We start from the raw sequence: 113,268 nt of genomic DNA, 5'->3' as shown, positions 1-113,268 counted from the left end.
TCGAGCGGCCCGACGAGCTCGAGGGGAGGCTCGGCGTGCCGGTGTTCGCGATGGTGCCGCGCAGCCAGACGCAATTGCGCCTGCAGGAAAAGGTGTCGCTGCGTCAGCGCGGGCAGCACGTGCTCGCGCAGCAGGCACCCGAGGATATCGCGGTGGAAGGCGTGCGCAATCTGCGCACCTCGCTGCAGTTGTCGCTCGACTACGCGGCCAACAACGTCGTGATGATCACCGGCTCGCGGCCCGACGCCGGCAAGTCGTTCCTGTCGGTGAATCTGGCGACGCTGGTGGCGTCGGCGCACAAGCGCGTGCTGATCATCGACGGCGACATGCGGCGCGGCGACGTGCATTCGCATTTCGGCGTCAGCCATCGGCCGGGACTGTCCGACGTGCTGTGCGGCGGCGATCTCAACGCGATGATCCAGCGCGACGTGCTGCCCAACCTCGACGTGCTCGCGAAGGGCACGCTGCCCTCGCACCCGGCTGAGCTGCTGATGAGCAAACGCTTCGAAGCGATGCTCGAGGTGCTGAAGCCGCAATACGACGTCGTGATCATCGACACGCCGCCGGTGCTTGCCGTGACCGATTCGACGCTGATCGGCAGATTCGCCGCGACGACGCTGCTCGTCGTGCGGCACGGCCGTCAGCCGCTGCACGAGATCATCGAAACCACCAAGCGCCTGCGCAACGGCGGTGTCGCGGTGCGCGGCGTGCTGCTCACCGACGTGCCGCAGGAAGCCGCGTTCCTCGGCTCGGGGTACCAGGGCGGCTATTACGGCTACGACAGCATCGCCGGTTGAAGACGCGGCCCGTGCGCGGACCGTTCAATCGTGCCTCGATGCCGGCATCGGTTCTGGAAATTCACAAACTGCAAAAGGAGAAGCTTCCATGACACGCAAGGTCGCGTTGATTACCGGTATCACTGGGCAGGACGGTTCGTACCTGGCTGAGTTGCTGCTCGCCAAGGGTTACGACGTGCACGGCATCAAACGCAGGTCGTCGCTGTTCAACACGGACCGGATCGATCATCTCTACCGCGATCCGCATGAGCCGGAGCAGCGTCTGTTTCTGCACCACGCCGACCTGACCGACTCCACGAGCATTTTGCGCGTGATCCAGCGCGTCGAGCCCGACGAAATCTACAACCTCGCGGCGCAGAGCCACGTCGCGGTGTCGTTCGAGGAACCGGAATACACGGCCAACGCCGATGGTCTCGGCGCGTTGCGGATTCTCGAGGCAATCCGGATTCTCGGCTTGCAGAGCAAGACGCGTTTCTATCAGGCCTCCACCTCGGAGCTTTACGGGCTCGTGCAGCAGGTGCCGCAGTCCGAGACGACCCCGTTCTATCCGCGCAGCCCGTATGCGGTCGCCAAGCTGTTCGCGTACTGGACCACGGTCAATTACCGCGAAGCCTATGGGCTGTATGCGTGCAACGGGATTCTGTTCAATCACGAATCGCCGGTACGCGGCGAGACATTCGTCACGCGCAAGATCACGCGTGCGGTTGCGCGCATCGCGGTGGGCGTGCAGAAGACGCTCTATCTCGGCAATCTCTCGTCGCTGCGGGATTGGGGGCATGCGCGCGATTACGTGGAGATGCAGTGGCGCATGCTGCAACAGGACAAGCCGGAGGATTACGTGATCGCCACCGGGGTGCAGTACAGCGTGCGCGAGTTCGTTCAGCATGCGGCCGCTGAACTGGGCATCACCGTGCGCTTCGAAGGCACCGGTATCGCGGAGGTGGGCATCGTCGAGAAGGTCGAAGGGCGCGAGACGAGGCTGTCGCCGGGCGATGTAATCGTGCGGGTCGATCCGCGCTACTTCCGGCCCGCCGAAGTCGAAACGCTGCTGGGCGATCCGTCCAAGGCGCATGCGCAGCTCGGCTGGCAGCCGACGACGTCGTTTGCATCGCTCGTCAAGGAGATGGTGCGCGCGGACTATCAGATTGCCCGGCGTGACGCGCTCGTCACGCTGGCCGGATTCACGGCGTTGGAACATCACGAGTAACGGCGATGAACATACACTCACGCATCTTCGTTGCGGGCCATCGCGGCATGGTTGGCTCGGCGCTGGTCCGGCGCCTCGTAGCCAGCGGCTATCAGAATGTCATCACGCGCCCGCGCGCGGAGCTCGATCTGACGAATCAGGCTGCCGTGAACCGCTTCTTCGAAACCGAACAGATCGACGTGGTGCTGCTCGCGGCCGCGCGCGTCGGCGGCATTCTCGCGAACGCGTCCCAGCCGGGCGAGTTCATCTACGAGAACCTGGTGATCGAAACCAACGTGATCCACGCCGCGTATCGGGCGCGGGTCGAACGGCTGGTGTTCTTCGGCTCGTCGTGCATCTATCCGAAGCAATGTCCGCAGCCGATTCGCGAGGAGTATCTGCTGGGCTCGCCGCTCGAGCCGACCAACGACGCCTATGCGATCGCGAAGATCGCCGGGCTCAAGCTGTGCGAAGCATACAACCGCGAGTACGGCACGCACTACGTCGCGTTGATGCCGACCAACCTGTACGGCCCGAACGACAACTACGATCTGAACAGCAGTCACGTGCTGCCGGCGCTGCTGCGCAAAGCGCATGAAGCGCGCCTGAGCGACGCGCCGACGTTGACGGTGTGGGGCTCAGGCACTCCGCGCCGCGAGTTCCTGCACGTCGACGACCTCGCCGCGGCTACGCTCTTCGTGCTCGAACATAACGTGATGGAAGGGCTGTTCAATGTGGGCGTGGGTGAGGACCTGACGATCCGCGAGCTGGCCGAAAGCATCTGCAAGGTGGTCGGCTTCGAGGGCGAGCTCGTGTTCGATTCGTCGAAGCCCGACGGCACGCCACGCAAGCTGCTCGACGTCTCGCGGCTCACGCAGATGGGCTGGCGCGCGACCATAGGTTTGGAGGACGGTATTGCGGCCACCTATCGCGAGTTCCTCGAATCCGATGCCGGTTCGCCAGCCGCCGCGCTGCAAGCCTAGGCGCCCCAGCGGCTGCCGCTGAACGCTGCGGCAGCGCCGCCCTTACCCAACCCTAACCGTTCTGGCAGCCACGATGAAGATCCTGATCTACGGCCTCAACTACGCACCGGAATTGACGGGGACCGGCAAATACACGGCCGAAATGGCGGTGCTGCTGGCGAGCCGGGGACATGAGGTGCGGGTGATATGCGCGCCGCCCTACTATCCCGAGTGGCGTGTGTCGGCGGGCTACTCGTCATGGCGCTATCGGCGCGAGACGCGTGACGGCGTGACGCTGTGGCGCGCGCCGCTGTGGGTGCCGTCACGGCCGGGCGGCGCCAAGCGGATGCTGCATCTGGCGAGCTTCGCGATAAGTTCGCTGCCACTGCTCGCGCGCCATGTGCTGTGGCGCCCCGATGCCGTGATGCTGATCGCGCCCACCTTGATGTGCGCACCGGCCGCGCTGGCGCTCGCCCGCGTCACGGGCGCCGTGACATGGCTGCATATCCAGGACTACGAGGTGGACGCTGCCTTCGATCTGGGGCTGCTGAAAAGCTCGCGCACGGCGCGCGTCGCAAAGTGGTTCGAAAGCGCGCTCCTGCGGCGCTTCGATGGGGTCTCGTCGATCACGCGGCAGATGAGCGCGCGCGCGACCAGCAAGGGCGTGCCGTCGGAGCGCGTGCTATGCCTGCCTAACTGGGTGGACGTGTCGAGCATCTATCCGCTTGCGCGCGTCAGCGAATACCGGCAGCAGCTCGGCATTCCTGACCACCAGGTCGTGGTGCTGTACTCGGGAAACATGGGTGCGAAGCAGGGTATCGAAACGCTCGCCGAAGCGGCCGCGCTGCTCGCCGCTCGCAGCGACATCACGTTCGTGTTCTGCGGCAATGGCGCTGCGAAAGAGAGTTTGCTGTTGCGTTGCGCGGGACTGGTGAACTGCGTCTTCATTCCGCTGCAACCGGCCGAGCGTCTGAACGAACTGCTCAACCTCGCCGACATTCATGTCCTGCCGCAGCGCGCCGACGCGGCGGATCTGGTGATGCCGTCCAAGCTCACCGGCATGTTCGCGAGCGGCCGCGTGACGGTGGCGATGGCGCACCATGGCACGGCATTGCATGAAGCGGTGGAGTCGCGCGGTGTGGTGGTGCCGCCCGAGCGCGCCAGCGCGCTGGCGGAGGCGATCAGCGCTCTGGCGAGCGATGCGGGGCGCCGTGCCGCGCTCGGCAAAGCCGCGCGCGACTACGCGGAGCGCGCGCTATCGCCCGAGTCGATCGTTCGCAGTTTCGAGGAACGTCTCGCGGCCGTGTTCCTTCAGACCGGTGCGACGCGCGAGACGACGCGGGCGGCCTATCTCGATCCGCTCTCTTCAGCGGGCGGAGGCCATGGAGTCAATGCAGCTACTGCGGAGGAAGCCGCGCCGGACTGATCCGGCATGCGGCCATTCTATGAAGGAAAGCTTACCAGGGCGAGCGATAGATCGGATGCTTGCCCGCGTCATAGGGATCGGCGTACACGTTTTTCGGTGCGCCCTGAAGGGGCCGGGCCTCCGCCGCGGTCGGGCCTGCTGGCCCCGGCTGACCCGCCACGCGCATTTGCCCATTGTCGGTTGCCGGCGTCTTGCGCTTTGCGTCGTCGCGCGCACGTCGGGCACCGGCGCCGCCATTCGTGACCGTCACGCGTTGCTGGCCGAGCGGGGCGGCGCGTTGCGCCTCGCCGGTATCGCCTTGGGGCGTATCGCCGCCGCCGTACTCGGCCGGTGCGCCGGGCGGCTGTTGTTCGCCGGGACGATTCGTTGCGCGCCGGCCGGCGGGAGCCGGCAGCCCGGCGCCATCATCGTTGAGCGCCGCCGCGTCCGGTGTTGCGGGTTCCACGTTGTCCACGTTGTATTGCGCGAACGCCGGCAGCGCGTATGTCGTGACGGCGACAAACAGGCATCCAGCAGCGTGTCGGATCGAATTGTTCATCCTGGTCCCCGGAGAAATGCATTCGGAATTTATCGTGCGCGAACCTTGACGTGCGCAGCCGCCAAAACGCTTGCCCGCGCGGCCACCGTTCAAAGCGTCGTAGCGCAATGCAGCAAAATAACAGCAGGTCGTTTCGCATGCCTGTATATGGATACCACGGATCGTGCCTGGGGGCTAGGTGATGAATAGCGTTGTCGACGATCAGCAGTGCGAACGCGTGCCTCGCGCCGAACCGGCGCGCGAGGACGGACGCGTGATCGATCTGAGTCTGGCGGGAAAGGGAAACTATCAGAGCCGCCGCAGCGTTCTGATCGAGCTCCTCTGGTACGTCCTTGAAGCGTGCGTGATCAACAACAAGCTGCTGCCGCTGTCGTTCGTCCGGGTCCGCCTGTTGCGTCTGTTCGGCGCGAAGATCGGCACCGGCTGCAGGTTCCTGCATCAGTTGCGCGTCAAGTCGCCGTGGAACCTCGAGGTTGGTGACAACTGCTGGTTCGGCGCCGATGTCTGGATCTATAACCAGGCGCCGGTTCGCATTGGGTCGAACGTATGCATTTCGCAGGGTACGTTCCTCACAGCGGGGTCGCATGACATGAGCACGACGATGGATCTGCGCGTCGCGCCGATCGTCATCGAGGACGGAGTGTGGATCACGTCGAAGTGCGTCGTGCAAATGGGCGTGACAATCGGCCGTTCGGCAGTGGTGACGCCGTTGTCGGTCGTGCATCGATCACTGGAAGCGGAGGGCGTGTATGGAGGAAATCCGTGCCGCTTCATACGGAAGCGTTTCGTTTCCGCTGGGTAAATGCAATGCTCAGCGGGCCACCGCCCGCCGTTGCGCCCCGTATTCTGCGTATTTGATCGAAAGCCATCGCCAGTGTCAGTTGCTGCATCGAGTTTTTACTTTCGCCGTTGTAAGTCCACGCTATAACGCATCACAGCCGGGAACCGTGGACTTGATCAGCATTGAATAAAGAAACTATAGATCGGACTCCATAGCGCACGGATGCTGTGGGCGCCAGAACTAGGGGTCTCTCGCATGCCGGAGCGGCCGCAGGGTGCGGACAGGGTCAGTGATGTACTCGGAGTCAATGGCAAACAGGGGAGCAGCGGATGTTTATCGATACTCGAAGTGTTGAACAAAATTCGGTGATTTCAACGACGGTCTGCATCATTGGGGCCGGCGTCGCCGGCATCACGCTGTCGCTGGAATTGTCACGCGCAGGCGTGGAAACGTGCCTGCTCGAGAGCGGCGGTTTCGGCCCCGACGACGAAACCCGCGATCTCTATCGCGGCGAGAACGTGGGCTTGCCCTACACCTTCGCGGACGGTTCGCGCAGCCGCTTCCTGGGCGGCAGCAGCAACTGTTGGGGCGGCTGGTGCCGGCCGCTCGATCCCTGGGACTTCGAGAAGCGCGACTGGATCGCACACAGCGGCTGGCCGTTCGGCCTCGACGAACTGGCGCCGTACTACGAGCGCACCCACGAGTGGTTGAAGCTCGGTCCGAACAATTTCGACCCTGCCTATTGGGAGCGCGAGATCGGCCGTCCTGACGTGCGACGCATGCCGCTCGGCACCGGCGACATGCGCGACACGGTTGCGCACTTCAGCCCGCCGATGCGCTTTGGCAAGGCGTATCGTCGCGAGCTGGCGAGGTCGAAGCGAGTGCGCGTATTCCTGTACGCGAACGTGCTCAGCATCGACGCCGATGCGCAGGGTACGAAGATCAACCGCGTGCAAGTGGGCACGATCAGCGGCCGGCGAATCTCGGTGCAAGCGCGGATCTTCGTGCTGGCCACTGGCGGCATCGAGAATGCGCGCCTGCTTCTTGCATCGAACGGCGTCCACGCCACGGGGCTCGGAAATGCGAACGATCTGGTTGGCCGCTACTTCATGGATCACCCGCGGTTGATGGCGGGCAAGGTGCGCTTTCGTCCGGGTGTGGCGCGCAACAAGCTGTACGACATCAAGTATCACTACCAGAACGCCGCGGTGTCGGCGCACGGCACGAAGATCTCCTCGCAGTTCGCACCGAAGCAGGAGTGGATGGCGCGCGAGAAGCTGCTGAATTCACGCGTGTGGCTCTACTCGAAGTGGTACGGCGAAAGCAGCGCGGCTTCCGAGGCGCTGATCCACTGCAAGGAAGCCCTGATGCAGAAGGACCAGCCGGGCCGCAGCCTGAAGGCGGACATCGCGACGATGATCGCGCACCCGCTGCACACCGTCGGATATGCCCTCGCGCGGCTGTTGCAATCGCCGGCGCTGATCACCCACGTGACGTTGCAGGCCATCGTCGAGGCTGTACCTGATCCCGATAGCCGCGTGACGTTATCGGCCGACAAGCGCGACCGCTTCGGCATGCCGCGCGTCAGAGTGGATTGGCGCCTCGGCGAGCAGGTCAAGCGAACCTTCGACAAAACCTTCATGCTGCTCGCGAAGGAATTGCAGATGGCCAATATCGCGGACGTCGAGTTCGACGCGCCGTTCGAAGGCAGGCCATGGCCGGCGCAGGTGGAGGGCACGTGGCATCACATGGGCACCACGCGCATGCACGTTTCGCCGCGCGAGGGCGTGGTTGACGCTGATTGCAAAGTGCACGGGATCAGCAATCTGTATGTGGGCGGCAGCTCGGTGTTTCCGACCGTTGGTGCCAATTTCCCGACGATCACGATTACCGCGCTGGCCTTGCGTCTGGCCGGTCATCTGGTGCGGCGGCTCGCTGTGCCGGACGCGGTCGGCAAGACGGAGCTCGACGCCGCCAACTTCCCGGCCGCATCGATCGACGTGCCGGCCCCGGTCGAGACGCTCTCGATCGCGGCGCGAAGGATCGGCCCGCAGGCTCAGTGAGACATCAGGAATGGAAACTGAAAAAAGCTAGCGGCTCTGCTGCGCGGCTTCGCGCAGCGCCGCGACCTGCTGTTCGCTTGCATTGCTGTGGCTGCCATGCGTGTCCAGCAACGCTGTCAGCGCACTCACCATGGTGTCGATCCGAAAGCGCGAATGGTAGGTGAGTGCGGCTTGCGCACGCATCGCCTCACGTGCCGCGGGCGGGAGTTCGATCCAGCGCAGCAGGTTCCGCTCGGTGCCGTCCACGGTGTCGGCGGCTACCAGTCCGGCGCCGTCCGCTTCGATCTCGCGCCATACGTTGACCTTGTCCGAAATCAGCACCGGCAGTCCGCAACCGAGTGCCTCGGCAACCGCCACGCCGAAGTTTTCCTGATGCGAGGGCAGAACGAACACGTCGCTCGCATGAAAAGCGCCCCACTTGAGGTCGCCCTGCAACATGCCCGGCAAGCTGAGACGCTGCGCGACGCCGGCCGCCTCGGCGCGCGCGCGCAGCGTCGGGACCCAGCCGGTGTCGTCCGGACCGGCAATCACAAGATGCAGCGCCGGATCGTGACTAGCGACGCGGGCAAACGCGTCGATCAGCAGATCGCAGCCTTTCTTCGCATGGATGCGGCCTAGAAACAGCACGATGCGTTTGCCGCGCGACTCGGGAACCGTTTGCAGGAACGCCTCGCGCACCGCCGCCGGATCGACGGGCGGCACTGTCGTGCCGAACGGCACGATCCGTTCTTTTGCGCGGTAGAGCCAGAACGACTGACGCGCGCGCGTGCGTTCTTCCTCGGTCGTGAAGATGACGGCGCGGGCGTCGCGCAGCACGCGGTATTCGGCCCAAGGCCAGTACAGCCACTTCTTCAGATGCTTGAGCGGATAGGCTTCCTTGAACCATGGGTCGAGCATGCCGTGCACGTAGACGTAGTAGGGCACGCCGCTGCCGTGCAAGGCTCGCCACGCCGCAAAGCTGTGGTATTGCCACAAGCCATGCACGATGACCGCGTCGTAGCGTTTCGCGTTGGCGGTGAGCCAGGGTGCGAGTCCCTTGCAGTAGCCATAATGGCCGCGGCCGGGGCCCACTGCGTGGACCCGGAACGGAAAGCTCGCAAGGTAGCCGGCGCGGGGGTCGTCACACGTCGCCACCTCGATGTCGTGTCCGGCCTTCTGCATGGCTATGCCACTGCGGTGTACCCCTTCGACCGGGCCGCCGCCGCGAGGATCAGCACTGGGAAGCAGATGCAAGATTTTCATTGGGTGAAATCCAGGTGGTGGGGACGTGGCACGAGCGCGCCGAACTGGTTGGGTGTGAATCGATCTCCGGTGCGTCGCATACCGATGGAGCATTGCCGGTTCCTGCTCCGCTTTCGTTTCGCCGTAGGTCGATAGCGGACGGTCTTGCAGCGGATCATTGTGCGGAAATCTGACTGACCGTCAGTTACCCCGACCGCATTCGTCGCTGAATGCCTGGGTTCCGGCGACAGCCGCGAGGGCGCCCACCGCAAAGACGCTATGAGCCGGTGCGCGAGATCATCGAAGCACCAGGCGCTTGGGCAATGGCGTCTTCGGCGCTCGGGTTGCTCTCCAGCGGGACGCCTCGCGGCACCTAGTGATGCGCCAGCAGGGCGCGGATATCTCCCGGCGTTTCCTTTGACGGTTCCACGGTCCGCCGTGCATCTCCCGGCATCTCCCTCGGCGGCGCCATGGTCTGCCATGCGGACTGGTGCGACGCGAGCGCGACGAGCCGTCGCGCGGCCTTGCTGCTCGAATCGATCTGCAATGCCTGGTTGGCGTTGCGCAACGCGCAGTCCCAATGCCCGACATTGCCGCAGCCGCGCGCGAGACTGAGCAATGCGTCGCGTTGCTGTTCTAGCGTGCTCACTTCAGCGCGCAGGCGGCGCGCGTCGCGGTTGTCGGGTTGCGCCGTGATTACAGCGGCGAGGCGCGTTCTGGTTGCCGCCAGATTGCCCCGTTGCAGATAGCCGCGCGCGGCTTTCAGATTCCGCTCCGCGTCGGCGCGCAGCTTGTCCGCTTGCGTGAGGGGGGCGGTCGTTGTGTCGGTGTTGGTGTTGGTCGACGTGACCGCCGTGCCGCGTGGGGTGGGCGCGGAGATGGGTGCACCCGGTGGCGTCGTTGGCGCGATCGTGTGCGCGGTCGCGGTGGCTGGCGGGGGCGCGACGGTGCGCGAGGGTGCGATGGCTGGCGGTTGCGCGACGGTCTGCGCGGACGCAATGACAGGCTGTGGCGCGGCAGTGTGCGAGGTGGTAACGACAGGCGGTGGCGCGACGGTAGAAGCGGTCGCAACGATGGCCGGTCGCGCTACCGTGGGCGCGGTCGCACCGACAGGCGGTGGTGGCGCGACAGGAGCCGCGTGCACGGGCTCGGGTTGCTGCCGCGCGACGACAACAGGACGCGGCGGTTGCGCGGGGAGCGCCGCGGATCTCGCCGCCGGGGCTTTGGGCGCCGCGGCAACGGACGGCGCCCCCTTCTGCGTGACGTTCTTCCCAAGGTTCGCCGCAAGGCTTTGCTCGGGGTCGTCGGAGTGCACGGTGCCGAAGACCGTAACCGGCGTATCGACGCTCGCATCGTCGTCGCTGAGAAGAATGAAACCGGCATACGCGACGCCGAGCGTAGCGAGCGCCGCTGCGGCGAGCGCGTGCCGATGTCGCCGTCGACGGCCGGCCGGATCGAAGGTCGCCTCGTCGATCAGTTCGTAGGGGCTCAGCTTCGTTTGCGCGGAGCGCCGTGAGGCGCGGTCCTCCGGCGAACCCCCGCCCGGCGGCAGCGATTCGAACTGTGCGCGCGGTGCGGCGAGCACTCGGGTTCGTGCGGTGCGCTCTGCGCGACTGTCGGCCGTATCGAACGAATCGATCGGCAGCGCATGGCACACCGGGCACGGCGACAAGCGGTGGGGCAGCAGCGCGCCGCAGCATGAACAGTGGTGGAAGAATGGCTGGTCGGAGGTCGTGTGGCGCGGCATGACCGTATCGCTCCACTGGCGCCGAAGTCAGGCGCCATCAAAAAGAATGAATGCGACGCCGCTCGCAGGCGGCGTCGAGCGGACTTACTGGACGACGTAGCCGCGCGCCTGCATGCACGCCGCGTAGGCGGCCCAATAGCGCGTCATCGGCGGCTCGGGCGCGGGCAGCGGCGGCAGCTTGACGTCGGATGCCGCGTTGGCCTGCAACGATTCGTCAGTTGCACCCGACGCGCCTGCCGGTGCGGTGGCCGCGCCACGCGCACGGTCAACGCCCGCCGCGGCCTCGTTCGCCGGTTTGGCCGGCGAAGTGCCGGTCGGCGCGGCTGCGATCGGCTCGTTCGTGGCCTCCGACATGTTCGCGCCATAGGGCAGCGGCGCGGCGGAGAACGAACTTTGCGGCAGAGGTGGCTTTGCCGGCGCGCCCGTCGACGAGCCTTTTGCGGCTGGCGCCGGGCGCGGCGGGATTTGGGACTCGCGACGGATGTCGACCTTGCTCACGCGGCTCGCTTCCGCGTAGCACAACGCGTTGTCGACGCCGCGCTCATAGGGGCTCTGACTTCGGATCGGATAGGTGAGCGGTTTCCACGCGAGCGCGGCACTGCTCGCCACCAACAGTGTCAGTACGGTATATGTTTTGAATGCCATCGCAGTCACTCCCGCAGCGATGTCTCGCCTTTTTGTGTTTGATTTAGTGTAGTGCTTTCGTTTGTTGCTTGTCGCGCGTCGTGTTCGAGCTTGCTGGTCGTGCGCCGCAGTTCGCCGGACGGGCACGCCGCCGATGCTGCTTCGACGAGCGTAGCACCGTGCGCTGATCACGCGATGCATCGGATAGCACGCAAAAACGCCATCGTGCAGTGCAATCAGGACACAATCTGCGAAGTCGCGTTGGAGATCGGGACAATCCCCAAGGTGAGTTGTACCGGCGCGAACAGATCTTTGCTTTCATCGCTTTTGCGCGGAAGCAAGTGTTGCCCTCGAACGTTCGCGACGATCACGGCGATGGCCGGCATGACGCAGATCGCGGCCGACAGTGCGCCGCTAATCTCCATCGGCGTTTCGAACGCCGGCGACAGCTAACGGATGCCAGGCCGTCAACTCAGCGAGGCCCGAAACGCCGCGGTACATCGTGATGTCGAACTGGTATTGCGGATAACGAGCGTCCAGGCGCTGCTTCATGCGATAGTTATCGTCACGACCGAACTGCTTGCGCGTCTGCCCGCCGTGGCGCAACCCGTCGGCCTGCCGATACATCTGTTCGATCGAGGAGGCATTGAAGTTCCCCGCATAGCTGCGTACCACAGCCACGCAGCGATGGGGGCCAAGAATATAGCGCGACAATGTCTGACTCGAGAACGGCCCCAGTTGCGGATATCCGGCCTGATCGACATGCCAGCTCAGTGCAGGGTCATGCGTTACGACCACGAGGTCGCCTCCGCATGCCGATCTTTCCCGCGCCAACTCGCCCATCACCGGCGCCAGTTGCAGATCCCAGCTGTTCTTGGTGGTGTTCTGGTGCGTGACCACATTGAACGTGCCGTACAGATTGCCGGCGGCCAGTGCCGCGAAGCAGAGCACGAAGGCCTTCGTGTGGCGCCCCGACACGCGGAGCGTGGCCAGCCACATGGCCTGCCACGGCGACATGATCACGAGATTGCGGAACTTGCCGGCGATGCCCAACACGATGCTAATGATTGATCCGACTCCATACGGAACCAGGTAGCGGTTGTCCAGATTGCGCCGTGAATCGGCACAAAAAGCCAACCACACCATCCCGGTGACGCCCAGTGCGGATAGCGCGGCCGGCACCGAGACCGGAAACATTCCCTGGTTCGACATCTGCGCGATCAGGAATCCCATCACGTTTTTGGCCATCGACGACACCTGCCCGTCTTTGGCCCGCAGATGCACGGTCACGAAGATGTGGAACTGGTAGGCGTATAACAGCGCCGCGATCAACGCGCCGCAGAATATTGATGTCAGCTTGGTGCGCAAGCCCTGCCGCGCACCGGTCCAGTACAGCAGCAGTACCGGCAGGGCCACCACGAACACCGCGTAACCGATATAGCCGAGCAAGACCAGTCCGCCGAAACACTTGGCCCAATACCGCCAGTCGTTGCGAACGGGCGTGATGCTGAGCCAGACCAGCACCGGCACAAAATACGCGTACCAGCGCAAACCCGTACACCACATAAGGATGGCCGGGTTCAGGCAGAGCAGCACGAACAGCATGCCCCCGGCGCGATCGCCGCAACGCTGACGGATCGATTCCGTCGCGTAAACAAGGGCGAGCGCGGTCAGCAACGCCGTGGCCAGACGTACCATTGACCAATCACCGGTCAGCGAATGCAGCACCCAGTTGATGAAGTACTGGCCGGGCGGATGCACATCCTGCTTCTGCATCAGCGATACCGCGCCCAAGCCGTGTTGCTCCAGCAACCTGATGTTGAAGAATTCGTCGTCGTAGCCCATCGACGTGTAGCCCACGGCGCCGTAGAGCACGAAGACCAGTACATAGCCGATCAGAATCGCGCGCGCCAGCCACTCGGCTCGCGCGATGGCGCGGACCGGTTTCGATTGCGTGGCGTCGTCCGCATCAAGGATGGGAGTCAGGGCGTTTCTCCTTTTGGGGGCCGGTCGGCACAGGGGCAGAAAACGGTCCATCGCAGCAGCCACCGGCAAGGCTTCTTGACCGGTGAGACCTCGATCCCGGGGGGCGCCGAACTACGTCGAATCGTGCAGCTTTCCCAGCTGCACCGTTGAGCCTGAACGTCTCTTTCAGGGGCATCGTAACCTTTACCCCTACTTGACATTTGCGATTGGCGGAAACCATCAAGCTTTTGGCGGCGATGCCAATTAACTGCGATCTCCGCGAATAGCGTGAGGCGCATCCCGGTGGGACGCCCCAGGGCTTGGTCCCGATGGCAGATTTTCGGACCTGATCGGGGCGGAGAGGATCGTGTTCGTCGCGCCGCTGTGAACGCGATTCAAATCATAAGTAATTGTTTTTATGCGGATTTTTAGGCGACGCGGCGTTCCGGTGCGGATGACAGGGTTCAAACTTAAGCGAGCTAAGTGAACCTCGACACCACCACCGCGTTCCCCACTTCTTGAATTTGTCATTACCCGTCCATATAATTAGCACTCGCTGCACGAGAGTGCTAACAACTTCGCCGGTTGGCTTCGCCAGCCGGGTTTTCTCAGCGTCCTTCAGTCTCAATCAGAGAGGAGTATGTATGAACCTTCGTCCTTTGCATGATCGCGTGATCGTCAAACGTCTGGATCAGGAAACCAAGACTGCATCGGGCATCGTGATCCCCGAAGCCGCAGCGGAAAAGCCGGATCAAGGCGAAATCCTCGCAGTCGGCCCGGGCAAGCGCGACGACAAGGGCGCAGCTATTGCGCTCGACGTGAAGGTCGGCGACCGCGTCCTGTTCGGCAAGTACGCAGGTCAGACCGTCAAGATCGACGGCAACGAACTGCTCGTCATGCGTGAAGAAGACATCATGGCCGTGGTGCAGAAGTAAGCGCAACGTCGCTACTTCCCCGGTTATATCCAAAGAATTCAAGGAGTTAGAAGATGGCAGCTAAAGACGTCGTATTCGGTGATTCCGCCCGCGCCAAGATGGTCGAAGGCGTGAACATTCTCGCCAACGCCGTGAAGGTCACGCTGGGTCCGAAGGGCCGCAACGTGGTCCTCGAGCGCAGCTTCGGCGGCCCGACGGTCACCAAGGATGGTGTGTCGGTCGCTAAAGAGATCGAACTGAAAGACAAGCTCCAGAACATGGGCGCACAAATGGTCAAGGAAGTCGCTTCCAAGACCAGCGACAACGCAGGCGACGGCACGACGACCGCTACGGTTCTCGCGCAATCGATCGTCCGCGAAGGCATGAAGTACGTCGCATCGGGCATGAACCCGATGGACCTGAAGCGCGGTATCGACAAGGCTGTTGCAGCTGCAATCGAAGAACTGCGCAAGATCAGCAAGCCGTGCACGACCAACAAGGAAATCGCCCAGGTCGGCGCGATCTCGGCGAACAGCGATTCGTCGATCGGCGAGCGCATCGCTGAAGCCATGGACAAGGTCGGCAAGGAAGGCGTGATCACCGTCGAAGACGGCAAGTCGCTGCAAGACGAGCTGGACGTGGTCGAAGGTATGCAATTCGACCGCGGCTACCTGTCGCCGTACTTCATCAACAACCCGGACAAGCAAGTTGCCGTGCTCGAGAACCCGTTCGTGCTGCTGCACGACAAGAAGGTGTCGAACATCCGTGATCTGCTGCCGGTGCTCGAGCAGGTGGCGAAGGCTGGCCGTCCGCTGCTGATCATCGCTGAGGACGTCGAAGGCGAAGCGCTCGCAACGCTGGTCGTCAACAACATCCGCGGCATCCTGAAGACCGTTGCCGTCAAGGCTCCGGGCTTCGGCGATCGTCGTAAGGCGATGCTGGAAGACATCGCGATCCTGACCGGCGGTCAGGTCATCGCTGAAGAAACCGGCCTCACGCTCGAAAAGGCAACGCTAGCTGAACTGGGCCAGGCGAAGCGCATCGAAGTAGGCAAGGAAAACACCACGATCATCGACGGCGCTGGCGAAGCAGCGAACATCGAAGCTCGCGTCAAGCAAGTGCGCAAGCAGATCGAAGAAGCGACCTCGGACTACGATCGTGAGAAGCTGCAAGAACGCGTCGCCAAGCTGGCAGGCGGCGTTGCAGTGATCAAGGTCGGTGCTGCGACCGAAGTCGAAATGAAGGAAAAGAAGGCACGTGTCGAAGACGCACTGCACGCAACGCGCGCGGCTGTGGAAGAAGGCATCGTGGCAGGCGGCGGCGTCGCGCTGATCCGTGCACGTACGGCGATCGCCGGCCTGAAGGGCGCTAACGCCGATCAGGACGCAGGTATCAAGATCGTGCTGCGCGCCATGGAAGAGCCGCTGCGCCAGATCGTCACCAACGGTGGCGAAGAAGCGAGCGTCGTCGTGGCAGCGGTTGCTGCTGGCAAGGGCAACTACGGCTACAACGCGGCGACCGGCGAGTACGTCGACCTGGTCGACGCAGGCGTCGTGGACCCGACGAAGGTGACGCGCACGGCGCTGCAAAACGCAGCTTCGGTTGCTGGCCTGCTGCTGACGACCGACGCAGCTGTCTGCGAACTGCCGAAGGAAGATGCACCGATGCCTGGCGGCATGCCCGGCGGCATGGGCGGCATGGGCATGGACATGTAATTCCGCTCGGGCCTCGTGGTCCGGCCGCGTGGTCATACCATGGTGGCGGGATCGTCGACGAGGCCCGGTTGGAAGTCCATGTAGGGAGTGCGCCGCGAGGCGTGCTTCCAAAACGAAAAAACCCGCGTCAGCGGGTTTTTTCGTTTTGGGCTGGTGTTGACGTCTGCGCCGGCGGGCGCTTCTGGATGACCGTTCAACGAATCAGGCGCCTGCCGCGTGAGCGCTACGACGAACCGGCGTTTCCAGACACTTTTCGCGCAGGTAGTGGAAGATCTGCGCGACGCTTTCGGCGGGGCTCAGCGTTTCCGTGTCGACGTGCAGGTCGGGATCGGTCGGCGCTTCATAGGGCGCGGACACGCCGGTGAACGATCCGATCTCGCCAGACCTCGCTTTCGCGTAAAGACCTTTCGGATCGCGGCTCACGCAGGTGGCGAGCGGGGCGGATAGATAGGTCTCGACGAACTTGTCGGGTCCGATGATCTCGCGCGCCATCGCGCGGTCTTCGCGGATCGGCGAAATCAGCGCGGTAATCACGATCAGGCCGGCGTCGTTCATCAACTGGGCGACGTGCGCGACGCGGCGGATATTTTCGCGGCGGTCGCGGCGCTCGAAACCGAGGTCGCTCGCCAGGCCGTGGCGGATGTTGTCGCCGTCAAGCACATAGCAGGCGTGTCCGAGCGAGATCAGTTGCTCCTCGAGCGCGAACGCGAGCGTCGATTTGCCGGCGCCGGACAGGCCCGTGAGCCAGATCGTGGCCGGCTTCTGGCCGAACATGCGGATGCGATCCTGCACCGCGATGTTGCCCTGGAAGCGCTGCACGAAGTGGGGCGGCTCTTTCATGGATGGTTCTCCTGGCTCTTCTGGCTCATTCGCAGTGCCAGCCTTGCCGCCACGTGCCGGCGTTGTGCAGGCTTTCGGTGGAATTGGCGATGGTAACGCGAAAGCCGTCCGGCATGCCGCCCGGCAGTGCGATGGAAAATCCGCTGCGTGAGCTTGGATAGCCGGCGCTCGCTACGTCGGGCCGCGGGTCGCCGCTGAGTCCGGTCGCGACGATCTGCGTGCCGACCCGGACCTCGAGCGGAACCTGCCGCTCCGGCTCGCTCAGGTTGACGGCCCAGCCGTACACGGCGCCGTCGCGCACCGTGTCGACGAAGCCGTCGAACAGGTCAGCCGGCGGACGCTGCCGGTTTTGCGCGAACTCCAGATAGGCGTTGATCGGCGCGAGATCGAAGCGGCGGATCACGTCATGCACGCGTGCGAGGAATGAGCCGTCGAAGCCAAAAACCGACGAGCTATAGACGTGCGGATTGTCGAGCTGATTTATTTCGGCCTGAATCAAACGGACCAATTCGAGCGCATTCGAAAAGACGCTGCCCGTTTCATTCGCATGATCCTCAACGATTCGATTCGCGTCGCGGAACAGCGCGTAATCAAGGCTATTGTCCTCAATGAACTTTTGTCTCGCTGCTTCGCTTACCTGAGCATGGCCTTTCGGCGCGCCATTGGTGCGATTCGTTTCGAAATAAAACGGCAATTTCATTCCGGTCGAACCGCAGAGCCGCAGTAAGAATTCGCTCATCTCCTCGCAGACGCCGACGGTACTGATCTGTTCGCGCAAATTGATTTGCGCGACGGCGAGGCTCGCTTCGTTGACCGCCGGCTCGCCGCTCAGCATCTGCACGAACAGGTTCCTGCCGCCGAGCGATTCGCTGACCCACTCGTCGAGCGACAGCACGCCCTGCTGCGCCAGAGCCTCCGGCATCGACACGCTGACGCCCCGCGTGACCTCGCCGTTTTTACCGTTCGCCGCATACAGGTAATGCGAAATCTGGCGTGCAAGCGGATCCCGCAGAATCGTGCAGTAGTTGACCGGATGTTTGATTACCCGATGAATGCCATACGGTAGATGGCCACCGCCAACCTGCGTCTCGAGCAGCTTTGCGCGACAGCTTTCCCACCCATCCTGGTCCCAAACAAAGTTAACGAACCGGTCATTACCTTTATTCAGGTCAAAAAACGAAATAACGGTCGAGCCGCCGCACTTCGGTGGATGGATGAAAAAGATCGGGAACGACATGTGGGGACAAATGATTGTTTGTAATGTGCAAAGTCTAGCCGGGCGATGCCATCGGCGTTGTAACGTTTAATTACGCGATAAAACGTCTGGTTACGCGCATGGCGGAAAATTGAATTAAAAAACCCGCTTCGCGCGGGTTTTTCAGTCGATACCGGCGAAAGGCGAGGTCAGTGCCGTGCCTCACCCGGCGCCGCGCCCTTGCCCGGGGCCGGCGGGGTTTCGTCGTCGTCGCTGCTGCGCGCCCAGAAGAAGCGGTCGGGCACGTACGAACCCATGCCGGGCCGGAACGCATTGCGCACAGCCTGATGCAGATATTCCTGGCTTTCGCGCACCGCTTCCGCGGGCTCCTGGCCGTTGGCGAGCAGCGCGGCGATCGCCGCGCCGAGCGTATCGGTGAGGCCCATCAGCCGATGGGGTGCGCGGTCCCACATGTCCTGACGCAACTGGCCGTCCTCGCTGAAGAGGGTGTTGACGAGCCGATGGGTGCCGGTTTCAGTCGACAGAATGTACTCGCAGCCCTGCGACAGCAGATGCGAGATCGCCGCGTCGAGGCTCGGCGCCTCCGCGTCGCCGTCGGGCTGGGCGAGGGCGAGCAGCGTGGTTGCATCGGCGACCAGCAGCGTGGTTTGCGGCGCGAGCAGATCGGCGATCGCTTCGCGCAGTTCGTCGGCGGCGAGCACGTGTTCGTCGTCGAGCGTGAAGTCGGGAGCGAGGATCAGCGGAATGTCGTCGTAATCGGCGACCACTTCGGCGATCGCACTCACCACTTCGGCACGCGTGCACCCCCCGACCTTGAACGCGGCGACCGGCATGTCCTCGAGCAGCATGCGCGCCTGCGTCGCGACGACGTCCGGGTCGAGTCCGGTGACTTCGTCGCAGCTCGCCGAGTCGCGCACTGTATAACCCGTGAGCACGGAAATGCCGTGGCAGCCCATGCTGGCAAGTGTCATCAGGTCCGCCTGCAGGCCGGAGCCGCCGGTGGGATCGGAGAGGCCGAAGGTGAGGACGATCGGAGGCGTGTCGCTGGGCATGAAAATGAATAGAGAAAGCAGGATTCCGGCGCACATGGCGCGATTGGCTCAATTATGCGGCCTAAAGCGCGGCGAGGGCGTTTTTTCGCGCGCCGGGGGCGGCCCGCGGGCGCGCTGGGCCGGCGCGGGATGGCTCTGAGGTGGCGGCGCTATCTCCGCGAGCTTTCCCGAAGGCACCTTGCACGGTCCCGCCGATTTTGCGCCACCGCACGCAGCATCACGCCGCAAGCGGCGCCGGCCGGCGCGCGGGCGCCCCGCGGAAGGCCGATGCACGCTACGATTGCGCGTTTTCGATTGCTAGGCATGGGGGCGGCAACACGGTACCATCATGGCTCCCGTTTCCACGGACTCAACGACGCGACACAAGAATGGAATATCAAAGCTGGATGTGCCTGATTTGCGGCTGGATTTACGACGAAGAAGCCGGCTTGCCGGAGGAAGGCATTGCGCCGGGCACGCGCTGGGAAGACGTTCCCATCAACTGGACGTGCCCGGAGTGCGGAGCGCGCAAGGAAGACTTCGAAATGGTCCAGATCTGAAGCTTGGCAAGCCGCCGGTGCTGGACGGCCGGGTTGTTTGCCTGGCTTGATCGATCGTTCCGGCGTCGCGGTTTCGAGGGTTCGTGCGAGCGGCCGGAAGCTTCGGCCCGACAACCGGAGCCCGGGGTTCGGTCCCGAAAGTCAGCGGCGTCATCCGCCGCGCAACTGCTGCAATCGCTTGAAGCGTCCGGCTCGCCCGGCGCCTGTCTGAGCGCGCCGGCGCGGAGCATCGCCGGGTGCGTCGTGTCGCAACGTAGTCTGTCATTATCCTGTCACCGGTTCGCGTTGGCCGATCGCTGAGCACGCGGCGCGAAGCGGCGGCCCCGTCAGCTTCGTGTCGCCTGCCCATGACTCTTCGATCCGCTGCACCCGTTTCCTTCGATGCACTGCCGAATCCGCGCGGCGGCGCGGTCCGCCCCGCGGAACTGGCGCTCGCCGAGGCGTCGCTCGCGTTCGAGCAGCGCGACGAGAGCGGCGCCGCGCTGCTGCGCGCATCGCACGCGCTGCGCACGGCGGGCTGGCTGAGCGCGCAGCGTTTCGCCGACGCCCTGGTGCGGCTCTCGCCGCTCGCGAGCGGCGAGCCGGCGGAAGCCGAAAACGCGCGGCCGGTGTTCGGCGCGGCGCTGAGCGATTTCCGGGCGGCGCTCGAACGCCACAATCTTCGCGAGCTGAGTTGTTCGCCGACACTGTTCAACCATTACGTCGAACTGTGCTCGCAACTCGCCGAACACACGCCGGGCTCCGCCGTCGCCTTCGAAGACCTCGCGCTGTGCGCGCGGCCGGTGCCACCGGCGTCGCTGCACGCGCAATCGGCCGATCGGCTCGCGCATCTGCGAGCCCGCTACGAGCGTGCCTTGCTGCCGGTGCTGCGCTCGCAGGCCGACACGGGCAGCGCGGCGGCGCTCGCGGTCACGAACGCCGCGCTCGACGAGCTCGACGCCGTATTCACTGAACTCGCCGGCCCCGATCCCTATGATTTCTGGCGGCTCGCGCGAGCCTGCGCGAAGGCGCTGCGCGCGCGCGGTCACGCGATCCACGATACCGACGCGCGGCGTTTCTACGCGCGTTGCAACCTGGCGCTCGCCGATCATGCGCGTGGCATGGAGCGCGCGCCGCGTTCGTTGGTGCGCGCGACGCTCGCGCTGCTGTGGCGCGACTACGCGCTGTTCGGCGCGGCAGCGCAAGACGCCGACCAGGTCGAGGCGCTGCACGATTACGGCTTGACCGTCGACTGGCACGTCGCGGGCACGCAGTCGTCGCAAGCACTGTGGGAGGCGGGCGCGCTCGAGGCGCAGTCGCTGCCGCACACGCGCGATCTCGGCGTGCTGAGCGTCAACGCCAACGCCTACGAAGATTTCCTGCAGACCGCCGACACGTCGATCCAGGCGCTCGCCGCGCATGCCCGCGCGGCCGATCAGCCGGAAAAAACCGATCCGAGCGAAGCGCTGCAGGCGGGCGACGCGGCCTACCGGCTCGGCTCGGCTGCCTGCGCGCTCGGCTTGGGTCACGTGGCGCTGCTCGCGGATGCGCTCGGTCTCGCATGGCGGCGTCGCGCGCATGCGGGCGTCGCGACGCCGGCGGTGCGCGCGCACGTGATCGTCGGCGCGCCTGCGGCCGATACGCTCGAGCAGGCCGCCGAGGCCCTGCGCGCGACGCTGCACAAGGTTGCCGCGGGGGTCGCGCCGGCCGGCGGCAACCTCACCCAGGCGGCGCTCGCCGCGCTCACGCGCGCGATCGAGCACGGCGGCGCTTGAAGCGCTGCCCGGGTCGGTCCGCGCGCGCGACGTGGCGCACGGCTTGCGTGCGCAACGCCTCGACCGACGCGTTCCGAGCACGCTGAAATCCGATGTGACAAGACACCATCCCGCTACCGCGCAACGCGTACCGAGCGCGCCGTTCTACGCGGTGTTTCGGCGTCTGATCACGGCATGGCGCGAGTCGCGCGCGTGATAGAGTGCAACTTGATCCGGCGTCGTTGGCGCGGCACGTCACATGCGTCCCGACCTGCTGCCGTGCTCAAAGCAGCCCGCCATCGCGCATCGTCTTTGCTAAAATCCGAACTATGTCCAAGAGTACCGATCGCATCAATCTGACTAACCAGTTCCTGATCGCCATGCCGAACATGGTCGACCCGACGTTTTCAGGAACGGTGGTCTACCTTTGCGATCACAGCGAGCGCGGCGCGCTCGGCCTCGTGATCAACCGGCCGACCGATATCGACCTGCAAGCGCTCTTCAATCGCATCGATCTAAAGCTCGAGATCGAACCGCTTCTTCACGTTCCCGTGTATTTCGGCGGCCCGGTGCAAACCGAGCGCGGCTTCGTGCTGCACGATCCGCAAGACGGCAGCGCGTACACGTCCTCGATGTCCGTGCCGGGCGGGCTCGAAATGACCACGTCGAAAGACGTGCTCGAAGCCGTTGCGAGCGGCACCGGTCCGGAACGCTTTCTGCTGACGCTGGGCCACGCCGGTTGGGGTGCCGGTCAGCTCGAGGACGAAATCTCGAAAAACGGGTGGCTCACGGTCGAGGCCGATCCGAAGATCGTCTTCGACGTGCCCGCTGAAGATCGCCTGGAAGCGGCGCTCGCGCTGCTCGGTGTCTCGCTGTCGATGCTGTCGGGCGAGGCCGGGCACGCATGAGAGGTCGCGCATGAATCTGCCGGCCGGACGTGAGGCGACGCTGCTTGCGTTCGACTACGGCGTGAAACGCATCGGCGTGGCGGTCGGCAATTCGCTCACGCGCCGCGCGCGGCCGCTCGTTGTCGTCCAGAACCGTAGCAAGGACTACCGCTTCGAAGCGCTCGGCAAGCTGATCGCCGAATGGAAACCCGATGCGCTGGTGGTCGGGCTGCCCATGCATCCCGACGGCACGCCGCACGAACGCACGCAGCTCGCAAAGCGCTTCGGCAACCAGCTCAATGGCCGCTTCAATCTGCCGGTCACGTGGGTCGACGAGCGCTACTCGTCGGTCGAGGCCGAGGCTGAAATCCGCGCCGGCAACGCCCGCGCCGACATGCTCGATGCCGAGGCCGCGAGCATCATCCTCCAGCAATTCCTTGACGGACTATCCGACGATCATGAGTTCCATTGACGCCGAAGCGCTGTATCGCGCGCTGCTCGACCAGCTTCGCGCGGCGTACGGCGAAGCGCTTGCCGCCGCGCCGGACGGTGCGCAAGCGGCGGTGCTGGTCGGTATCCATAGCGGTGGCGCATGGCTCGCCGAGCGGCTCGCGCGCGACTTGAAGCTGGCGAGCTTCGGCGTAGTGAACGTCGCGCTGCATCGCGACGACTACGCGAAGAAAGGGCTGCACGCGCAGGCGAGCCCGACCTCGCTGCCGTTCACGGTCGACGGCCGCCGCATCGTGCTGGTCGACGACGTGCTGTACACCGGCCGCACGATTCGCGCCGCGGTAAACGAGCTGTACGACTATGGCCGGCCGGCATCGGTCGAACTCGCGGTGCTCGCCGATCGCGGCGGGCGCGAGTTGCCGGTGGCGGCGCGCTGCGTCGGCGGCGCGGTCGACGTGCCGGCCGACGCGACGCTCGTGCTGGCCCATGAAGACGACGGCGCGGGCGGCCAGCGGTTTTCTTTTCACATTGAAGCACGCGTTGATTGAGACGCTCGCGAGCGGCGCTCCGATCTCGATCACGTTGCAGTCCGTATTTGAAGCAGGTACATCATGAACACCGCCACCCAAGCTCCGCAGGACTCCTCCGCTAGCGCATCCGAGCGCTTCCGCTACGGCTTCCTGAAAGGCAACCCCCAGCTCACGAAGAACGGCGAGCTCAAACATCTGTTGTCGATCGAGGGGCTGCCGAAGGCCATCGTCAATCACATTCTCGAGACCGCCGACCAGTTCGTCAGCGTGACCGATCGCGAAGTGAAGAAGGTGCCGCTGCTGCGCGGCAAGTCGGTGTTCAACCTGTTCTTCGAAAACTCCACGCGCACGCGCACCACGTTCGAGATCGCGGCCACGCGGCTGTCGGCCGACGTACTGAATCTGAACATCAACGCGTCATCCACGAGCAAGGGCGAATCGCTGCTCGACACGATCAACAACCTGTCGGCGATGCACGCGGATCTGTTCGTCGTGCGGCATGCGTCGAGCGGCGCGCCGTTCCTGATCGCGCAGCACTGCGCGCCGCACGTGCACGTGATCAACGCCGGCGACGGCCGTCACGCGCACCCGACGCAGGGTCTGCTCGACATGTACACGATCCGCCACTACAAGAAGGACTTCACGAAGCTGCGCGTGGCGATCGTCGGCGACATCCTGCATTCGCGCGTCGCGCGCTCGGACATTCATGCGCTGACCACGCTCGGCGTGCCCGAAGTGCGCGCGATCGGCCCGCGCACGCTGCTGCCGGGCGGCCTCGAACAGATGGGCGTGCGTGTGTTCCACAACCTCGACGAAGGTCTCAAGGACGTCGACGTGATCATCATGCTGCGCCTGCAGAACGAACGCATGAGCGGCGCGCTGCTGCCTTCGTCGCAGGAGTACTTCAAGAGCTGGGGGCTCACGCCCGAGCGTCTCGCGCTCGCCGCCCCCGATGCGATCGTGATGCACCCCGGCCCGATGAATCGCGGCGTCGAGATCGATTCGCAGGTCGCGGACGGCCCGCAATCGGTGATCCTGAACCAGGTGACGTTCGGCATCGCGGTGCGCATGGCGGTAATGGGCATCGTCGCGGGCAACAACGACTGATCAGGAAGCCGAAGCATAGGCTGAATCACAGGTTTAACAAAGGCAGCGCATGAAGATTCATATTCAAGGCGGCACGCTGATCGATCCGGCGGCGGGCACCGAAAAGCAGCAGGACATTTTTATCGAGGCGGGCAAGATCGCCGCCCTCGGCAACGCGCCGGCCGGCTTCCAGGCCGAGCGCACGATCGACGCGCGCGGCCTGTCGATCGCGCCGGGTCTCGTCGACCTGTGCGCGCGTCTGCGCGAGCCGGGCTACGAGCACAAGGCGACGCTCAAATCGGAAATGGCCGCGGCGGTCGCGGGCGGTGTGACGAGCCTCGTGTGCCCGCCGGACACCGATCCGACGCTCGACGAACCGGGCCTCGTCGAGATGCTGAGGTTCCGCGCGCGCAATCTGAACCAGGCGCACGTCTATCCGCTCGGCGCGCTGACGGTCGGTCTCAAAGGACAGGTCATCACCGAGATGGTCGAGCTGACCGAGGCGGGCTGCGTCGGCTTTTCGCAGGCCGACACGCCGATCGTCGACACCCAGGTGATGATGCGCGCGCTGCAATACGCGAAGACCTACGGCTTTACCACGTGGCTGCGTCCCGTCGATGCGTACCTCGGCAAGGGCGGCGTCGCCGCGAGTGGCGCGGTGGCGTCGCGGCTCGGTCTGTCGGGCGTGCCGGTGGCGGCCGAAACCATCGCGCTGCATACGATCTTCGAACTCGTGCGCGTGACTGGCGCGCGCGTGCACGTTTCGCATGTGTCGTCGGCGGCGGGCGTGGCGCTCGTGCGCGCGGCGAAGGCCGAAGGCCTGCCGGTGTCGTGCGACGTCACCGTGAACCACTTGCATCTGATCGACCTCGACATCGGCTATTTCGACGCGCAATTCCGGCTCGACCCGCCGCTGCGCCAGCAGCGCGATCGCGAAGCGATCCGCGCGGGCCTCGTCGACGGCACGATCGACGCGATCTGTTCGGCGCATACGCCGGTAGACGACGACGAAAAGCTGCTGCCGTTCGCCGAAGCGACGCCAGGCGCAACCGGCCTCGAGCTGTTCCTTTCGCTGACGGTGAAGTGGGCCGACGAAGCCGGCGTGCCGCTCGCGACCGCGCTCAATCGCATCACGGCGGCGCCGGCTCAGGTGCTGGGTCTCGAAACGGCTGGCCGTGTCGCGCTCGGCGCGGTGGCCGACCTGTGCGTGTTCGATCGCTATGCGCACTGGCACGTCGAGCCGCGCGCGCTGAAGAGCCAGGGGCACAACACCCCGTTCCTCAGCTACGAACTGCCGGCCCAGGTGCGCGCGACCATCGTGTCGGGGCAGATCGCGTACGAGCGGCCCTGAGCGGTATCGTTCCGGTTTAGTCGAGGAGAGCTCCGGTCATGAAGCTCGCGTTACGCAAGGTCCGTCTCATCGCGCATCTTCTGCACGGCATGTGGACCGTCGCGACGCGCTTTCCGAACGCGAGCGCCGAGCGGCGACACGCGCTCAATCGGGCGTGGTCGCTGAAGATGCTGCGTTTGTGCGGCATGCGCCTCGTCGTGCATAACGACGCGGCGCGGCTCGATCACGGCGCGCTCGTCGTCGCCAATCACATCTCATGGATCGACATCTACGTGATCAACGCGTGGCGGCCGACGCCGTTCGTGTCGAAGGCGGAGATCCGTCAATGGCCGGTGGTCGGCTGGCTCGCGCAGCAGCTCGACACAGTGTTCATCCAGCGCGAGAAGCGTAGCGATGCGAAGCGGATCATGCACGAGCTAGCGGATCGGCTGAGCGCGGGCGAGCTGATGTGCGTGTTCCCCGAAGGCACGACCTCGAACGGGCTCGAGTTGCTGCCGTTTCACGCGAACATGTTCCAGGCGGCGGTGTCGGCTGGCGCGCCGGTGCAGCCGGTGTGCATCATGTACGAGGACGCGCAGGGCCGGCAGTCGACGGCGCCCGCGTATATCGATGACGTGTCGTTGTCCGATTCGCTCGACATGCTGCTGCGCGGGGGGCCGCTCACTGCTCACGTGTACGTCGGCGCGCCGCTCGCGGCGGGCACGGACCGGCGTGCGCTCGCGGCGCGGGCGCAGGACGTAGTGGCGGGCGCGCTGCGGGACATGCAGGCTGGCCGGGCCGTTGCAGGGACGGTCGCGCAAGAGGGTGACGTTGCGAATGCGGCGTCGCCGGGTGACGCTGCTGCGGCGGCTGAGCCGCTAATCGAGCCGGTGGATCAGCCGCCAAGCTCGGCCTGAGAGGCGGCGCTGCCGGGCAGCGTCGCCGTCATCCGTTCAATTTCCCCCGCGCGGCACGGCGCACGAATCGCAATCGACCTGCGTCAACGTCCGCTGCGCCGGATCGCGCGCGAGCCGTACCGCCGACAGCTTCTCCCCCCACACGCAGCCCGAGTCGAGGCCGATCAGGTTGTCGCGCATCATCAGGCCGAGCGCGGCCCAATGACCAAACACGACGGTCACGTCCGCGCTCCTGCGCGACGGCACGTCGAACCACGGCATACAGCCGCTCGGCGCCGAGGCGAGCGTGCCGCTGCTCGTGAAATCCATCACGCCATCGGCGGTACAAAAACGCATGCGCGTCAATGCGCTGCACGTGACGCGCAGGCGCTCGATACCCTTGAGGCCCGGGCTCCAGCGGTTCGGCGCGTTGCCGTACAAGCCTGCAAGCGTTTCTTTCCAGCTCGGCGCACGCAGCGCGCGTTGCAGCTCGTCGGCGAGTTCGAGCGTCAGCGTCACATCCCATTGCGGCAGCACACCCGCATGCACCATCAGCATGCCATTGTCGAAATGCGCGAGCGGCCGGTGACGTATCCATTCGATCAGATCGGCGGCGTCGGGCGCGGCGAGGATATCGCCGATCGTGTCGCCTCGTTTCGATTTGCGGATTCCCGCCGACACCGAAAGCAGATGCAGATCGTGATTGCCGAGCACCGGCACCGCGCGTTCGCCGAACGCGATCACGTCGCGCAAAGTATCGAGCGAGTCGGGGCCGCGGTTGATCAGGTCACCGGCGAACCACAGTGGTGTGCCGTCCGGCGGCGCGGCTTTGGCGAGCAATTGCTGAAACGGCCCGCGGCAGCCTTGCAGATCGCCGAAAGCAAGCGGGACGAGGGGAGCGGACGTGCTGGAAGCGTTGGACGAAGTCATTGAGCAAATCAAAGCGGTTCGATGCGCGCGGTATTGCCAGGTGCGTGCCGCGTTGGGCAACGCAGCAAATTAGCGTGACATAATAGCCGCTTTGGGGTTCGGATATCGCGCGATCACGTTGCGGGAGGCGGCCGGAACACTGCCGCAACGGCAACGCAGCAGCACAGCAATGCAGCAAGCATGCATGGACCGCGCGCGATATTGCCATACAACAACAGGATGACTCTCTCGTGAACGAAGCAAGCATGCCGTCTTCCGCGGCGAAGCAGCCATTTCGCACGCTCGTCACTGGTGCGAACGGTTTTACCGGCCGCTATCTGGTCGAGAAGCTCATCGGGCGCGGCCATACCGTGATCGAAGCGGTGTCCGGCCGCGACGAGCCCGACACGCCGACCCGCGTCAAGCTCGACATCACGTCGCCGGATGGATGGCGGCGCGTGCTCGAAACCGTGCGGCCCGATTACATCGTGCATCTGGCCGCAATCAGCTTCGTGGGTCACGATGATCCGCTCGACTTCTATCGCGTCAACGTGATCGGCACGCTGAACCTGCTCGAAGCCTGCGTCGCGGTCGGTCATGTGCCGCGCAAGCTGCTGATCGCAAGCAGCGCGAACGTGTACGGCAACGTCAGCAGCGCCGCGATCGACGAGAGCTTCCCGCTCACGCCGGTCAATCATTACGCGGCCAGCAAAGCGGCGATGGAAACGCTGGTGCGCACATGGTTCGATCGCCTGCCGATCCTGATCGTGCGGCCCTTCAACTACACCGGCCGCGGCCAGGCGGTGAACTTCCTCGTGCCGAAGATCGTGAGCCATTTCGCGCGGCGCGCGGCGTCGATCGAGCTTGGCAATATCGACATCGCGCGCGACTTCTCGGACGTGCGTTATGTGGCGAGCGTGTACGAGGCGCTGCTCGAGTCCGACGTCGCGGCCGAAATCGTCAACGTCTGCACCGGCACACCTTATTCGTTGCGCGAAATCCTCACGAGCGCGAGCGAGCAGACCGGACACGAGATCGAAGTCCAGGTCAATCCAGCCTTCGTCCGGCAAACGGACGTCAAGATGCTCGCCGGTTCGCCCGCGAAATTGCACTCGCTGGTGCCGGCGGTCGAACCGATTCCCTTCATCGACACGCTGCGCTGGATGCTCGCGGCCTGAGCGCGCTCGCGCAAGTGCCTTACGGTCAGCTCTAAAGCGTCGTGAAGGGTCGCGTTTGCGGCCTTTCGTGACGCTTTCGACGTTCGTCTTTTCCGTTTCCCACTCTTTGCGCGCCGCGCTGCGCACTGTGCGGCGGACCGTCTTGGGAGCGTCAAAATCCGCGTAACCGCACCGAAAGGCTCCCTTCTTCGCATATCAGCGGCAACGAATTTTATCAAGCTGTTTCAAGTTGTTAGGGTTCTAGTTTTTGCACCGCTCGGCTTTATAATTAGGGCTTCATAAAATTGGCGTTTGAGTGTTCGCTCTCGGCGCGAACGCGATGGGCGGCTAGAGAAACGGGCACCACCATGCGGGTAAACAGGCTGCACGCTTCGCTGCCTGTCACTAACATCGACAAGGGAATTACATGATCCTGGTAACAGGCGGTGCCGGCTTCATTGGCGCCAATTTCGTGCTCGACTGGTTCGACGCGTCGGACGAACCCGTTCTCAACGTAGACAAGCTGACCTACGCCGGCAACCTGGGCACGCTGAAGTCGCTACAGGGCAATTCCAGACACATTTTCGCGCGCGTCGACATCTGCGATCGCGCCGCGCTCGACGCGCTGCTGGTCGAACACAAGCCGCGCGCCGTGTTGCATTTCGCGGCTGAGAGCCATGTGGATCGCTCGATTCACGGCCCGGCCGATTTCGTGCAGACCAACGTGGTCGGCACCTTCACGCTGCTCGAAGCCACCCGCAGTTACTGGAACACGCTGGGCCAGGCGGAGCGCGCCGCATTCCGCTTCCTGCACGTGTCGACCGATGAAGTGTTCGGCTCGCTGTCCGCCACCGATCCGCAGTTCTCCGAAACGACGCCCTACGCGCCGAATAGCCCGTATTCGGCGACCAAGGCGGGTTCGGATCACCTCGTGCGCGCCTACCATCACACGTATGGCCTGCCGGTGCTGACCACCAACTGCTCGAACAACTACGGCCCCTACCAGTTCCCCGAAAAGCTGATCCCGCTGATGATTGCCAATGCGCTCGGCGGCAAGCCGCTGCCGGTATATGGCGACGGCCAGAACGTGCGCGACTGGCTATACGTGGGCGATCATTGCAGCGCGATCCGCGAAGTGCTCGCGCGCGGCACGCCGGGCGAGACGTACAACGTCGGCGGCTGGAACGAGAAGAAGAATCTCGAGGTCGTGCACACGCTGTGCGATCTGCTCGACACGCTGCGTCCGGAGGCGGCCGGCTCGTATCGCGACCAGATCACCTATGTGACCGATCGTCCGGGTCACGACCGCCGTTATGCGATCGACGCCCGCAAGCTCGAGCGTGAACTGGGCTGGAAGCCGGCGGAAACATTCGAGACGGGTCTCGCCAAAACGGTCCAGTGGTATCTCGACAACCAGCAATGGGTCGACGAAGTCGCTTCGGGCGAATACCGGAAGTGGGTTGAGACCAACTACGCGCAGCGCGCGTAAAGGCACGGCAATGGCGCGCAAAGGCATTATTCTCGCGGGCGGCTCGGGCACCCGCCTGTATCCGATCACGCACGTCGTCTCCAAGCAACTGCTGCCGGTGTACGACAAGCCGATGATCTACTACCCGCTGTCCACGCTGATGGTGGCGGGCATTCGCGACGTGCTGATCATCTCCACGCCGCAGGACACGCCGCGCTTCGAAGCCATGCTCGGCGACGGCAGCCAGTGGGGCATGAATATCCAGTACGCGGTGCAGCCGTCGCCGGATGGGCTCGCGCAGGCGTTCATCATCGGCCGCGAGTTCGTGAAGAACGACCCGTCGGCGCTGATTCTGGGCGACAACATCTTCTACGGTCACGATCTCGCCAAGCAGCTCGAACGCGCGAACGATCAGATCGAAGGCGCCACTGTCTTCGCCTATCACGTGCAGGACCCGGAGCGCTACGGCGTGGTCGAATTCGACCAGCAGTTCCGCGCCTTGTCGATCGAAGAGAAGCCGGACAAGCCGCGTTCGAATTATGCGGTCACGGGTCTGTACTTCTACGACAAGCAGGTCTGCGATATCGCCGCCGATATCAAGCCGTCGCCGCGCGGCGAACTCGAAATCACCGACGTGAACTCGCACTATCTCGCGAACGCCGCGCTCACCGTCGAGATCATGGGCCGCGGCTATGCGTGGCTGGACACCGGCACGCACGATTCGCTGATCGAAGCCGCGACCTTCATCGCGACGCTGCAGAAGCGCCAGGGTCTGGTGGTCGCGTGTCCGGAAGAGATCGCGTACCGGCGTCAGTGGATCGACGGCGAGCAGTTGCTCGCGCTCGCCAAGCCGCTCGCCAAGAATGCCTACGGGCAGTACCTGCAAAACATTCTCACGGATCAAGTCGCATGGCCATCCAGGTAACCGCAACCGCGCTGCCCGAAGTCAAGATCATCGAGCCGAAGGTGTTCGGTGACGCGCGCGGCTTCTTCTTCGAGAGCTTCAATGCGCTCGAATTCGCCGAGAAGGTCGAGGCGGGCGTCGAGTTCGTGCAGGACAATCATTCGCGTTCGGCGAAGGGCGTGCTGCGCGGTCTGCACTATCAGATCCAGCATGCGCAGGGCAAGCTCGTGCGCGTGGTCGAGGGCGAGGTGTTCGACGTGGCTGTCGACATCCGCAGGAGTTCGCCGAACTTCGGCAAGTGGGTCGGCGTGACGCTGTCGGTCGAGAACCATCGGCAGCTGTGGGTGCCGCCCGGTTTCGCACACGGCTTCGTCGTGCTGTCGGAGTCGGCGCAGTTCCTCTACAAGACCACGGATTACTGGTTTCCCGAGCACGAGCGCAGCATCATCTGGAACGATCCGGCGATCGGCATTGAATGGCCGATTGACTTCGAGCCGCTGCTCGCGGCCAAAGATGCGGCGGGCAAGCGCTTGGCCGACGCCGAAGTCTTCGCATAAGAGAATCGCATGAGCGCACACGACGCGAAACGGACCATCCTCGTCACCGGCGTCAATGGCCAGGTCGGCTATGAGCTTGCGCGCACGCTGCAAGGGCTCGGCAATGTGGTCGCGGTCGACCGCTCGCGGCTCGATCTGTCGAATCTCGATCAGATTCGCGCGGTGGTGCGCGAGTTGCGTCCCGCGTTGATCGTCAATCCGGCCGCTTACACAGCGGTCGATAAGGCCGAAGAAGAGCGCGAGCTCGCGATGCGCGTGAACGGCGAAGCGCCGGGCGTGCTCGCCGAGGAAGCGAAAAAGCTCGGCGCCGCGCTGATCCACTATTCGACCGACTACGTGTTCAACGGCACGAAAGAAGGCGCGTACGTCGAGGACGATCCGACCGATCCGCAGAACGTGTACGGCCGCAGCAAGCTCGCGGGCGAGCTGGCGATCGCGGCAACCGGCGTCGATCACCTCGTGTTGCGCACGAGCTGGGTGTACGGCACGCGCGGCAAGAACTTTCTGCTGACCATGCTGCGTCTCGGCGCCGACCGCCCCGAGCTGAAGGTGGTGGCCGACCAGTTCGGCGCGCCCACCTGGTGCAACACCATCGCGACGCTGACCGCGCATGTCTGCGCGCAGTCCTTCGCCGCCGAAGACGGCGCGAAGTGGTGGAGCGAGCGCTCGGGCGTCTATCACCTGTGCGCGGGCGACTCGACGTCGTGGCACGGCTTCGCGTCGGCGATCTTCGAGCTTGCGGATTTACCGAATCGGCCGAACACGCTGCCGATTCCCGCCGCGGAGTATCCGACGCCGGCCAGGCGCCCAGCCAATTCCAGAATGTCGAACGAGAAGCTGGCGCGCGTGTTCGGACTCGCCGCGCCGCATTGGCGCGACGCGCTGAAGCTGTGTTTGACGGACGGTTTTCCAAAGTCCCCGGCGGCGCGCGCCTGAGGTTTGCAAACCCGTGGGCGTTCAAGCGCCGACGGTCCCTGACAATGATGAAAGGGGGCGGCGGTAGAATGTGGCACGACGTGAAGGCGTGCCAGGCGCCGATTCACCGGTCCATGCGCCGTGAATTGCAAACGTGTGCGTCAACCATGCACCAGCCAGTACGGCCGGGTAATAACTACGGTACTGAGAGGGAGCTGTGAGTTTGTTACCGATCATTCTGTGCGGCGGAGCGGGATCGCGGCTCTGGCCGGTCTCGCGCGAATCGCACCCGAAGCCTTTCATCCGTCTCGCGGACGGCGAAAGCCTGCTGCAGAAAGCCTTCCTGCGCGCGGTCGCGTTGCCCGGCGTGAAGGAAGTGCTGACGGTAACCAACCGTGAGCTGTTCTTCAAGACCGAAGACGATTTCCGCGAGGTGAACCGCAAGAACATCGCGACTTCGTTCATTCTCGAACCGTTCGGCCGCAACACGGCCGCGGCGGTCGCCACGGCGGCCTTGCACACGGCGAAGGCGCACGGCCAAGACACGGTGATGCTGGTGCTCGCCGCCGACCACCTGATCGCCGATCAAACCGCGTTCGCGGCAGCGGTGGCGCGTGCGCAGACGCTTGCGCAGGCCGGCAATGTGGTCACCTTCGGCATGCATCCGGACACGCCCGAAACCGGCTACGGCTATATCGAAGCCGATGGAGAGCGGGTCGTGAGCTTCATCGAGAAACCGTCGTTGGAGAAGGCCCGCGAGTATCTGGCGTCGGGCAAGTTCGTGTGGAATTCGGGCATGTTCTGCTTCACCGCCGGCACGATCCTCAAGGAGATGCGCGAGCACTGTCCGGACATTCTCGATGCCGCGGCCGAATGCATGGACAAGTCTCCGTCCGCCGCGGGCAAGACCGGCGCGCAGGTGCGTCTCGAGCCGGGCTGCTTCGGCGCGGTGCCGGAGTTGTCGTTCGACTACGCGGTGATGGAGAAGTGCGAGCACGCGGCGGTCGTGTGCTGCGACCTCGGCTGGACCGACGTCGGGTCGTGGACCGCGCTGTCCGATCTGTCGCCCGCCGATGCGAGCGGCAACCGCGTCGAAGGCGAGGCGCTGCTCGTCGACGTGAAGAACTCGTATCTGCGCAGCGGCGGGCGCCTGATCGGCGCGGTCGGCGTCGACAACCTGATCGTGATCGACACGCCCGACGCGCTGCTCGTCGCGCACAAGGATCGCGCGCAGGACGTGAAGCAGATTTTTACGGAGCTGAAGTCGCGCGGCCACGAGACGTACAAGGTGCATCGCACCGTGCATCGGCCGTGGGGCACGTACTCGGTGCTCGAAGAGGGGCCGCGCTTCAAGATCAAGCGCATCGAGGTGAAGCCGGGCGCGAGCCTGAGCCTGCAGATGCACCATCACCGCAACGAGCATTGGGTCGTGGTGAGCGGCATGGCCAAGGTCGTCAACGGCGAGAGGGAGTTCTTCGTGTCGACCAACGAGTCGACCTACATCCCGGCGGGTCACAGACATCGCCTTGAAAATCCGGGCGTCATCGAGCTCGTGATGATCGAGGTGCAAAGCGGCGAATATCTGGGCGAAGACGACATCGTTCGCTACGAAGACATTTACGGACGTACTTGAGATGGATATCAGCTATATCAACCACTCGGAAGACCTGACACGTCACAACGAGCGCGACGACCTGCTGGTCGGCATGAAGGCGGTGCGGGTTTGGGGCACGCTCGGCTGGCACGACATCCGCCAGCGGTATCGCCGCTCGGTGCTCGGGCCGTTCTGGTTCACGCTCAGCACGATCATCATGGTGGTCGTGCTCGGCGCGTTGTATTCCACGCTGCTGCACCAGGAAATCTCCGACTATCTTCCGTTTCTGGCGGTCGGTCTCGTCGTGTGGGCGTATCTGGCGTCGGTTGCCAACGAGGGCTGCATGGCCTTTATCGGCTCGGCCTATCTGATCAAGCAGATCAGGTTGCCGCTTACCGTGCATGTGTGCCGCATCGCCTGGCGCAACTTCGTGATTTTGCTGCATAGCCTGCCGGTCGTCGTCGTGCTGCTGCTCATCTTCGGTCACTGGCCGGGCTGGGAAATCGTGCTGGTGCCGTTCGCGCTCGTGATCCTGCTGCTCCACGGCGTATGGCTCGGCACCACGCTCGGTGTGCTGTGCGCGCGCTTTCGCGACATTCCGCCGATCGTCACGAACCTGATCCAGGTCGTGTTCTTCTTCACGCCGGTCATGTGGGCGCCGGAAATCCTGAAGGACCGCGCGTGGGTCGCCGAATACAACCCGCTCTATCACCTGATCGAAACGGTGCGCGCGCCGCTCACCGGCCGCCCGACTCACTGGGAGTCGTGGGCGTGGTCGATTGGTCTGCTTATCGTCGGCTTCGCGTTCGCGCAGATCCTGATGAAGCGTTTCCGTAATCGCGTTCCTTACTGGCTTTGATATTGTGAGTTCTTCATCGATTGTCGCTCGTAACATCTCCGTCGAATTTCCGATTTACGAGAACTCGCATCGCTCGCTCAAGAAGGCGGTGCTCAATCTCACGACGGGCGGCCGCATCGGCCATGACGCGGGACGCCATGCGATCGTCCGCGCGATCGACGACCTCAGCTTCACGTTCGGCGAAGGCGAGCGCATCGGCCTGATCGGCCACAACGGCTCGGGCAAGACGACGCTTTTGCGCACGCTGTCGGGCGTCTATGCGCCGGTGCGCGGCGAGTTGAAGGTGCAGGGCAAGATCGCGTCGCTGCTCGACGTGTCGATGGGCCTCGATCCCGACGCGACCGGCTTCGAAAACATCTACCTGCGCGGCATTCTCGACGGGCTGAAGCCCGCGCGCATTCGCAGCAAGATCGACGAGATCGCCGAATTCAGCGAGCTCGGCGACTACCTGAACCTGCCGGTGCGCACCTATTCGAGCGGGATGATGCTGCGCCTCGCGTTCGCGATCTCGACGAGCGTCGAAGCCGACATCCTGATCATGGACGAGTGGCTGAGCGTTGGCGACGCCGAGTTCAGCGTGAAGGCGGCCGAGCGTCTGGAAGGCCTCGTCGGCAAGGCGGCGCTGCTGGTGGTGGCGTCGCACGATCCGAAGCTGGTCGCGCGCGTGTGCACCCGCAAGATCTCGATGGAGCACGGCAAGATGGTGGCCGACGAAGCCGTGCTGCCGCCGGAAAAATCCGACGAGCCGCTCATCAGCCACGCCGCGCAGGTGCCGCACTGAGCACGCGAGCGCGCGGCCGGCTCGCCGCATGGTGCGCTGGCGCCGGGACGCGCGTCGAGCCGCGGCGTGCGGCGGGCGGCGAGCGACGAGCGTCACGCGGGCGCGACGGCGGCAGGCGGACCCACCGGCTATCCGGCTATCCGGCGCCAGGCCGGTCCCGCACTTCAGCAACACCTCGTGGCAGACCCCGAGGCGTAACAAGGTTCGAATTCGATGCGAGCTAATCATCCATTTCTGCGCTACTCCGAATCCCTGCTCGTGCGTCAGCCGTTTCGCACGCTGAAGGGTTTCGCGGGCGGCTATATCGCGTATCCGATTGCGGAGAACGCCGAAAAGCGCGATGTGCGCTCAAAGATCCGCGAGTTGCGCGAGCACTATTCGCTGCCGATGCCGCATCGCCGCCGCATCGCGCTCGAACGGCTCGTCGCGACGCTCGAATTCGCCGGCGCGCAGGTGCCTTACTATCGCGACCTGTTCCAGGCGAGACAGTTCGATCCCGCCAAGGTCAAGGACGACCCTCGCTATCTGGAAGAGCTGCCGTATCTGACCAAGGACATCATCCGCGAGCAGGGGCCGCGTCTGCTGTCGGGACCGCTCGTGGCGGGCCAGCATCACGCGTGCAAGACCGGCGGCTCGACCGGGCTTTCCACGACGATCTACTACGACCAGGAAGGCGCCGATTATTCGTCGGCGGTCACCAACTATTGCCGCGAGCGGATCGGCAAGCTGCGCCATCGCTCGGAGCTGCACTTCGCGTGCCGCTTCCCCGACCAGGTCGTGCCCGAATGGCCGTCGCGCGAAGACTTCAAATGCTTCGCGATGAATCGCAGCAACATCTTCTTCGACCGCATCGACGATCAGGGCCTCGAGGAAATGTGGCGCGTGCTGAAGCGTCGCCGGCCGTATCTCGCCCACTCGCATCCGTCGACGATGTATGCGCTCGCCTGTTACGTGCAGCGCAAGTACGGCGGCGGCAGGGCGTTCCAGGTATTCGAGTCGAGCGGCGAGCTGCTCGAGCCGCACGCGCGCGAGATGATCGCGAAGGCGTTGCGCTGCCGCGTGATCGACCGGTACGGCCTCGCCGAGCTTGGTGTCATGGCCTACGAGCTCGACGGTCACGAAGGCGGCTTCCAGATCCTCGAATCGGAAGGCTGGCCGGAAAGCCGCGTCGCGCCCGACAGCCTCGACGGCGCGCATGAACTCGTGTTCACCGGTTTCCGCAACAGGCTGATGCCGTTGATCCGCTACACGACCGGCGATCTCGCGCGCGTGCAGGAAACGGAGCGGGGCTTCTTCCTGACCGACGTGGTCGGGCGGATACATGACGTCGTGCCGATCAACGGCGTCGCGCATCCGACGCACCATATCCAGGACATGCTCGATCACCGCGTCGGCGGAATCCAGGAATTCCAGATCGATCTGCGCACGACGCCGCCCACGCTGCGCATCGTGCTCGAACCGCACGCCAACGCGGAACAGACGACTGCGAAGCTGCGCCACTTCTGGCAGGACGCGTTCACGATCGCCTACGTCGGCCACAACGATTTCGTGCGGGTGGGCAGCCGGGCCAAATTCCGCCACGTGGTGAGCGCATGATCGGCGTCGCGTTTGCCGACGCGCGCGCCGATGCCGGCCAGTACGTGCTGGCAGCGCTGCGTCGCTCGGTCAGCACAACGCAGGCGCAGGCGATCACGCGCAACATGCTGCACGAGACGCCACCCGACGTCGTGGTCGCCGTCGACGCGCCCGATGCATGGAGCGCGGACCTGATCGCATTCGTCGAGGCGCGGCCGCGCAAGCTGATCGTGTTCGGCCATATGCCGATCGCGCTCGCGAACTATCTGCGCTATCGGCCCGCGGCCCTGCCGCCTGAACTGGCGCAGGCGAGCCGAAGTGCATCGGCGCCTTCGGGCGAGTCGCGCGAAAGCGCGGCGGCGGTGCGTTACGGCGTGCGCGCGCAGACGCTCGGCGGCGCGGCATGGCATCGCCCGTTCGAGCGCTTCGATTTCACGGACGAATGGAACAACCTCGGCTACGGCGCGATTCGCGCCGACGGCTCGATCTGGGCACTCGCGCAGGCGCCCGAAGTACCGGCCGAAGCGGAGCTGGCTTCGGTCGTCGTGAACGGCGAGCGGCAGTTCGCCTACGCGGCGCTGTGGGACGCCGGTGCATCGGGCGTGTTGTGGTTCAACCGGCCGGTCGGCCCGTGCGATTCGTTCGAATGGCGCCTCGTCGAACAGTTTCTGTCGGGCTACCGCTCCGATGCGCTGCCGTGTCAGCCGGTGCTGAGCGAATTGCCGTGGGGCTACGACGCGGCGATCACCTCGCGCCTCGATTGCGACGAGGACGTCGAATCGGCGCGTCCGTTGTGGCAGGCGTACCAGCGTCTCGGCGTGCCGTTCACGCTCGCCGTGCACACTCGGAACCTGCAACGCGGCGGCCAGCACGACATCCTGCGCGAGTTGCTCGCCGACCGGCAGCAGGGCGCGGTGCTGTCGCACACGGCCACGCATTCGCCGAACTGGGGCGGCAGCTACGACACGGCGATCGCGGAAGGCGTGCAATCGGCCGAACTGCTCGAACGCGCGACCGGCGTGCCGGTGCGCTATGCGGTCTCGCCGTTTCACCAGTCGCCGCCGTACGCGCTGCGCGGCCTCGTCGATGCGGGCTACGCTGGCTGCATCGGCGGCATCATCCGCAACGATCCCGAGTTTCTGATCGCGCGCGGCGGCGCGTTGGCCGGTTTGCCGGCGGGTTTCGTCGGCCATAGCCAGCAGTGCATGCTGCACGGCGACTGCATGCTGAAAGAGGGCGATCCGCTCGCGATCTTCAAGCAGGCCTTCGACTACGCGTATGCGACCAACACGCTGTTCGGCTATCTCGACCATCCATTCTCCGAGCGCTACGCGTATGGCTGGTCCGGCGAGGCGGCGCGCATCGACGCGCACGAGCAGTTCATCGCCTACATGCGCGGCAAGGCGCAACGGCCGCTGTTCCTGCACGAGGAAGCCGCGCTCGATTTCCTGCGCTTCAGATCGCTCGCGCAAATCGTCGAACACGACGGCGCATGGCGCGTCGTCACGCCATTTGCCGATACGACGCCGCTCGCGCTCGGCGTCGAGTTCCGCGGCGCTCATACCAAGGTCGAGGCGGGGAAAGCACTGCAATGAAAGTCATGGTGGTGATGGGCACTCGGCCCGAGGTCATCAAGCTTGCGCCGCTCGTGCGAGCGCTGCGCAGCGAGTTCGACACGATCGTCTGCGCGAGCGGACAGCACAAGGACATGGCCGGCCAGGCGCTCGAATATTTCGGCATCGAACCGGACATCACGCTCGAAACGATGCACCCCGGGCAATCGCTGAACGCGCTCGCGTCGCGCCTGATCGCCGCGCTCGATCGAGCGCTCGACGAAACGCGTCCCGACTGGGTGATCGTGCAGGGCGATACGACGACCGCGTTCTGCGCGGGCTTCGCGGCGTTCCAGCGCGGTATCCGCGTCGGACACGTCGAAGCGGGGCTGCGCACCGGCGATCTGGCGAGTCCGTTTCCCGAGGAAGCCAACCGCAGCCTGCTCGGCCGCATCGCGACGCTGCATTTCGCGCCGACCGCGCGGGCGCGTGACAGCCTGCTTGCCGAAGGCGTCGCGGCGCACAAGATCGTCGTGACCGGCAACACGGTCGTCGATGCGATCGGCGAAGTGCGCGCGAGCTGGAGCGTCACGCCGCCCGCGAGTCCGCTGCCCGCATGGCACGGCGCGCAGCAGCACGTGCTGGTCACGTGCCATCGCCGCGAGAATTTCGGCGACGTGCTGCAGGACATTTGCCGCGTGCTGCGCGATCTTTGCCAACGCTATAGCGATTACCGCTGGGTGTTCCCGGTGCATCTGAACCCGGCCGTGCGCGAGCCCGTGCACCGCGAGCTCGACGGCATCCCGAACCTCGCACTGATCGAACCGGTGGACTATCCGACCAGCCTCTACCTGATCAGCGGCAGCGCCGTCGTGGTCAGCGATTCGGGCGGCATCCAGGAAGAAGCGCCGACCTTCGGCGTGCCGGTCGTCGTGATGCGCAATCACACCGAGCGCCGCGAAGGCGTCGATGCCGGTTTCGCGACGCTCGCGGGCCAAAGCGCTGCGAGCATCGAGCGCGCGGTGATCGGCTGGCTCGACGATCCGGCGCGGCGCGCCGCGCTGCGCGATCGTGCGAATCCGTACGGCGACGGGCTGGCGTCGCGGCGCATCGTCGACAGCCTGCGCGGCCGACCGGTCGAGGTGTTCGTTGGCTGACGGCAAGAACCCCGTGCTTCCCGCGCAAGACTGCGTGCTGTTTTCGACCGCCGACTGGGACGAGCCGTACTGGACCAACAAGCAGCACACGGCGAGCATCCTCGCCGCGCGCGGCTGGCGAATCCTGTATGTGGAAAGCGTCGGCTTCCGCTCGCCGAAAGTGGGCAGCGGGCGCGACTGGTCGCGGCTGTGGCGACGCCTGTGGCGCGGCGTGCAGTCGCTCGTGCTCGGGCCGCCGCGCCGCGCCGACAACATCTGGGTGCTGTCGCCGCTGATGGTGCCGGCGGGGCATCATCTGCCGTTCGTGCGCGCGCTGAATCAGGCGATGCTGCGCTTTTCGGTGAACCGCTTCGCGAGGTCGCATCGCTACGGCAAGCCGGTCGTGTGGACCTACCACCCGTACATGCTCGATGCGATCGCGACGCTGCCGCGCGGGCCGCTCGTCTATCACTGCGTCGACGACATCGCGGCGATTCCCGGCGTCGACGTCGATGCGTTCCGCAACGCGCAGCAGGATCTGCTCGGGCGCTGCGAGGCGGTGTTTACGACTGCGCAGTCGTTGAAGGACGTGTGCCTGCCGTTCAACCGCAATACCCATTTCTTCGGCAACGTCGTCGATGAAGCGCACTTCGGCGCGGCGCGCGCCGACGGGCCGCTGCCCGCCGAACTCGCCGCCATCGACGAGCCGCGGCTCGTGTATCACGGCGTGCTGTCGGACTTCAAGGTCGACCTGCCGCTGCTGCTGCATACCGCGCAGGCGCGGCCGCAGTGGCAATGGGTGATCATCGGCGAGGAGCGCGAGGGGCAGCGCAGCGATCTGCTCGCACAGCTCGCGCGTCTGCCGAACGTGCATCTGCTCGGCTACCGGCCATATCGCGTGCTGCCGCAGTATCTGCGCGGCATGCGGGTCGGCGTGCTGCCGACGTTGATCAACGAGTACACGCACTCGATGTTTCCGATGAAGTTCTACGAATATCTCGCGGCCGGTTTGCCGGTCGTATCGACGCCGCTCGATTTCGCGAAGGAGCCGCGCGCGGGCCTCGAAGTGGGCGGCGATGCCGACGCGTTCATCATGGCGATCGAAAAGCAGTTGGCGCGCGGCAAGCTGAACGCGGATGAAGCACGCGCGGCGGTTGGCGACAATACGTGGGAGGCGCGGCTCGACAAGATGCTGGCGATCACTTTCCTCTACCCGCAAGCCGGCGGCAGCAACGCGCAGCAGCACGGCGCGGAGGTGCGCACGTGAGAGTCGTTCATGTGTACCGCACGTACTTCCCGGACCCGCCCGGCGGCCTGCAGGAAGCGATCCGCCAGATTGCGCTAGCGACGCGCGAACGCGGCGTCGAACCGCGCATTCTCACCTTGTCGCCGAGCCCGACCCCGACGGTCGTCGACTATCCCGAAGGGCAGGTGATCCGCGAGAAATCGTGGGCGGCGCCGGCATCGTGCGATCTCGGGGGGCCGTGCTCGGTGATCAGGTACCGCGAGATGGCCGACTGGGCCGACGTCGTGCATTTCCACTTTCCGTGGCCGTTCGCCGACGTCTTGCATCTGCTCGGACGCACGAAAAAGCCGACGGTGATGACGTATCACTCCGACATCGTGCGGCAAAAGCTGCTTGGCGCGGTCTATGGACCGCTGATGCGGCGCACGCTGCGTAGCATGTCCGCGGTGGTGGCGACGTCTCCCGCCTATGCGCGGACCAGCGAGGCGCTCGCCGCCTGCGTGTCGCCGGAGCGCCTGAAGACGATTCCGCTGGGGATCATCGATTATCGCGACGCGCCGCAGCCGGCCGATGCGCAGCGCAATCTCGCGAGCCGGCTCGGTCTCGAACCGGATGAGCCGTATTTTCTGGCGCTCGGCGTGTTGCGCTATTACAAGGGGCTACATACGCTCGTCGAGGCTGCGCGGCACGTGCAGGCGAAAATCGTCATCGCGGGCTCGGGACCGGAGCGCGAGCGGCTCGCTGCATTGGCGCGCGAGCATGGCGCGAGCAACGTGGTGTTCGCCGGGCAGGTTACCCATGACGAAAAGGTCGCGCTGCTCAAGGGCTGTCGCGCGATGGTGCTGCCCTCGCATTTGCGCTCGGAAGCGTTCGGGATGGTGCTGGTCGAGGCGGCGATGTTCGGCAAGCCGATGGTGTGCTGTGAAGTCGGCTCCGGAACGTCGTTCGTCAACGAGGATGGCGTGACGGGATTCGTCGTGCCGCCCGAGGCGCCGCAGCCGCTGGCCGCCGCCATCAACCGGCTGGCGCTCGACGAAGCGCTGGCGTGCCGCATGGGCGCGGCGGCGCGGGAGCGGTATGAGCGATTGTTTTCGGGTGCAGCGTTGGGCAGCGCATATAAATCGCTGTATGAACAGGTATTGTCTTCCTGAATCGTTAATTACTTTCTCTTTTCTTCTGTTAAAAGAGGGTGCGGCACCGCTCCGATGGGCCGCAACCGCCTTGCGCATCGGATGTTGTAGTATTTGCGCAGCCTGGACCAAGGCGTCGATCGTCTCGTCCAGTTCCTACTTTGCGCAGTCAAATTTCCTAATGTGCCATCGTTTTCTCACCCAATTTTCCGGCAGCGGTGAATGCAATGAGCTGTAAGCCTCTCGTGGTAGACCTCGACGGAACACTGATTCGTTCGGATGTGCTGATCGAATGCGGCTTTGCTTTTACCCGTTCTGCCCCGCATCGTTTTTATGAGCCGCTTCTGTGGCTCATGCGCGAGGGCAAAGCCGGGCTCAAAGCGCGCCTCGCCGCGGCGACCAATATCGATGTCACCGTTCTGCCCTACGACCCCGCGGTAATCGAGTGGCTTAAAGAGGAGCGAGCCGCGGGGCGCACACTCGTCCTCGCGACCGCGAGTCACGAGCGCTACGCGAAGGCGATTGCCGAGCACCTGGGACTCTTCGATAGGACTTTCGCGACCGATGGCGTCACCAACCTGTCCGCGCATCGCAAGCGCGACGTATTGGTTGCGGAGTTCGGCGAGAAAGGCTTCGACTACGCGGGAAATTCGCATGACGATGTGGCCGTATGGGCCGCCGCGGAGCGCGCGTACGTGGTCAATCCGTCGAATGGTGTGGAGCGCACGGCGCGCAAGCAAGGCAACGTCGCGCGGGTGATCGATGGGCGCGCCGGGTGGTTGAAGCCGTGGGCGAAGTCCTTGCGGCTACATCAGTGGCTGAAAAATCTGCTGATTTTCGTTCCATTGCTGGCGGCGCATCAAGCGTCGGATCCGGCCTTGCTGCTGTCGGCGGCGCTGGCCTTTCTTGCATTCGGTATGTGCGCGTCGAGCGTCTATCTGCTCAATGACCTGCTCGATCTCGAAGACGATCGGCATCACCCGACAAAGCGCAAACGTCCGCTCGCTTCCGGCTCGTTACCTCTCGCCTGGGGGGCGGCGCTCTTTCCTGTGCTCCTTGTGATGGGCGGGTCGATTGCGTGGTTCCTCCTGCCTCACAAGTTCGCGCTGACACTGCTGGGGTATTACGTACTGACGCTCGCCTATTCTTTTCATCTCAAGCGGCGGGTGATGGTGGACGTGGTCGTATTGGCCTCGCTCTATACCACCCGGATAATCGCCGGCGCCGCGGCGATCGATGCCAAACTCACATTCTGGCTGCTCGCTTTTTCGATGTTCGTTTTTCTTAGCCTCGCGCTCGTCAAGCGCTATGCGGAACTGCATGCGCTGCAGGAGCGCGGCCTCGCGAAGTCGCGCGGAAGAGGCTATGTGGCAAGCGATCTGTCGCTGATCTCGTCGCTTGGGGCCGCCTCGGGCTATCTTTCCGTGCTGGTTCTCGCGCTTTACATCCAGGACAGCAATACCACGAGCCTGTACCGGCATCCGCAATTCATCTGGCTTGCCTGTCCCCTGCTGCTCTACTGGGTGAGCCGGACGTGGGTCCTCGCGCATCGCGGACAGATGCATGACGATCCGATCGTGTACGCGGCGAAGGACCGCGTCAGCTGGGTAGTCTTCGGGCTGTGCGGCATCGTCTTCTGGATGGCGATCTAGCTGATGCCGAAAGTCTATTCCTGGGGGCGCTATCCGTACGCGCCACAAGATGCGCATCCGATCGCATGGCGCGATTCAGCCGCCGCGGTCTGGCGCGAGGCAGGCAACGAGGGGCGCACGACGCTCGCATTCGGCAATGGACGCAGCTATGGCGACAGTTGCCTCGCTGCCTCGGGCAACGTGATCCAGACGCTGCCGATGGATCGCCTGATTTCGGCCGATTGGGACAACGGCATCTTGCGCGCCGAGCCTGGTATGACGCTCGGGCAAATTCTCGATGTGGTGATCCCACGCGGCTGGATGCTGCCGGTCACGCCTGGCACCAAGTACGCGACCCTCGGCGGCGCGATCGCCAACGACGTGCACGGCAAGAATCATCACGTACGCGGCACGTTCGGCCGGCATGTGCGGCGCTTTGGTCTATTGCGCAGCGATGGCACGCAGTTCGAATGCGCACCGGACACGAACGCCGAGTTCTTCGCGGCGACGATCGGTGGCCTCGGCATGACCGGACTCATCACCTGGGCGGAGATCCAGTTGATGCCGATCAGATCGAGCATGCTCGACGTGACCAGCATCCGGTTTGCCAATCTCGACGAATTCTTCGCGCTTTCCGAACGGCTCGATCCACTGCATGAATACAGCGTGGCGTGGGTCGACTGTCAGAGCCGCGATGCCGCGCTTGGCCGGGGTATTTTCATGGTCGGCGACCACGCGCGCACTGGAGGGCTCGAGGTTGCACGCCGGAAGACGCGCACAGTACCGTTCACCTCGCCGATACCGGTGTTCAACCGGCTGACATTGCGCGCGTTCAACGAGTTGTATTACAGGCGGCAACGCGCCGACACGGTGCGCTCTTGCGTCAGCTACGACGCCTACTTTTACCCGCTCGACAGCCTGCTTGAATGGAATCGCATTTACGGTCGAGCGGGTTTTCAGCAGTATCAGTGTGTGCTGCCGGCACCGGTCGCGCGCGATGCTACCCGCGCCATTCTCGAGGCGATCGCCCTTAGCGGCACCGGCTCGATACTCGCGGTGCTCAAGCGCTGCGGCGATCTTCGATCGCCTGGCTTGCTGTCCTTTCCGCTGGAGGGGACCTCGCTTGCCCTCGATTTCCCGCAGCGCGACGCATCGAACCGCAAGCTGTTTGAGCGGCTCGATGCGATCGTGCGCGAGGGCGGTGGCCGCATGTATCCGGCTAAGGACGCCCATATGACGGGCGAGGATTTTCGCGCCGCCTATCCACAGTGGCAGCAGATCGAAGCGCTGCGTGATCCGGCTTTGCTGTCACGCTTTTGGGAACGAACCACTCGAGTATGAAAAATATCGTTATCGTAGGTGCCACGTCGGCGATCGCCATGGCTTGTGCGCGGCAGTGGGTTAAGCAGGGCGCGCGTTTCTTTCTCGTCGCGCGTAATGCGGACCGTTTGCAGCAGGTCGCGGACGATCTTACGGCGCGCGGCGCGCAGGCCGTGCTGTGCCACCAGATGGACATCGATCAGCTTGGCGATCACGCGGCCATGATGCAGCGCTGCGTCACCGAACTCGGCGCGGTGGACATCGTGCTGGTCGCACCCGGGACGTTGCCCGATCAGGGGGGGTGTCAGCACGACGTCGACGTTGCGGTGCGCGAGTTCAACACCAACGCGGTGTCGGTCATTGCACTGCTGACGCGCGTTGCGAACTTGATCGAAGCGCAGCGCGGCGGCACGATTGCGGTAATTTCCTCAGTTGCCGGTGATCGCGGACGCCAGTCGAACTATCTGTACGGCAGCGCGAAAGCGGCCTTGTCGGCATTCTGCGAGGGCTTGCGCGCGCGCCTGTTCAAGGTGGGCGCCCATGTCGTGACGATCAAGCCGGGCTTCGTCGCGACGCCGATGACGGCGGGCTTGCCCTTGCCAGGACCGCTCGTGGCGACGCCGGACAGGGTGGCCGGCGATATCGTGCGAGCGGTCGAGAAGGGCAGGGACGTCGTTTATACACCCTGGTTCTGGTCGGGCATCATGCTGATCATCCGCTCCATTCCGGGCCGTGTGTTCAAGCGGCTGTCGCTGTAATGGGCAGCATGCCGCGCCGCGGCCGGTGGTCGATTCTTCTTTCCTGACACGGTGGTCCTTCTCGTGAACTCCCCTGCAGCCTCGATGAGCGCGTCGCGCCTCGTTATCTTTTACTCGCTATTCGCGGGGCTTTCGATTCTCGCCAATATCGGTTTTCAGAAGGTCTCGCTGCTGGTGTATTCCGGTGCGTTCAGCGTGCCGTTATCGGTCGTCGTTGGGACAGGCGTAGGGCTCGTGGTGAAGTTCATGCTCGACAAGATCTGGATCTTTCGCTATCGCCATCGCGACCTCTCGCATGGCATCAAGAGCTTTATGCTCTACACCGTGATGGGGCTCGCTACCACGGCGATTTTCTGGGGCTTCGAATTCGGTGCCGATGCGATTTATCATTCGGAGCCTGCACGGTTCATGGGCGGGGTGACTGGGCTCGTGATCGGTTACATCGTTAAATATCGGCTCGACAAGGAGTTCGTGTTTGCCTGATGCGAGTAATGCATTCATTCTTGAGAGTTGCGCGAAAGCAATATCGGCGAATGGCATGCGCGAAAGGGTGGGGCACGGCCACCCTATCCTTGGGCACTCTTCCTGCGTTCAGTCTTTCTGCACATCTCCCGGAACACTACCTCAGCCGATTCCAAGCGCGGCTCGCCCGCTGATCGCGTTGGCCGCGGATGAAGGCCGTAGCGCCCGTCCTTCGCGCCACCCGAAATGCTGATAGTGCGAACCCGGATCCACGCCTGCTTCGGCGACATCAGGATTGGCTGCGAGATATTCGCGCGGATCGAAGTTCGGTGGTAGCGTCACCGGCTCATCGGGATCGAACTCGCTGTGCTCTCCACATATGCGACGTGGGCGCTTCACGACGTCCTGCCGGGCCCGCAATTCCTCGAGCTTGCGGCGCGCGCGCCCGAACGGCACTTCCGGCGTTGCATCGCTGGCCGATTGCGCCATTCGCCGCCAGCTCTCGGCAATGTATTGCGGATCGCGTGAGCGTCTCATGACGACCGAAAACTCGATATCGTTGCGAAGCGTGTCGTGAAAGTCTTCACATGCGAAATCGATCAGTTCCATTTCGCAAAGATCGGCAATCAGTTTCGCAAACGAGCGCGGCGTGAACACCCAGCAGTGAACATCGTGATACGTGCCGTTTTCATACGCATCGCGCGCGAGATGCAGCGCGCCTCGCCATGTGTGATGCCGTCTGACCGAGTGGGGGTCGATCCGCTTTTGCCACGCTTCCAGGGTCGAGACATCGGCGGCTGACAGACAGTGATCGAGCAGCGAGTAGGGCTGCGGTACCCGTGCACGGGCGATATAGCTTGCCAGCACTTCGGGCAGGCGGCTTTCGCGGCGGAAATAATCGAAGGTGTAGCGCCGGTCGGGAACCACGAGACGCACCTCGCCGGTCGGTTTGAGGACCGCCGCAAGTTCTCTGAGCCACGTCACCAGATCGGGAACGTGCTCGACGACGTGAGACGCCACCACGTAGTCGACATAGCGGCCGCCGATTGCTTCATGCAGCGTGTTGCGGCCCCACACCGCATCCACATTGACGATCTCGTTGATGTCGAGATGAGGATCGTCCTTGTACTTCTGGCGCAGGTGCGGTGTGTCCGTATGGTCGACGTAAATGATCTCGCCGCCATCGCTGCGTCGCACGAGAGGCCAGCACAGCGGGCCTATTTCGACGCCGACGCTTTCCCTGACGTTCAGTCCGTTCAGCAGCCGGCAACGCCGCTTATCTCGAATTTCGTCGATGCTGAGAGCATTGTCTTCCTTTGCCATGTTCCCTCCTCGTATTGGACGGCACAGCTTCAAGTGATGACCGACGTTCACCGCATTGCGCGAGCGCGCCTACACCGTCAGGTATGCATCTGCACCTTGATAAAGTCTGAGTTCCTGTCGCTGGCCAGCCGGCAGGCCTCGTCAATGCCGTCGAGACGCAGGTCGTGCGTGAGCATCGCGCGCAGCGTATCGCGCTTGCGCGCGAGCAGAACGATCGCGTTCGTCGAAGTCATCTATCAATCTCGTCGAAACAAGAAAGCGTATGTGTGTGGGCGCCTAGCCTTTCTTCCGGATCCAGAAGCTCGCGCCGGGATTACGCATGAAGAGCGGCATCCGCGCGTTCATCAGGTCGGCGTGGAAGTGGCCCATGAACGTGTTCATCAGGACAATCTCGAACGTGCTGTTGTACTGAAGGAATGCGCGCAGCAGATAGGCTTCGTTCCACGCGCGGCCTTCGTAGACCCACTGCGGCGGGTATTCGAGCGGCAGGAACACGTCGTGAAAGTGCAAGTGCACGCCGGGCGCGAGGATCGGCAGTATTTCGAAGACGATGCGGTTGACGTCGCTGCCGATCTTGCTCACGTGCGAGGAGTCGACGAACAGGATGTCGTTCGCTTCGAGCTCCGCGAATACCGACAGGTCGACGTCCTGGGCGCGCGCCTTCACGATCCTCGAGGTGACCTTGTCCTTCTCGGTCAGCAACGACAGCAGGCGTTCGTTGTTCGGCTCGACGAAGGTGCACTGGATCCGGCCGTCGAAGAACAGGTCGTTGGTGTCGAGCGAAACGGCGGACGAGAAGCCCGAGCCGATCTCGACGATGCGGCGCGGCCGCAGGTGGCGAATCATGCAGTACAGCGAAGTCGCGTCGCCATACGAGAACATTACGTTTTCGAAGTAGAAGCGCAGGCCGTCTTTCTTGTGCGGCTCGAACGGCATCTCGCCATAGTACTTGTTGGCGAACTCTCCGACGAGCCGCACTTGCGCCTCTTCGTTGAACTCGATGCCGGGCAGCGTGCGCGAAATGTTGCCGAACAGGCGTGCTTCGTCCTGCTTGATGTCGGAGATCGATGGAATCGGCGAATAATAGTGGCCAGGCGGCACGTCGCCAAGATTCGAAAAATGCGGCATGTTGACCTGAAGCGCATCGCGATACTTGTCCCGTTCAGCGATCAGTTCTGCAATCTCGGGATGCTGCGCGGCAAGTGAATCGAGAAGTTCGGGCGATGCCGACATCTTGTGTCTCCTGTTTGGAGGAATAGACGGAACCCATCACTGAAAAACGCACCGATTACGGCATGCTGACTGGCGCGGCCTTATCCCGGGCTGGCAAGTCTATCGTACCGCCAGTATTCTGCACGTCCAATATCGTTTGATGTCCGGCATGAATCGGCATTTACCGTTGCTTACAAATTATTCGTCGTAGCAATTGTTGCCGTCGCGAGTTCGACATATAGCGCTTGCTCCGCTTCGCGCGCATCGCGCGCGCACGCGGCAATTGGGCGGGTGAAACGGCGCGGCGGGCCACTGCATTTGTAAGCTACATGAAGTTACAAAAGCCACGGACACCGTGCTCGCCGTGTTGCTGGAGCGGTCGTTTGCGCTCCGATTTGGCGTAAAATCAGCCGCCTGCCCATAACGGTCCGCGGCTGTTTCATAGGTGGAGCGCAGGCGTGCATTCCGCACCGTCCGGCGGACGGTAGGAGCGCCCACAATACGGGACGATTCGGGACGGGGCCCGCAACATGCATTTCAAGATTCTCCTGACCACTCACAGTACCGCGTTCATGAGGAGCGGTGGTGGCGAGTCTGAACTCGTGCAAGTCGCCGGACTTTTCAACGATTCGGGTGTGCGGGCCGACATCTACGGCATTCGCAGCCGGCCGCCACGCTCTTATAACGCGGTGATGCACTTTTCCGATCGTGCGGACGGCGAAGCAATCATTCGCGAAACGGTGAGTCAAGGTGAGAAGCTGTTCCCGTGGCCGAACGTCTGGTGGTTGAATGCGCCCGCTGCGGCGGAGATCGGCCGCATCGAGACGCTCGTGAAGAGCGCCGAGCGGCTGCTCTACACCACCTCACCCGCCCGCATCCGCCCGGCCGAACACCGCCAATGTATCCAGGACACGACGGAACCGAACTCCAACGGGCAGGCCTTCGCCGGGCGGACCGCTGTCCCGCGAAGCCCGGCGCGGTATGTCCACCCACGCGACCTATGCGGTGACGCCACCGCGCGAGCCGATGGGGCTACCGGAGCTTGGGTGTGGGTGCGCGAATTGAAGGATGCCGACGGTGTGCGCGGTGGCGTCAGGTTTGCGCGCCGGGCCGGACATGAATGACTGATGTGTAATGAGGCGGGCTGAACCCATTCCTGACAACGAAGTTGAACGCATTCAGGGAGTCGCACGTATTGCGCACAGGCTGCACTTCAAATCGCGAACCGAGTTCGAGAATTTCGCGCAGTACTCGGATGCCGGCGGAGCAGTCTGCAGGAAGGGCATCCCGGCCGGTTTTTCGACGGCATGCGCCGCCCGCCAGAACGGCGCGTGATAGAGTTTGTGGTCTGCGATTTGATTAAAGTCTGTACGCGCTGGTTTCTGTTTTCAACGCGCCAAAATCGCCTTTTTACGACTGTGAGTTAATATGATCATTGGTGCAACACGGGTTATTGCGCTGTTCCTTGTATACGGCCGCACTTATGCTGACGAGGGACTGTCGCACATCCGCAAGATGGTCGAGCGAATGCTGCCCAACGCAAAGTTACAAATTATCATCATCGACAACAAGATCGATCAGCCTTTCGAGAATATGGACGGTCCCATATGGGAGGTCGCTGGTGACAACACGCTCGGGGAGTTCACCGGCTGGGATCACGGGTACCAGTTTGCAAAGCGAGTGCTCGATCTGAACGCCGATGATCTCATCCTGTTTGCCAACGACACTTTTTTCCGACGGAACTATCGTGACGGTGGTGTCAGCTACATGGACTTCTTTGAGCGCTCAATCGTCGAAGGTCACGATCTGACGAGAGAATGCATTGGCTATCTCGACGATTTCCCACGCAGCGTGGAATTGATGGGCATTCGCTATACGAGCTGGATCAGAAGCAACATATTCTTTTTGCCATTCAACGTTTGCGAGAATCTGGGGAAATTGACCTTTCCGTTGCCCGAAGAGGAGATTTTCGCATCGGATTATCATACCTTTTGGGGAGATACACGAAAAATCTCGGATAACTGGAAAGCCTATATCAGTAGCTGGCTCTTTGGTTACGTAGATCCGAAATTTCCGGAGTATCAGCTTCACTGGCATAGCGCAAGGAAGCCTGACGCCGAGAATTTCGCATTTTTCAAACGAAAAGCGCGCGCGATTCTGTCGGAGCATTACCTGACGGCGCGCCTGCATGCTGCCGGCATTCCAATCATCGATACGAACCTGTTTCCACGCTTATCGGATCGCCACACAGCGCCTTACTACAACTAATGCAGGCACGTCGGGAGCCTGTCGCACCCCGAGCAGCGGATTGGGGCCTACGCAATGACCCGTCTCCTGCTGGGGCAGCCACTTGTCTAGTCATGTGGCCGGCATGACTGGCGGATCCTGTATAGTGGTTCTCGACCGCGCGGTATAACGGCATGGCCACGCCCTTGCGTTACAGCGCAAACGGTTCAACCTGATTCACGGCATTCGGGCAAGTACACACGTATGGATAATCCAAGACTTCTGATCACTACATACTACAGTGCCTTTTTGAACCCCGGTGGCGGAGAAACTGAACTGCAGACGCTGATCGAAGGCCTGCGGATGTCAGGCATCGATGCCGATCTTTACGGGCCATCAAGCCGCCCGCTATCGTCGTATTCGTCCGTGTTGCACTTCTCGGTGCAAGCGGATGGACTTGCCATGCTACAAAGGGCCAAGTCGCAGCAAAAAAGGATTTTCCTGTGGCCCAATCTTTGGTGGAACGGCCCGCCCAACGCGGAAGAGCGTCGACTGGTCGCTGATTTTTTCGAACTTTCGGACAAGATCATTTTCAAATCTCAATCTGAGATTGAAAATATTCGACAATACGCGCCCGTCAACGAGGAGCAGATTCTCCACATTCCGGCTCCTGTCAACCCGAAATTCCTCAATGCATCGAATCCGGGCATCTTCAAGCGAATGTATAACCTCGATAAGTACGTGCTGTGGGTAGGTGTACTCAATCGAACCAAGAATCAACTGACCGCGATAAAAGCGTTGAGAAGCCTGGACGTTCCAGTCGTCTTCATTGGATATCCGAACGACAAGGAATATTTCGATGAGTGCCGTGCAGTAGCGCCGAAGCATTTTCTTTTTATACCGCAGATGCCGCCGGCCTCGGAAATTCTCTGCTCGGCAGTGCAAAGCTGCGCGCTGTTCCTGGAGGTTCCGCTGGAACCGCCCGGAACATCGGCTCTTGAGGCCGCGCTGGCCGGACGTCCATTGGTATTGTCCGAGGGCCCGTGGACCAGCGAGCACATGGGCACGCGCGCGCGCACTGTCGATCCGCACGACGAAGGCGCTATTCTCGAGGTCGTCAAGGATGCGCTGAGATCGCCGACACAGAGTGAGGCGCTGTCAAAAGAAATCTCACGGTACCATCTGACTCCGCGTCCCCTCGTGCCCTTGGTCGAGTTGATCAAGCGCAGCGCGCGTTGAGGTCTGGATGCACGTTATGAATCACTCTGCGCCAGTGGACGGTGTCACATTCGACTTCTCAGTTGTCGTTCCCTGCCACAACGAAAGCGGTTATATCGAGAACCTGCTGCACGATCTTTCGGTACAGACAGTCGGCACTGAAAGCTTCGAGGTCGTCGTGGTCGACAACAATTCCTCGGACAACACCAACGAGGTTGTGTGGGATTTTGCGTGTCGCGCACGGAACGTGAACGTCCGTCTGGTGCACGAATACGAACCAGGTGTTTCGTATGCACGCAACTCGGGAGCACGAGGCGCGAAGGGTACAACATTGATCTTCCTCGATGCGGACAACCGCGTCGCGCCGACCTTTCTCTCGGACGTTGCGTACACGATGCATACGAAGAATAGTGTCGCAGGTACGATCCGGACCATGCCGGACGTCGCGCGAGCCGGTGCGTTATGTGTATTCTGGATCCTCGAGTTCATCAAAATCTTTTTGGGCCGGCCTTTCGGAAAAAGTTATGTTCAGAGGCGACTGTATGAGGACAGTCAAGGCTATAACGAACGGATCGTTCTTGGGGAAAATCTCGATTTTCTGATTCGCGTGAAGGCGCTCGTCAAAAAGGAAGGACGAGTATTCGGGCACATCCGGCATCCAATCTACTGCTCGTTGAGACGGTTCAACTCGCAAGGCTATGTGCGCGTGTTGATGCCATGGTTCGCCGCCTATTGCGGGCTGTTCCACCTGAAGTATCAGACAATGACTTCGATCAAAGGTCAGAACACCAGCTAGACCGATCTGACACATAGCCGTCGATTGCGGGAAAGCAGTCAATCGACATGATGGAGACGATCGTTTTTTAAGGCTGGTGAAGCGTTGCTCCGACCGTGTGTTCTGTTGCCTTGTTAGACCTGAAAGATCATGTGCTTGAGGGAGCCAAAATGAACAAAGTTGCAGTGGTAACCGGCGGGAACAGGGGGCTGGGGCTCGCAGCGACCAGGCAACTGGCGGAACTCGGTTATTTGACAGTTATCGGCTCGCGTGATGTCAACGCCGGAGCAGGAGTTGCTGGTGCGTTTCGTTCCGAGCAGCTCGCCGTATATGCATCGCAACTCGACATCTCCGACTCCCGAAGTGTCGATGCTTTCTTCGAACACGTGATTGAAGAATACGGTCGCGTCGATATTCTGCTAAACAGCGCAGGCGTCTATCTGGAGGGAGCGAAGGGATTTCGCGAGATTGACGAAGCGACCCTGCTGGAATCAATCAACGTTAATACGATTGGCGCATGGCGAACTTGCAAAGCGGTTGCTCCGCACATGATTCGTCAGTCTTACGGGCGAATCGTGAATGTTTCTTCCGGATGGGGCGCCCTTGCGGATATGAATGCCAATGCTGCCGCGTACAGGATTTCGAAGGCCGGACTGAATGCCCTTACCCGAATTGTCGCTGCTGATCTTGCAAAGTATGGCGATATCAAGGTCAATGCAGTGTGCCCGGGTTGGATACGCACGCGAATGGGCGGAGCCGATGCCGAGCTTGACGCCGACGAAGCTGCTACCCATGTCGTGTGGGCAGCTCTCTTTGGTGAAAACGGCCCAACTGGTGGTTTCTTCAAATTTCGGAAGTCAATTGCATGGTGAGCGACGTCAAGGTGCCCCCTTTTTTGGGGACTCCATGACATTCCCCGTGTGAGGGTGCGGATTGTGGGCGAAATGCTCCGCTACATAACTTTGATATAGTCCGCTGAGCAATCTCTGAATGCTCACTAACTCTGGCGAAAAATTACCGGAGAGATCCGCTGCGTCCACAATAGGCATCATCTCGGAAACAATTCTTCGCTCAAAATCTGTTTGGCAGTAGTCCAAAATGTGCTCGTATGGAGCTTGATGACTCGCGATCTGGATCTGCGGGTTCAACGAAAGAAAAGTTGTGAATAGACGTTCAATGATGAATGGGAGAAATGGCGCAGCAGTATAATGAGTCGTTGATTCGAGAACGTCGATTGCAGCACTATCATCCGGATTTTCTTCCAGAAATCGGGCGATCGGCTCTAGCACGCCGCCGACATATGCATCCCAAAATTGGGGCGTCCCCACCCAAAAATTTGAGTAACAGAGGTTACTCGCGTTGTGCCGCGGTACATCGGCAATCTTCCACCCGATTCCGCTGGCATCGAGAAGTGCTTGCGCGCGATCACACAAACCCGGGTGAAACGCTTCACCGTGCATCCAAACATTGAACGAGAAATACGCAGTGGCCGGATACGGATTGAGAATACAAACGGTGGCATCTCTATTGCACCGTACAAATTCAATGAACTGCGAACCGGCCATCAAGGATTTCAATCGGAACTTTGGAGAAAAAATTCCTGAGAACGTGCTCTGACGGTGATCGCCTCGCCGGTAAAAGTCGACAAGAATCTTAAACTCGCGCCACGCCGACAGTGAGTTGCTCTCTATCGTGAGAGGGAGAAAGGCCGGCTCCGACAACTGTTGACCGTCCCGATACAGCGGTTCATAGATCGTTATCATGTTGTGTGTCATGCGAAATTCATCGCGGAACTATGCCGGAGCACGTTCCGCGGGTCAACGGCGAACGGCAGTGGCCATCCGGGTGGTCGCAAGTCGTGAAACATCGCCCTGTACCCTGTAGTTGGACGATCACCACCCAGCCAACGCGAGCGAAACGATCAGGCGTGGACGTCCCCTTACACCATCTGCCACCCTCGCTGCCAAGTCCCTGCGCGTTGTAACGTTTGCGCAGACCCGCCAATCGTAACGCTGAACCCTTCCTGCGCCTCGTCCGGCAGTTGAACAGCAAAGCCACAACGATCAGTTGGATAGCCCGCTGCGGCCACATCTGGCCTCCGCTCGCCAGTCAACGTCATCGCGACCCGTTTTCCCTGCACCCATATCTCGATCGGCACGGGTTTCTCCGGGACAGTCAGGTTCACCGCCCAGCCTAGCACCATGTCGTCCCTCACGACGTCGACGAAACCGTCGAACAGGTCAGCACATTCGCGTCGACGAGACTGAGCGACTTCAATATATGCATCGATCGCGGACAGATCCGACGAGGTGGCAACCTCGCGCACCGTGCGCAAATCGTTTTCGTTGAATCCCAAAACTGTCGACGCCGACCCGTGAATATAGGGATTTTCGAGCGCGTCTATTCGCGCCTGGATCGCACGAACAACTTCGATCGCCCGAGTATAGACATCGCCGTACGACTGCCTCTCCCGCGCGAGCTCATCGCTCACATACTGGTACAACTCATAGTCCAGTTGATTGTCCTCGATAAACTTCTGACGAGCCTGTTCGGACAGCGGTAAACGCTCTTTGGGCACGCCCTCGGTCACATTCGTCCGGATGAAGAACGGTAAACGCATTCCCGTTCTACCGCATAGACGAAGCAAAAAATCGCTCATGTCTTCGCACAGGCCAACCGTCGGGATATGTTGCCGGAGGTGCTCAATTGCGATTTCGAGGCTTTCACGTCGCACGACGCCATGACCGCTCAGCATTTGCACGAACAGGTTCTTGCCGCCGTACGAACCGCTCACCCACTCGTTCAATGAGACTTCACCGCGTTGCGCCAGCGCTTCAACTTCGGAGACCGCCATCCCGCGCGCGACCTCGCCGTTCTTGCCGTTGCGTGCGTACCAGTAGTGCGAGGCCTGCCGACTGAGCGGATTGCGCAAAATGCTGCAATATTCCAACGGCATCTTGAGGCTTCGGTGAATACCAAACGGATAATGGCCGCCGCCGACTCCGCTGGCCAGGAATTGCGCTCGCGTTTCGTCCCAAAATGCACCAGCCCACAAGAAGTTGGTGAATTTATCGCGGTCGAGATTCAGGTCAAAAAAGGATATGACGGTGGAACCACCGCTTTTCGGGGGATGGATAAAAAATACAGGCTTCACTTGCTATTTTTGTCAGATTAAACGATTTCAGTTTACCCCTCACCCGCAAATCCCGTGTAACCAATAATTACAACATGAAAGCCGATAGACCGTCGGTAATCCCATTCCATTGCACACGAGTCAAGGGCGTGCGAGGTGGGGCTGCGCATCCAGGACACGACGGAACTGATTTTCAACGGGCAGGCCATCGTCGGGCTGGGAGCGCTGTCCTACGAAGCGCAGCGCGGTATGCAGGTCCACGCGACCTATGCGGTGACGCCACAGTGGGAGACTTCGACCGGAACGGCAGATAGGGATGTGACGAAGGAGGCGGCGCGATCGGGTTGGATCGCGCCGCTTTGCGTTGATATGCCTCAGCGATCGCGGTGCTGACTATCTCTTCGTAGCGGACACGCCGGCTGCGCTCGCGCGGGAACGCGCGGGCGCGCTCGTCACGACGATACCGGCGCCGACGAAAATGTTGCGCCACGTCTCGTCGCCGGCACGTTGCAGCACGCCGTCGGCGTGCTTGACGAAGGCCGCATCGATCGAACTGCGGCCGTGGGCCTGGCCGAGGCGCTGCATAATCAGCGGTATCCACGCGGCGAGTTCAGCATGGGCGTCGAACACGCAGTCGGGCGGGCAAATCTCCTGAGCGGCCGTGCCGCCGCGCACGAACACCGGCTTGCCGTAGTGCATCGCTTCGAGCACCGGCACGCAGAAGCCTTCGTGACGGCTCATTGCGAGCAGAGCGTTGGTGGATTCGTAGCACTCGAACAGATCGGCGTCGTCGAGCATGCCCTTGAAGTCGACCTGCTCCAGTACGCCGAGACGCCGCGCGTGATTGATCAGAAACTTCAGATAATCGTAGTTCGGTGTGCTGCCGACGATGCTCAGGGTCGCGCCGAAATCACGCTGTTTCAGCAGCGACAGAATTTCGATGCCGTCTTCGATGCGCTTGTGCGGCACCACGCGTCCCACCATCAGCAGATTCGGCTCGTGGCGCTTGCGGCCCTTGCGCGGCCCTTCGCGCTGGAACACGTACATGTCCGGAAAGATCGGCGGCACGATCTTGATCGCCTCCGCGGCGACGATGCCGGCGAGGCTCGCCGCGGTGTTGCGCGAATTCGCGACGACGGCGTCGAAGTCCGCGAGCCGCGGCAGTTGCGCGAGCGCCTTCTCGCACAACTGCGCGGTGCGCGGTTCCAGCGCGCGCAGCAATGGCGGGTCCGTCACCCCATGGAAGTAGCAGATCTTCTTGCAGTCGAGCGCGATGATCCGTTCGAGGTGCGGGTCGAAGATCGAGTAACTGAGCAGGACCACATCGTCGCGGGCGACCTCGTCAAACAACGCGTCAAGCGGGCGCACTCCATTCGTTCCCTCCTCGAAACCGCTTGCATACAGCTCGGCCCTCATGCCGAGACGGTCAGCCATGCGTACGAAACCGATGCAGTGGTTGCCCACCGCATCGCCCGAGAAAATGTCCGGCGCACATACCCGCAGCGTCATTTTGTCTTCGCCTCCGCAATGTCGGTCAAACGTCGCACATACGCGCGTGCGACTGCTTCAACCGAGTAGTCGCGCTCGATGCGTGTTTTCCCCGCCAGTGCGATGCGCTCACGCAGTGGCGCATCGTCGATCATACGTTTGAGCTGCTCTGCCGCGATCGACACATCCGGATCGCACCAGTACTGACCCTCGGCGAACAGGTAGTCGCCGGGCCGCAGCGGCACGAGGTCGCCGTCCACGAGTAAGGCGGTGTCTGGATCGCAGAAGTCGACGTTGCCCGAGAAGTTCGTGACGACGACTGGCTGCCCCAACGCCATCGCCTCGGCGATCACGCGGCCGAAGCCTTCGCTACGGTGCAGCGAAATGTAGGCGTCGCAGCAGGTCATGAAGTCGGTCGAATCCTGACGGCTCAGGCGCTCGGACATGATGTGGATGCGGCTGTCGCCTGCCACGAGTTCGAGCACGGCACGCCACACCGGGTCGTCATCGCGCACGTTCATCGCCTTGATGACGAGCCCGACGCCCGGCGAGCGGTTGCCGAACGCCAGCTTGAACGCCTGTACGCCAGCGAGCGGATTCTTGCGGCTGAGCCACGAGTTGCCGTCGAACATCAGGTAGAACAGGAATTCGTTGGCCGGCAGGCCAAAACGCTCGCGCCTCGGGTCGACCGGCGCGGGCACTTCGACCGCCATCGGCATCTGATAGACCGGCGTGTTGCCGAGCCGGCTGTAGACGCTCGCCACGAAGCGGCTCTGCGCCCAGATTTCGTCGACCATCTGATGCACATTGCCGAACGCGTTCGGCCAGTGGGGCAATTCCCACGGCCATGCGCCGATCTTGTGCGTGGGCGCGTCGATCAGCTTGCGGCCGCCTTCCAGCGCGAGGCGCACCATCTCCGGCGCCGGCAGACAGATCAGGCTGATGTTGTACTTGAGCTCTTCGCTGATCAGATGATCGACCGAGTGTTCGAGTCGCGCGGGTCCCGCCATCGGCGCATTGAGCAGCGTGACCGGCGTCGAGGACAGTTGCAGCACGCGCGCGGCCATGCGCGCGTCTTCGCCGAGACCGAGCACGCCTTGGGGGAAGCCGATGATGTTGACGCCGAAGTCGTAGCCGGCACCTTCGACGCGCGCGTGATAGCGCGCGGGCTCGCGCACGTCGTCATCGGCTTCGTCGTCGGCGGCATCGGCGCTTTCGGCCCAGCGCACCTTCAGCGAGCCGACCAGCGGATATTCGGTCGACGCCCACTCGTTCCACCATTGCACAAGCTGGTCGCGGCCTTGCGCCGTGCTCAGGTCGTACGCTCGACGCAGATCGGGGCGGTCGTTCGCGATCATCGTCAGGAAGCGCGGCAACAGCGTGTCGTCGGCCGGCTGTTCGTCGTCGAATCTCGCGAGCTCTTCAGCGAGATGACTCGGCGACCATTTGACCGCGTAGTACTCGTCGTGTCCGTGCTGGTCCCACCATGAGATGAAGGCGAGCCGCGCGCTGAAGCTGTTCAGATCGAAGGACGCCTGCAGGTCGGGCCGCTCGTTCCAGATCAGCGGCAGGAAGCGCGGCAGCAGCGGCAGCGCGCCGTGCTCGCCGGCTTCCATTCTGAACAGGTTGTCGGGCAACGCCGGCATGACCCAGTGAAGCGCTGGATATTGGTGCTGTCCGTGCTCGATCCACCACGACAGGCACTTGAGTCGCCCGGTGAAGCTGTCGAGCGAGCAGAGTTCCTGCAGATCCTGGCGCTCGCCGTGCAGCAGCCGGAGGAAGCGCGGCACCGGCAGCCAGTCGGTGTGAGTGCCCCATTCGGGCTCGAACATCAGCGCGGGCGTCGAGGGCGGCGCCAGTGTGACCGGGGGGGCTTCGCCCAGATGAGTCGGCGACCATTGGATCGCGTTGTACTCATTGTGCCCGTGCTGCTCCCACCACTCAATGAAGCCGAGCCGCTCGCGGAAGCTCTGCAGATCGAACGACGCCTGCAGGTCGGGCCGCTCGTTCCAGATCAGCAACAAAAAGCGCGGCAGGGGCGGCAGCGCGCCATGCTCGCCGGCTCGCATTTCGAACAGGTTGTCGGGCAGCGCCGGGATCACCCAGTGAAGCGCCGGATACTGATGCTGCCCGTGCTCGATCCACCACGACAGGCACTTCAGGCGCCCGGTGAAGCTGTCGAGCGAGCAGAGTTCCTGCAGGTCCCGGCGCTCGCCGTGCAGCAGCTGCAGGAAGCGCGGCACCGGCAGCCAGTCGGCGTGCGTGCCCCATTCGGGTTCGAACATCACGCCGGGTGTCGTGGGTGGCACCCATTTGATCGAGCGATACTGATGCTGTCCGTGTTCGATCCACCACGAGAGGCAGTTGAGCCGCCCCCGCAGGGATTGCAGATCGAAGGTCGCCTGCAGGTCCGGCCGTTCCTTGTAGATCTCGCACAGGAAGCGCGGCACGTAAGGGCCGCCGTCCGCCGGAGGTGTTTCGGGCTCGAGCATGAAGCCGCCGATCGGCGGCTGTGACCACTTGATGCGCGGATATTCGCGCTGGCCGTGGTCTTCCCACCAGCTGAGCGCGTTGAGCCGCGAGATGAAGCTGTTCAGGTCGAACGCGCTGCGCAGATCGGGCCGCTCGGCCGTGATCAGCGCGAGAAAGCGCGGAAACGGCATCGCGCTGGAGTCGGGCGCGTCGATCGGTTCCAGCAGACCGGGCCACGCGATCGGCGGGTGCCACGTCATGCGCGGGCACGTGATCTGGCCATACTGTTCCCACCAGTCGAGGCTGTTGAGATAGCCGGTCAGCGTGTTCAGGTCGAATGCCCGCGAAAGATCGTCGCGATTGCGCACGATCATGGTCAGCAGCTTCGGCAATTGCAGGCCGGCTTCCTCGATCAGCGTGACGGGCTCGTGCAGCGTCTCGCTCAGATGCTTCGCATCGAGCACGCTCGGCTTGGTCGAGCCGAGCCAGTACGCGACGGCGTCCGGATGACGCTCGATCAGCGTGTCGTTGTCGAGTTGGCGCAGATATTCCAGGTCTTCCTGACGCAGTACCCAGTTGAAATCCGGGTACGTTTCGCGCGCCGACATTTCCCACCAGAAATACAGCGTGACCCGGTCATTCAGCACTTTGGAATTGAAGCGCGCGAGATCGGCTCTGAATTTCATCAGAAAGTAGATCGCGCTCGGCAGGCAGAACAGGTCCCCCGGCGATGGGTGGCGGTACTCCGCCAACCATTCCGTCTTGTTTTTTTTGGTTCCCAGATTAATCAAGATTGGCAATCCTTGAAGGCCAGGCAAAGGAAAAATCGTCGGCAGTCAGTGTCAGATTCGGGGAATAGCAGGGATCGTTCATCAACAGATCTCCCCAGCGCTGTCTGACCAACTCGGATTCCTGGTTGAAGCGGCTGATTTTTTCCGGTGTGTCTTCGGCGCCGCGCGATGCCGATTCGTGATGATAAAGCTCAGCGTAAGGCGTCCACACATTGCGATAACCCGCTTGGCGCACGCGCAGGCAAAAATCGATGTCGTTGTAAGCGACGTGTAACTGCTCGTCGAGGCCGCCGACTTCCTTGTAGATCGATTGGCGGATCAGCAGGCACGCGGCGGTCACCGCGCACATCGCGTTGCGCAGACGCGCGCGCGCGAAGTAGCCGGGGTGCGAATTCGGAAAATGCTTGTGCGCATGGCTCCCGATACCGCCGACGCCGAGCACGACGCCGCCATGCTGGATCGTGTCGTCCGGATACATCAGTTTCGCGCCGACCGCGCCGACGTTCGCCTGCAGCGCGACCGACACCATTTCCTCGAGCCAGTCGGCGTTGATCACTTCGATGTCGTTGTTCATCAGGCAGACGAAGTCCGCTGTGCTCGCGAGCGCGACGCGGTTGTTCAGCGCCGAGTAGTTGAACGGCGAGTCGTCGCGCACGACCTTGATGCGCTCGTCCTGTTGCAGGCGCGCGAACAGGTCGTGCGTTTCCTGCTTGACCGAGCCGTTGTCAATGATCGTGATGCGGAAGTTCGGGTAGCTCGATTTGTGCCGAACCGATTCCACGCATTGCTCGACGAGACCCGCGGAATCGCGCGTCGGAATGATGATTTCCACCGACGGCAGCACCTCGGGCAGGTCGTACACGACCTTGTTGAACGCGTCGGTCCCTGGCGCATGCTCGGTGTGCGCGTTGATCTTGTTGCGCGCGAGGTGTTCGTCGATCGCGCGCATTGCCGCGATATGCGCATACGGCTTGGCTTCATGACCGGAGGCCGTGCTTTCGGGAATCATGCGCCAGTGGTACAGCGCGCGCGGCACGTGATAGACGCTGTGATGACCCGCGCGGTCGATCACGCGCAGCGCGAGGTCGTAGTCCTGCGAGCCCTCGAAGCCGGTCCTGAAGCCGCCGACCTCCTTCATGATCGAAGTCCTGTACACGCCGAAATGCGAGATCATGTTCTGGCTCAGGAACAGATCGTAGTTGAAGTCGCATTTGAAGTACGGGTCCGAGCGGACCCCGTCGATCGAGATCTTGTCTTCGTCACTGTAGATCAGCGCCGCGTCCGGATGCGCGTTGATCAGCTCCGCGACGCAGTAGAGCGCGAGCGGATGCAGTTCGTCGTCGTGATCGAGCAGGCCGACGAATTCTCCGACGGCAAGCTCGAGCGCCGTATTGCTTGAGTTGCTGATATGACCGTTCGTCGTGCGGTACGCGACCTTGATGCGCGGATCTTTCGCGACGTAGCTGTCGAGCACCTGCCTGACCTCGGGGTTCGTCGAGCAGTCGTCGGCGATACAGAATTCCCAGTTTTCGTAGACCTGATCGATGACCGAATCGATCGCCATGCGCAACCATCTGGCCGGCGTGTTGTAGGTCGGCATCACGATGCTGATGAGCGGCTGCAGCGCCCAGGTTTTCGAGCGCGCGCGCAGTTGGGGGTATTGCGAGGCGGGCGGCTCGTGCCGCTCGAGCCATTCCTGGTACGTATGGCCGACGGTGGGAGGCGGCGCGGGCTGTGCGCCGCCGTTCCATGACGCCATCCGGCGTGCGCGTTCGAGCAGCTCCGTCGGGCAGTCGGCGTCGTCCACCAGTTCGACGTTGAAGGCGTTGACCGAAAACAGTCCCGAGCGCGCGATCGGATCGAGGCGCAACGGACCGACGAGCGGCGGAAACGCGACGACCTGATCCACCTTGCCTGTCGCGTCGACCACGAGACCGATCGTCGCGTGCTCCGACATGCCCGCGCCCGCATCGAAGTAGATCATGCACGGCGAAGCCGGCATGTCTTCTTTCTCGAGCTCGAACGAAATGCGCGCGGCGCGCCCCGACAGATCTTCCCATCCTGTCAGCTCGAACTGTGGATCGCTATTGGTCGCGTTCCACGCGAATCCCGGACGCGGGGAGGGCTCGACGTTATTCAGGGGACGAAGTTCGAAGTTCTTCATGAGGTTCGTCACGGATTTTGTCATTTCGTCAGCAGGGAATCGTAGAGGTCTTTCAAGGGCGACAGGACGGCCCGCCAGGTCAGATCTTGCGGCTGGAGCACGGACTTGCCGCGCGGTTGCGCGAGCGCGGCATGAATCGACCCGGCAATGCTATCGACGCTGAACGGATCCAGGTAAGCGACATGCTGCGCGAAATATTCTTCGGTAGAGCCAACTTTTGTCACCGCGATGCGCGCGCCCGCGGCATGCGCTTCGAGCGCGGCAAGCCCCGGCGTTTCCAGCGTGCTAGGCAGTACGAACGCTTCGCAGGCCGCGTAGGCGGAGCGCAGCAGCGGCGAAGCGTGGGCAAGCGTGCCCGCGTAGACGACCTGCTCGCCGCCTTCGGCGAAGCACGCCTTCGCGTATTCGGGATCGCGCTGATGGCCGATCAGCACGAGCTTCAACTCGGGGAACGACTTCATCGCACGGATCAGCGCGAGCTGATTCTTGCGCGGCTCGATGTTCCCGACGTTCAGGATAAAGCGTTCCGTGATGCCGGATTTCTGGCGGAACAGATCGGCCGGCACCGGCTCGTAAAAGCTTGGCTCGACGCCATTGAGCACGCTCACGAACTTTTCGCGCGGCAGATCGAAGATGCGCGCGAGCGTTTCGCACTCGATCTCCGAGTTAGCGACCACGCGGTCCGCGAGAGAAAACTGATGATGGATCTCGCCGATGGGATAGAGATGTTTCGTTTCCTCCGTCACCCACAGGCTCGACGACACGACAAGCGGCAAACCCAACTGTTTGACGAAGTTGCACAAGTGCACCGAGCCACCGACGCACGAGAAGAAATGCACCACGTCGTGTTCCAGAAAACGCGGCTTCCATGGATCGAACAGCGTGACATCGACGCCATGAGCGGGCAGATGCTTGTGATACGCAAGCAACTGGATTTCACCGCCGCCTGGGGTATGGAAAGCCATCGGGTAGGTGGCGAACAACACTTTCATATGTAAACAGACCTTGGTCACTCAAACATTTTTTCGTCAGACCAGCAAGTCGACGCAGAGCCATTGCGCGCGACGCGCGGGCTCGGCGGCAACACCAGCAGGTTTCGGGGCATTCACGCGGATACGCGCCGCGCGTTTGCGCGGCCTTCAGGCGGTGGCTTGCCAGTGCGCAGGCCGGGGCCCGGTCGCGCGGCCAGCGAGCAGGCCTGAATGTGCTGTTGTCGAGCACGTCGGATCGATACCACGAATTCCCCATGCGCGAATATGTTTGAGTTGTTACGAAGTGTACGAACAGTGCGCCAGCAGGCACGGGTCCGTTCTATTATCACGGCCCGGACACACGTGCCGCGTGATGGAACGCAGTGTTGCCCGAATACAATACGTTCCGAGCCAGACTACCTGAGAAAGCACCGCTGATGCCAGATTGTATCGTGTCTGATCCGCCTTTCCCGCCGTTTGCGGACCCGTCGAGTCCCGGCGGCGATCGTCTGTCTGTCTGGATCGCGCGGCATGGCGTGGACGAAATCATGCGTCGTGGAACAGCACGATGAGCCTGCAGATCCTCGTTACCGGCGCCAACGGCTTCGTCGGCCAGGCCGTGTCCCGCGCGTTGCTGCGGCGGGGCGATCGCGTGACTGGCGTGGTGCGCCGGCCGCAGACGGCTGCCGAGGGCGTGCGCGAATGGCTGCTCGATACCGAGGACTTCGCGGGCATCGACCAGCGCTGGCCGGTCGCCCTCAATTGCGATGCGGTGATCCATCTGGCCGCGCGCGTGCACGTGATGCACGAGACCCTGACCGATCCGCTCGCCGCGTACCGCGCGACCAACGTCGAGGGCAGCTTGCGCGTCGCGGCGGCGGCGCGGCGCGCGGGCGCACGGCGCTTCGTGTTCGTCAGCAGCATCAAGGCGATGGGCGAGGCGAGCGCTGGCCGGCCGATTGCCGAAACGGACGAGCCTGCGCCGTCCGATGCCTATGGCATTTCGAAGCTGGAAGCCGAGCGCGCGTTGTTCGACTATGGCCGCGCGGCGGGTCTCGAAGTCGTCGTGGTGCGGCCGCCGTTGGTCTACGGACCGGGTGTGCGCGCGAATTTCCTGCAGTTGATGAACGCGATCGCGAAGGGCATCCCGTTGCCGCTCGGTGCGGTCAACGCGCGCCGCAGCCTCGTGTTCGTGGACAACCTCGCAGACGCGCTCGTGCATTGCGCGACCGAACCGCGCGCGGCCGGCGAAACCTTTCACGTGACTGACGGCCGTGACCTCAGCGTGCCGGAGCTGGCGCGTCTATTGGCCACGCAACTGCATGTGCCCGCGCGGCTCGTGCCGGTGCCGCAGGGCGTGCTGCGCCTCGCCGGCCGCCTGACCGGCCGCTCGGCGCAGATCGACCGGCTGATCGGCGAGCTGCGGGTCGACAGTTCGCATATCCGCGAATATCTGAACTGGTATCCGCCCCACACGGTCGAGCATGGGCTGCTCGAAACCACGGCCTGGTATCGCTCCACGCACTGATCGTCGATTGAACCCGCGCTGACTTTGACCTGAATCGCTAACCCCATCGATGCCGCTCGCTTCGCACTCTGCCTCTTCCATCGCCGCTCTACTGCCGTGGGGTGTCGCCGCGCTCGCCGCATGCGCGGCGATCCTGTGGACGCTGCTGCGGACCGGCCTCGCATGGCGGCTCGCCACCGACATCCCCAACGACCGCTCACTGCACACGCGTCCGACGCCGCGCGTGGGCGGCTGGGGCATCGTGCCGGTCGCGGTCCTGCTGATCGCGCTCGCGGCGCCGTCGCTGTGGCTGCCCGCGCTCGCCGCGGCGCTGCTCGCGGCGCTATCGCAGATCGACGATCGACGCGGACTACCCGCGCGAGTGCGCTTCGGCGGACACGCGGCGGCGGTGGCGGCGCTCATCGCGGTCTATCCGGCCGAGGTGCCGTGGTGGGCGCTCGCGTGCATGGCGGTTTTACTCGTGTGGCTCGTCAACCTTTACAACTTCATGGACGGCTCGGATGGCCTCGCGGGCGGCATGGCGCTGTTCGGCTTCGGCGGCTATGCGGCGGCCGCCTCGTTGTCGTCGCATGCGGACCCGGCGCTCGCGACGGCGAGCCTGATCGTCGCGGGCGCGGCGGCGGGCTTTCTGCTGTTCAACTTTCATCCGGCGCGCATCTTTCTCGGTGACGCCGGCTCGATACCGCTCGGCTTTCTGGCCGGTGCGCTCGGCTACTGGGGCTGGCGAGAGGGCGCGTGGCCGGTGTGGTTTCCGGCGCTGTGCTTCGCGCCGTTCATCGGCGATGCGTCGGTCACGCTACTTAAGCGTCTGCTGCGCGGTGAAAAATTTTGGCAGGCCCATCGTGAACACTACTATCAAAGACTGGTGCAGTCGGGTTTGGGGCACGCGTCGACCGCGTGGATTTGGTATTTGTTCATGGCGGCGGGCATAATGCTTGCGGTCTGGGCGCTACATTTCACTCTTCTGTATCAATGGCTGGTTGTCGTCGCATGGACTGCCGTGCTGGTCGCCGCGGGGCTGTGTATTGATCGCCGCTGGCGGCGCCATGCGGCCCGTTCCGGGCCAATCTGAGGTTCTGCGCAATGAAAAGCTTCAAAGCCAGATGGCTTTCGTTCAGTGCGTTTGCGTTCGACCTGTGCGCGGTGGCGATGGCCTGGATGCTGGCCTATGTGATCCGGTTCAATGGGCCGGTGCCCGCGCCGTTCTGGTCGAGCGGGCTGCATGCGCTCATCTGGGTGCTGCTGATCTACGCGGTGATGTTTCGCAGTTATGGCCTCTATCGCGGCATGTGGGTGTTCGCGAGCCTGCCCGACCTCGTGCGGATCGCGAAGGCGATCGGCGTCGGCGCGCTCGTCGTCGTGATCGGCTCGGCGCTGCTGCAGCCGGCACCGGTCGTGCCGCGTTCAGTGTTGATCGTCTCGCCGATGCTGCTATTCCTCGCGATGGGCGGCTCCCGCGCGCTGTATCGTGCCGCCAAGGAGTTCTATCGCTATGGTGGTCTCGTCGGCCAGGGCAAGCCGGTGCTCGTGCTCGGCGCGGGCAACGCCGGCGCGAACCTGGTGCGCGAACTGAAGCGCTCGGGCCAATGGCGTCTCGTGGGTCTGCTCGACGACGATCCGATCAAGCATGGCCGTGAAATCTACGGCTATCGCGTGCTTGGCGCGATCAGCGATCTCCACAAGATCAGCGCTGAGCTGAAGGTCGAGCATGTGATCATCGCGGTGCCGTCGGCGTCGGTGGAAGCGCATCGGCGCATCGCCACGCTGTGCGTGCGTGCCGGAGTGCGCGCAATGACGCTGCCCGCGCTCACGCCGCTCACGCAAGGCCAGGCGTTCCTGTCGCGCGTGCGGCAGATCGATCTCGAAGACCTGCTCGGCCGCGACCCTGTGACGATCGACACCGAGCACGTCGCCGCGCTGCTCAAGAACCGCGTCGTGATGGTGACGGGCGCGGGCGGCTCGATCGGCTCGGAGCTGTGCCGGCAGATCCTGCGCTTCGGTCCGGTGCAGCTGGTCGCGTTCGACGTCTCCGAGTTCTCGATCTATCGGCTCAACGAAGAGCTGCGCGAGAAGTATCCGGAAGTGTCGCTGGTGCCGATCATCGGCGACGTGAAGGACTCGCTGCTGCTCGATCAGGTGATGGCGCGCTACTGTCCGCATATCGTGTTTCATGCGGCGGCCTACAAGCACGTGCCGTTGATGGAAGAGGTCAACACCTGGCAGGCAGTGCGCAACAACGTGCTCGGCACGTACCGCGTCGCGCGCGCGGCGATCCGTCACGACGTCGCGCATTTCGTGCTGATCTCGACCGACAAGGCCGTCAACCCGACCAACGTGATGGGCGCGAGCAAGCGGCTCGCGGAAATGACGTGCTCCGCGCTGCAGCAGCAGGGCGCGCGGCGCACGCAGTTCGAGACCGTGCGCTTTGGCAACGTGCTTGGTAGCGCGGGCAGCGTGATTCCGAAGTTCCAGGAGCAGATCGCGCGCGGCGGGCCGGTGACTGTCACGCATCCGGAGATCACGCGTTTCTTCATGACGATTCCCGAGGCGTCGCAACTCGTGTTGCAGGCGTCGAGCATGGGGCGCGGCGGCGAAATCTTTATCCTCGACATGGGCAAGCCGGTACGCATCGCCGATCTCGCGCACGATCTCATTCGTCTGTACGGCTTCACCGAAGAGCAGATTCGCGTCGTGTTCACGGGGCTGCGGCCCGGCGAGAAGCTCTACGAGGAACTGCTCGCTGACGACGAAACGACCACGCGCACGCCGCACCCGAAGCTGCGCATCGCGCAGGCGCGCGAGGTGCCCGACAGCCTGATCGACAACCTGCTGCCGTGGCTGATGCAGCATCACGTGCCATCCGACGATGAAGTGCGGCGCGATCTGCGGCGCTGGGTGCCAGAGTATCAGCCGGCAATGGCCACGACACTGCGCAGTGTGGCGCCGGCGACGCGGGCGTCGTAGGTGTTCCGCTGACGGTCTTCCGTTGACGCGAGTCATTGGAGTCGTCGAAGCATTGAATTCGTACTCGCGAAGGCAGGTCATTCGCCCCATTGAAAGTGCGCCTCGGATGGTTATCGACGAAAGCCCCTGCAGACCTGCTGGGGCTTTTTGTTTTTGCCCGCGAGAGTTGACGGCCATCGCGCGCACGCTGGCTTTTCGGAGTTCTCTGAAGCCTGCGCCCGGCACATACACCTAGCATTGAACCGTCGCCGCCCGGCATGTCATTCCTGCTGAGGGGGCGGCTCTGTTGACTCTATTTCTGTGATGCAACGATTTCGCGCGCCCTTGGGGCGCGTTTTTTTGTCCAGGCGAAAGAGGCGGCAAATCCGGAGTCGATTTGCAGCGCGCCACCGGCTCGCGCGCTTACGCTCAAGGTTCAACAACGGAAGGAATCCATGCAGGACGCAATGACCTACAGTCAGCGCAATCAGGAGGCGTGACATATGGCTTACTTCGGCAAGTTTCTCGTGAACAACGCGCCGCTGTCGCCGCTCACCATCAATGGCATCGGCACATTCGACGCGTTTTCAGGTGATCGGCAATATCGCAATCGGGGCGGCTGCACGGCGGTGGTGGGCAAAGGACCAATTCCCGCTGGTAAATACTGGATCGTCGCGCGCCCTGCTGGCGGTGTAGGCTCCAGGGCTTTAGCGTGGATAAAAGATGCGTTTAATGCCTTTGATGGGGGGCCAACCGATCACAACGAATGGTTTGCGCTATATCGTGACGATGGTGCGATTGATGACTGGACGTGGGTCAATGGCGTCAAGCGTGGCCAGTTCCGGTTGCATCCGGCAGGTGGTCGGGGTGTCTCCCTTGGCTGCATTACTCTGGCGAGCCGTACTGATTTCCTGAGAATCCGCAACTCACTCCTGCACACCATGACGATCCCTGCTGGCATTTCGGGGCTTCGTGCCTACGGATCAATTGAGGTCATCACATATGGCAGCACTTGTCGCTAGCGTCTTCAAGATCGCGCTTTTTATCGGGTTGTTTCTTCTTTCATTTCGCTATGTCCGGATATCCCATCAGTGGACAGAAGGTGAAGCGCGAGCATGGTGGGGGGCTTCGGATTGGCTCGGTGTCCGTGACCCCGAAGATTTGTATATCGGGGTGTGGCTCACTATCGAACTGATCGCGGCGGTGCTGGCGTATGTGGCGATCATGAAGCTATGGCGGTGGTATCGCACGAAGTAGATGAACGCCCCGGCGACGGGGCTTTTCTATTTTTGCCCAGGAGAGTCGCCCATCGTCTACGCCCCGGCTTTTCGGAGTTTCCTGAAGTCTGCACCTGGTACATACACCTGGCATTGAACCGTCGCCGCAAAGGTGCGCGTCCTCGGGGCGCGCTTTTTGGTTTATGCGAAAGAAGCGGCAAATCCGGAATCGACCTATAGCGCCAGCGGCTCGCGCTTACGCGCAAGGTTCAACAACGGAGGGAATCCATGCCGGACGCAACGACGTACAACCAGCGCAGTCAGGAGGCGTGAAACATGGCTTACTTCGGCAAATTTCTCGTGGACAATGCGCCGCTGTCAACGCTCGTCATTAATGGCATCGGCACATTCGACGCCTATTCTGGCAACGGCCAATACCGCAATCGGGGCGGCTGCACAATGGTTCCTAATAACGGGCCGATCCCCGCTGGCAAGTACTGGATCGTCCCGCGCCCTACTGGCGGCGTGCGCTCTGCGGTAGAAACGTGGTTAAAAGATGAGTTCAATTACTACTCGTCGCGCCCGACCGATCACAGTGAATGGTTTGCACTGTATCGTGATGATGGGCTAATCGACGATTACACATGGATCAACGGCGTGCGGCGTGGGAACTTCAGGTTGCATCCGGCAGGTGGTCGGGGTGTTTCGCTTGGCTGCATTACCCTGCCTAGCCGTGATGATTTTCTACTGATCCGCCACGCACTGCTGCATACCATGACGATCCCTGCTGGCAATTCGGGGCTTCGCGCCTATGGAGCAATTGAGGTCATCACATATGGCAATACCTGTCCGAAGGGTGCTTAAAGTCCTGGTGTTTATAGGTCTATACCTTCTGTCATTTCGATTTGTTCGACCGTACGACGATGGGTGGACCGAGTCCGAGATGCGTGCATGGATACACGCTTCGGAGGTGCTAGGCATCCGTGACCCCGAAAACCTGTATATCGGCCTGTGGCTCACTATCGAACTGATCGCGGCGGTGCTGGCGTATGTGGCGATCATGAAGCTATGGCGGTGGTATCGCACGAAGTAGATGAACGCCCCGGCGACGGGGCTTTTCTATTTTTTTGCCCAGGAGAGTCGCCCATCGTCTACGCCCCGGCTTTTCGGAGTTTCCTGAAGTCTGCGCCGGGCACATACACCTGCCATTGAACCGTCGCCGCAAAGGTGCGCGTCCTCGGGGCGCGCTTTTTGGTCCAGGCGAAAAAAGCGGCAAATCTGGAATCGACCTATAGCGCCAGCGGCTCGCGCGCCTACGGTCAAAGTTCAACAACGGAGGGAACTTATGCAGGACGCAATGACGTACAACCAGCGCAATCAGGATGCGTGACATATGGCCTACACCGGCAAGTTTCTCGTGAACAACGCGCCGCTGTCGCCGCTCACCATTAATGGCATCGGCACGTTCAACGCGTACTCAGGCAACAATCAATACCGCAATCGGGGCGGCTGCACGAGGGTGCCTAATGATGGGGCGCTTCCCCCCGGTGAATACTGGATCGTCGACCGCCCCACGGGCGGCATCCTTCTCAGGTGTTTGCATGGGCAAAGGATGAGTGGAATGCAGCCATGGGTCACCCATCGAATCACGGTGAATGGTTCGCGCTATATCGTGATGATGGAACGATTGATAATGTGACGTGGATCAACTGCGTCAAACGCGGGCAGTTCCGTTTGCATCCGGCGGGCGGACGCGGGATTTCGCTTGGCTGCACCACGCTGCCGAGGCATAGCGACTTTATGACAATCCGAAACGCGCTGCTGCACACCGTCAAAATTCCCGCGCGCTGTTCAGGCCTTCTCGCCTACGGAACAATTGAGGTCATCACATATGGCAACACTTGCCCGTGGGGTGTTCAAGATCGCTCTGTTTATCGGCCTGTTCTATCTCTCCTTGCTTTATGTCCGTCCGTACCCCTATGAGTGGACAGAAAGCGAGTCGCGCGCGTGGTTCGCTGCTTCGCGCTGGCTCGGTGTCCGCGATCCCGAAGATTTGTATTTCGTGGTGTGGGTAACGATTCAACTGATCGCGGCGGTGCTGGCGTATGTGGCGATCATGAAGCTATGGCGGTGGTATCGCACGAAGTAGAGGTGAACGGATTACGAATTCCCGGCCGATACTCATGATACATATGAGCCACTTTCGAGGCGGCAAAGGCTGTTTCGACCCACAAAAAGGCGCCCTCGGGCGCCTTTGCCGCCTCTGCTCACCGCTTGCCCTTCTTCACCACCATCCACCTCGGCGACTTGAACCGCACGATGCTCACGTAAAGCCACACATAAGTCGCCGCGAACACGACAACGAAGCAGAACAGATGCAGCGTGTGCCGCCAGAACAGCGTCGCCGGCACGACCGCCACCAGGCACAGCAGCCACAGGTACGGTGAGGTCAGCGAGTTGCGGCGCGTCAGCTCGCGCGCGGTGCGCGCGCCTACTGCCCAGCGCATCAGCCGCTTGTAGACCAGCATGTGCAGATGCACGCCATCCGGAATGCCCGGCGACATGCCGCGAATGAACTTCTTGCGGTAGATCGAGAAGCAGGTCTCGAAGATCGGGTACATGAAGAGCAGCACCGGATACCATGCGGACACGTCGCGATTGCGCATCACGAGCAGGATCGACAGCTCGGCGAGCATGAAGCCGATGAAGTACGCGCCGCCGTCGCCGAGAAAAATCAGCCCGGCCGGGAAGTTCCAGATGAAGAAGCCGAGTACCGCGCCCATCATCATGAACGACGCGGACAGCACGACCGGATCGTGCACCTGGAATGCGACATACGCGAGCGACGCGAACATCATGAACGCGACCATCGACGCGAGGCCGTTGAACCCGTCGATGATATTGATCGCGTTGGCGAGCGCCGCGACCGCGAGCACCGTGACCACGAACGAGACGGGCGCGTATGACAGCAGAAAGTCCAGCGGCGGCACGCTGATGCGCGTGACCGCGATGTCGAGAAAAAACCACGCGAGCGCGGCGGCCGCCATCGTGCACACGAGGCGCACGAGCGGCGACACTCTCTTGGTGAGATCTTCGGCGAGCCCCGAGCCGAACGCCGGCATGCCGCACGCAATGAGCCCGAGAATGCCGCCCGACACAGCCGGATACGCGCGATGCAATTGCACCGCGGAGACGATCAGCCCGACCAGAATCCCGGTCCCGCCGATGCGCGGCACCGGACGCACGTGGAATTTCTGCACGCCGGCCAGATCCGTATCCGTCGAGAATTTTTCATGCAGATGCGCATAGCGCACGATCAACAGCGTGATCAGCAGGGAAACGAGAAAGCCGAGCGCAAAACTGAGCATGAAAGTGGGCCTGAACGAAGACGCGGAATTATACAAACACGAAACGCGCGGCGTCCGGCGCGCGCCGGAGGACCCCCGCTTTCATGCGCAAGGGCGAAAATCCCAGATAACGAGACCAAAACCGCCCGCAGAGGCCCACGGACGCTCGCTTCTCATGGATTCCCCCTATGCGGCGCGCGCGTGTCGCGGCCGTAAACATGGATGCGACGAAGTGTAAGTCGCGCGTAACAAAGAGGTTCCGGAGACCCAATGCTAAATAACATCACAATTCGTGGCGGGCTGACGCTCGTGATTAGCGTATTTGTCGCTTTCCTTCTGACGGTGATCGCTGTCGGCTACGGCGCGCTGAAGCTCGCCAACGGCAGCCTCGACGACGCGCAGCGCAGTGCCGCAGCGCTGTCGCATCTGAAGGCGAGTTCCGAGAAACTTCTGCAGGTGCAGCTCGCATTGGGCACCTATCAGACGCTGTTCAGCATCGGCAAGCAGACCGACGATCTGCTGCCGGCCGCGCACAAGGTGCTGGTCGATTCGAACAACGACTTCCGCAACTACATGGCCGGCCCGTTCGAGAGCGACGCGGAGCGCAAGCTCGCGCAGAGCGTCGGGGACGCGCGCACAGCACTCGTCGACAAGGCGATCGAGCCGGAATTCAAGGCGTTGACCGATTACGACTTCAACACGTTCCGCAATATCCAGGGCGACACCGCGAACAGTCTCTACGCGTCCTACTCGAAAGCGATCGACGCGCTCGAGAAAGCGCAGATGGACAATCAGCATCAGCAGGCGGCGACCGGCGCGCAACGCTTCCAGCTTGCGACGGTGCTGTTCGGTGCGATCGCGGTGATCGCGCTCGTGATCGCCGTGGGCGCGCGCATCGCGTTGTCGTCGGCGCTGATCAAGCCGGTCAACGCGACGGTCAAGCACTTCGAGCGCATCGCCGCCGGCGACCTGAGCGGCGCGATCAAGGTGAAGTCACGCAACGAGATGGGCCAGTTACTCGGCGCGCTGACGCGGATGCGCGACGGCCTCGTCGAAACGGTCGCCAAGGTGCGCGGCAGCACGACCGCGATTACTCAAGGCGCGAACGAAATCGCGTCGGGCAATGCCGATCTGTCGGCGCGCACCGAGCAGCAGGCGGCCGCGCTGCAACAGACCGCGGCGAGCATGGAGCAGCTCTCGGCGACCGTGAAGCAGAACGCCGACAACGCGAAGCAGGCAAATCGCCTCGCGCACGGCGCGCTCGACACGGTCACACGCGGCGGCAAAGTGGTGTCGCGCGTGACGGAGACGATGGACGGCATCAGCGAATCGTCACGCAAGGTGACGGAGATCATCGGCATGATCGAAGGGATCGCGTTCCAGACCAACATCCTCGCGCTGAACGCGGCCGTCGAGGCGGCGCGCGCGGGCGAGCAGGGGCGCGGCTTCGCGGTGGTCGCCTCGGAGGTGCGCAGCCTCGCGCAGCGTTCGGGCGCGGCGGCCAAGGAGATCAAGGAGCTGATCGGCGAATCGGCCGCCAAGGTCGAGGAGGGCGCGTCGCTGGTGTCGGATGCGCAGAAGACGATTCAGGAAGCGATGAAAGCGGTCGAGCGCGTGACCGGCGTGATGAGCGAGATCGAGGCGTCGGCGCTCGAGCAGAGCGACGGCATCGAGCAGGTCAACAAGGCGGTGTCGCAGATCGACGAAGTCACGCAGCACAATGCGGCGCTTGTCGAGCAGGCGGCGGCCGCCGCGAAGTCGCTGGAGGAGCAGGCCATCATCCTCAAGGATGCCATTTCGGTGTTTCGTCTCGGGGGGACGTCGCCAGCGTTCGCCTAAGCGCCGAAAAATGTGCCGGAGCGGGTGCTTGTCGCGCCGGCGGCTCACTTAGAATCCTGTTTTCCGGACTGCGGCAGGTGTCCAATCGCGGCAATGCGTTGGACGGGAAACGAAAACAGGTACTTCATGCTCAAAGAGTCGGCGGCTTGCCTGATCGCGACGATTTGCGTCGCGTTGTTCATCATCTTGTTTGGACAGACTTTTTCGTCTGTGCCGCTCCATGAACTCGGAGATTTTGCGGCGAACTCCGTGCTGATAGCCGATGCCAAGCATCTGAAGCTGCTCGTCGGCCATTATTCGCGTGTCGGCTTCAATCATCCTGGCCCCGCGTTTCTCTACGTGCTCGCCGCGGGAGAGGTTGCGTTTTTCGATCTGACGCACTGGGTCGCATCGCCGTTTTCCGGCCAGATCTATGCGGTCGCGCTGCTATCCGCTTTCTGGATCGTGGCGATCGGGGCGCTGTTGCGCAGGATGCTTGGCTCGCTCGCGGGTGCCGTGACGACGACGGCGCTATTTGTCGGCGTGACCGCGTACATCAACTACCAGGCGTTTGCGGGTCCGTGGTTTCCGCATCTTTATTACTTCGCTTTCGCCGCGTTCACGGTGTCGATCGCCGCATTGATCATGGGGCGTAGCGACGGACTCCTGCTGCTTGCCGTCAGTCTTGGGTTTCTGCTGAATGGTCATGCGTCCTTTCTCGGCATGACGGCGATCATGCTGGTGTGCGCGCTCGTCGCCAATACGGCGGCCCGCGCGAGGTCGAACGTCAGAGGCACCTGGCTGTTAGGTCGCGACTATCTCGCGGCGAATGTTCGCACGATCGCTGTCGCGTTGGCGATCGTGGCGCTGTTTCTGCTCCCACTCGTCATTCAGACGGCCGTTCATTTTCCCGGACCGCTTGCGGACTATGCTGCCTTTGGGCACGCCCATAAGCCGAACCGTCCAGTGGATGCCGTGCGCTTTGTCGGTCTTTTCTGGAGTAATGGAATCTTTGGGATTCTCTTCGGCGCCGCCGCTTGCGCGATTCTCGTGACCAACGATCCCGCGCGGGACGGTGAAGGCCGTGTCGCGCCGGAGCGGGCCTTGGCATTGGCGCTGGCGAGTGCGACGCTCGCGTTCCTCTTTTATTCCATTTTCGGAGTCGACAACCTGTCGTTGACCTACGTCGGCATCTTCTACTACGCCGTGCCGGCTCTTGCACTGACGCTGCTGGTGAAGCGCTTGCTCGACAACGTGGTGGTCGCGACCATGCCCGTCGCAGTCATCGTCTGCGTGGCCGCGGGTGCTTTCACTGCGATCAGGATTCATCAACCTCCTGAGAACATTTCCCAATACAACGATCCGGACATTCCCGCTGCTTACGTTGCGATCGGCAAGCTGGAAGCGAGTGGCGTTCCCGCCGTGCTCGATCTCGATGGCTCCGCGAATTGGGAGCAGCTTTGGTCTACGCTGGTCGGCGTGGAGGCCTATGCGAAGCGCCGGGGTAGCCTGCCGTTCTGCATCGCGCAGAACTGGCAGCTCGTGTTCGCTCGATCGGCGCGTTGCGCTCCGGACGTGGTCCAGAGCGCCCACACGCGATTTCTCGTCTCGGCGGTGCCGAAGGATGGCATGACCGGCGCGGTGAAAGTTGCCGGCCTGTATTTTTATCCGCGCGAATCCGTGAAGTAATGCTACCGGCAACGGTTAAGGTCGGGCCGCGGATGGCCAGCCCGACGCAACTTACCGGTGCGTCGGGCCGCCTGCAGCTTCGCTGCTAGCTTACGCAAACCCCTGCGGATTCATCGACTGCCAGCGCCAATGGTCCGCGCACATCCGCTCGATGCCGAACTGCGCGCGCCAGCCGATGATTTTCTCGGCCGCGCCCGGATCCGCGAAACACTGTGCGACGTCGCCAGGGCGCCGCTCGACGATCTCATACGGTACCGGCCTGCCCGATGCCTGCTCGAACGAGCGCACCACGTCGAGCACGCTATAGCCTTGACCCGTACCGAGATTGACGACGAAGCTCGCATCGCGCTTGACGAGCGCATCGAGCGCGGCGAGATGCCCGCGCGCGAGATCGACCACGTGGATGTAGTCGCGCACGCCGGTGCCGTCGGGCGTCTCGTAGTCGCCGCCGAACACGCGCAGTTTGGCGAGCTTGCCGACCGCGACCTGCGCGACGTACGGCATCAGGTTGTTCGGAATGCCCGCCGGATCTTCGCCGATCAGACCGCTTTCATGCGCGCCGACCGGATTGAAGTAGCGCAGCGTCGCGATGCGCCATGACGGGTCCGACACTTCGAGATCGCGCAGGACCTGCTCGGCGATCAGCTTCGACTGGCCATACGGATTGGTCGCCGAGAGCGGGAACGATTCGTCGATCGGCGAGCTTTTCGGCACGCCGTACACCGTGGCCGATGAGCTGAACACGAACTGCCTGACGTTGCGATCGCGCATCACGCCGAGCAGCGCCAGCAGGCTGCCGACGTTGTTCGCGTAGTACTCGATCGGCTTCGCGACCGATTCGCCCACCGCCTTGAGCGCCGCGAAGTGGATCGCACCGCTGATCGGATGCGCGTCGAAAATCCGCTGCAATGCCGCTGCGTCGCGCGCGTCGTCGTCGTAGAAGGTGAGCGCACGGCCGGTGATTTTCTCGACGCGCCGCAGCGATTCGCGCTTGCTGTTCACGAGGTTGTCGATCACCACGACGTCGTAGCCGCCGTTCAGCAGTTCGACGCAGGTGTGCGAGCCGATGAAACCCGCGCCGCCCGTAACCAGAATCGTACCCTTCGTGGTCATGCTGTTACTCCGTTAAAGTAAAACGCCCGTGATTTTTTGCACCAGGTCTTTATACGTTTCGACGACCATGCGTTCGTCGAATTCGGTCGCGACTTTCTGTCGGCCGCGTTCCGCCATTGCGCGCCGCTCGGCGATGCTCATGTCGAGCATGCGCGCGAGGCTCGCGGCGAGGCTCGCCGCATTGCGCGCTTCACACAACAAACCGTTGACTCCATCGGCTACCACTTCGCGGCAGCCGGGCACGTCGGTCGCGACGATTGGCCGGCCCATCGCCGATGCTTCCATCAGCGTGCGCGGCACGCCTTCGCGATACGACGGCAGCACCACGCAATCGGCATCGGCGATGAACGGCCGCACGTCGTGCGCTTCGCCCAGATACTCGATCACGCCTTCCTGTTCCCACGCGGCGACTTCGTCGCGCGTGATTGCGCTCGGATTGTCGACGCCGACCGGCCCGAGCAGCTGGAAGCGCGCGTGGCGGTAGCGCGCGCGCACCTGCCGCGCGGCTTCGACGTATTCGCCGACGCCTTTGTCCCACAGCAGCCGCCCGATCAGCACGAAACGAAACTCCGCGCGCTCGTGGAGCGGCGTGAACGCGAACTGCTCCAGATCGACGCCCTCACCGTGCAACAGCCGCGCGCGCTCGGGATGCGCGAGCAGCTTGCCGTCGATGAACGCGGCCTGATCGTCGCGATTCAGGAACCACACTTCGCGCGGAAAGCGGAACGCGAAACGATACAGTCTTTTGGCGATCTGCGCGGCGCGGCTGTGCTGGATGAACACGTAGCCGAGTCCCGTCGTCACCGCAACCGACTGCACACCGGCCAGCTTCGCCGCGATCGAGCCGTAGATGTTCGGCTTGATCGTGTAGTGAAACACGACGTGCGGACGAATCGCCCTGTATTGCCGGTAGAGCGCGACGAGCGTGCGCAGATCCTCGCCCGGACTCGTGCCCTTCGACGCCACCGGCAGCTCGATGCAGCGGCATCCCATTGCGGCGAGCAGCTCGAACGTGCGATCGCGCGGCGCGAGCACCGTCACGTCGACGCCGCGGCCGATCAGCATGCGGATCAACCCTTGCCGATACGTATAGATTGCCCAGGCCGTGTTGCAGACCAGTGTAACGCGCAGCGCGGGCGTCGACTTGAGAGAGGGCTTCATGCGAAGAAGGGCAGAACGTTGAATGAAGTGTGGACCAGGGAAATGAATACAGCGACAGCGTTTCACACGCAGCGCAAGTCAACCGCTTGCGCGCGGCGCGAGCAGCGCACGCTTGACCCGCTGCAAGGTGCGATAGGGCAGGACCAGATGCAGCAGATTCTTCGCGAGACCCAGCCAGTCGTACGGATTGGCCACGTTGAAGTAGCGCAACTGCAAACGCAGCGTCGAGCCGATCTGCCGGCGCCGCTTCGTCGCGCTGATGCCGCCTTCGTTCAGCTCGTAATAGAGGCCGAGTTCCGGCAGATTCGCGCAGTCGTAGCGTTCCATCAGACGTACGAACAGATCGAGGTCTTCGGCCGAACGATACTCGGCGCGATAGTTGCCCACCGTGCGCACGGCATCGATACGCAGCATCATCGAGGGATGCGCGAGGCATGAGCGGAAAAAGCGTTGGCGCCGGATCGCGTTCGGCTCGGCCGGCGGCGTCAGCATGAAAACCGGTTCGCCCGCGCGCGTGACGACCTGGGTCCACATGCCGAGGCCCGCCACATGCGGATGCGCTTCCATGAATGCGCGCTGCTTTGCGAGCCGCAGCGGCACCGCGCGGTCTCCCGCGTCGATACGCGCTGCATAGCGAAAGCCGCGCTGCGCGAGCGCGTCGATGCCGGTTTGCAGGGCGCGCTCGATGCCGCTGTTCTGCCCCATGCGCAGCACTTCGATCTTCAGGTTCGACAGCGTGGGCGCGACGATCGGCGGCGTGCTGCCGTCATCGACGATCAGTACGTGCACCAGCGCACTTTCCTCGAACGACGCGAGCGTAGAATCGACAGCGGCCTGGCCGTTATAAGCGGGCATCAGCACCGCGACGTCGTCGAGCGTGGTTTGCGCGGTGGCGGATGAATTCGTCATGGGCGCAATTTGAAACGGATGTAATAAAGATTGACCGACGCGGCCGTCAGATAGCCGGCCGCGAGGCCCACGAGCGCGCCGTATGCGCCGAGTCGCGGGATCGCCAGCAGATTGACCGCGAACGCGACGGCGAGCGCGAGCAGCCACTTCGCGAGCAACACGAATTTGGCCTGATACTTGAGGACGACCAGATTGCCGATCGCCTCGATACCGGCCGGCACGGACAGCCATACGGCCCAGCGGAAGATGTCGATCGCGCCTTCGAATTCCGGCCCGAACACGCGGCGGATGATGAAGCCCGCGAGCAGATCGAGCACCAGCGCGCCGCCCACCATCAGCACGGCGGTCAGCGCGGTGAGCCGCCACACGTTGCGGCGCAGTTGCGCGATGCCCTGCACGCGATAGACGAACGCCGGCGCGATGGTTTGCGCGAGCATCAGCGCGAGCGTGATCCAGTTCTCGTTCAACTGCTGGGCGGCCGAATAGCGTCCGAGGTCGGCGAACGAAATGGCGCGTTCGAGCATCAGCCGGTCCAGTTTCAGGAACAGGTACATACAGATGAGTCCGACCCAGAACACGGTGCCCGCGCTCGCGAAATGCCTGAAGAGCGTCCGGTCGAGGTGCCAGCCGAGCTTGCCGCCATGGTGGCGCATAAAGTAGAGCAACAGCACCGCGCCGATCGCCGCCGATTCGAGCGCCCACAGCCAGCCGAAGCGCGCGGGCGCGGCCATCGCTTGAACCAGCAGATAGACGAGGCCGGCTTTGATTACTGCTGTGCTCATGCTGGTCAGCAACTGCGGCTTGCTAAAGGTCATGCTCTGTAGCCACGCGTTGATCACGCCGACGAACGGTTCGCGAAACAGCATGGTCACCGCGAGACCCGCGAGCATCGCGCCGACGAGCGGTTCGAACCAATGCAGTGCAATCGCGAGCCACGTGAGCAGCACCGCCGCGGCCGACACGCAAATGCGCAGCGCAAAGGCGCTGCCGAGCACGGTGCCGAGTTGTTCGGGCGGCCGGCTGACGATGGTTGGTACGAGGATTTCCGCGCCGCAGACCCAGGTGATGGGCGAGAGCACCAGCAGCAGCGTGTTCGCGTACTGCCATTTGCCGAACGTATCGGGCCCGAAGTACCGCGCGAGCATGCCGCTGATCACGATCGCGACGCCGATCTGCGTGAGCCGCTCGAGCCCCAGCCAGACGATGTTCGTCAACGCGCGCGAGACGTCCGGATTGGCGAAGCGCTTGAGCGTCAGCATCCGTTGGCCGTTCGCCGCTGCGCGCCGGTCAAGCCGCCTCGCGCGGCCCTGCATGCAGTGCCATGCGCGTTCGCCCGCCCGGCCGGCAGCCTCGGCAACTTTGCAAAAGGAGGGCGTCTAAGCATTAGAATGGCAGTACTCAGGCTGGTCAGAAGAACGCAATTATAAGTTGGAACCGGACCGCTTCCGGCAAGGGCGCATCGAGGCGTGGTGCCACACGTTTTTAACGTGAGCATTGCCGCGGTTTTTTTCGCGATTTTTTATGCGATTTTTACCGGTTATCGTCGATGCCCAGGTCAAAATTTTCCATTGCACGCAAGTGAGCCAATATGATCTCCAAATCCATTTTCAAGGCGTATGACATTCGTGGTGTCATTGGCAAGACCCTCGACGCCGACGCCGCGCGTTCCATTGGCCGTGCGTTCGGCAGCGAAGTGCGTGCGCAGGGCGGCGACGCCGTGGTGGTCGCACGCGACGGGCGGCTCTCGGGTCCCGAGCTGATCGCGGCGCTGTCCGACGGTCTGCGTGCAGCGGGCGTCGATGTGGTCAACGTTGGCATGGTGCCCACGCCGGTCGGCTACTTCGCGGCGAGCGTGCCGTTGAAACTCGCGGGCGGCGAGCGCCGCGTCGATTCGTGCATCGTCGTGACCGGTAGCCACAATCCGCCCGACTACAACGGCTTCAAGATGGTGTTGCGCGGCGCGGCCATTTACGGCGAGCAGATTCTCGCGCTGCATCAGCGCATCGTCGATGAAAACTTCGCGCAGGGCAGCGGTTCGTACACCGAGTACGACATCGCCGACGCGTATCTCGAGCGCATCACGAGCGACGTGAAGCTCGCGCGTCCGATCAAGATCGTGGTCGATACCGGCAACGGCGTGGCCGGTGCGCTTGCGCCGAAGCTGTTCAGGAAGCTCGGCTGCGAACTCGTCGAACTGTTCACCGAAGTCGACGGCAACTTCCCGAATCATCACCCGGATCCGGCGCACCCCGAGAACCTGGAGGACGTGATTCGCGCGCTGAAGGAGACGGATGCGGAAATCGGCTTCGCGTTCGACGGCGACGGCGACCGCCTCGGCGTCGTCACCAAAGATGGACAGATCATCTACCCGGACCGCCAGCTGATGCTGTTCGCCGAAGAAGTGCTGTCGCGCAACAAGGGCGCGCAGATCATCTACGACGTGAAGTGCACGCGCAATCTCGCGAAGTGGGTCAAGGAAAAGGGCGGCGAGCCGCTGATGTGGAAGACCGGCCACTCGCTCGTGAAGGCGAAGCTGCGCGAAACGGGCGCCCCGCTCGCGGGCGAAATGAGCGGCCACGTGTTCTTCAAGGACCGCTGGTACGGTTTCGACGACGGCCTGTACACCGGCGCGCGTCTGCTCGAAATCCTCACGCGCGTCGCCGACCCGAGCAAGCTGCTGAACTCGCTGCCGAACTCGCACTCCACCCCCGAACTGCAACTGAAGCTCGAAGAAGGCGAGAACTTCGAGCTGATCGCGCGTTTGCAGCAGAACGCGAAGTTCACCGGCGCGGACAACGTCGTCAAGATCGACGGCCTGCGCGTCGAGTATCCGGACGGCTTCGGCCTCGCGCGTTCGTCGAACACGACGCCCGTCGTCGTGATGCGTTTCGAAGCCGACAACGACGCCGCGCTCAAGCGCATCCAGGACGACTTCCGCCGCGTGATTCTCGCCGAGAAGGCCGATGCGAAACTGCCGTTCTGACGGCTGAAGCGGCGGCCCGCTTCGAACCTCGTTCAGACGGATCGAAGCGTCGCCACCAGTGAACGCGGCGCGGGTTGCCTTACCGCGCCGCGTTTTTCATGCGTTTCGCAGATGACGCGCTAGAATTGCGGTCCTCTCAACGCATCTTCGAGCCGGATAGCCGGTTTCCCCACTCTTGAGCGCGCAAAAGATACTGATCGTGCGGGTGTCGTCGCTCGGCGACGTCGTTCATAACATGCCCGCAATCGCCGACATCCGGCGGCGCCATCCCGATGCGCAGATCGACTGGCTCGTCGAGGAAAGCTTCGTCGGGCTGGTGGAACTCGTGACCGGCGTGCGGCGCGCGATTCCCGTGTCGCTGCGGCGCTGGCGCAAACGCATCCTGTCGGTCGGGAACTGGCGCGAGATCGGCGCGTTTCGTCGCGCGCTCGCCGCCGAGCACTACGATCTCGTGATCGACTGCCAGGGGCTTATCAAGACCGCGTGGGTCGCGAGCATGGCGCGCGGGCCGCTCGTCGGCCTCGGCAATCGCACTGAGGGCGCCGGCTACGAATGGCCGGTGCGCTTCTTTTACGGACGGCGCGTGCCGATCGCGCCGCGCACGCACGTGGTCGAACGCACGCGGCAACTGGTGGCCGCGGCGCTGAACGATCCACCGCCGCAACCCACCGACGACATCGACTTCGGTCTCGACACCGGGCGCGCCGCGCTTGCGCTGTCGCAGGCGAATCTGAACCTGCCGGTGCCCTACGTGGTGTTCGTGCACGCGACTTCGCGCGCCGACAAGCAGTGGCCCGACGCCGCGTGGATCGAACTGGGGCAGTCGCTCGTGCGGCGCGGCGCGTCGATCGTGCTGCCATGGGGCAGCGACGCCGAGCGCGCGACGAGCGAGCGGCTCGCGAAGGAGTTCGGTGCGGCCGCGATCGTACCGCCCAAGCTGTCGCTGCCGGCGGTGGTCGGGCTGATCGATGGCGCGGCGGCGACGGTCGGCGTTGATACAGGTCTGGTTCACATCGCCGCGGCGCTGAAGCGGCCTACGGTCGAGTTGTACAATTTCTCCACCGCGTGGCGCACCGGCGGCTACTGGTCGTCGAACGTCGTCAATCTCGGTGCGGCCGGGCAGCCGCCGACGCTGCAGCAGGTCAAGTCGGCGCTGGCCGCATTCGGCTTGCTGTAACCCGGGCCGGCAGTCATCGGCACCTGCTGCAACCCGTGGGTGCGCTTCGCCTTGCGCACCCTCCGTTCCCAAGGGCGACCATGAACGAAACCCAGATCATCGAAGTAGCGAACGCCGACTGGCACGGCGCCAACCTGTCCGTGCCGCGCGAAACGCTGCTCGCCGCCGTCGAGCGCGGCAAGGTGCTGTACTTCCCGAATCTGCGCTTCGCGATCGAAGGTGGCGAGCAAGCGCTGCTCGATCCCGCGCTCGCCGATCCGAATCGCAAGAACATCAGCCTCGAACCGAATGGCGGCGCGCTGCATGGCGTGGCCGGCGATGCGGTCACGCAGTCGGCGGTGCGCGCGTTGATCGCGCGTTATCAGGCGAATGCGCGCACGCTCGTCGACGGGCTCTTTCCCGAGTACAACGGCAAGCTGCGTGTCGCGCCGACGAGCCTGCGACTGCATCAGGTCGAGACCCGCGAAACCTCTTGGCGCAAGGACGATAGCCGTTTGCACGTCGACGCGTTTCCGTCGCGGCCGAACTACGGCGAGCGCATCCTGCGCGTGTTTACCAACGTGAATCCGCATGGCGTGCCGCGCGTGTGGCGCGTTGGCGAGCCGTTCGAGGACATGGCGCAACGCTTCCTGCCGCGCATCAAGCCGCAGATGCCGGGCTCCGCGTGGTTGCTCAACCTGCTGCACGTCACCAAATCGCCGCGCAGCGAGTACGACCACCTGATGCTCAATCTGCACGACGGCATGAAGGCCGACCTCGACTATCAGAAGACGTGCCCGCAGGAGACCATGCCGTTTCCGCCGGGCAGCGTGTGGGTGTGCTTCTCTGATCAAACCTCGCACGCGGTCATGTCCGGCCAGTTCATGCTGGAGCAGACCTTCTTCCTGCCGGTGAAGGCAATGGCGCAGCCGGAATGCGCGCCGCTCGGTATTCTCGAACGCCTGAAGGGCAGGGCGCTGGTTTGAGCGCGGCGGTTGAGTCGAGAGCTCGGCAAGCGCGGCCGGCACGCAGACCGCTAACCAGCGCCGCACGCTTTGCGAAGCGGGGCAACCACACGGAGCGGCGATGCTAAGAGCGATCTATCGCGCGCTCTGGTGGCTCATCGCGCCGCTTGCGGTGCTGCGTCTGTTGATCCGTTCGCGCAAGGAGCGCGGTTATCGCGAGCATATCGGCGAGCGCTTCGGTTACTCGCGCGCTCGCTTGCCCGAAGACGGCGCGCCGGTGATCTGGGTGCATGCAGTATCGGTCGGCGAGACGCGCGCCGCGCAGCCGTTGATCGAAGCACTGATGAAGGCGCGTCCTGACGCGCGCATTGTGCTCACGCACATGACGCCGAGCGGCCGCGCGACCGGCATCGAGATTTTCGGCGACCGCGTGCTGCGCAGCTATCTTCCGTACGACATGCCCCGTGCGGTACGGCGCTTCTTGCGCGCATGGCGGCCGTCGCTCGGTCTCGTGATGGAAACCGAGGTATGGCCGACCTTGATCGACGAATGCCGGCGCGCCGACGTGCCGCTCGTGCTGACCAACGCGCGGATGTCGGCGCGTTCGTATAAGCGCGCAGCGAAGTTCGGCGGCGCGGCGAAGGACGTGTTCGGCGGCTTCGCGCGCGTGCTCGCGCAGAGTCCGTCCGATGCCGAGCGGTTGACCGCGCTCGGTGCGCGCAACGTCGCGGTGCTCGGCAATCTGAAGTTCGACATGACTACGCCGCCCGAACTCGCGGCGCGTGGCCACGCATGGCGCGCGGCGATCGGTACGCGGCCCGTGTGGGTGGCGGCGAGCACGCGCGAGGGCGAAGAGGCACTTGTGCTCGAAGCGCTCGCGGCGCTTGGCGTCGACGATGCGCTGCTGATTCTGGTGCCGCGTCATCCGCAGCGCTTCAATGAAGTCGCCGCGCTCGTCGAGAAGGCGGGGTTGCGGCTCGAACGTCGATCGGCCTGGGCACCCGATGCGAAGGTCGCATCGGCGGCGGCCAGTGGCGCCGGCGGCGTGCCGCCGTTGCCGCATGACGTGAACGTTCTGCTCGGCGATTCGATGGGCGAGTTGGGCGCTTACTACGCGGCGTCGGATCTGGCGTTTATCGGCGGCAGCCTGTTGCCGCTCGGCGGACAGAACCTGATCGAAGCCTGCGCGGTCGGCGTGCCGGTGCTGATCGGGCCGCACGTGTTCAACTTCACGCAGGCCACCGTCGATGCGGTCGCGGCAGGTGCCGCCGTGCAGGTGCAGGACCCGGCGGATCTGGCGCGCGCGCTGCGCGAACTATTCGGCGACAAGGCGCGGCGGCTTGCGATGGGTGGTGCGGCTGCTGCGTTCGCAGCAAGACATCGGGGGGCGACCGCGAGGACGGTGGATGTGTTGGCGGCGCTGTTGCCGGAATGACAATCGAGCGGGACCTCGTTTCGTGCAGCCATAAAAAAGATGGTGCGCTTCTACCTCTCGAAGGAGGGAAGCGAGATGATGGCATTTCTACTCGAATGCCATCCGGGCGAGTGAAGCGTTACTTGCTTACACGGTCAACAATCCCTTCTTTTCGATAAATTTCACCACCTCGTCGAGCCCTTCGAGCGCCTTCAAATTACACATCACAAACGGCCGTTCCCCACGCATCTTCTTCGCATCCGATGCCATCACGTCAAGGTTCGCGCCCACCAGCGGCGCGAGATCCGTCTTGTTGATCACGAGCAGGTCCGACTTCGTGATCCCGGGCCCACCCTTGCGCGGAATCTTCTCGCCGCCCGCCACGTCGATCACGTAGATCGTCAGATCCGACAGTTCCGGGCTGAAGGTCGCCGCGAGGTTGTCGCCGCCCGATTCGATGAACACGATGTCCGCGTCAGGAAAACGCGCGAGCATGCGGTCGACCGCTTCGAGGTTGATCGACGCGTCCTCGCGGATCGCCGTGTGCGGGCAGCCGCCCGTCTCGACGCCCATGATCCGCTCGGCCGGCAGCGCGCCCGCCACGGTCAGCAGACGCTGGTCTTCTTTCGTGTAGATGTCGTTCGTGATCGCGACGAGGTCGTACCGTTCGCGCATCGCCTTGCACAGCATTTCGAGCAGCGTGGTCTTGCCCGAGCCGACCGGGCCGCCGACGCCCACGCGTAGCGGCGGCAGCTTCTTCGTGCGGGTCTGGGTGGGAAAAGCAGGTTGATGAGGTGCGTTCATGATGGATCGTGTGATCGTGCTACGAGCGGAAGAGCCGCGAATACTGCGACTCGTGACGCGCCGACAGAATGCCGAGCTGCGGCGCGAACGTGTTGAGGTTCTCACGCGAGGTCGCGAGCGCGCGCGCAACGGCCGCGTCGATCGGCTCGCGCAGCGCGACGATGATGCGCTGTCCCGCGAGCTGGCCGAGCGGCACCGCCTTCAACGCGGCGGCGGCCTGGTTCTCGACCCAGCTGAACGCATAGGCGGCCAGCGCGGCATCGACGGGAGCATCGTGCGCGTGGGCGGCGAACGCGAACGCGGTAGGTTGCGCGAGCGGCGTGATGGACGCGAGCGTCGCGCGTCGGGCCGCGTCGCCCCATTCGAGCGACACGCATAGCTGCCGCAGCGACCAGCCCATCTGTTCGGTTTCGCGGCGCAGTTCGGCGGACTCGCGACTCGCGAGAAATTCGGCGTTGGCGTCGGCGAGTTCACCGGCGTCGTGCGTGCGCCAGCGTTCGATTTGCTGCGCGAGAAACGGCAACTCGCCGCGCGCGAGCACATCGGTCAAGCCGCGTTCAATCCATCTGCGCGCGGAGTCGGCGTCGGTGACGAGCCGTGCCTCGATCGCCGCTTCGAGTCCCTGCGAATAGCTGAACGCGCCGATCGGCAGCGCCGGCGACGCGAGATGCAGCAGCGCGGTGAGTTCAGCGATGCGCATGATGATGAGGAGGGTGTCCATGTCCGCACGATTCGTCGTGCACGTGGTCATGGCCGTGATCGTGCGAATGCGAGTGCGAGGAACCCGCATGGTTATGCGGATGCTCATGCCCATGATGCTCGTCGAACACCTGCTGCGCGAGCGCATAGTCCTCGGCGAACGTCTCGTCGTGCCCATGCTTATGGCCGCCGCCATACGCACCGGCTTCGGGCTGGAAAGGCAGCGACACCTGTTCGACCGTCGCGCCGATCCGTGTGAGCATGTCGGCGAGCACCGGATCGTATTCGAGCTTCAGATAATCGGTGCCCACTTCGACCGGCGTATGACGATTGCCGAGGTGATAGGCAGCCCGCGTCAGCGTCAACGCATCCGGAGCGCGCACGTAAAGCACGGCTTCATGAGCGGCAACGACACGCACGAGCCCGCCATCATCGGCCACGAGCACATCCCCATCGCGCAGCACGGTGCCGCGCGGCAACAGCAATGCGACTTCCTCGCCGTTGTCGAGCGTCGCGGCGAGACGGCTCTTGCGACGTGCATCGAACGCCAGCGTCAGCGTCGGCGCGCGCTTGACGAGTACGGGCGCAACCTTCAGATGCGGCGCGAGGAGCTTGTTCAGTGTGCGCATGGTCAGAACAGGAAATAGCGTTGCGCCATTGGCAGCACGGCGGCCGGCTCGCAGGTCAGCAACTGGCCGTCGGCGATCACCTGGTAGGTTTCAGGGTCGACGCTGATGTTCGGGCGCCACGCGTTGTGAATCATGTCGGCCTTCGTCACGTTGCGGCAGTTCTTCACCGCGACGATACGCTTTTCCAAACCGTAGCGTTCGGCAACGTTGGCATCGGCGGCCATCTGCGACACGAAGGTCAGCGACGTGCGGCCCAACGCGCCGCCGCGCGTCGCGAACATCTCGCGATAGTGCACGGGCTGCGGCGTCGGAATCGAGGCATTCGGATCGCCCATCTGCGCCATCGCGATCATGCCGCCCTTGAGGATCAACGAGGGCTTGATGCCGAAAAACGCCGGTTCCCAGAACACGAGGTCGGCCCACTTGCCGGGCTCGATCGAACCGACTTCATGCGCGATGCCGTGCGTGATCGCCGGATTGATCGTGTACTTCGCCACGTAGCGTTTCGCGCGGAAATTGTCGTGGCGCGCGTTGTCCTCGGGGAGCGCGCCACGCTGCGCCTTCATCTTGTGCGCGGTCTGCCAGGTGCGGATGATCACTTCGCCGACGCGGCCCATCGCCTGAGAATCCGAAGAAAGCATCGACAGCGCGCCGAGATCGTGCAGGATGTCCTCGGCCGCGATCGTCTCGCGACGAATCCGCGATTCGGCGAACGCGATGTCTTCGGCAATCGACGGGTCCAGGTGATGGCACACCATCAGCATGTCGAGATGCTCGTCCAGCGTGTTGACCGTATAGGGCCGCGTCGGATTCGTCGACGAAGGCAGCACGTTCGCTTCGCCGCACACCTTGATGATGTCGGGCGCGTGACCGCCGCCCGCGCCTTCGGTGTGATACGTGTGGATCGTGCGGCCTTTGAACGCGGCCACCGTCGCTTCGACGAAGCCCGCTTCGTTGAGCGTATCCGTGTGGATCGCGACCTGCGTGTCGGTATCGTCGGCGACGGACAGACAGTTGTCGATCGCCGCGGGCGTCGTGCCCCAGTCTTCGTGCAGCTTCAAACCGATCGCGCCCGCGGCGATCTGTTCGGTAAGCGGGGCCGGCTGGCTCACGTTGCCCTTGCCGAGAAAGCCGAGGTTCATCGGATAACCATCGGCGGCCTGCAGCATGCGTTCGAGATGCCACGGTCCCGGCGTGCAGGTGGTCGCATTCGTGCCGGTCGCGGGGCCCGTGCCGCCGCCGAGCATCGTCGTCACGCCGCTCGCGAGCGCTTCCTCGATCTGCTGCGGACTGATGAAGTGGATGTGCGTATCGATGCCGCCCGCGGTCACGATCAGTCCTTCACCCGCGATCACTTCGGTGGCGGCGCCAATCGCGATCGTCACGTTCGGCTGGATGTCGGGATTGCCGGCCTTGCCGATCGCGGCGATGCGGCCGTCCTTGATGCCGATGTCGGCCTTCACGATGCCCCAGTGATCGAGGATCACCGCGTTCGTCACGACGGTATCGGCGACGTCGGCATGCACGCGCTGCGACTGGCCCATGCCGTCGCGAATCACCTTGCCGCCGCCGAACTTGACCTCTTCGCCGTAGGTCGTGAAGTCGCGTTCGATCTCGATCAGCAGGTCCGTGTCGGCGAGGCGCACGCGGTCGCCGGTGGTGGGGCCGAACATCTCCGCGTATGCGCGGCGGCCAATGCGTAGTGTCATGGTGTGGGTCCGGAATGAACAAGGCGGAGCGGGGCGCGCGAAACGCCAGGGCGTGGGCGTCGCATTACAGCTGGCCCATCACCTTGCCGTTGAAACCGTAGACGATGCGCTCGCCCGCAAGCGCGACGAGCTCGACCGTGCGCTCCTGGCCGGGCTCGAAACGCACCGCAGTGCCCGCCGCAATGTTCAGGCGAAAGCCGCGCGCCGCTTCGCGATCGAACGATAGCGCGTCGTTCACTTCGTAGAAATGGTAGTGCGAGCCGATCTGCACGGGGCGGTCGCCGGTATTCGACACGACCACCGTGACCGTCGCGCGGCCCGCGTTCAGTTCGTGCTCACCGTCGTCGATGAGAAGTTCGCCGGGAATCATGGAGCCTGCCTTGACGCTGAGGGGTTCAGGGAATCGGATGATGGACGGTGACGAGCTTCGTGCCATCGGGGAACGTCGCTTCGACCTGGATGTCGGGGATCATCTCGGGCACCCCCTCCATCACGTCGGCGCGCGTGAGCAGCGTGGTGCCATAGTGCATCACCTCGGCGACGCTCTTGCCGTCGCGCGCGGCTTCCATCAGCGCGGCGGTGATGAAGGCGACCGCCTCCGGATAATTGAGCTTGAGGCCGCGCGCGCGGCGCCGTTCGGCGAGCAGGGCGGCGGTGAAGATCAGCAGCTTGTCCTTCTCGCGAGGTGTCAGCTTCATCGGGTGTGGGTCTCGGCGTTGATGTGTCGTGGCGGCGAAATCGTTGTATTGCGTCGCGTCGCGGTGACGGGGTCCGCGCGTCGCGCCATCAGCCGGTGACGGTAGCAAGTCCGGCTAACGGCGCGCTTACAACCGCGCTCGCAGCTTTACAGATCGGCGGGCAGCGGCGCACCGAACCACTTCTTCGACATCGCGGCGAGCGTGCCGTCTTGCTTGGCCTGCGCGATCGCGGCATCGACCTTCTGTTGCAGGCGCGGTTCGTTCTTGTTCATGCCGACGAAGCAGGGCGAATTCTTGATCACGAACTTCGGCTCCGGACGGCGCGGCGGATTCTTCGCGAGGATCGCGGCCGCGACGATGTTGCCGGCCGCGATCAGCTGCACCTGGCCGGACAGGAACGCGGCGATCGTCGCGTTATTGTCTTCGAAGCGTTTGATCGTCGCGTTCGGCGCCATCTGCGTGAGGCCGATTTCCTCGAGCGCCCCGCGCGTCGCGCCGACCGTCTTGCCGGTGAGGTCGGCCGGACCGCTCACCTTGATGTCGGCGGGACCGAACACGCCCTGGTAGTACGGCGCGTAAGCAGTCGAGAAGTCGATCACCTTCTCGCGCTCGGGCGTTTTGCCGAGCGACGAGATCACCAGATCGACCTTGCCAGTTTGCAGATACGGAATGCGGTTTGCGCTGTTGACCGGCACGAGTTCGAGCTTCACGTTCATCGCTTTGGCAAGCAGCGCGGCCGTGTCGATGTCATAGCCTTGCGGCTTCATGTCGGGGCCGACCGAGCCGAACGGCGGATAGTCCTCCGGCACGGCGACCTTCAGCACACCGGCCTTCGTGATGTTGTCGAGCGTGTCGGCGCGCGCGGCACCCGCATGAAACGCGAGGTCGGCGACGATGGGCAGGGCGAGCAATGCGGCCAGCAGAGCACGGCGCGCGGGGCGGGAGAAAGTGCGGTTCATGGGGCGTGAGCGGTGGTGGTGATGTCGTTGGTGTCGAGGAGTCGCCGGCTTCCTCGTGGCCGGCCGCGAAGTGGCGAATCCGATGCAATCTGCGTGCCATCGCGATGTGGTGTGGGTTGTCGGCACGCTGTGCTGGCGCGCGCCCATCGTTGGGGCCTGCGCGTGCGCCGAAGTGGTGCGCGAAGCATGTGAGCGGGACGAGAGCGAGGATGGCGCGCTCAGGTCGACCAGATCCGCAACGGCACCGCCGCGACACCATGTACGACCGGCCGCAATTGCAGCCAGCAGCGCGTGAGCGCGTGCTGCAGCGTTTCCATCGAACGCGACACCGCGCGCACGAGCAGCACGCCGTTCGTCACGCACGACGCGGCCGCGCGCAACGTTTCGTCGAACGGCAACTGCGCGCTCAGTGACTCGGCGAGCGCGTCGTCGCACGCACCACTTACGGCCCACAGCGTGCCGTAGGCCGGAAAGCCGGCAAGTCCCTGCGGCGCGTCGCGCAAGGGATCGTCGGCACTGAGGCTCGCGCGCTCGAACCACAGCAGCTCGCCATTGGCGCCGACGATGCGCGACACCGCGCGCAAGCTGCCCGCCGACCAGCGTTCCCGGGCCGCCTGCCGTCCGAGCTGGGTTGCATCCCAGCCGATCGCGCTCGCGCCGGCGGCGAGCGTCAGCGAAAAATCGAGTTGCGCGTTCGCGTGATCGAACACGATGTTGTTCTGCGGCAGCCAGTCGAGCTTGGCATGCTCGCCGACCTGCAGTGCGATGCGCTGGCGCGCCGCGCGGCCGTTCGACTTGTACCACTTGGTCGCGCCGGGCGTCGTGAGCACCGCATGCGTGTGCGCGGCGAGCGCGATGTCGATGTCGAGTTGATCGCCACCCGCGACGCCGCCGGGTGGATGCACGATCACCGCATGGCAGATCGCCGGGCCTTCCGGATAGAGCGGCCGTTGCACGCGCAGCGGTCCATCGTGAAGCCGGTGCGCGAGCGTCGTGCGCCCGTCACCGCTGACGAAACCGAGTTCGAGACGTGCGCGCCACGGCGTGTGAGCGGTGGCGAGCGTGGCGTGGTTTTCGTGGAGCGACATGCGGATGGATGGGGGATCGGCGTGGTCGAGCGAGAATAGCACGCGTGTCGACGCGCGCAACCTGCGCGATCTTCTCGGCTACGGCGCGGTCCCTTCAGGCGCGGCCTCGGTCACCGATAGCACCTTGATGCCCTCCCACTGCGGATGCAGCAGCCGCAGCAACGAAAGAACCGCGCGCGGGGTGTTTTCCTCCACGGTCAGTGACTCGCTGCCTGTCAAAACCGCTCTCTTGCCATGTTGGCAGTACTGATATTCGACGTGAACCATCACGGACATGCTTTTCTCCTTACTGAATTGATGTTGTGCCGACAATCCCGGTGGGGTTGCGGTCAGGGTCTGTTTACATATGGAACGCACCCCATTGCGTGATTTCATTTCAGGGGAATGCCCGCTATCGGCCGCATGGCGGCGTCGTGCGTCGCTCACGTGGCGCGGCCACGCAGCGCTCCTTACTCCTTGCCCTGCGGCCGATAGCGGGCATTCGCACGTGCGTTCCATATGTAATCAGACCCTAGCGTACGAGCGTCGGCTCGGCGTGATCCTCCACGCCGCGTTCCGCGCGATTGATGAAGCCGCAGTCGAGCAATAGCTGACAAAAGGCTTCCGGTGAGCACGACGAACCGGTCGTCACGGCCATTTTCGCGAGCACGTCGGGAAACGACGCGAGCACGTGCCAGCTGTCGTAGTACGCGTGCAATTGGGGCGCGAGTTCGTTGCCGAGCTTTTCCCAGTGCACCGACAGCATGCCGGCCGTACCGCCGCTGTCCACGTGGAATAAGCCGAAGGTGACCGCCGACACGACGTTCATCACCCTGCAATAAGAGGCTGGGTTTCTGTAGAACTCGCGTCTGACCTGCTTTTTGTCGTACATGATGTCCACCTGATCGAACCGTTGCGGCGCCTAGCCTGTGTAACGGTTGCGCGGCGGATAACTTGAGCGGGCTTACACGGCGATCAACCCCCGCACCCCATCGGCATCCATCTTCGCTCCCTCGCCACCCGCGATGATTTCGCCGCGGCTCATCACCCAGTAGTGGTCGGCGATCGCTTTCGCGAAGTCGTAATACTGCTCGACGAGCAGCACGGTCATGCCCATTTCCTCGACGAGTTGTCGCAGCGTGCGGCCGATGTCCTGAATGATCGACGGCTGGATGCCCTCGGTCGGCTCGTCGAGGATCAACAGTTGCGGCTCGCTCATCAGCGCGCGGCCGATCGCGAGCTGTTGCTGCTGTCCGCCGGACAGGTCGCCGCCGCGCCGGCTGCGCATGTCCTTCAGTACCGGAAACAGCTCGTAGATGCGCTCGGGAATCTTCTTCGGCGCTGTTCGGCTCGCGGCGCCCACCAGCAGATTTTCCTCGACGGTGAGGCGCGGAAAAATATCGCGGCCCTGCGGCACGTAGGCGAGCCCTTGGGCGACCCGCGCATAGGTCGGCAGCTTGGTCAGCGGTGCGCCACGCCATGCGATCGCGCCGCTTTTCGCGGGCACGACGCCCATCAGGCAGCGCAACAATGTGGTCTTGCCGACGCCGTTGCGCCCGAGCAGCACCGTCAATTTGCCGTCGGGCACGCTCAGCTTCACGTCGCGCAGAATATGGCTGCCACCGTAGTATTGATTCAGTCGGTCTACTTCGAGCATTGTTCAGTCGTCCTGTCGGGTTGACGCCTTCCGGGTTGACGATGCGCTGCCGCGCTCAGCGGCCAAGATAAGACTCGATCACCGTCTCGTCGCGCTTGACGTCGTCGAGCGTGCCGTGCGCGAGCACGCGCCCTTCGGCCATCACCGTGACCTTTCCCGTGTCGCCCGCGAGCGCCGCGACGAACTCCATGTCGTGCTCGACGACCATCATCGAGCAGGTGCCGCGCAGGTGGTTGAGCAACTCCGCGAGCTGCATCGTTTCGTCGTCGGTCATGCCGGCGGCGGGTTCGTCGAGCAGCAGCAGCGCCGGCTGCTGCATCAGCAGCATGCCGATTTCGAGGCGTTGCTTCTGGCCGTGCGAGAGCTCGCCGGCGAGCCGACGCGCTTCGCTCTCCAGCCCGATCAGCGCGAGCGTTTCCTCGATGCGCGCCTGCGCATCGCGATCGAGCCGTGCGCGCAGCGACGCCCACCAGCCCTTGTCCGTCTTCATCGCGAGTTCGAGGTTTTCCCACACGGGATGCTGCTCGAACACGGTCGGCTTCTGAAACTTGCGGCCGATCCCGGCGCGCGCGATCGACGGTTCGATCATGCGCGTGAGATCGATCGACTGCCCGAGAAACACCTTGCCGTGATCGGGCGCGGTCTTGCCGGTGATCACGTCCATCATCGTCGTCTTGCCCGCCCCGTTCGGGCCGATGATGCAGCGCAGTTCGCCCACGTCGATCGCGAGCGTCAGCGCGTTCAATGCGCGAAAGCCGTCGAAGCTGACCGTCACGTCTTCGAGGTAGAGGATCGTGCCATGCGAGACGTCGATCTCGCCGGAAACGACCGCGTGCCCCATGCTCGCGACGCCGCTCAACGACCGCCCCGGCGCTTCGGGCAAGTCCAGATCGGGAACCATCGGGTTTTCGTTCATCAGCGGTTCCTCCTGCGCGTCAGCAGATCGGCCAGACCCATGATGCCGTTGGGCAGCAACAGCGGTACCAGCACGAAGATCAGGCCGAGGAAGAACAGCCAGTATTCCGGAAAGTTCGCCGTGAAAAAGCTCTTCGCGCCGTTCACCGCGAATGCGCCGATGATCGGCCCGATCAGCGTGCCGCGTCCGCCGACCGCCACCCAGATCGCCATTTCGATCGAGTTGCCCGGCGACATCTCGCCCGGATTGATGATGCCGACCTGCGGCACATAGAGCGCGCCCGCGATGCCGCACAGCACCGCCGACACCGTCCACACGAACAGCTTGTACGCGAGCGGACTGTAGCCGAGGAACATCAGCCGCGTTTCGCCGTCGCGCACCGCGGTCACGACGCGGCCCAGCTTCGACGTGACGATCGCGCGCGCGCCGATGAACGCGGCGATCAGCACCGCGAAGGTGATCAGCAGCAACGCGGCGCGCGTGCCCTGATGCGTGATCGGAAAACCGGCGATGCGCTTGAAGTCGGTGAAGCCGTTATTGCCGCCGAAGCCCGTTTCGTTGCGGTAGAACAGCAGCATCGCGGCGAAGGTCATGGCCTGCGTGATGATCGACAGATAGACGCCCTTCACGCGCGAGCGGAACGTGAAGAAGCCGAACACCCACGCGACCACGGCAGGCACCAGCACGACGAGCAGAAGCGCGTAGCCGAGATGCTGCGTGCCGTGCCAGAACCACGGCAACTGGTGCCAGTCGAGAAACACCATGAAGTCGGGCAGATCGCTGCCGTACTTGCCGTCGCGACCGATCGCTCGCATCAGGTACATGCCGATCGCGTAGCCGCCGAGCGCGAAGAACAAGGCGTGACCCAGACTCAGGATGCCGCAGTAGCCCCACACGAGATCGAGTGCGAGCGCCGCGATCGCGTAGCACATGAACTTGCCGGTCAGCGTCATCGCGTACGCGGACAGATGCAATGCGCTCGTCTGCGGAATCACGAGCGCGGCGAACGGCACGCCGAGGCCGAACACGATGACGAGCGCAAGCAGCGCGAGCCACGCGCGAGGCGACAGCAACGCGGGACGCGGCGGCAGGCCGAGCGCGAAGCCGGTGTTGGACTCGCGCGCGCCAGCGGCACCGGCGGCACCGGCGCGCGCCGACGCTGGGGAACCAGGGTTTGCCGATGAAGAAGCGGATGTCATCTCACGCCTCCGCGCTACGGCCCTTCAAGGCGAACATGCCCTGCGGACGCTTCTGGATGAACAGCACGATCAGCACGAGCACCGCGATCTTCGCGAGCACCGCGCCCCAGAACGGTTCGATCGCCTTGCTGACGAGCCCGAGGCCGAAGCCGCCGAGCACCGTGCCCGCAAGCTGGCCGACGCCGCCGAGCACGACCGCCATGAACGAATCGATGATGTAGCTTTGGCCCAGATCGGGCCCGACATTGCCGATCTGCGACAACGCGCAGCCCCCAAGCCCCGCGATGCCCGCGCCGAACGCGAACGCATACGAATCGACGCTTGCGGTTTTCACGCCGACGCAGGCGGCCATGCGGCGGTTCTGCGTGACCGCGCGAACAAAGAGACCGAGCCGCGTGCGCGTGAGCACGGCCCACGCGATGGCGACGACGATCAGCGAGAACGCGAGAATCGCGAGCCGGTTGTACGGCAGGATCAGGTTCGGCAGCACGGTGACGCCGCCGCTCATCCACGCGGGATTGACGACCTGTACGTTCTGCGCGCCGAACAGCATGCGGGTGGCCTGAATCAGGATCAGGCTCACGCCGAAGGTGGTCAGCAGCGTTTCGAGCGGACGGCCGTAGAGGTGCTTCAGCACCAGCCGTTCCAGCACGATGCCGACCAGCGCCGCCGCGACGAACGCGGCCGGTATCGCGAGGAGCGGATACCAGTCGAACAGGTCAGGCGCGACGCGCTGAAAGAGGTTCTGCACGACATACGTCGCGTACGCGCCGATCATCAGGAATTCGCCGTGCGCCATGTTGATCACGCCGATCAGCCCGTAGGTGATGGCGAGGCCGAGCGCGGCGAGCAGCAGCACGCTGCCGAGCGACAGCCCCGCGAACAGCGTGCCCGCAATCTGGCTGCGGCGCTGGATCGCATCGAGCGCTTCGATGCCGCTTTGCGCGGCCGCGCGCACGCGCTCGTCGCTTTCGGCAAAGGTGCCGTCGGCTTTCTTCGCGACTAGCGGGCGCAGCAGTTCGTTCATATCGAGGTCGTGACGCGCCGCGACCAGTTGCACCGCTTCGAGGCGCTTCGCCGCATCGGGGTCGTGCAAGGCGCTCATCGCCCACAGCGTGTCGAGACGTTTCTTCAGTACGGGATCGGTCTCCTTCGCGCGCGCCGCGTCGACGAGCGGCTTGAGCGACGGATCGGGGTTCTGCAGCAGCGCATCGACGGCGGCTGCGCGCGTCGCCTGGTCGGGCGAGGCGAGTTGAAGGCCCGACAGCGCGCCCGTTACTTTCGAGCGCAGCAGGTTGTTCAGCGTGACCGGCTGGGCGTCGCTCGCGGTGACGGGCTGACCGGTGACGGCATCGCGTGTGGCGTCGCCGTCCTGCAGCAGCACTTTGCCCGCGTCGGTGGCGAGCGCGCTGTCGTCGGCGAGTGCCTTGAGCACTGCGAGCGATGCGGTGTCGTGCGTGGCGATCAGTTTGTCGATCGCGGCGGACTTTGCCTCGAAGTCGTCGCCGGCGAGCGGCGCGACGTCGGCCTGAGTCAGCGCGAACGCGCCGGATGACACGGCGGCGAGCAGTATCGCGAGCGGCAGCAGGAGCGCCGCGCCGCGTGGCCGAACGGAAGTCGGAAATGAAAACGCCATGATGGCCTTTTGCGCTGGGTTGAATCGATGAGCCGATCAGGTCGGCGACGCTGCCGCGCGAGCCGCCGCCCCACCTTCAGCGTGGCGCGGCCGCGCATCGGCGGGCGCGGCCAACCGCGCGCCGCACTGCCGCCGCGAACCGCTGCGAGGCTCGAGCCGAGACGTCATGCGACTCGCGAGCGCCGCAGGAACGCGGGAATCGAGCTGACCACGTCCGGCTTGCCCGCATTGCCGGCGATGAACGGGCTCCACGGCTGCGCGCGAATCGGTCCCTTGGTGCGCCACACGACGTTGAACTGGCCGTCCGCGCGCACCTCGCCGATCATGACCGGCTTGTGCAGATGGTGGTTGCCGTCCATCTCCAGCGTGAAGCCCGACGGCGCAGCGAAAGTCTGCCCGACCATCGCGACGCGCACCTTGTCGACCTCGGTGCTTTTCGCTTTCTCGACTGCCTGCTTCCACATGTGAATGCCGACGAAGGTCGCTTCCATCGGATCGTTGGTCACGCGCTTCGAGCCGCCCGGCAAGTTGTTGTCCTTGACCCACGTGGCCCATTGCTTCTTGAACTTCTCGTTGGCCGGGTTGCGCAACGACATGAAGTAATTCCAGGCCGCGAGATTGCCGATGAGCGGCTTCGTATCGATACCGCGCAATTCCTCCTCGCCGACCGAGAACGCCACGACCGGCACGTCCGACGCCTTCAGCCCCTGGTTGCCGAGCTCCTTGTAGAACGGCACGTTCGAATCGCCGTTCACGGTCGAGATCACCGCGGTCTTGCCGCCTTGCGAGAAGGTCTTGATGTTCGCGACGATGGTCTGATAGTCGCTGTGGCCGAACGGCGTGTAGACCTCCTGAATGTCGGTTTCCTGGACGCCCTTCGATTTGAGGAACGCACGCAGGATCTTGTTGGTCGTGCGCGGATACACGTAGTCGGTGCCGAGCAGGAAGAAGCGCTTCGCGCCGCCGCCTTCGGCGCTCATCAGGTATTCGGTCGCGGGGATCGCCTGCTGGTTCGGCGCGGCGCCGGTGTAGAACACGTTGCGCGACATCTCCTCGCCTTCGTACTGCACCGGATAGAACAGCAGACCGTTGAGCTCCTCGAACACCGGCAGCACCGATTTGCGCGACACCGAGGTCCAGCAGCCGAACACGACCGCGCACTTGTCCTGCGTCAGAAGCTGGCGCGCCTTCTCGGCGAACAGCGGCCAGTTCGACGCGGGGTCGACGACTACCGGCTCGATCTTGCGGCCCATCACACCGCCGTTCTTGTTGATGTCGGCGATCGTCATCAACGCGGTGTCCTTCAGCGACGTCTCGGAGATCGCCATCGTGCCGGACAGCGAATGCAGGATGCCCACCTTGATCGGACCGCTATCGGATTGCGCGTGCGCGAACGGAATGCGGCCCGCGAGCGCGAGCGCGCCGGACATGGAGCCGAACTTCAAGAGACTGCGACGTTTCATGTGCTTTTCCCCTTGTCATTGGTGGTCACTGTTTATGAGCGTCAATTTCAGCCAGCCAGGCTGAGCTCGCACGACTTCCCGCTCGTCTACTGCAAGGCACATGCCATGCGGCGTATTCGACTTGCATGGCGCCGGATGCCTGCGTTGGCGCGGTTATCGGCGAGGGGCCCAGGGCGCCGCTCGACCGATGCAGCGGCGCAAAACTGGTGCAGCCGCGCGCGCCGCGCCTCGTTCGGGTGCGCGTCGCGCCGCGACGAAGCGTGCCTCGCCGCCAGCGAACCGCCGGGGGCGCACGCGGTGCTTCGGCGGTGCATGGGCGGCATGAGTGCGCTGCGTCTTTGTGCATGGCGTGCGCTCTGCCTACACTGAAAGACCACGGAGACAGAACAAGGAGACCCGACATGAGCGAACGCGCCGCCGTCAGCCCACCCGATATGTCCGCTTTCTGGATGCCCTTTACCGCGAACCGTCAGTTCAAGAGCGCGCCCCGCCTGCTCGCTAGCGCGAAGGGGATGTACTACACGACCCACGATGGCCGCCGCGTGCTCGACGGCACGGCGGGCTTGTGGTGCGTGAACGCGGGCCATTGCCGCGATGAGATCGTGGCGGCTGTGCAGGCGCAGGCCGCGGAAATGGATTTCGCCCCGACCTTCCAGATGGGGCATCCGAAGGCCTTCGAGGCAGCGACGAAAATCGCGCGTCATACGCCGGGCGATCTGAAGCACATCTTTTTTGCGAACTCGGGTTCCGAAGCGGTCGATACCGCGCTGAAGATCGCGCTTGCCTATTTCCGCGCGAAAGGCGAAGGGCAGCGCACCCGGCTGATCGGGCGCGAGCGCGGTTATCACGGCGTCGGCTTCGGCGGGATTTCGGTCGGCGGTATTGCGCCGAATCGGAAGGCGTTTTCAGGTGGGCTGCTGCCGGCGGTCGATCATTTGCCGCATACGCTGAATCTGAAGGAAGCGGCGTTTTCGAAGGGGCAGCCCGCGTGGGGCGCGCAGCTGGCCGACGAGCTGGGGCGGCTTGTCGCGCTGCACGATGCATCGACGATCGCCGCGGTGATCGTCGAGCCGGTGGCGGGTTCGACCGGCGTACTGATTCCGCCGCAAGGTTATCTGCAGCGTCTGCGCGAGATCTGCGACAAGCACGGCATCCTGCTGATCTTCGACGAAGTGATCACCGGCTGGGGACGCCTCGGCGCGCCGTTCGCCGCGCAGTACTTCGGCGTGACGCCCGATCTGCTGACGATGGCCAAGGGCACCAACAACGCCGCGGCGCCGATGGGTGCGGTCGCGGCGAGCGCGAAGATTCACGACACGATCGTGGGTGGAGCGCCGGGCGGCATCGAGCTGTTTCATGGCTATACGTATTCGGGGCATCCGATCGCGGCGGCCGCCGCTTGCGCGACCATCGATCTGTACGAGCGCGAGCAGCTGTTCGACCGCGCCGCGCGAATGGCGCCGGTGTTCGAACGCGCGATTCACAAGCTGCGCGGCGAGCCGCATGTGATCGACGTGCGCAACCTGGGGCTCGTGGGCGGCGTCGAGTTGGCGTCGCGCGATGGTGCGCCGGGGGCGCGCGCTTATGACGTGTTCGTGCGCTGCTACGAGAAGGGCGTGCTCACGCGCTATACCGGCGATATTCTCGCGTTCTCGCCGCCGCTGATTGTCGATGAAGCGCAGATCGAGGAGATCTTTGGGACGGTGGCGGAGGTGTTGAGGGAGACGGTGTAGGGGGAGGGCGCACGCGAAGGCCGCGCGAGCTGATCCATGGGCAATGATTGAGTCGATCGATTCCGCGCCGCCTTCGATGTCTTCGTACCCGACAAAACAGGACACTTCCCTATGCCCGTCCTCGAACACCTCGAATTCGATTCGTGGGCGGGTGGGGCATTCGCCGGGTGGCGTGAATCCGCACGAGCGCAGTGTGAGAAACAGGCTACTCGCTTAGTAGACGTTTCAACTCGTGAAGAAATGAGGTCGTCGTGTAACCCCATAATTCCGGATCAAAATCTTGACCATAATCCTTTTCGAACGCCGAATCCAGGTCGTCCAGGTGTTCGCTCATGAATGAATTTATTTCATTGATCATTTCAAGGTGACTCTCCCGTGGGCAATCCCTCTTATAGCACGAGACAACTTCAGGAATCGTATCTCCCCATAAATCGAAATCCTGGTTGAGATATGCGCCAAACAACTGATACATCTTGGGGTAGCGGCTTGACAGCATAATATTTCCTTCATCCCACATAGGCAGTAAGAATGTAATAGGGTATTCCATTATATGTTTGATATTTCAAGACAACTACAACCTCATTCATCCGCGTCAATTTTCCTGTCTCCCTCGTTATTCCATAGCCGACATCACCCGCCACGCGCTGGATCAGTGTGAGCGGGCCGCCGCTACCAGAGGACTTCGCCCAATTCCGTATTCGAGCAGTATCGATGCGCATTACTTCTGATATTGCCCATTCTGCCCGTTCAAGGTTCGTGAATGACGACACTCTTTTTCGACGCGGCTCAAGTCTAAGTCTTTCGAGCAACTGCGCTTCAGTACGGCCTACGTGCTTCTCGAATGTATGGCCACCAATCCGGCTCCCGGCCTTCGCTTCGTGATCCATCAGCCTGATTCGGCCCATCGTGACACCAGCGACGCGCGCGGCCTTGATCGAGCCGGCGAACCCGAACGGCACGACCATGTCGAGCGACAGGCCGATATTGTTGGCCATGTCAGGGCTGGCCTTCATCGCCTCGGCCAGCTTCGCCGTGCCCTGCTGGGTCAGCGTGGCCGTATCGCGTCCCGTCCACACCTGACGCAGCCCCGCCGCCGCCGTGTCAGAACCATGTGCGCCGAACACGATGCACCCGGCCTTGCTCGCCATCGTCGGCTCTGGCATCACACACAGCGCCCCGGCTCCGACCATTTCCAGCAGGCCGCCGACGAGTCGCAAGCCGCCCCAGAGCCGGTTGGAAAGCATTTCCGTCTGGCTGATCGACTGACGGGTGAGCACTGCGGCGAGCTGCGGCGCACTGAGCACAACGCGCACGCCGTCCGAATCCTGTTGATACGACATTCCGTATTCCTCTGTAGCTGTTAGGACAGCCAAACTAGCAGGCGGCTACAGGCTATGGAATGGGCGACGGATGATTTCAGGCTCCCATTGCGGTCATGCGTCGATCTGTGCGGTTTGCGTCACCATTCCGGCTGATACGAAAGCCGAAAAGAAAAACGGCGCAAGGACCATCAGCCCTTGCGCCGTTTCAATGCGCTACCTTCGCGGTGAATTTCAGTAAGTCGGAACCGAAGGATCGACCTGACGCGACCACGCGTCGATGCCGCCCTGCAGATTGAACACATTGGTGTGTCCGCGCGATTCGAGGAACATCGCGACCTGCGCGCTGCGCGCGCCATGATGGCAGATGCAGACGATCGGCGCGTCGTCATCGAGCTCTTCGCTGCGAGCCGGAATCTCGCGCATCGGGATCGACACGATGCCGGGCATCGACGCCGTTTGCAGTTCCCACGGCTCGCGCACGTCGAGCAGTACCGGTGCGGGGCGCGAGGTATCGGCGAGCCATTCGGCGAGTGCCGGAGCGGTCAGGTTTTGCATCAGCGGGACATCCAGTTCGGAGAACGGCGGCAAGTGCGCCGTCCGGATCGATAACGCGTTTCGGAAAGCGGCTCAGAACTTGAACCGCGCAGGCTGTACAGCATTGGTCAGCGGCTCGACATAGGTTTCAAACACGTCGGCGATGCGGTATTGCTTCTCGTCGATGCGCGTGATGATTTGCGCCTTCATCACCGGCGCGACGCCGACGAACGCCGCGAGGCGGCCGCCGACCTTCAGCTGTTCGAGGATTTCCTGCGGCAGTACCGGCAGACCGCCCGACACGCAGATCACGTCGTACGGCGCCGCGCCGCTCCAGCCGCGCGCGGCGTCGCCGGTCGCGACCTCGACGTTCAGCACGCCGTTGGAGATCAGGTTGCTCTTCGCGAACTCGGCCAGTTCCGGTTCGATGTCGATCGTCAGCACGTGCTGCGCGCGATGCGCAAGCAGCGCCGCCATGTAACCCGAGCCCGCGCCGATTTCGAGCACGCTTTCGTGCTTCTTCACCGCCAACTCCTGCAGCACGCGCGCCTCGACGCGCGGCGCCAGCATATGCTGGCCGGCCGGCAGCGGCACTTCGAAGTCGGCGAAGGCGAGGTCGCGGTAAGCGGCGGGGACGAAATTCTCACGTTTGACGATCGACAGCAGATTCAGCACGTCCTGGTCGAGCACTTCCCAGGGGCGGATCTGCTGTTCGATCATGTTGAAACGCGCTTGCTCGATGTTCATGGTGGATTCGGCGGTTTTGGTTTGGCGAGCGGGCGGCGGCTGCCGCTGACTTTTGCCCTGATCCGGCGCCGGCAGCTGCCAGCGGCCTCGGCTTCGGGCAAGGCGTTCGCATTGCAAGCCGCGTCAGGGAAACTGCGGGATTGTACCAAATGGCCGACTCGCTCCGGACGGCCGCGGACAAGCGCCTGGCCGGGCCGCCCCCGTGTTAATCCCTAGCGATTCGTCCTTGCGATTCGCATCGCCATCGCCAAAAAATGTAATCGATTACATTTTCGCTGCGAGGTCGCGTGTCCCGAACGCCGTCCCGAGCGTCGCCGGCCCCGTTGTCCGGCGCGGGCAGTCAACTTCAGCCTCAGTCGCAGAGGCGGCCGCCGCGCGCGGCCGACGGGGCCTCGATTGCCGGCGTCGCCGAGCAGGCGGGCGTGTCGGTTGCGACGGTGTCGCGCGTGCTGAACGGCCACGAGAACGTGCGGGCCGCCACGCGCGACAAGGTGCTCGCCGCGATCGACGCGAGCGGCTACCGCGTGAACGAGCTCGCGCGCAATCTGCGCACCGCCGAAAGCCGCCTGCTGCTGACGATGGTGCCGGACTTCGGCAATCCGTTTTACGCGGAGATCGTGCGCGGCATCGACAGCGTCGCGCGTCAGCACGGCTATTTCATGCTGTTGTGCGACACCGGCGCGGACCCGGGGCGCGAGCGCAGCTATTTCGACATGCTGCGCCGCCGCCGCGCGGACGGCGCGATCTGCCTCGACCCGGCGACGATCCAGCAGGCGCTAGGCGAAGCGTCGCAGGCGCTGCCGTGGGTCGCGTGCTGCGAGTTCGATCCGGAGATGGGCGTGCCGTACGTCGGCATCGACAACTATCGCGCGGCGGGCGACGCGGTGCGCCATCTGCTCGCGCGCGGCCACCGGCGCATTGGGCTCATCAATTCCGATGTCGATTATCTGTATGCGCGCCAGCGTCAGCAGGGCTACCTCGACGCCATGCGGGACGCGGGCATCGCGCCCGATCCGCATTGGCGCATGAATCTGAACAGCCTCGATTACGCAGCGGGCGCATCGGCCGCGGCCCGCTTGATGCAGCGGCCGGACGCGCCGAGCGCGATCTTCGCGGTGTCCGACACGCTCGCGATCGGCGTGATCCATGGCTTGCGCAGCGTCGGCAAGCGCGTGCCGGCCGACGTCGCCGTGGCCGGCTTCGACGACATCTCGCTCGCCGCGCAGATCGATCCGCCGCTCACGACCATCGCGCAGCCGATGCGCGAACTCGGCGAAACCGCCGCGCGTCTGTTGCTGCAGCGCCTCGCGAATCCGCAGGCCAACGTGCCGGGCGTGCTGCTGCCGCATCGTCTCGTGATTCGCGGGAGTGCCTGAGCCATGAGCCTCGCGATCCGCTTCGACGACATCCGCAAAGAGTTCGGGCCCGTGCGCGTGCTGCACGGCGTGAGCTTCGAACTCGCGCCTGGCCGCATCTACGGTCTGCTCGGCGAGAACGGCGCGGGCAAGTCGACACTGATGAAAATTCTCGCGGGTTACGAAACGGCAACGTCGGGCAGCGTTCTGGTCGACGGTCACGCGCAGCGCTTCACCGGTTCGCGCGAGGCCGAGGCGCAGGGCATCGTGCTGATCCACCAGGAGTTCAACCTCGCCGAGCATCTGACGATCGCGCAGAACATGTACCTCGGCCACGAGAAGCGGCGCGGCTGGTTCGTCGACGATGCCTCGATGCGCAGCGAGGCCGCGCGCTATCTCGCGCAGGTCGGGCTCGAGCGCGCGCCCGACACGAAGGTGCGCGAGCTGATCGTCGCGGAAAAGCAGATGGTCGAGATCGCGAAGGCGCTGTCGCGCCGCGCGCGCCTGTTGATCATGGACGAACCGACCGCGACGCTGACCCCCGCCGAAACCGAACGGCTCTTCGCCCTGATGCTGAAGCTCAAGGCCGACGGCGTGACGATCGTCTACATCTCGCACAAGCTCGACGAAGTGGAGCGCATCACCGACGAAGTGATCGTGATGCGCGATGGCCGCTTCGTCGCGCGCGGCGAGACGGCGGGGCTCGCGCGTCAGCAGATGGCGAACCTGATGGTTGGGCGCGACGTGTCCGATATGTTTCCCGACAAGCTCACGGTTTGCGCCGACACGCCGGTCGCGTTGCGTGTGAGAGGCCTCACGGTCCCCGGCTGGGTCGAGGACCTGAGCTTCGAAGTGCGCGCGGGCGAGGTGCTCGGCTTCGCGGGTCTGGTCGGCGCGGGCCGCACCGAGGCGTTCGAGGCGATCATCGGCTTGCGCAAACGCACCGGCGGCAGTATTGAAATCGCGGGCCGGCCCGTCGATCTGAAGAATCCGCGCGACGCGATGCGCCACGGGCTCACGTATCTGAGCGAGGACCGCAAGGGCAAGGGCCTGCACGTCGATCTGAGCCTGCAGGACAACGTCACCTTGATGACGCTCGAACGCTACGCGCATCCGCTGCTCGACATGAGAGCGGGGCGCGCGGCCTTGCAGAAGGCCGTCGGCGAATTCGGCATTCGCACGGGCGACCTGTCGGGCCGTGCGCGCATGCTGTCGGGCGGCAACCAGCAGAAGCTCGCGCTCGCCAAGTTCCTGCAGCCGGACCCGAACGTGATCGTGCTCGACGAGCCGACGCGCGGCGTGGACGTCGGCGCGAAGCGCGACATCTACTTTCTGATTCATCGTCTCGCCGCGCAGGGCCGCGCGGTGATCGTCATTTCATCCGAACTGATCGAGCTGATCGGCTTGTGCCATCGCGTCGCCGTGATGCGCGCGGGACGCCTGCAAGCGACGCTGACGCTCGAGCATCTGACCGAAGAGGAGTTGATCGCTCATGCGACCGGCACCCACTGAGGCCGTGCAATCACGCCGCGCGCTGCGCGTCGCGCAGCGGCTCTACACGCTCGGGCCGCTCGCCGGGCTGATCCTGCTTTGCATCGTCGGCACGCTGCTCAATCGCGACTTCGCGACGCTCGACAACCTGATGAACGTACTCACGCGCACGTCGTTCATCGGCATCATCGCGGTCGGCATGACCTTCGTGATCATTTCGGGCGGCATCGATCTGTCGGTCGGCTCGATGGCCGCGCTGATCGCGGGCATCATGATCTGGCTGATGAACGGGCTCGCGGCCGGCGCGGCCAGCCATGCGTTGCCGCCGCTCATGATCGTGACGATCGGGATCGTCGCGGCGCTCGCGCTCGGCGCGCTGTTCGGCTGCGCGCATGGGCTGCTGATCACCAAAGGGCGCATCGAGCCGTTCATCGTCACGCTCGGCACGCTCGGCATTTTTCGAGCGGTGCTCACATGGCTCGCCGATGGCGGCGCGCTGACGCTCAATGATTCGTTATCCAATCTCTATGGCCCCGTCTATTACGCGAGCCTGTTCGGCGTACCGGTGCCGATCTGGGTGTTTCTCGTGGTCGCGGCGGGCGGCGCGCTGATCCTCAATCGCACCGCGTTCGGCCGGCACGTGCAGGCGATCGGTTCGAACGAACAGGTCGCGCGTTATGCGGCGATTCGCGTCGATACGGTGAAGATCGTCACCTATGTGCTGCTCGGGATTTGCGTAGGCGTGGCCACGGTGCTCTACGTGCCGCGCCTCGGGGCCGCCACACCGACCACGGGCCTTCTGTGGGAGCTCGAAGCGATCGCGTCGGTAGTCGTGGGCGGCACGGCGCTCAAGGGCGGCGAGGGACGCGTGATCGGCACCGTGATCGGCGCGATCCTGCTTTCGGTGATCGCGAACATCCTGAACCTGACCAGCATCATCAGCGTGTATCTGAACGCGGCGGTGCAGGGCGTGGTGATCATTTTCGTCGCGTTCGTGCAGCGCGGGCGGCGTTAGCGGCGCGAGTGCAGTGAAGAAGACGTAGCAATGCAGGCGCGGTAAACCAACGGCAGGTCCGGAAAAACGGGGCGAGCGAACGCCTCATGATTGGAGACACACACCATGAAGCAAGTCATTCGAGCGATCGGCGCCGGCATGCTGGCGTTGGGGATACTGGGCACGACCGGCGCGGCGCGTGCCGACGACAAGGTCACGCTGGGCGTCGCGATTCCGACGGCCGATCACGGCTTCACCGGCGGCATCGTCTGGTGGGCGAACAAGGCGAAGGAAGACATGGAGAAGGCGCATCCCGACCTGAAAGTGATCGTGAAGACCGCGGCCAACGCGCCCGAGCAGGCGAACCAGTTGCAGGACCTCGTGACGGTCAACAAGATCAACGCGCTCGTGATCTTCCCGTACGAATCGGCGACGCTGACACAGCCCGTCGAGCAGGTGAAGCGAAAGGGCATATATGTGACGGTGGTCGATCGCGGCCTGACCAACACGAGCGCGCAGGATGCCTATGTGGCGGGCGACAACACCGCGTTCGGCAAGATCCCCGCCGAGTATCTGGCGAAGGCGCTCGACGGCAAGGGCAACATCGTCGCGCTGCGCGGCATTCCAACCACGCTCGACAACGAGCGCTGGACCGCCTTCACCGGCGTGATGAAGAACTATCCGGACATCAAGATTCTCGACGCGAAGTACGCGAACTGGAATCGCGACGACGCGTTCAAGGTGATGCAGGACTATCTGACGCGCTTCAAGCACATCGATGCAGTGTGGGCCGCCGACGACGACATGGCGGTCGGCGTGCTGAAGGCGATCGATCAGGCGAAGCGCAACGACATCAAGATCGTGTTCGGCGGCGCGGGCTCGAAAGGCATGGTGAAGAACGTGATGGACGGCGCGCCGATGATCAGGGCCGACGTGTCGTACTCGCCGAAATTCATCTACGACGCGATCAAGCTGACGGCCGAAGCGCGGCTCAAAGGCGACAAGCTGCCGCCCACGACGATCATTCCGTCGGTGCTGATCACGAAGGAGAACGCGCAGCAGTTCTATTTCCCGGATTCGCCGTTCTGAGCGGCTCCGTTCGCATCGTGTAGCGCGCGCGGGCGCGGCCCGCGCGCACAGTTCGAGGAACATACGATGAAAACCATCAAAGGCCCGGCGATTTTTCTCGCTCAGTTCATGGGCGACGACGCGCCGTTCGACAACCTCGCGCATCTCGCGGGCTGGGCGGCGGGTCTCGGTTTCAAGGGCATCCAGGTGCCGTGCGATCCGCGCCTGATCGATCTCGAGAAAGCGGCCGCGAGCGACGCGTATTGCGACGAGCTGCGTGAGAGCGCGGAAAACGCAGGCGTTGCGATCACCGAACTCTCGACGCATCTGCAAGGGCAACTGGTCGCCGTGCATCCGGCTTACGACACGTTATTCGACGGCTTCGCCGCGCCGCACGTGCGCGGCGATCCGGCGGCGCGCACGGCATGGGCGATCGCGCAGATGAAGCTCGCGGCACAGGCGTCGCATCGTTTGGGCCTGAGCACGCACGTGTCGTTTTCGGGCGCGCTCGCATGGCCGTATCTGTACCCGTGGCCGCAGCGGCCGGCCGGTCTCGTCGAAGCTGCGTTCGACGAACTTGCGCGCCGCTGGACGCCGATTCTCGATGCGTTCGACGCGGCCGGCGTCGATGTCTGCTACGAACTGCATCCGGGCGAAGACCTGCACGACGGCGTGACGTTCGAGCGTTTTCTCGCGGCGGTCAAACAGCATCCGCGCGCGAACATCCTGTACGACCCGAGCCACTTCGTGCTGCAGCAGCTCGACTACCTCGCGTTCATCGATATCTACCACGAGCGCATCAAGGCGTTTCATGTGAAGGATGCGGAGTTTCGTCCGACCGGCAAGCAAGGCGTGTATGGCGGCTACAGCGGCTGGGTCGAACGCGCGGGGCGCTTTCGCTCGCTCGGCGATGGGCAGATCGATTTCGGCGCGATCTTCTCGAAGATGGCGCAGTCCGATTTTCCGGGCTGGGCCGTGCTCGAATGGGAATGCGCGTTGAAGCATCCGCACGACGGCGCGCGCGAAGGCGCCGAGTTCATTCGGCGGCACATCATCCGCGTGGCCGAGCATGCTTTCGATGACTTCGCGGGCAGTGGAGTCGATGCCGCGCAACTGAAAAGTGTGCTGGGCATCTGAGCGAGGTGTAGCGGCAGCCGGCGCAACGGCACGCGCAACGCATGGGAGTGCAAGCGATGCAGCGAAGAAAACTCAGACTGGGCATGGTCGGTGGCGGGCAGGGCGCGTTCATCGGCGCGGTACACCGGATCGCCGCGCGGCTCGACGATCGTTTTGAACTGGTGGCGGGCGCGTTGTCGTCCGATGCCGAGCGCGCGCGGGCGAGCGCCGCCGAAGCGGGCATTCCGCGCAGCTATGCGGACTGGCGCGAAATGGCGCGTGCGGAGGCCGCGCGCGGCGACGGCATCGACGCGGTTGCGATCGTCACGCCGAATCATCTGCATGCGCCGGTCGCGACGGCGTTTCTCGAAGCGGGCATTCATGTGATCTGCGACAAGCCGCTCGCAGTCTCGCTCACGGAAGGCGAAGCGCTCGCGAAGCTCGCGCAGTCAAAGAAACGGCTCTTTGCGTTGACGCACACGTATTCGGGCTACCCGCTTGTCAGGCATGCGCGCGAGCTGGTCGAACGGGGCGAGCTTGGCGAGCTGCGCGTCGTGCAGGTCGAATATGCGCAGGACTGGCTCGCCGAGCCGGTCGAAACCGGCGGCGCGAACAAGCAGGCGGGCTGGCGTACCGATCCGGCGTTGGCGGGGCCGGCCGGATGCCTCGGCGATATCGGCACGCATGCGTATCAGCTAGCCGCTTTCGTGACGGGGATGATGCCGCGGGCGCTGGCGGCGGAGCTGCACACGTTCGTGCCGGGGCGCCGCATCGACGATCATGTGCAGGCGATGCTGCGTTACGCGAACGGCGCGCGCGGCATGTTATGGGCGAGCCAGGTGGCGAGCGGCGCGGAGAACGCGCTGCGCTTGCGCGTGTATGGCACGAAGGCGGGGCTCGCGTTCGATCAGGAGGAGCCGAACGCCTTGTGGTTCACGCCGCTGGGCGGCGCTGCCGAGCGCTTGACGCGCGCGCGCGTGACAAGCCCGGTCGCCGCGCATGCGACGCGCGTGCCGGCCGGGCATCCGGAAGGCTACCTGGAAGCGTTTGCGCAGTTGTACAAGGACGCGGCGTTGCAGATCGATGCGTTAAACGAGGGTCGCGCGCCGCCGGCGGAGAGTCTGTTGTTGACGACGGTGGACGATGGCGTCCACGGTTTGCGATTCATCGAAGCGGTGCTGAAAAGCAGTGCGGCGGATGGGCGGTGGGTGGAGATCGAACGCGCGTGAAGCGTCGAAATCGAGCGCAGAGCCCGCGAAGCTCCCGAAGCGTCAACCGCCCTTGCTCTTTCTGATCTGCGCTTCAAATGCGATATCGAGCTTGCTGGCCTTGCGCGGTTTCTGCGGGCCGTAGGCGTCGACGAATGTGACAAAGTCATCGAGCGTCAGCGGCTCGGACACCTTCTTGTCGACCCCGCTCGATTTATCGACCAGATAGAACAGGCCGCCGGACAGACTGATCGCGGCAAAGCGCGGGTTGCCGGTGCGCGTTTTCAGGCGCTCGACGGCGTGGATGGCTCGGGTGGTGCGCATGTTGGGAACGGCGGGCTGCGGGTTGATCAGAGCATTACTTTAACAATTCTGATGACGGTGGCGGCGAAGATGCCGGCGATGTTCCCGGGCGGGGCAGCGGATCAGCGCGCGGCCGCCTCCACGAGGGCGGCCACACCGCTCACCGGCTTCATCAACTCCTGCGGCAGGCCATGGCGCTCACGAAGATAGTCCGCGGAGTTGAACGATAGCCATGCACGGCCGTTCGCATCCTCCCAGACGAGCACCTTGAGAGGCAGGTCGAGCGCGGCCGTCGGCGCGACTTGCATTAACGGTGTGCCGGCTTTGGGATTGCCGAAGATCACGAGCCGGCTGAACGGCATCGCAAGTCCCGCGCGCTCGGCGTCGCCGCTGAAATCGATGCACGCGAAAAGCGTCAACCCTCGCTCCAGAAGCAACGTTTGAAGACGCCCAGCGGTCGCGTCGCCCGAATGAGCGCTGGCAACGGTGACGATGCCGGCGCCGGCGTTCCCTGAAATCGAAGCGTTGGTCATCATGCCTCCAAGGTGACGTGGACCACTGCAGTGTAGGCGTTGGCCGGCGCGGCGTGACCTCATCGACGTCCCGATACGGGCGTTACTGGCTCAAATAGACGAACTTGCCATCCTTGATGGTGCCCATCACGCTTGCCCGCTGATCGAGGCCGACGTGATCCTTCGGGCTCGTATTGACGACCCCGTTCGGCACGACCAGCTCGTGCGCGTGTTCGAGCTCGTTGCGCAATGCGTCGCGAAACGCCGGCGTGCCCGGCTGCGCGGTCTTCAGCGCGCGTGCAACGGCGTCCTGCAGGCGCGGATGCACGCCTGCCGCATCGCCCGCGAACTGCGTGACGCTGCCCGGGCCGTACTTCGCCTCGTACACGTCGACGAACGCGAGCGCCGCCTTCTTCGACGGATGATCGCCCGGCAGCGTGCGCGCGACGACGACCGGCTGCGTCGGGAACAGCGTGCCTTCGACGTCTTTGCCGCCGAGCTTGATGAATTCCGGCGTCGCGATGCCGTGCGTCTGATAGATCGGCCCCTTGTAGCCGCGCTCGATCAGCGTGCGCTGCGGCAGCACCGTCGGCGTGCCCGCGCCCGCGATCAGGATCGCGTCGGGCTTTGCAGCCATCAGCTTCAGGATCTGGCCGGTCACGCTCGCGTCGGTGCGGTTGTAGCGTTCGGTCGCGACGAGCTGGATATGACGCAGCGCCGCGAACCTGCTGAACTCGTTGAGCCAGCTTTCGCCGTAGCCATCCGCGAAACCGATGAAGCCGACCGTTTTCACGTTGTGGTTCGACATGTAGCGCGTCATCACGTCGGCCATCGCGCTATCAGTCTGCGCCATCTTGTAGGCCCAGATCTTCTTGCCTTCCTGCGGCTCGACGACGCTTGCCGAGCCGATCAGCGTGATCATCGGCGTCTGGCTTTCGGCGACCGGATCGAGCGCGGCCATCGCGGCCGGGGTGATGTTC

General features: G+C 63.6%; 105 protein-coding genes and 2 pseudogenes (2 of these 107 only partly in view). 61 read left to right on the top strand and 46 right to left on the bottom strand.

Translation table 11 applies throughout. The annotated features are described in order from the left end of the window. From LJ655_RS05040 to LJ655_RS05025, 4 genes are all read left to right on the top strand, one after another. A protein-coding gene (locus LJ655_RS05040) for a polysaccharide biosynthesis tyrosine autokinase (protein WP_230560153.1) crosses the window boundary here: on the top strand, window positions 1-797 show its 3' portion. Its footprint begins 1,438 nt before the window's first position; 797 of the gene's 2,235 nt are visible here — the last part of the coding sequence; its start codon lies beyond the left edge, outside the window; the stop codon is at window positions 795-797. 88 nt (window positions 798-885) lie between these two features. After that, a complete protein-coding gene (gene gmd / locus LJ655_RS05035) occupies window positions 886-2,004 on the top strand; it encodes a GDP-mannose 4,6-dehydratase (RefSeq protein WP_230560152.1) in 1,119 nt (372 codons plus the stop codon). A gap of 5 nt (window positions 2,005-2,009) precedes the next feature. Then, entirely contained in the window at window positions 2,010-2,966 is a 957-nt protein-coding gene (locus tag LJ655_RS05030; protein ID WP_230560151.1) for a GDP-L-fucose synthase family protein, read from the top strand. A 73-nt stretch (window positions 2,967-3,039) separates the two neighbouring features. After that, the gene (locus LJ655_RS05025) at window positions 3,040-4,371 is read left to right on the top strand and encodes a glycosyltransferase WbuB (protein ID WP_230560150.1); all 1,332 of its coding nucleotides are present in this window, start codon (window positions 3,040-3,042) and stop codon (window positions 4,369-4,371) included. A gap of 31 nt (window positions 4,372-4,402) precedes the next feature. On the opposite strand, the gene LJ655_RS05020 is transcribed toward LJ655_RS05025, so the two are convergent. Next, entirely contained in the window at window positions 4,403-4,909 is a 507-nt protein-coding gene (locus LJ655_RS05020) for a hypothetical protein (protein ID WP_230560149.1), read from the bottom strand. A 181-nt stretch (window positions 4,910-5,090) separates the two neighbouring features. Between LJ655_RS05020 and LJ655_RS05015 the strand changes: the two genes are divergently transcribed. Next, window positions 5,091-5,711 carry a DapH/DapD/GlmU-related protein gene (locus LJ655_RS05015; protein ID WP_230560148.1) on the top strand — a complete coding sequence of 207 codons (621 nt, stop codon included), beginning with the start codon at window positions 5,091-5,093 and terminating at the stop codon, window positions 5,709-5,711. Between the two features lie 308 nt (window positions 5,712-6,019). Then, window positions 6,020-7,753: an FAD-dependent oxidoreductase gene (locus LJ655_RS05010; protein ID WP_230560147.1), complete on the top strand. Its 1,734-nt coding sequence runs from the start codon at window positions 6,020-6,022 to the stop codon at window positions 7,751-7,753. Between the two features lie 27 nt (window positions 7,754-7,780). Here the strand turns inward: LJ655_RS05010 and LJ655_RS05005 are convergent, their stop codons facing one another. From LJ655_RS05005 to LJ655_RS04985, 5 genes are all read right to left on the bottom strand, one after another. Beyond that, on the bottom strand, window positions 7,781-8,995 hold the full coding sequence (locus LJ655_RS05005) for a glycosyltransferase (protein WP_230560146.1): 1,215 nt from the start codon (window positions 8,993-8,995) through the stop codon (window positions 7,781-7,783). Window positions 8,996-9,347: 352 nt separating this feature from the next. After that, a complete protein-coding gene (locus LJ655_RS05000) occupies window positions 9,348-10,721 on the bottom strand; it encodes a hypothetical protein (RefSeq protein ID WP_230560145.1) in 1,374 nt (457 codons plus the stop codon). 84 nt (window positions 10,722-10,805) lie between these two features. Further along, window positions 10,806-11,366 (bottom strand): hypothetical protein, encoded by a 561-nt coding sequence (locus LJ655_RS04995; RefSeq protein WP_230560144.1) that lies wholly within the window; start codon window positions 11,364-11,366, stop codon window positions 10,806-10,808. A 215-nt stretch (window positions 11,367-11,581) separates the two neighbouring features. Beyond that, window positions 11,582-11,770, bottom strand: a complete 189-nt coding sequence (locus tag LJ655_RS04990) for a hypothetical protein (protein WP_230560143.1) — start codon at window positions 11,768-11,770, stop codon at window positions 11,582-11,584. Further along, on the bottom strand, window positions 11,760-13,382 hold the full coding sequence (locus tag LJ655_RS04985; protein ID WP_230560142.1) for a hypothetical protein: 1,623 nt from the start codon (window positions 13,380-13,382) through the stop codon (window positions 11,760-11,762). The genes LJ655_RS04990 and LJ655_RS04985 overlap by 11 nt, the downstream gene beginning before the upstream one ends. 572 nt (window positions 13,383-13,954) lie before the next feature. Between LJ655_RS04985 and groES the strand changes: the two genes are divergently transcribed. Further along, window positions 13,955-14,245 carry a co-chaperone GroES gene (gene groES / locus LJ655_RS04980; RefSeq protein ID WP_230560141.1) on the top strand — a complete coding sequence of 97 codons (291 nt, stop codon included), beginning with the start codon at window positions 13,955-13,957 and terminating at the stop codon, window positions 14,243-14,245. Window positions 14,246-14,298: 53 nt separating this feature from the next. Further along, the gene (groL, locus tag LJ655_RS04975; protein WP_230560140.1) at window positions 14,299-15,939 is read left to right on the top strand and encodes a chaperonin GroEL; all 1,641 of its coding nucleotides are present in this window, start codon (window positions 14,299-14,301) and stop codon (window positions 15,937-15,939) included. A gap of 201 nt (window positions 15,940-16,140) precedes the next feature. Here the strand turns inward: groL and cysC are convergent, their stop codons facing one another. The 3 genes from cysC to LJ655_RS04960 all read right to left on the bottom strand — a co-directional run bounded on the left by cysC (window position 16,141) and on the right by LJ655_RS04960 (window position 19,047). Next, on the bottom strand, window positions 16,141-16,779 hold the full coding sequence (gene cysC / locus LJ655_RS04970; RefSeq protein ID WP_230560139.1) for an adenylyl-sulfate kinase: 639 nt from the start codon (window positions 16,777-16,779) through the stop codon (window positions 16,141-16,143). Window positions 16,780-16,804: 25 nt separating this feature from the next. Continuing rightward, the gene (locus LJ655_RS04965; RefSeq protein WP_230560138.1) at window positions 16,805-18,016 is read right to left on the bottom strand and encodes a chondroitin 4-O-sulfotransferase; all 1,212 of its coding nucleotides are present in this window, start codon (window positions 18,014-18,016) and stop codon (window positions 16,805-16,807) included. Window positions 18,017-18,183: 167 nt separating this feature from the next. Then, window positions 18,184-19,047 (bottom strand): hydroxymethylpyrimidine/phosphomethylpyrimidine kinase, encoded by an 864-nt coding sequence (locus LJ655_RS04960; protein ID WP_230560273.1) that lies wholly within the window; start codon window positions 19,045-19,047, stop codon window positions 18,184-18,186. Between the two features lie 368 nt (window positions 19,048-19,415). Here LJ655_RS04960 and LJ655_RS04955 point away from each other — a divergent pair, with 368 nt between their 5' ends. The 8 genes from LJ655_RS04955 (at window position 19,416) to LJ655_RS04920 (ending at window position 26,519) form a co-directional block, all read left to right on the top strand. Next, window positions 19,416-19,586, top strand: a complete 171-nt coding sequence (locus LJ655_RS04955; protein ID WP_007178992.1) for a rubredoxin — start codon at window positions 19,416-19,418, stop codon at window positions 19,584-19,586. Window positions 19,587-19,933: 347 nt separating this feature from the next. Beyond that, on the top strand, window positions 19,934-21,340 hold the full coding sequence (locus tag LJ655_RS04950; RefSeq protein WP_230560137.1) for a FimL-related protein: 1,407 nt from the start codon (window positions 19,934-19,936) through the stop codon (window positions 21,338-21,340). 308 nt (window positions 21,341-21,648) lie between these two features. After that, window positions 21,649-22,227 carry a YqgE/AlgH family protein gene (locus LJ655_RS04945; RefSeq protein ID WP_230560136.1) on the top strand — a complete coding sequence of 193 codons (579 nt, stop codon included), beginning with the start codon at window positions 21,649-21,651 and terminating at the stop codon, window positions 22,225-22,227. Window positions 22,228-22,237: 10 nt separating this feature from the next. Beyond that, window positions 22,238-22,678, top strand: coding sequence for a Holliday junction resolvase RuvX (ruvX, locus tag LJ655_RS04940; protein WP_230560135.1), 441 nt, complete (start codon window positions 22,238-22,240; stop codon window positions 22,676-22,678). Next, window positions 22,665-23,204: a bifunctional pyr operon transcriptional regulator/uracil phosphoribosyltransferase PyrR gene (gene pyrR / locus LJ655_RS04935; protein WP_230560134.1), complete on the top strand. Its 540-nt coding sequence runs from the start codon at window positions 22,665-22,667 to the stop codon at window positions 23,202-23,204. Before ruvX ends, pyrR begins: the two co-directional genes overlap by 14 nt. 63 nt (window positions 23,205-23,267) lie before the next feature. Beyond that, window positions 23,268-24,293: an aspartate carbamoyltransferase catalytic subunit gene (locus LJ655_RS04930; protein WP_008920711.1), complete on the top strand. Its 1,026-nt coding sequence runs from the start codon at window positions 23,268-23,270 to the stop codon at window positions 24,291-24,293. 49 nt (window positions 24,294-24,342) lie between these two features. Next, window positions 24,343-25,623 (top strand): dihydroorotase, encoded by a 1,281-nt coding sequence (locus tag LJ655_RS04925; RefSeq protein WP_230560133.1) that lies wholly within the window; start codon window positions 24,343-24,345, stop codon window positions 25,621-25,623. 38 nt (window positions 25,624-25,661) lie between these two features. Beyond that, window positions 25,662-26,519 (top strand): lysophospholipid acyltransferase family protein, encoded by an 858-nt coding sequence (locus LJ655_RS04920; RefSeq protein ID WP_230560132.1) that lies wholly within the window; start codon window positions 25,662-25,664, stop codon window positions 26,517-26,519. A gap of 36 nt (window positions 26,520-26,555) precedes the next feature. On the opposite strand, the gene LJ655_RS04915 is transcribed toward LJ655_RS04920, so the two are convergent. Beyond that, a complete protein-coding gene (locus LJ655_RS04915; protein WP_230560131.1) occupies window positions 26,556-27,428 on the bottom strand; it encodes a symmetrical bis(5'-nucleosyl)-tetraphosphatase in 873 nt (290 codons plus the stop codon). Between the two features lie 245 nt (window positions 27,429-27,673). On the opposite strand from LJ655_RS04915, the gene LJ655_RS04910 reads away from it, so the two are divergent. From LJ655_RS04910 to LJ655_RS04830, 17 genes are all read left to right on the top strand, one after another. Beyond that, a complete protein-coding gene (locus LJ655_RS04910; protein WP_230560272.1) occupies window positions 27,674-28,585 on the top strand; it encodes a GDP-mannose 4,6-dehydratase in 912 nt (303 codons plus the stop codon). Window positions 28,586-28,991: 406 nt separating this feature from the next. Next, on the top strand, window positions 28,992-30,053 hold the full coding sequence (gene rfbB, locus LJ655_RS04905; RefSeq protein WP_230560130.1) for a dTDP-glucose 4,6-dehydratase: 1,062 nt from the start codon (window positions 28,992-28,994) through the stop codon (window positions 30,051-30,053). 10 nt (window positions 30,054-30,063) lie between these two features. Next, window positions 30,064-30,957, top strand: a complete 894-nt coding sequence (rfbA, locus tag LJ655_RS04900; protein WP_230560129.1) for a glucose-1-phosphate thymidylyltransferase RfbA — start codon at window positions 30,064-30,066, stop codon at window positions 30,955-30,957. After that, entirely contained in the window at window positions 30,942-31,493 is a 552-nt protein-coding gene (rfbC, locus tag LJ655_RS04895; protein WP_230560128.1) for a dTDP-4-dehydrorhamnose 3,5-epimerase, read from the top strand. Before rfbA ends, rfbC begins: the two co-directional genes overlap by 16 nt. A 9-nt stretch (window positions 31,494-31,502) precedes the next feature. Further along, on the top strand, window positions 31,503-32,429 hold the full coding sequence (gene rfbD / locus LJ655_RS04890; protein ID WP_230560127.1) for a dTDP-4-dehydrorhamnose reductase: 927 nt from the start codon (window positions 31,503-31,505) through the stop codon (window positions 32,427-32,429). A 196-nt stretch (window positions 32,430-32,625) separates the two neighbouring features. Continuing rightward, window positions 32,626-34,041: a mannose-1-phosphate guanylyltransferase/mannose-6-phosphate isomerase gene (locus tag LJ655_RS04885; RefSeq protein WP_230560126.1), complete on the top strand. Its 1,416-nt coding sequence runs from the start codon at window positions 32,626-32,628 to the stop codon at window positions 34,039-34,041. Window position 34,042: 1 nt separating this feature from the next. Next, window positions 34,043-34,861, top strand: a complete 819-nt coding sequence (locus LJ655_RS04880) for an ABC transporter permease (protein WP_230560125.1) — start codon at window positions 34,043-34,045, stop codon at window positions 34,859-34,861. Between the two features lie 4 nt (window positions 34,862-34,865). Further along, window positions 34,866-35,642: an ABC transporter ATP-binding protein gene (locus LJ655_RS04875; protein ID WP_230560124.1), complete on the top strand. Its 777-nt coding sequence runs from the start codon at window positions 34,866-34,868 to the stop codon at window positions 35,640-35,642. A gap of 213 nt (window positions 35,643-35,855) precedes the next feature. Continuing rightward, window positions 35,856-37,238 carry a phenylacetate--CoA ligase family protein gene (locus LJ655_RS04870; RefSeq protein ID WP_230560123.1) on the top strand — a complete coding sequence of 461 codons (1,383 nt, stop codon included), beginning with the start codon at window positions 35,856-35,858 and terminating at the stop codon, window positions 37,236-37,238. Then, window positions 37,235-38,812: a polysaccharide deacetylase family protein gene (locus LJ655_RS04865; protein ID WP_230560122.1), complete on the top strand. Its 1,578-nt coding sequence runs from the start codon at window positions 37,235-37,237 to the stop codon at window positions 38,810-38,812. The genes LJ655_RS04870 and LJ655_RS04865 overlap by 4 nt, the downstream gene beginning before the upstream one ends. After that, window positions 38,809-39,927, top strand: coding sequence for a non-hydrolyzing UDP-N-acetylglucosamine 2-epimerase (wecB, locus tag LJ655_RS04860; protein WP_230560121.1), 1,119 nt, complete (start codon window positions 38,809-38,811; stop codon window positions 39,925-39,927). The genes LJ655_RS04865 and wecB overlap by 4 nt, the downstream gene beginning before the upstream one ends. After that, entirely contained in the window at window positions 39,920-41,173 is a 1,254-nt protein-coding gene (locus LJ655_RS04855; protein WP_230560120.1) for a glycosyltransferase, read from the top strand. The genes wecB and LJ655_RS04855 overlap by 8 nt, the downstream gene beginning before the upstream one ends. Continuing rightward, window positions 41,170-42,303: a glycosyltransferase gene (locus tag LJ655_RS04850; RefSeq protein ID WP_230560119.1), complete on the top strand. Its 1,134-nt coding sequence runs from the start codon at window positions 41,170-41,172 to the stop codon at window positions 42,301-42,303. Before LJ655_RS04855 ends, LJ655_RS04850 begins: the two co-directional genes overlap by 4 nt. 206 nt (window positions 42,304-42,509) lie before the next feature. Then, window positions 42,510-43,934, top strand: coding sequence for a UbiA family prenyltransferase (locus LJ655_RS04845; RefSeq protein ID WP_230560118.1), 1,425 nt, complete (start codon window positions 42,510-42,512; stop codon window positions 43,932-43,934). A gap of 3 nt (window positions 43,935-43,937) precedes the next feature. Beyond that, complete coding sequence (locus LJ655_RS04840) at window positions 43,938-45,254, top strand: FAD-binding oxidoreductase (protein ID WP_230560117.1); 1,317 nt, start codon at window positions 43,938-43,940, stop codon at window positions 45,252-45,254. Then, window positions 45,251-45,991, top strand: a complete 741-nt coding sequence (locus LJ655_RS04835; RefSeq protein ID WP_230560116.1) for an SDR family oxidoreductase — start codon at window positions 45,251-45,253, stop codon at window positions 45,989-45,991. Before LJ655_RS04840 ends, LJ655_RS04835 begins: the two co-directional genes overlap by 4 nt. An 84-nt stretch (window positions 45,992-46,075) precedes the next feature. Further along, a complete protein-coding gene (locus LJ655_RS04830) occupies window positions 46,076-46,474 on the top strand; it encodes a GtrA family protein (protein WP_230560271.1) in 399 nt (132 codons plus the stop codon). A gap of 141 nt (window positions 46,475-46,615) precedes the next feature. Here the strand turns inward: LJ655_RS04830 and LJ655_RS04825 are convergent, their stop codons facing one another. The 3 genes from LJ655_RS04825 to LJ655_RS04815 form a co-directional block, all read right to left on the bottom strand. Then, window positions 46,616-47,776, bottom strand: coding sequence for a methyltransferase domain-containing protein (locus tag LJ655_RS04825; RefSeq protein ID WP_230560115.1), 1,161 nt, complete (start codon window positions 47,774-47,776; stop codon window positions 46,616-46,618). Between the two features lie 77 nt (window positions 47,777-47,853). Further along, a complete protein-coding gene (locus tag LJ655_RS04820) occupies window positions 47,854-48,009 on the bottom strand; it encodes a hypothetical protein (RefSeq protein WP_230560114.1) in 156 nt (51 codons plus the stop codon). 43 nt (window positions 48,010-48,052) lie between these two features. After that, complete coding sequence (locus tag LJ655_RS04815; RefSeq protein ID WP_230560113.1) at window positions 48,053-49,009, bottom strand: class I SAM-dependent methyltransferase; 957 nt, start codon at window positions 49,007-49,009, stop codon at window positions 48,053-48,055. Between the two features lie 509 nt (window positions 49,010-49,518). On the opposite strand from LJ655_RS04815, the gene LJ655_RS30310 reads away from it, so the two are divergent. The 5 genes from LJ655_RS30310 (at window position 49,519) to LJ655_RS04790 (ending at window position 54,079) form a co-directional block, all read left to right on the top strand. Next, the gene (locus LJ655_RS30310) at window positions 49,519-50,112 is read left to right on the top strand and encodes a hypothetical protein (RefSeq protein ID WP_425605770.1); all 594 of its coding nucleotides are present in this window, start codon (window positions 49,519-49,521) and stop codon (window positions 50,110-50,112) included. Between the two features lie 304 nt (window positions 50,113-50,416). Continuing rightward, window positions 50,417-51,256: a hypothetical protein gene (locus LJ655_RS04805; RefSeq protein ID WP_230560112.1), complete on the top strand. Its 840-nt coding sequence runs from the start codon at window positions 50,417-50,419 to the stop codon at window positions 51,254-51,256. A gap of 222 nt (window positions 51,257-51,478) precedes the next feature. After that, complete coding sequence (locus tag LJ655_RS04800; RefSeq protein WP_230560111.1) at window positions 51,479-52,453, top strand: glycosyltransferase family 4 protein; 975 nt, start codon at window positions 51,479-51,481, stop codon at window positions 52,451-52,453. A 16-nt stretch (window positions 52,454-52,469) separates the two neighbouring features. Further along, on the top strand, window positions 52,470-53,228 hold the full coding sequence (locus LJ655_RS04795) for a glycosyltransferase family 2 protein (RefSeq protein WP_230560110.1): 759 nt from the start codon (window positions 52,470-52,472) through the stop codon (window positions 53,226-53,228). A gap of 149 nt (window positions 53,229-53,377) precedes the next feature. Beyond that, on the top strand, window positions 53,378-54,079 hold the full coding sequence (locus LJ655_RS04790; protein WP_230560109.1) for an SDR family NAD(P)-dependent oxidoreductase: 702 nt from the start codon (window positions 53,378-53,380) through the stop codon (window positions 54,077-54,079). 6 nt (window positions 54,080-54,085) lie between these two features. On the opposite strand, the gene LJ655_RS04785 is transcribed toward LJ655_RS04790, so the two are convergent. After that, on the bottom strand, window positions 54,086-54,970 hold the full coding sequence (locus tag LJ655_RS04785; protein ID WP_230560108.1) for a hypothetical protein: 885 nt from the start codon (window positions 54,968-54,970) through the stop codon (window positions 54,086-54,088). A 176-nt stretch (window positions 54,971-55,146) separates the two neighbouring features. Continuing rightward, entirely contained in the window at window positions 55,147-56,361 is a 1,215-nt protein-coding gene (locus LJ655_RS04780; RefSeq protein WP_230560107.1) for a chondroitin 4-O-sulfotransferase, read from the bottom strand. A gap of 123 nt (window positions 56,362-56,484) precedes the next feature. Between LJ655_RS04780 and LJ655_RS04775 the strand changes: the two are divergent. Beyond that, window positions 56,485-56,631 (top strand): annotated as a pseudogene (locus LJ655_RS04775) (IS4 family transposase); the annotation flags it as partial. A gap of 102 nt (window positions 56,632-56,733) precedes the next feature. Here LJ655_RS04775 and LJ655_RS04770 read toward each other — a convergent pair. The 4 genes from LJ655_RS04770 to LJ655_RS04755 are packed head-to-tail and all read right to left on the bottom strand — an operon-like array spanning window position 56,734 to window position 64,247. Continuing rightward, complete coding sequence (locus tag LJ655_RS04770; RefSeq protein ID WP_230560106.1) at window positions 56,734-57,849, bottom strand: glycosyltransferase family 4 protein; 1,116 nt, start codon at window positions 57,847-57,849, stop codon at window positions 56,734-56,736. After that, on the bottom strand, window positions 57,846-61,091 hold the full coding sequence (locus tag LJ655_RS04765; RefSeq protein ID WP_425605769.1) for a glycosyltransferase family 4 protein: 3,246 nt from the start codon (window positions 61,089-61,091) through the stop codon (window positions 57,846-57,848). Before LJ655_RS04765 ends, LJ655_RS04770 begins: the two co-directional genes overlap by 4 nt. Further along, window positions 61,084-63,279, bottom strand: a complete 2,196-nt coding sequence (locus LJ655_RS04760) for a glycosyltransferase family 2 protein (RefSeq protein WP_230560104.1) — start codon at window positions 63,277-63,279, stop codon at window positions 61,084-61,086. Before LJ655_RS04760 ends, LJ655_RS04765 begins: the two co-directional genes overlap by 8 nt. Then, the gene (locus LJ655_RS04755; protein WP_230560103.1) at window positions 63,276-64,247 is read right to left on the bottom strand and encodes a glycosyltransferase; all 972 of its coding nucleotides are present in this window, start codon (window positions 64,245-64,247) and stop codon (window positions 63,276-63,278) included. Before LJ655_RS04755 ends, LJ655_RS04760 begins: the two co-directional genes overlap by 4 nt. A 547-nt stretch (window positions 64,248-64,794) precedes the next feature. On the opposite strand from LJ655_RS04755, the gene LJ655_RS04750 reads away from it, so the two are divergent. The 9 genes and pseudogenes from LJ655_RS04750 to LJ655_RS04705 all read left to right on the top strand — a co-directional run bounded on the left by LJ655_RS04750 (window position 64,795) and on the right by LJ655_RS04705 (window position 72,063). Then, window positions 64,795-65,754, top strand: coding sequence for a UDP-glucose 4-epimerase family protein (locus LJ655_RS04750; protein WP_230560102.1), 960 nt, complete (start codon window positions 64,795-64,797; stop codon window positions 65,752-65,754). A 49-nt stretch (window positions 65,755-65,803) separates the two neighbouring features. Then, window positions 65,804-66,826 (top strand): MraY family glycosyltransferase, encoded by a 1,023-nt coding sequence (locus LJ655_RS04745; RefSeq protein WP_230560101.1) that lies wholly within the window; start codon window positions 65,804-65,806, stop codon window positions 66,824-66,826. An 11-nt stretch (window positions 66,827-66,837) separates the two neighbouring features. After that, the gene (locus LJ655_RS04740; RefSeq protein ID WP_230560100.1) at window positions 66,838-68,718 is read left to right on the top strand and encodes a polysaccharide biosynthesis protein; all 1,881 of its coding nucleotides are present in this window, start codon (window positions 66,838-66,840) and stop codon (window positions 68,716-68,718) included. Between the two features lie 482 nt (window positions 68,719-69,200). Beyond that, entirely contained in the window at window positions 69,201-69,719 is a 519-nt protein-coding gene (locus tag LJ655_RS04735; protein ID WP_230560099.1) for a DUF2778 domain-containing protein, read from the top strand. Next, window positions 69,700-69,954, top strand: a complete 255-nt coding sequence (locus LJ655_RS04730) for a hypothetical protein (RefSeq protein ID WP_230560098.1) — start codon at window positions 69,700-69,702, stop codon at window positions 69,952-69,954. The genes LJ655_RS04735 and LJ655_RS04730 overlap by 20 nt, the downstream gene beginning before the upstream one ends. A gap of 296 nt (window positions 69,955-70,250) precedes the next feature. Continuing rightward, complete coding sequence (locus LJ655_RS04725) at window positions 70,251-70,778, top strand: DUF2778 domain-containing protein (RefSeq protein WP_230560097.1); 528 nt, start codon at window positions 70,251-70,253, stop codon at window positions 70,776-70,778. Window positions 70,779-70,857: 79 nt separating this feature from the next. After that, a complete protein-coding gene (locus LJ655_RS30170; protein ID WP_329959675.1) occupies window positions 70,858-71,007 on the top strand; it encodes a hypothetical protein in 150 nt (49 codons plus the stop codon). Window positions 71,008-71,307: 300 nt separating this feature from the next. Then, window positions 71,308-71,822 (top strand): annotated as a pseudogene (locus LJ655_RS30165) (DUF2778 domain-containing protein); the annotation flags it as partial. After that, window positions 71,806-72,063 carry a hypothetical protein gene (locus LJ655_RS04705; protein WP_230560093.1) on the top strand — a complete coding sequence of 86 codons (258 nt, stop codon included), beginning with the start codon at window positions 71,806-71,808 and terminating at the stop codon, window positions 72,061-72,063. The pseudogene LJ655_RS30165 and the gene LJ655_RS04705, both read left to right, overlap by 17 nt. 118 nt (window positions 72,064-72,181) lie before the next feature. Here the strand turns inward: LJ655_RS04705 and LJ655_RS04700 are convergent, their stop codons facing one another. Beyond that, window positions 72,182-73,282, bottom strand: coding sequence for an MraY family glycosyltransferase (locus tag LJ655_RS04700; RefSeq protein WP_230560092.1), 1,101 nt, complete (start codon window positions 73,280-73,282; stop codon window positions 72,182-72,184). Window positions 73,283-73,531: 249 nt separating this feature from the next. Here LJ655_RS04700 and LJ655_RS04695 point away from each other — a divergent pair, with 249 nt between their 5' ends. After that, on the top strand, window positions 73,532-75,100 hold the full coding sequence (locus LJ655_RS04695; RefSeq protein WP_230560091.1) for a methyl-accepting chemotaxis protein: 1,569 nt from the start codon (window positions 73,532-73,534) through the stop codon (window positions 75,098-75,100). Between the two features lie 126 nt (window positions 75,101-75,226). Further along, a complete protein-coding gene (locus LJ655_RS04690; protein ID WP_230560090.1) occupies window positions 75,227-76,768 on the top strand; it encodes a hypothetical protein in 1,542 nt (513 codons plus the stop codon). A gap of 90 nt (window positions 76,769-76,858) precedes the next feature. Here the strand turns inward: LJ655_RS04690 and galE are convergent, their stop codons facing one another. The 4 genes from galE to LJ655_RS04670 form a co-directional block, all read right to left on the bottom strand. Further along, window positions 76,859-77,881, bottom strand: coding sequence for a UDP-glucose 4-epimerase GalE (gene galE / locus LJ655_RS04685; protein ID WP_230560089.1), 1,023 nt, complete (start codon window positions 77,879-77,881; stop codon window positions 76,859-76,861). Between the two features lie 12 nt (window positions 77,882-77,893). Beyond that, on the bottom strand, window positions 77,894-79,042 hold the full coding sequence (locus LJ655_RS04680; RefSeq protein ID WP_230560088.1) for a glycosyltransferase family 4 protein: 1,149 nt from the start codon (window positions 79,040-79,042) through the stop codon (window positions 77,894-77,896). 78 nt (window positions 79,043-79,120) lie between these two features. Then, window positions 79,121-79,951 carry a glycosyltransferase gene (locus LJ655_RS04675; protein WP_230560087.1) on the bottom strand — a complete coding sequence of 277 codons (831 nt, stop codon included), beginning with the start codon at window positions 79,949-79,951 and terminating at the stop codon, window positions 79,121-79,123. Beyond that, window positions 79,948-81,210 carry an oligosaccharide flippase family protein gene (locus tag LJ655_RS04670; RefSeq protein ID WP_230560086.1) on the bottom strand — a complete coding sequence of 421 codons (1,263 nt, stop codon included), beginning with the start codon at window positions 81,208-81,210 and terminating at the stop codon, window positions 79,948-79,950. Before LJ655_RS04670 ends, LJ655_RS04675 begins: the two co-directional genes overlap by 4 nt. A 329-nt stretch (window positions 81,211-81,539) precedes the next feature. Here LJ655_RS04670 and LJ655_RS04665 point away from each other — a divergent pair, with 329 nt between their 5' ends. The 4 genes from LJ655_RS04665 to waaA all read left to right on the top strand — a co-directional run bounded on the left by LJ655_RS04665 (window position 81,540) and on the right by waaA (window position 86,490). Then, window positions 81,540-82,934: a phosphomannomutase/phosphoglucomutase gene (locus LJ655_RS04665; protein ID WP_230560085.1), complete on the top strand. Its 1,395-nt coding sequence runs from the start codon at window positions 81,540-81,542 to the stop codon at window positions 82,932-82,934. A 235-nt stretch (window positions 82,935-83,169) separates the two neighbouring features. After that, complete coding sequence (gene waaC / locus LJ655_RS04660; RefSeq protein ID WP_230560270.1) at window positions 83,170-84,111, top strand: lipopolysaccharide heptosyltransferase I; 942 nt, start codon at window positions 83,170-83,172, stop codon at window positions 84,109-84,111. Between the two features lie 80 nt (window positions 84,112-84,191). Beyond that, entirely contained in the window at window positions 84,192-85,076 is an 885-nt protein-coding gene (kdoO, locus tag LJ655_RS04655) for a Kdo hydroxylase KdoO (RefSeq protein WP_230560084.1), read from the top strand. 100 nt (window positions 85,077-85,176) lie between these two features. Next, window positions 85,177-86,490, top strand: coding sequence for a lipid IV(A) 3-deoxy-D-manno-octulosonic acid transferase (gene waaA, locus LJ655_RS04650; RefSeq protein WP_230560083.1), 1,314 nt, complete (start codon window positions 85,177-85,179; stop codon window positions 86,488-86,490). 126 nt (window positions 86,491-86,616) lie between these two features. On the opposite strand, the gene ureG is transcribed toward waaA, so the two are convergent. From ureG to urtA, 15 genes are all read right to left on the bottom strand, one after another. Next, the gene (ureG, locus tag LJ655_RS04645; RefSeq protein ID WP_230560082.1) at window positions 86,617-87,273 is read right to left on the bottom strand and encodes an urease accessory protein UreG; all 657 of its coding nucleotides are present in this window, start codon (window positions 87,271-87,273) and stop codon (window positions 86,617-86,619) included. Window positions 87,274-87,292: 19 nt separating this feature from the next. After that, window positions 87,293-87,973 (bottom strand): urease accessory protein UreF, encoded by a 681-nt coding sequence (locus LJ655_RS04640; RefSeq protein ID WP_230560269.1) that lies wholly within the window; start codon window positions 87,971-87,973, stop codon window positions 87,293-87,295. Then, entirely contained in the window at window positions 87,960-88,601 is a 642-nt protein-coding gene (gene ureE / locus LJ655_RS04635; RefSeq protein ID WP_230560081.1) for an urease accessory protein UreE, read from the bottom strand. The genes LJ655_RS04640 and ureE overlap by 14 nt, the downstream gene beginning before the upstream one ends. Window positions 88,602-88,603: 2 nt before the next feature. Next, entirely contained in the window at window positions 88,604-90,310 is a 1,707-nt protein-coding gene (gene ureC / locus LJ655_RS04630; RefSeq protein ID WP_230560080.1) for an urease subunit alpha, read from the bottom strand. Window positions 90,311-90,374: 64 nt separating this feature from the next. Further along, window positions 90,375-90,680 (bottom strand): urease subunit beta, encoded by a 306-nt coding sequence (locus LJ655_RS04625; protein WP_230560079.1) that lies wholly within the window; start codon window positions 90,678-90,680, stop codon window positions 90,375-90,377. Window positions 90,681-90,705: 25 nt separating this feature from the next. Next, on the bottom strand, window positions 90,706-91,008 hold the full coding sequence (ureA, locus tag LJ655_RS04620) for an urease subunit gamma (RefSeq protein WP_008923043.1): 303 nt from the start codon (window positions 91,006-91,008) through the stop codon (window positions 90,706-90,708). Window positions 91,009-91,154: 146 nt separating this feature from the next. Continuing rightward, a complete protein-coding gene (locus LJ655_RS04615) occupies window positions 91,155-91,967 on the bottom strand; it encodes a transporter substrate-binding domain-containing protein (protein WP_230560078.1) in 813 nt (270 codons plus the stop codon). 218 nt (window positions 91,968-92,185) lie between these two features. Beyond that, on the bottom strand, window positions 92,186-93,055 hold the full coding sequence (locus LJ655_RS04610) for an urease accessory protein UreD (RefSeq protein ID WP_230560077.1): 870 nt from the start codon (window positions 93,053-93,055) through the stop codon (window positions 92,186-92,188). Between the two features lie 78 nt (window positions 93,056-93,133). After that, entirely contained in the window at window positions 93,134-93,331 is a 198-nt protein-coding gene (locus tag LJ655_RS04605) for a hypothetical protein (protein ID WP_230560076.1), read from the bottom strand. Between the two features lie 235 nt (window positions 93,332-93,566). Continuing rightward, window positions 93,567-93,926 (bottom strand): hypothetical protein, encoded by a 360-nt coding sequence (locus LJ655_RS04600; protein WP_230560075.1) that lies wholly within the window; start codon window positions 93,924-93,926, stop codon window positions 93,567-93,569. A 72-nt stretch (window positions 93,927-93,998) separates the two neighbouring features. Beyond that, complete coding sequence (gene urtE, locus LJ655_RS04595; RefSeq protein ID WP_230560074.1) at window positions 93,999-94,691, bottom strand: urea ABC transporter ATP-binding subunit UrtE; 693 nt, start codon at window positions 94,689-94,691, stop codon at window positions 93,999-94,001. A gap of 55 nt (window positions 94,692-94,746) precedes the next feature. Further along, complete coding sequence (gene urtD, locus LJ655_RS04590; RefSeq protein WP_230560073.1) at window positions 94,747-95,607, bottom strand: urea ABC transporter ATP-binding protein UrtD; 861 nt, start codon at window positions 95,605-95,607, stop codon at window positions 94,747-94,749. Next, entirely contained in the window at window positions 95,607-96,806 is a 1,200-nt protein-coding gene (urtC, locus tag LJ655_RS04585; RefSeq protein ID WP_230560072.1) for an urea ABC transporter permease subunit UrtC, read from the bottom strand. The genes urtD and urtC overlap by 1 nt, the downstream gene beginning before the upstream one ends. Window position 96,807: 1 nt before the next feature. Further along, entirely contained in the window at window positions 96,808-98,442 is a 1,635-nt protein-coding gene (gene urtB, locus LJ655_RS04580) for an urea ABC transporter permease subunit UrtB (protein ID WP_230560071.1), read from the bottom strand. Between the two features lie 164 nt (window positions 98,443-98,606). Beyond that, window positions 98,607-99,905, bottom strand: a complete 1,299-nt coding sequence (urtA, locus tag LJ655_RS04575) for an urea ABC transporter substrate-binding protein (protein WP_230560070.1) — start codon at window positions 99,903-99,905, stop codon at window positions 98,607-98,609. A 401-nt stretch (window positions 99,906-100,306) separates the two neighbouring features. Here urtA and aptA point away from each other — a divergent pair, with 401 nt between their 5' ends. Next, entirely contained in the window at window positions 100,307-101,638 is a 1,332-nt protein-coding gene (gene aptA, locus LJ655_RS04570; RefSeq protein ID WP_230560069.1) for an omega-aminotransferase AptA, read from the top strand. A 205-nt stretch (window positions 101,639-101,843) separates the two neighbouring features. Here aptA and LJ655_RS04565 read toward each other — a convergent pair whose 3' ends face one another. From LJ655_RS04565 to LJ655_RS04550, 4 genes are all read right to left on the bottom strand, one after another. Next, window positions 101,844-102,110 (bottom strand): contact-dependent growth inhibition system immunity protein, encoded by a 267-nt coding sequence (locus LJ655_RS04565; RefSeq protein WP_329959679.1) that lies wholly within the window; start codon window positions 102,108-102,110, stop codon window positions 101,844-101,846. A gap of 34 nt (window positions 102,111-102,144) precedes the next feature. Further along, on the bottom strand, window positions 102,145-102,978 hold the full coding sequence (locus tag LJ655_RS04560) for an RNase A-like domain-containing protein (RefSeq protein WP_230560067.1): 834 nt from the start codon (window positions 102,976-102,978) through the stop codon (window positions 102,145-102,147). A 213-nt stretch (window positions 102,979-103,191) separates the two neighbouring features. After that, window positions 103,192-103,515 (bottom strand): rhodanese-like domain-containing protein, encoded by a 324-nt coding sequence (locus tag LJ655_RS04555; RefSeq protein ID WP_230560066.1) that lies wholly within the window; start codon window positions 103,513-103,515, stop codon window positions 103,192-103,194. Window positions 103,516-103,587: 72 nt separating this feature from the next. Continuing rightward, window positions 103,588-104,241: a protein-L-isoaspartate O-methyltransferase family protein gene (locus LJ655_RS04550; RefSeq protein WP_230560065.1), complete on the bottom strand. Its 654-nt coding sequence runs from the start codon at window positions 104,239-104,241 to the stop codon at window positions 103,588-103,590. A gap of 287 nt (window positions 104,242-104,528) precedes the next feature. On the opposite strand from LJ655_RS04550, the gene LJ655_RS04545 reads away from it, so the two are divergent. The 6 genes from LJ655_RS04545 (at window position 104,529) to LJ655_RS04520 (ending at window position 111,494) form a co-directional block, all read left to right on the top strand. After that, window positions 104,529-105,617 carry a LacI family DNA-binding transcriptional regulator gene (locus LJ655_RS04545; protein WP_230560064.1) on the top strand — a complete coding sequence of 363 codons (1,089 nt, stop codon included), beginning with the start codon at window positions 104,529-104,531 and terminating at the stop codon, window positions 105,615-105,617. Between the two features lie 3 nt (window positions 105,618-105,620). Next, entirely contained in the window at window positions 105,621-107,108 is a 1,488-nt protein-coding gene (locus tag LJ655_RS04540) for a sugar ABC transporter ATP-binding protein (RefSeq protein WP_230560063.1), read from the top strand. Further along, window positions 107,089-108,102, top strand: a complete 1,014-nt coding sequence (locus LJ655_RS04535) for an ABC transporter permease (protein WP_230560062.1) — start codon at window positions 107,089-107,091, stop codon at window positions 108,100-108,102. The genes LJ655_RS04540 and LJ655_RS04535 overlap by 20 nt, the downstream gene beginning before the upstream one ends. A 105-nt stretch (window positions 108,103-108,207) precedes the next feature. Beyond that, a complete protein-coding gene (locus LJ655_RS04530) occupies window positions 108,208-109,170 on the top strand; it encodes a substrate-binding domain-containing protein (RefSeq protein WP_230560061.1) in 963 nt (320 codons plus the stop codon). 66 nt (window positions 109,171-109,236) lie between these two features. Beyond that, on the top strand, window positions 109,237-110,286 hold the full coding sequence (locus tag LJ655_RS04525; RefSeq protein WP_230560060.1) for a sugar phosphate isomerase/epimerase family protein: 1,050 nt from the start codon (window positions 109,237-109,239) through the stop codon (window positions 110,284-110,286). Window positions 110,287-110,342: 56 nt separating this feature from the next. Then, the gene (locus tag LJ655_RS04520) at window positions 110,343-111,494 is read left to right on the top strand and encodes a Gfo/Idh/MocA family protein (RefSeq protein WP_230560059.1); all 1,152 of its coding nucleotides are present in this window, start codon (window positions 110,343-110,345) and stop codon (window positions 111,492-111,494) included. A gap of 42 nt (window positions 111,495-111,536) precedes the next feature. Here LJ655_RS04520 and LJ655_RS04515 read toward each other — a convergent pair whose 3' ends face one another. The 3 genes from LJ655_RS04515 to LJ655_RS04505 all read right to left on the bottom strand — a co-directional run. Continuing rightward, on the bottom strand, window positions 111,537-111,797 hold the full coding sequence (locus LJ655_RS04515; protein WP_230560058.1) for a hypothetical protein: 261 nt from the start codon (window positions 111,795-111,797) through the stop codon (window positions 111,537-111,539). A 101-nt stretch (window positions 111,798-111,898) separates the two neighbouring features. Then, window positions 111,899-112,312 carry a DUF302 domain-containing protein gene (locus LJ655_RS04510; protein WP_230560057.1) on the bottom strand — a complete coding sequence of 138 codons (414 nt, stop codon included), beginning with the start codon at window positions 112,310-112,312 and terminating at the stop codon, window positions 111,899-111,901. Window positions 112,313-112,391: 79 nt separating this feature from the next. Continuing rightward, window positions 112,392-113,268: the 3' portion of an ABC transporter substrate-binding protein gene (locus LJ655_RS04505; RefSeq protein WP_230560056.1), read on the bottom strand. The gene runs 299 nt beyond the window's last position; only the last 877 of its 1,176 coding nucleotides appear in the window; the start codon falls outside the window, past its right edge; it ends in the stop codon at window positions 112,392-112,394.

It is taken from the genome of Paraburkholderia translucens, from assembly GCF_020881035.1.
GTDB lineage: Bacteria > Pseudomonadota > Gammaproteobacteria > Burkholderiales > Burkholderiaceae > Paraburkholderia > Paraburkholderia translucens.
The sequence above is the reverse complement of the archived record's forward strand: the minus strand, read 5'-3'. Positions and strand labels throughout refer to the sequence as shown.

Excerpts from the sequence above, each read along its gene's own strand:
- gmd (WP_230560152.1), top strand. The coding sequence starts at position 886 with ATGACACGCAAGGTCGCGTTGATTACCGGTATCACTGGGCAGGACGGT.
- LJ655_RS05030 (WP_230560151.1), top strand. The coding sequence starts at position 2,010 with ATGAACATACACTCACGCATCTTCGTTGCGGGCCATCGCGGCATGGTT.
- LJ655_RS05025 (WP_230560150.1), top strand. The coding sequence starts at position 3,040 with ATGAAGATCCTGATCTACGGCCTCAACTACGCACCGGAATTGACGGGG.
- LJ655_RS05020 (WP_230560149.1), bottom strand. The coding sequence starts at position 4,909 with ATGAACAATTCGATCCGACACGCTGCTGGATGCCTGTTTGTCGCCGTC.
- LJ655_RS05015 (WP_230560148.1), top strand. The coding sequence starts at position 5,091 with ATGAATAGCGTTGTCGACGATCAGCAGTGCGAACGCGTGCCTCGCGCC.
- LJ655_RS05010 (WP_230560147.1), top strand. The coding sequence starts at position 6,020 with ATGTTTATCGATACTCGAAGTGTTGAACAAAATTCGGTGATTTCAACG.
- LJ655_RS05005 (WP_230560146.1), bottom strand. The coding sequence starts at position 8,995 with ATGAAAATCTTGCATCTGCTTCCCAGTGCTGATCCTCGCGGCGGCGGC.
- LJ655_RS05000 (WP_230560145.1), bottom strand. The coding sequence starts at position 10,721 with ATGCCGCGCCACACGACCTCCGACCAGCCATTCTTCCACCACTGTTCA.
- LJ655_RS04995 (WP_230560144.1), bottom strand. The coding sequence starts at position 11,366 with ATGGCATTCAAAACATATACCGTACTGACACTGTTGGTGGCGAGCAGT.
- LJ655_RS04990 (WP_230560143.1), bottom strand. The coding sequence starts at position 11,770 with ATGGAGATTAGCGGCGCACTGTCGGCCGCGATCTGCGTCATGCCGGCC.
- LJ655_RS04985 (WP_230560142.1), bottom strand. The coding sequence starts at position 13,382 with ATGGACCGTTTTCTGCCCCTGTGCCGACCGGCCCCCAAAAGGAGAAAC.
- groES (WP_230560141.1), top strand. The coding sequence starts at position 13,955 with ATGAACCTTCGTCCTTTGCATGATCGCGTGATCGTCAAACGTCTGGAT.
- groL (WP_230560140.1), top strand. The coding sequence starts at position 14,299 with ATGGCAGCTAAAGACGTCGTATTCGGTGATTCCGCCCGCGCCAAGATG.
- cysC (WP_230560139.1), bottom strand. The coding sequence starts at position 16,779 with ATGAAAGAGCCGCCCCACTTCGTGCAGCGCTTCCAGGGCAACATCGCG.
- LJ655_RS04965 (WP_230560138.1), bottom strand. The coding sequence starts at position 18,016 with ATGTCGTTCCCGATCTTTTTCATCCATCCACCGAAGTGCGGCGGCTCG.
- LJ655_RS04960 (WP_230560273.1), bottom strand. The coding sequence starts at position 19,047 with ATGCCCAGCGACACGCCTCCGATCGTCCTCACCTTCGGCCTCTCCGAT.
- LJ655_RS04955 (WP_007178992.1), top strand. The coding sequence starts at position 19,416 with ATGGAATATCAAAGCTGGATGTGCCTGATTTGCGGCTGGATTTACGAC.
- LJ655_RS04950 (WP_230560137.1), top strand. The coding sequence starts at position 19,934 with ATGACTCTTCGATCCGCTGCACCCGTTTCCTTCGATGCACTGCCGAAT.
- LJ655_RS04945 (WP_230560136.1), top strand. The coding sequence starts at position 21,649 with ATGTCCAAGAGTACCGATCGCATCAATCTGACTAACCAGTTCCTGATC.
- ruvX (WP_230560135.1), top strand. The coding sequence starts at position 22,238 with ATGAATCTGCCGGCCGGACGTGAGGCGACGCTGCTTGCGTTCGACTAC.
- pyrR (WP_230560134.1), top strand. The coding sequence starts at position 22,665 with ATGAGTTCCATTGACGCCGAAGCGCTGTATCGCGCGCTGCTCGACCAG.
- LJ655_RS04930 (WP_008920711.1), top strand. The coding sequence starts at position 23,268 with ATGAACACCGCCACCCAAGCTCCGCAGGACTCCTCCGCTAGCGCATCC.
- LJ655_RS04925 (WP_230560133.1), top strand. The coding sequence starts at position 24,343 with ATGAAGATTCATATTCAAGGCGGCACGCTGATCGATCCGGCGGCGGGC.
- LJ655_RS04920 (WP_230560132.1), top strand. The coding sequence starts at position 25,662 with ATGAAGCTCGCGTTACGCAAGGTCCGTCTCATCGCGCATCTTCTGCAC.
- LJ655_RS04915 (WP_230560131.1), bottom strand. The coding sequence starts at position 27,428 with ATGACTTCGTCCAACGCTTCCAGCACGTCCGCTCCCCTCGTCCCGCTT.
- LJ655_RS04910 (WP_230560272.1), top strand. The coding sequence starts at position 27,674 with ATGCCGTCTTCCGCGGCGAAGCAGCCATTTCGCACGCTCGTCACTGGT.
- rfbB (WP_230560130.1), top strand. The coding sequence starts at position 28,992 with ATGATCCTGGTAACAGGCGGTGCCGGCTTCATTGGCGCCAATTTCGTG.
- rfbA (WP_230560129.1), top strand. The coding sequence starts at position 30,064 with ATGGCGCGCAAAGGCATTATTCTCGCGGGCGGCTCGGGCACCCGCCTG.
- rfbC (WP_230560128.1), top strand. The coding sequence starts at position 30,942 with ATGGCCATCCAGGTAACCGCAACCGCGCTGCCCGAAGTCAAGATCATC.
- rfbD (WP_230560127.1), top strand. The coding sequence starts at position 31,503 with ATGAGCGCACACGACGCGAAACGGACCATCCTCGTCACCGGCGTCAAT.
- LJ655_RS04880 (WP_230560125.1), top strand. The coding sequence starts at position 34,043 with ATGGATATCAGCTATATCAACCACTCGGAAGACCTGACACGTCACAAC.
- LJ655_RS04870 (WP_230560123.1), top strand. The coding sequence starts at position 35,856 with ATGCGAGCTAATCATCCATTTCTGCGCTACTCCGAATCCCTGCTCGTG.
- LJ655_RS04865 (WP_230560122.1), top strand. The coding sequence starts at position 37,235 with ATGATCGGCGTCGCGTTTGCCGACGCGCGCGCCGATGCCGGCCAGTAC.
- wecB (WP_230560121.1), top strand. The coding sequence starts at position 38,809 with ATGAAAGTCATGGTGGTGATGGGCACTCGGCCCGAGGTCATCAAGCTT.
- LJ655_RS04845 (WP_230560118.1), top strand. The coding sequence starts at position 42,510 with ATGAGCTGTAAGCCTCTCGTGGTAGACCTCGACGGAACACTGATTCGT.
- LJ655_RS04840 (WP_230560117.1), top strand. The coding sequence starts at position 43,938 with ATGCCGAAAGTCTATTCCTGGGGGCGCTATCCGTACGCGCCACAAGAT.
- LJ655_RS04835 (WP_230560116.1), top strand. The coding sequence starts at position 45,251 with ATGAAAAATATCGTTATCGTAGGTGCCACGTCGGCGATCGCCATGGCT.
- LJ655_RS04830 (WP_230560271.1), top strand. The coding sequence starts at position 46,076 with ATGAGCGCGTCGCGCCTCGTTATCTTTTACTCGCTATTCGCGGGGCTT.
- LJ655_RS04825 (WP_230560115.1), bottom strand. The coding sequence starts at position 47,776 with ATGGCAAAGGAAGACAATGCTCTCAGCATCGACGAAATTCGAGATAAG.
- LJ655_RS04820 (WP_230560114.1), bottom strand. The coding sequence starts at position 48,009 with ATGACTTCGACGAACGCGATCGTTCTGCTCGCGCGCAAGCGCGATACG.
- LJ655_RS04815 (WP_230560113.1), bottom strand. The coding sequence starts at position 49,009 with ATGTCGGCATCGCCCGAACTTCTCGATTCACTTGCCGCGCAGCATCCC.
- LJ655_RS30310 (WP_425605770.1), top strand. The coding sequence starts at position 49,519 with ATGCATTTCAAGATTCTCCTGACCACTCACAGTACCGCGTTCATGAGG.
- LJ655_RS04805 (WP_230560112.1), top strand. The coding sequence starts at position 50,417 with ATGATCATTGGTGCAACACGGGTTATTGCGCTGTTCCTTGTATACGGC.
- LJ655_RS04800 (WP_230560111.1), top strand. The coding sequence starts at position 51,479 with ATGGATAATCCAAGACTTCTGATCACTACATACTACAGTGCCTTTTTG.
- LJ655_RS04795 (WP_230560110.1), top strand. The coding sequence starts at position 52,470 with ATGAATCACTCTGCGCCAGTGGACGGTGTCACATTCGACTTCTCAGTT.
- LJ655_RS04790 (WP_230560109.1), top strand. The coding sequence starts at position 53,378 with ATGAACAAAGTTGCAGTGGTAACCGGCGGGAACAGGGGGCTGGGGCTC.
- LJ655_RS04785 (WP_230560108.1), bottom strand. The coding sequence starts at position 54,970 with ATGATAACGATCTATGAACCGCTGTATCGGGACGGTCAACAGTTGTCG.
- LJ655_RS04770 (WP_230560106.1), bottom strand. The coding sequence starts at position 57,849 with ATGACGCTGCGGGTATGTGCGCCGGACATTTTCTCGGGCGATGCGGTG.
- LJ655_RS04760 (WP_230560104.1), bottom strand. The coding sequence starts at position 63,279 with ATGACAAAATCCGTGACGAACCTCATGAAGAACTTCGAACTTCGTCCC.
- LJ655_RS04755 (WP_230560103.1), bottom strand. The coding sequence starts at position 64,247 with ATGAAAGTGTTGTTCGCCACCTACCCGATGGCTTTCCATACCCCAGGC.
- LJ655_RS04750 (WP_230560102.1), top strand. The coding sequence starts at position 64,795 with ATGAGCCTGCAGATCCTCGTTACCGGCGCCAACGGCTTCGTCGGCCAG.
- LJ655_RS04745 (WP_230560101.1), top strand. The coding sequence starts at position 65,804 with ATGCCGCTCGCTTCGCACTCTGCCTCTTCCATCGCCGCTCTACTGCCG.
- LJ655_RS04740 (WP_230560100.1), top strand. The coding sequence starts at position 66,838 with ATGAAAAGCTTCAAAGCCAGATGGCTTTCGTTCAGTGCGTTTGCGTTC.
- LJ655_RS04735 (WP_230560099.1), top strand. The coding sequence starts at position 69,201 with ATGGCTTACTTCGGCAAGTTTCTCGTGAACAACGCGCCGCTGTCGCCG.
- LJ655_RS04730 (WP_230560098.1), top strand. The coding sequence starts at position 69,700 with ATGGCAGCACTTGTCGCTAGCGTCTTCAAGATCGCGCTTTTTATCGGG.
- LJ655_RS04725 (WP_230560097.1), top strand. The coding sequence starts at position 70,251 with ATGGCTTACTTCGGCAAATTTCTCGTGGACAATGCGCCGCTGTCAACG.
- LJ655_RS30170 (WP_329959675.1), top strand. The coding sequence starts at position 70,858 with ATGCGTGCATGGATACACGCTTCGGAGGTGCTAGGCATCCGTGACCCC.
- LJ655_RS04705 (WP_230560093.1), top strand. The coding sequence starts at position 71,806 with ATGGCAACACTTGCCCGTGGGGTGTTCAAGATCGCTCTGTTTATCGGC.
- LJ655_RS04700 (WP_230560092.1), bottom strand. The coding sequence starts at position 73,282 with ATGCTCAGTTTTGCGCTCGGCTTTCTCGTTTCCCTGCTGATCACGCTG.
- LJ655_RS04695 (WP_230560091.1), top strand. The coding sequence starts at position 73,532 with ATGCTAAATAACATCACAATTCGTGGCGGGCTGACGCTCGTGATTAGC.
- LJ655_RS04690 (WP_230560090.1), top strand. The coding sequence starts at position 75,227 with ATGCTCAAAGAGTCGGCGGCTTGCCTGATCGCGACGATTTGCGTCGCG.
- galE (WP_230560089.1), bottom strand. The coding sequence starts at position 77,881 with ATGACCACGAAGGGTACGATTCTGGTTACGGGCGGCGCGGGTTTCATC.
- LJ655_RS04680 (WP_230560088.1), bottom strand. The coding sequence starts at position 79,042 with ATGAAGCCCTCTCTCAAGTCGACGCCCGCGCTGCGCGTTACACTGGTC.
- LJ655_RS04675 (WP_230560087.1), bottom strand. The coding sequence starts at position 79,951 with ATGACGAATTCATCCGCCACCGCGCAAACCACGCTCGACGACGTCGCG.
- LJ655_RS04670 (WP_230560086.1), bottom strand. The coding sequence starts at position 81,210 with ATGCTGACGCTCAAGCGCTTCGCCAATCCGGACGTCTCGCGCGCGTTG.
- LJ655_RS04665 (WP_230560085.1), top strand. The coding sequence starts at position 81,540 with ATGATCTCCAAATCCATTTTCAAGGCGTATGACATTCGTGGTGTCATT.
- waaC (WP_230560270.1), top strand. The coding sequence starts at position 83,170 with ATGCCCGCAATCGCCGACATCCGGCGGCGCCATCCCGATGCGCAGATC.
- kdoO (WP_230560084.1), top strand. The coding sequence starts at position 84,192 with ATGAACGAAACCCAGATCATCGAAGTAGCGAACGCCGACTGGCACGGC.
- waaA (WP_230560083.1), top strand. The coding sequence starts at position 85,177 with ATGCTAAGAGCGATCTATCGCGCGCTCTGGTGGCTCATCGCGCCGCTT.
- ureG (WP_230560082.1), bottom strand. The coding sequence starts at position 87,273 with ATGAACGCACCTCATCAACCTGCTTTTCCCACCCAGACCCGCACGAAG.
- LJ655_RS04640 (WP_230560269.1), bottom strand. The coding sequence starts at position 87,973 with ATGCGCATCGCTGAACTCACCGCGCTGCTGCATCTCGCGTCGCCGGCG.
- ureE (WP_230560081.1), bottom strand. The coding sequence starts at position 88,601 with ATGCGCACACTGAACAAGCTCCTCGCGCCGCATCTGAAGGTTGCGCCC.
- ureC (WP_230560080.1), bottom strand. The coding sequence starts at position 90,310 with ATGACACTACGCATTGGCCGCCGCGCATACGCGGAGATGTTCGGCCCC.
- LJ655_RS04625 (WP_230560079.1), bottom strand. The coding sequence starts at position 90,680 with ATGATTCCCGGCGAACTTCTCATCGACGACGGTGAGCACGAACTGAAC.
- ureA (WP_008923043.1), bottom strand. The coding sequence starts at position 91,008 with ATGAAGCTGACACCTCGCGAGAAGGACAAGCTGCTGATCTTCACCGCC.
- LJ655_RS04615 (WP_230560078.1), bottom strand. The coding sequence starts at position 91,967 with ATGAACCGCACTTTCTCCCGCCCCGCGCGCCGTGCTCTGCTGGCCGCA.
- LJ655_RS04610 (WP_230560077.1), bottom strand. The coding sequence starts at position 93,055 with ATGTCGCTCCACGAAAACCACGCCACGCTCGCCACCGCTCACACGCCG.
- LJ655_RS04605 (WP_230560076.1), bottom strand. The coding sequence starts at position 93,331 with ATGTCCGTGATGGTTCACGTCGAATATCAGTACTGCCAACATGGCAAG.
- LJ655_RS04600 (WP_230560075.1), bottom strand. The coding sequence starts at position 93,926 with ATGTACGACAAAAAGCAGGTCAGACGCGAGTTCTACAGAAACCCAGCC.
- urtE (WP_230560074.1), bottom strand. The coding sequence starts at position 94,691 with ATGCTCGAAGTAGACCGACTGAATCAATACTACGGTGGCAGCCATATT.
- urtD (WP_230560073.1), bottom strand. The coding sequence starts at position 95,607 with ATGAACGAAAACCCGATGGTTCCCGATCTGGACTTGCCCGAAGCGCCG.
- urtC (WP_230560072.1), bottom strand. The coding sequence starts at position 96,806 with ATGACATCCGCTTCTTCATCGGCAAACCCTGGTTCCCCAGCGTCGGCG.
- urtB (WP_230560071.1), bottom strand. The coding sequence starts at position 98,442 with ATGGCGTTTTCATTTCCGACTTCCGTTCGGCCACGCGGCGCGGCGCTC.
- urtA (WP_230560070.1), bottom strand. The coding sequence starts at position 99,905 with ATGAAACGTCGCAGTCTCTTGAAGTTCGGCTCCATGTCCGGCGCGCTC.
- aptA (WP_230560069.1), top strand. The coding sequence starts at position 100,307 with ATGAGCGAACGCGCCGCCGTCAGCCCACCCGATATGTCCGCTTTCTGG.
- LJ655_RS04565 (WP_329959679.1), bottom strand. The coding sequence starts at position 102,110 with ATGTATCAGTTGTTTGGCGCATATCTCAACCAGGATTTCGATTTATGG.
- LJ655_RS04560 (WP_230560067.1), bottom strand. The coding sequence starts at position 102,978 with ATGTCGTATCAACAGGATTCGGACGGCGTGCGCGTTGTGCTCAGTGCG.
- LJ655_RS04555 (WP_230560066.1), bottom strand. The coding sequence starts at position 103,515 with ATGCAAAACCTGACCGCTCCGGCACTCGCCGAATGGCTCGCCGATACC.
- LJ655_RS04550 (WP_230560065.1), bottom strand. The coding sequence starts at position 104,241 with ATGAACATCGAGCAAGCGCGTTTCAACATGATCGAACAGCAGATCCGC.
- LJ655_RS04540 (WP_230560063.1), top strand. The coding sequence starts at position 105,621 with ATGAGCCTCGCGATCCGCTTCGACGACATCCGCAAAGAGTTCGGGCCC.
- LJ655_RS04535 (WP_230560062.1), top strand. The coding sequence starts at position 107,089 with ATGCGACCGGCACCCACTGAGGCCGTGCAATCACGCCGCGCGCTGCGC.
- LJ655_RS04530 (WP_230560061.1), top strand. The coding sequence starts at position 108,208 with ATGAAGCAAGTCATTCGAGCGATCGGCGCCGGCATGCTGGCGTTGGGG.
- LJ655_RS04525 (WP_230560060.1), top strand. The coding sequence starts at position 109,237 with ATGAAAACCATCAAAGGCCCGGCGATTTTTCTCGCTCAGTTCATGGGC.
- LJ655_RS04520 (WP_230560059.1), top strand. The coding sequence starts at position 110,343 with ATGCAGCGAAGAAAACTCAGACTGGGCATGGTCGGTGGCGGGCAGGGC.
- LJ655_RS04515 (WP_230560058.1), bottom strand. The coding sequence starts at position 111,797 with ATGCGCACCACCCGAGCCATCCACGCCGTCGAGCGCCTGAAAACGCGC.
- LJ655_RS04510 (WP_230560057.1), bottom strand. The coding sequence starts at position 112,312 with ATGATGACCAACGCTTCGATTTCAGGGAACGCCGGCGCCGGCATCGTC.